Origin of the sequence: Fibrobacter sp. UWR4 (genome assembly GCF_003149045.1) — a bacterium.
GTDB lineage: Bacteria > Fibrobacterota > Fibrobacteria > Fibrobacterales > Fibrobacteraceae > Fibrobacter.
In genome coordinates this window covers 1-91,809 of sequence record NZ_QGDU01000014.1, presented here as the reverse complement: position 1 = coordinate 91,809, position 91,809 = coordinate 1, and the positions used below count along the sequence as shown (strand labels likewise).

At 49.7% G+C, this 91,809-nt stretch carries 82 protein-coding genes, 2 tRNA genes and 1 pseudogene; 55 read left to right on the top strand and 30 right to left on the bottom strand.

What is annotated here, in order from left to right:
- Window positions 1–126: 126 nt before the first annotated feature.
- Together BGX12_RS07570 and BGX12_RS07565 are read left to right on the top strand one after the other, a co-directional pair.
- Entirely contained in the window at window positions 127–891 is a 765-nt protein-coding gene (locus tag BGX12_RS07570) for a fibrobacter succinogenes major paralogous domain-containing protein (protein ID WP_109735476.1), read from the top strand.
- Between the two features lie 142 nt (window positions 892–1,033).
- Complete coding sequence (locus BGX12_RS07565; protein WP_109735475.1) at window positions 1,034–5,293, top strand: fibro-slime domain-containing protein; 4,260 nt, start codon at window positions 1,034–1,036, stop codon at window positions 5,291–5,293.
- Window positions 5,294–5,371: 78 nt separating this feature from the next.
- On the opposite strand, the gene BGX12_RS07560 is transcribed toward BGX12_RS07565, so the two are convergent.
- Window positions 5,372–7,249 carry an ABC-F family ATP-binding cassette domain-containing protein gene (locus tag BGX12_RS07560; RefSeq protein ID WP_233246304.1) on the bottom strand — a complete coding sequence of 626 codons (1,878 nt, stop codon included), beginning with the start codon at window positions 7,247–7,249 and terminating at the stop codon, window positions 5,372–5,374.
- A gap of 20 nt (window positions 7,250–7,269) precedes the next feature.
- Window positions 7,270–8,196 carry a hypothetical protein gene (locus BGX12_RS07555; RefSeq protein ID WP_109735474.1) on the bottom strand — a complete coding sequence of 309 codons (927 nt, stop codon included), beginning with the start codon at window positions 8,194–8,196 and terminating at the stop codon, window positions 7,270–7,272.
- A gap of 35 nt (window positions 8,197–8,231) precedes the next feature.
- Between BGX12_RS07555 and BGX12_RS07550 the strand changes: the two genes are divergently transcribed.
- The 10 genes from BGX12_RS07550 to BGX12_RS07505 all read left to right on the top strand — a co-directional run bounded on the left by BGX12_RS07550 (window position 8,232) and on the right by BGX12_RS07505 (window position 20,559).
- Window positions 8,232–8,624, top strand: coding sequence for a co-chaperone GroES family protein (locus BGX12_RS07550; RefSeq protein WP_199220739.1), 393 nt, complete (start codon window positions 8,232–8,234; stop codon window positions 8,622–8,624).
- A gap of 120 nt (window positions 8,625–8,744) precedes the next feature.
- Entirely contained in the window at window positions 8,745–10,793 is a 2,049-nt protein-coding gene (locus BGX12_RS07545; RefSeq protein WP_158278196.1) for a M6 family metalloprotease domain-containing protein, read from the top strand.
- A gap of 107 nt (window positions 10,794–10,900) precedes the next feature.
- Window positions 10,901–13,393 carry a TonB-dependent siderophore receptor gene (locus BGX12_RS07540; RefSeq protein WP_109735471.1) on the top strand — a complete coding sequence of 831 codons (2,493 nt, stop codon included), beginning with the start codon at window positions 10,901–10,903 and terminating at the stop codon, window positions 13,391–13,393.
- A gap of 19 nt (window positions 13,394–13,412) precedes the next feature.
- A complete protein-coding gene (locus tag BGX12_RS07535) occupies window positions 13,413–15,095 on the top strand; it encodes a hypothetical protein (RefSeq protein ID WP_158278195.1) in 1,683 nt (560 codons plus the stop codon).
- Window positions 15,096–15,189: 94 nt separating this feature from the next.
- Window positions 15,190–16,029 (top strand): DUF3450 family protein, encoded by an 840-nt coding sequence (locus BGX12_RS07530; RefSeq protein ID WP_109735479.1) that lies wholly within the window; start codon window positions 15,190–15,192, stop codon window positions 16,027–16,029.
- The gene (locus tag BGX12_RS07525) at window positions 16,029–17,573 is read left to right on the top strand and encodes a MotA/TolQ/ExbB proton channel family protein (protein ID WP_109735469.1); all 1,545 of its coding nucleotides are present in this window, start codon (window positions 16,029–16,031) and stop codon (window positions 17,571–17,573) included. The genes BGX12_RS07530 and BGX12_RS07525 overlap by 1 nt, the downstream gene beginning before the upstream one ends.
- Before the next feature lie 136 nt (window positions 17,574–17,709).
- On the top strand, window positions 17,710–18,372 hold the full coding sequence (locus BGX12_RS07520; protein WP_109735468.1) for a MotA/TolQ/ExbB proton channel family protein: 663 nt from the start codon (window positions 17,710–17,712) through the stop codon (window positions 18,370–18,372).
- Complete coding sequence (locus BGX12_RS07515; protein ID WP_109735467.1) at window positions 18,373–18,777, top strand: biopolymer transporter ExbD; 405 nt, start codon at window positions 18,373–18,375, stop codon at window positions 18,775–18,777.
- A 74-nt stretch (window positions 18,778–18,851) separates the two neighbouring features.
- Complete coding sequence (locus BGX12_RS07510; RefSeq protein WP_233246303.1) at window positions 18,852–19,484, top strand: energy transducer TonB; 633 nt, start codon at window positions 18,852–18,854, stop codon at window positions 19,482–19,484.
- On the top strand, window positions 19,477–20,559 hold the full coding sequence (locus tag BGX12_RS07505; RefSeq protein ID WP_233246302.1) for a lipopolysaccharide assembly protein LapB: 1,083 nt from the start codon (window positions 19,477–19,479) through the stop codon (window positions 20,557–20,559). The genes BGX12_RS07510 and BGX12_RS07505 overlap by 8 nt, the downstream gene beginning before the upstream one ends.
- On the opposite strand, the gene BGX12_RS07500 is transcribed toward BGX12_RS07505, so the two are convergent.
- Window positions 20,556–21,689, bottom strand: coding sequence for a GGDEF domain-containing protein (locus tag BGX12_RS07500; protein WP_109735464.1), 1,134 nt, complete (start codon window positions 21,687–21,689; stop codon window positions 20,556–20,558). The genes BGX12_RS07505 and BGX12_RS07500 overlap by 4 nt on opposite strands.
- 107 nt (window positions 21,690–21,796) lie before the next feature.
- On the opposite strand from BGX12_RS07500, the gene glmM reads away from it, so the two are divergent.
- Both glmM and BGX12_RS07490 read left to right on the top strand, forming a co-directional pair.
- Window positions 21,797–23,137: a phosphoglucosamine mutase gene (glmM, locus tag BGX12_RS07495; RefSeq protein ID WP_109735463.1), complete on the top strand. Its 1,341-nt coding sequence runs from the start codon at window positions 21,797–21,799 to the stop codon at window positions 23,135–23,137.
- A gap of 207 nt (window positions 23,138–23,344) precedes the next feature.
- Window positions 23,345–24,439, top strand: a complete 1,095-nt coding sequence (locus BGX12_RS07490; RefSeq protein WP_109735462.1) for an MBL fold metallo-hydrolase — start codon at window positions 23,345–23,347, stop codon at window positions 24,437–24,439.
- A gap of 110 nt (window positions 24,440–24,549) precedes the next feature.
- On the opposite strand, the gene BGX12_RS07485 is transcribed toward BGX12_RS07490, so the two are convergent.
- Both BGX12_RS07485 and BGX12_RS07480 read right to left on the bottom strand, forming a co-directional pair.
- Entirely contained in the window at window positions 24,550–25,920 is a 1,371-nt protein-coding gene (locus tag BGX12_RS07485) for a PHB depolymerase family esterase (protein ID WP_109735461.1), read from the bottom strand.
- A gap of 280 nt (window positions 25,921–26,200) precedes the next feature.
- Window positions 26,201–26,608, bottom strand: coding sequence for an Hsp20/alpha crystallin family protein (locus tag BGX12_RS07480; RefSeq protein ID WP_109735460.1), 408 nt, complete (start codon window positions 26,606–26,608; stop codon window positions 26,201–26,203).
- A 486-nt stretch (window positions 26,609–27,094) separates the two neighbouring features.
- On the opposite strand from BGX12_RS07480, the gene BGX12_RS07475 reads away from it, so the two are divergent.
- Both BGX12_RS07475 and BGX12_RS07470 read left to right on the top strand, forming a co-directional pair.
- Entirely contained in the window at window positions 27,095–28,453 is a 1,359-nt protein-coding gene (locus BGX12_RS07475; RefSeq protein ID WP_109735459.1) for an MATE family efflux transporter, read from the top strand.
- Between the two features lie 116 nt (window positions 28,454–28,569).
- Window positions 28,570–31,536 (top strand): diguanylate cyclase domain-containing protein, encoded by a 2,967-nt coding sequence (locus BGX12_RS07470; RefSeq protein WP_158278194.1) that lies wholly within the window; start codon window positions 28,570–28,572, stop codon window positions 31,534–31,536.
- Window positions 31,537–31,608: 72 nt separating this feature from the next.
- Here the strand turns inward: BGX12_RS07470 and BGX12_RS07465 are convergent, their stop codons facing one another.
- From BGX12_RS07465 to BGX12_RS07450, 4 genes are all read right to left on the bottom strand, one after another.
- Window positions 31,609–32,907 carry a TolC family protein gene (locus BGX12_RS07465; RefSeq protein ID WP_109735457.1) on the bottom strand — a complete coding sequence of 433 codons (1,299 nt, stop codon included), beginning with the start codon at window positions 32,905–32,907 and terminating at the stop codon, window positions 31,609–31,611.
- 124 nt (window positions 32,908–33,031) lie between these two features.
- Window positions 33,032–33,106 (bottom strand) — tRNA-Val (locus tag BGX12_RS07460).
- Window positions 33,107–33,154: 48 nt separating this feature from the next.
- Window positions 33,155–33,619: a PTS sugar transporter subunit IIA gene (locus BGX12_RS07455; protein WP_109735456.1), complete on the bottom strand. Its 465-nt coding sequence runs from the start codon at window positions 33,617–33,619 to the stop codon at window positions 33,155–33,157.
- Between the two features lie 99 nt (window positions 33,620–33,718).
- Window positions 33,719–34,477, bottom strand: coding sequence for a type I 3-dehydroquinate dehydratase (locus BGX12_RS07450; protein WP_109735455.1), 759 nt, complete (start codon window positions 34,475–34,477; stop codon window positions 33,719–33,721).
- A gap of 166 nt (window positions 34,478–34,643) precedes the next feature.
- On the opposite strand from BGX12_RS07450, the gene BGX12_RS07445 reads away from it, so the two are divergent.
- The 6 genes from BGX12_RS07445 to BGX12_RS07420 are packed head-to-tail and all read left to right on the top strand — an operon-like array spanning window position 34,644 to window position 38,701.
- Window positions 34,644–35,225 (top strand): ATP-dependent Clp protease proteolytic subunit, encoded by a 582-nt coding sequence (locus tag BGX12_RS07445; protein WP_109735454.1) that lies wholly within the window; start codon window positions 34,644–34,646, stop codon window positions 35,223–35,225.
- Between the two features lies 1 nt (window position 35,226).
- Window positions 35,227–36,147 carry a signal recognition particle-docking protein FtsY gene (ftsY, locus tag BGX12_RS07440; RefSeq protein ID WP_109735453.1) on the top strand — a complete coding sequence of 307 codons (921 nt, stop codon included), beginning with the start codon at window positions 35,227–35,229 and terminating at the stop codon, window positions 36,145–36,147.
- 18 nt (window positions 36,148–36,165) lie between these two features.
- Complete coding sequence (locus BGX12_RS07435) at window positions 36,166–36,606, top strand: hypothetical protein (protein ID WP_109735452.1); 441 nt, start codon at window positions 36,166–36,168, stop codon at window positions 36,604–36,606.
- Window positions 36,599–37,069, top strand: coding sequence for a DUF255 domain-containing protein (locus BGX12_RS07430; RefSeq protein ID WP_109735451.1), 471 nt, complete (start codon window positions 36,599–36,601; stop codon window positions 37,067–37,069). Before BGX12_RS07435 ends, BGX12_RS07430 begins: the two co-directional genes overlap by 8 nt.
- Window positions 37,066–38,223: a glycosyltransferase family 2 protein gene (locus BGX12_RS07425; protein ID WP_109735450.1), complete on the top strand. Its 1,158-nt coding sequence runs from the start codon at window positions 37,066–37,068 to the stop codon at window positions 38,221–38,223. Before BGX12_RS07430 ends, BGX12_RS07425 begins: the two co-directional genes overlap by 4 nt.
- Before the next feature lie 13 nt (window positions 38,224–38,236).
- On the top strand, window positions 38,237–38,701 hold the full coding sequence (locus BGX12_RS07420) for a hypothetical protein (protein WP_233246301.1): 465 nt from the start codon (window positions 38,237–38,239) through the stop codon (window positions 38,699–38,701).
- A 179-nt stretch (window positions 38,702–38,880) separates the two neighbouring features.
- On the opposite strand, the gene BGX12_RS07415 is transcribed toward BGX12_RS07420, so the two are convergent.
- Both BGX12_RS07415 and BGX12_RS07410 read right to left on the bottom strand, forming a co-directional pair.
- A complete protein-coding gene (locus BGX12_RS07415) occupies window positions 38,881–39,954 on the bottom strand; it encodes a glycoside hydrolase family 5 protein (protein WP_109735449.1) in 1,074 nt (357 codons plus the stop codon).
- A gap of 56 nt (window positions 39,955–40,010) precedes the next feature.
- Complete coding sequence (locus tag BGX12_RS07410; protein ID WP_073228499.1) at window positions 40,011–40,301, bottom strand: hypothetical protein; 291 nt, start codon at window positions 40,299–40,301, stop codon at window positions 40,011–40,013.
- Window positions 40,302–40,387: 86 nt separating this feature from the next.
- Here BGX12_RS07410 and BGX12_RS07405 point away from each other — a divergent pair, with 86 nt between their 5' ends.
- Window positions 40,388–41,209, top strand: coding sequence for a menaquinone biosynthetic enzyme MqnA/MqnD family protein (locus BGX12_RS07405; RefSeq protein WP_109735448.1), 822 nt, complete (start codon window positions 40,388–40,390; stop codon window positions 41,207–41,209).
- Between the two features lie 63 nt (window positions 41,210–41,272).
- Entirely contained in the window at window positions 41,273–42,133 is an 861-nt protein-coding gene (locus BGX12_RS07400) for a diguanylate cyclase (protein ID WP_109735447.1), read from the top strand.
- 95 nt (window positions 42,134–42,228) lie between these two features.
- Here BGX12_RS07400 and BGX12_RS07395 read toward each other — a convergent pair whose 3' ends face one another.
- The 4 genes from BGX12_RS07395 to BGX12_RS07380 are packed head-to-tail and all read right to left on the bottom strand — an operon-like array spanning window position 42,229 to window position 45,313.
- The gene (locus tag BGX12_RS07395) at window positions 42,229–42,867 is read right to left on the bottom strand and encodes a bifunctional 4-hydroxy-2-oxoglutarate aldolase/2-dehydro-3-deoxy-phosphogluconate aldolase (protein WP_109735446.1); all 639 of its coding nucleotides are present in this window, start codon (window positions 42,865–42,867) and stop codon (window positions 42,229–42,231) included.
- Window positions 42,868–42,887: 20 nt separating this feature from the next.
- Window positions 42,888–44,093, bottom strand: coding sequence for an ABC transporter permease (locus tag BGX12_RS07390; RefSeq protein WP_109735445.1), 1,206 nt, complete (start codon window positions 44,091–44,093; stop codon window positions 42,888–42,890).
- On the bottom strand, window positions 44,090–44,857 hold the full coding sequence (locus BGX12_RS07385; protein WP_109735444.1) for an ABC transporter ATP-binding protein: 768 nt from the start codon (window positions 44,855–44,857) through the stop codon (window positions 44,090–44,092). The genes BGX12_RS07390 and BGX12_RS07385 overlap by 4 nt, the downstream gene beginning before the upstream one ends.
- 39 nt (window positions 44,858–44,896) lie before the next feature.
- Window positions 44,897–45,313 (bottom strand): GtrA family protein, encoded by a 417-nt coding sequence (locus BGX12_RS07380; protein WP_109735443.1) that lies wholly within the window; start codon window positions 45,311–45,313, stop codon window positions 44,897–44,899.
- Between the two features lie 29 nt (window positions 45,314–45,342).
- Here BGX12_RS07380 and BGX12_RS07375 point away from each other — a divergent pair, with 29 nt between their 5' ends.
- The 5 genes from BGX12_RS07375 to BGX12_RS07355 all read left to right on the top strand — a co-directional run bounded on the left by BGX12_RS07375 (window position 45,343) and on the right by BGX12_RS07355 (window position 51,790).
- Window positions 45,343–46,830, top strand: a complete 1,488-nt coding sequence (locus BGX12_RS07375) for an acetyl-CoA hydrolase/transferase C-terminal domain-containing protein (RefSeq protein WP_109735442.1) — start codon at window positions 45,343–45,345, stop codon at window positions 46,828–46,830.
- A gap of 85 nt (window positions 46,831–46,915) precedes the next feature.
- Entirely contained in the window at window positions 46,916–49,147 is a 2,232-nt protein-coding gene (locus BGX12_RS07370; protein ID WP_109735441.1) for a histidine phosphatase family protein, read from the top strand.
- A 192-nt stretch (window positions 49,148–49,339) separates the two neighbouring features.
- Entirely contained in the window at window positions 49,340–50,176 is an 837-nt protein-coding gene (locus tag BGX12_RS07365; protein WP_109735440.1) for a hypothetical protein, read from the top strand.
- A 57-nt stretch (window positions 50,177–50,233) separates the two neighbouring features.
- Complete coding sequence (locus tag BGX12_RS07360; protein ID WP_109735439.1) at window positions 50,234–50,605, top strand: biotin/lipoyl-containing protein; 372 nt, start codon at window positions 50,234–50,236, stop codon at window positions 50,603–50,605.
- A 24-nt stretch (window positions 50,606–50,629) separates the two neighbouring features.
- Entirely contained in the window at window positions 50,630–51,790 is a 1,161-nt protein-coding gene (locus BGX12_RS07355; RefSeq protein ID WP_109735438.1) for a sodium ion-translocating decarboxylase subunit beta, read from the top strand.
- Between the two features lie 58 nt (window positions 51,791–51,848).
- On the opposite strand, the gene BGX12_RS15315 is transcribed toward BGX12_RS07355, so the two are convergent.
- A complete protein-coding gene (locus BGX12_RS15315; RefSeq protein ID WP_146196287.1) occupies window positions 51,849–52,046 on the bottom strand; it encodes a hypothetical protein in 198 nt (65 codons plus the stop codon).
- An 80-nt stretch (window positions 52,047–52,126) separates the two neighbouring features.
- On the opposite strand from BGX12_RS15315, the gene BGX12_RS15505 reads away from it, so the two are divergent.
- Window positions 52,127–52,279: a hypothetical protein gene (locus BGX12_RS15505; RefSeq protein ID WP_158278193.1), complete on the top strand. Its 153-nt coding sequence runs from the start codon at window positions 52,127–52,129 to the stop codon at window positions 52,277–52,279.
- Between the two features lie 134 nt (window positions 52,280–52,413).
- On the opposite strand, the gene BGX12_RS07350 is transcribed toward BGX12_RS15505, so the two are convergent.
- Both BGX12_RS07350 and BGX12_RS07345 read right to left on the bottom strand, forming a co-directional pair.
- Window positions 52,414–52,487, bottom strand: a tRNA-His gene (locus tag BGX12_RS07350).
- 98 nt (window positions 52,488–52,585) lie between these two features.
- Window positions 52,586–52,951 carry a hypothetical protein gene (locus tag BGX12_RS07345; RefSeq protein WP_109735437.1) on the bottom strand — a complete coding sequence of 122 codons (366 nt, stop codon included), beginning with the start codon at window positions 52,949–52,951 and terminating at the stop codon, window positions 52,586–52,588.
- Between the two features lie 279 nt (window positions 52,952–53,230).
- Here BGX12_RS07345 and BGX12_RS07340 point away from each other — a divergent pair, with 279 nt between their 5' ends.
- Window positions 53,231–54,013, top strand: coding sequence for a ComEC/Rec2 family competence protein (locus BGX12_RS07340; protein WP_233246300.1), 783 nt, complete (start codon window positions 53,231–53,233; stop codon window positions 54,011–54,013).
- Here the strand turns inward: BGX12_RS07340 and BGX12_RS07335 are convergent.
- Entirely contained in the window at window positions 54,010–54,771 is a 762-nt protein-coding gene (locus BGX12_RS07335) for an acyl-[acyl-carrier-protein] thioesterase (RefSeq protein WP_109735435.1), read from the bottom strand. The genes BGX12_RS07340 and BGX12_RS07335 overlap by 4 nt on opposite strands.
- A gap of 78 nt (window positions 54,772–54,849) precedes the next feature.
- Between BGX12_RS07335 and aroA the strand changes: the two genes are divergently transcribed.
- From aroA to dacB, 3 genes are read left to right on the top strand one after another with little or no spacing between them, the layout of a single operon-like run.
- Window positions 54,850–56,169, top strand: a complete 1,320-nt coding sequence (aroA, locus tag BGX12_RS07330; RefSeq protein WP_109735434.1) for a 3-phosphoshikimate 1-carboxyvinyltransferase — start codon at window positions 54,850–54,852, stop codon at window positions 56,167–56,169.
- 22 nt (window positions 56,170–56,191) lie between these two features.
- Window positions 56,192–57,778 carry an extracellular solute-binding protein gene (locus tag BGX12_RS07325; protein WP_109735433.1) on the top strand — a complete coding sequence of 529 codons (1,587 nt, stop codon included), beginning with the start codon at window positions 56,192–56,194 and terminating at the stop codon, window positions 57,776–57,778.
- Between the two features lie 6 nt (window positions 57,779–57,784).
- Window positions 57,785–59,977: a D-alanyl-D-alanine carboxypeptidase/D-alanyl-D-alanine-endopeptidase gene (gene dacB / locus BGX12_RS07320; protein ID WP_109735432.1), complete on the top strand. Its 2,193-nt coding sequence runs from the start codon at window positions 57,785–57,787 to the stop codon at window positions 59,975–59,977.
- Window positions 59,978–60,002: 25 nt separating this feature from the next.
- Here dacB and BGX12_RS07315 read toward each other — a convergent pair whose 3' ends face one another.
- From BGX12_RS07315 to BGX12_RS16095, 3 genes and pseudogenes are all read right to left on the bottom strand, one after another.
- Entirely contained in the window at window positions 60,003–60,455 is a 453-nt protein-coding gene (locus tag BGX12_RS07315) for a hypothetical protein (RefSeq protein ID WP_146196286.1), read from the bottom strand.
- Window positions 60,456–60,523: 68 nt separating this feature from the next.
- Window positions 60,524–61,444 (bottom strand): TolB family protein, encoded by a 921-nt coding sequence (locus BGX12_RS16100; protein ID WP_370245558.1) that lies wholly within the window; start codon window positions 61,442–61,444, stop codon window positions 60,524–60,526.
- Window positions 61,445–62,131: 687 nt separating this feature from the next.
- Window positions 62,132–62,479 (bottom strand): annotated as a pseudogene (locus tag BGX12_RS16095) (Gfo/Idh/MocA family protein); the annotation flags it as partial.
- A 132-nt stretch (window positions 62,480–62,611) separates the two neighbouring features.
- Between BGX12_RS16095 and BGX12_RS07305 the strand changes: the two are divergent.
- From BGX12_RS07305 to BGX12_RS07285, 6 genes are all read left to right on the top strand, one after another.
- Window positions 62,612–63,013, top strand: a complete 402-nt coding sequence (locus BGX12_RS07305; RefSeq protein ID WP_146196285.1) for a hypothetical protein — start codon at window positions 62,612–62,614, stop codon at window positions 63,011–63,013.
- A gap of 104 nt (window positions 63,014–63,117) precedes the next feature.
- Window positions 63,118–63,519 (top strand): hypothetical protein, encoded by a 402-nt coding sequence (locus tag BGX12_RS07300; RefSeq protein ID WP_146196284.1) that lies wholly within the window; start codon window positions 63,118–63,120, stop codon window positions 63,517–63,519.
- Between the two features lie 157 nt (window positions 63,520–63,676).
- Window positions 63,677–63,829, top strand: coding sequence for a hypothetical protein (locus BGX12_RS15500; RefSeq protein WP_158278192.1), 153 nt, complete (start codon window positions 63,677–63,679; stop codon window positions 63,827–63,829).
- A complete protein-coding gene (locus BGX12_RS07295) occupies window positions 63,817–64,002 on the top strand; it encodes a hypothetical protein (protein ID WP_109735427.1) in 186 nt (61 codons plus the stop codon). Before BGX12_RS15500 ends, BGX12_RS07295 begins: the two co-directional genes overlap by 13 nt.
- A gap of 66 nt (window positions 64,003–64,068) precedes the next feature.
- Window positions 64,069–64,506 carry an SUMF1/EgtB/PvdO family nonheme iron enzyme gene (locus BGX12_RS07290; protein WP_109735426.1) on the top strand — a complete coding sequence of 146 codons (438 nt, stop codon included), beginning with the start codon at window positions 64,069–64,071 and terminating at the stop codon, window positions 64,504–64,506.
- A 72-nt stretch (window positions 64,507–64,578) separates the two neighbouring features.
- Window positions 64,579–65,736: a hypothetical protein gene (locus BGX12_RS07285; RefSeq protein WP_158278191.1), complete on the top strand. Its 1,158-nt coding sequence runs from the start codon at window positions 64,579–64,581 to the stop codon at window positions 65,734–65,736.
- A 132-nt stretch (window positions 65,737–65,868) separates the two neighbouring features.
- On the opposite strand, the gene pgi is transcribed toward BGX12_RS07285, so the two are convergent.
- A complete protein-coding gene (pgi, locus tag BGX12_RS07280) occupies window positions 65,869–67,530 on the bottom strand; it encodes a glucose-6-phosphate isomerase (protein WP_109735424.1) in 1,662 nt (553 codons plus the stop codon).
- A gap of 405 nt (window positions 67,531–67,935) precedes the next feature.
- Between pgi and BGX12_RS15935 the strand changes: the two genes are divergently transcribed.
- Complete coding sequence (locus BGX12_RS15935) at window positions 67,936–68,064, top strand: hypothetical protein (RefSeq protein ID WP_255416870.1); 129 nt, start codon at window positions 67,936–67,938, stop codon at window positions 68,062–68,064.
- Window positions 68,065–68,164: 100 nt separating this feature from the next.
- On the opposite strand, the gene BGX12_RS07275 is transcribed toward BGX12_RS15935, so the two are convergent.
- Genes BGX12_RS07275 through BGX12_RS07265 form a run of 3 tightly spaced genes read right to left on the bottom strand, consistent with a single transcriptional unit; the run spans window position 68,165 to window position 69,664 of the window.
- Entirely contained in the window at window positions 68,165–68,740 is a 576-nt protein-coding gene (locus BGX12_RS07275) for a Spy/CpxP family protein refolding chaperone (RefSeq protein WP_109735423.1), read from the bottom strand.
- Window positions 68,740–69,102: a hypothetical protein gene (locus BGX12_RS07270; protein ID WP_109735422.1), complete on the bottom strand. Its 363-nt coding sequence runs from the start codon at window positions 69,100–69,102 to the stop codon at window positions 68,740–68,742. The genes BGX12_RS07275 and BGX12_RS07270 overlap by 1 nt, the downstream gene beginning before the upstream one ends.
- On the bottom strand, window positions 69,086–69,664 hold the full coding sequence (locus BGX12_RS07265) for an RNA polymerase sigma factor (protein ID WP_109735477.1): 579 nt from the start codon (window positions 69,662–69,664) through the stop codon (window positions 69,086–69,088). Before BGX12_RS07265 ends, BGX12_RS07270 begins: the two co-directional genes overlap by 17 nt.
- Before the next feature lie 83 nt (window positions 69,665–69,747).
- On the opposite strand from BGX12_RS07265, the gene BGX12_RS07260 reads away from it, so the two are divergent.
- Genes BGX12_RS07260 through BGX12_RS07225 form a run of 8 tightly spaced genes read left to right on the top strand, consistent with a single transcriptional unit; the run spans window position 69,748 to window position 78,787 of the window.
- Complete coding sequence (locus tag BGX12_RS07260) at window positions 69,748–70,815, top strand: ABC transporter permease (protein ID WP_109735421.1); 1,068 nt, start codon at window positions 69,748–69,750, stop codon at window positions 70,813–70,815.
- Window positions 70,816–70,822: 7 nt separating this feature from the next.
- A complete protein-coding gene (locus tag BGX12_RS07255) occupies window positions 70,823–71,605 on the top strand; it encodes an ABC transporter ATP-binding protein (RefSeq protein ID WP_109735420.1) in 783 nt (260 codons plus the stop codon).
- A gap of 14 nt (window positions 71,606–71,619) precedes the next feature.
- Window positions 71,620–72,651, top strand: coding sequence for an MlaD family protein (locus tag BGX12_RS07250; protein WP_109735419.1), 1,032 nt, complete (start codon window positions 71,620–71,622; stop codon window positions 72,649–72,651).
- A 2-nt stretch (window positions 72,652–72,653) separates the two neighbouring features.
- Window positions 72,654–73,274, top strand: coding sequence for an ABC-type transport auxiliary lipoprotein family protein (locus BGX12_RS07245; protein WP_109735418.1), 621 nt, complete (start codon window positions 72,654–72,656; stop codon window positions 73,272–73,274).
- Between the two features lie 18 nt (window positions 73,275–73,292).
- The gene (locus BGX12_RS07240) at window positions 73,293–74,825 is read left to right on the top strand and encodes a DUF1538 domain-containing protein (protein WP_109735417.1); all 1,533 of its coding nucleotides are present in this window, start codon (window positions 73,293–73,295) and stop codon (window positions 74,823–74,825) included.
- Window positions 74,826–74,833: 8 nt separating this feature from the next.
- Window positions 74,834–75,253, top strand: a complete 420-nt coding sequence (locus BGX12_RS07235) for a hypothetical protein (RefSeq protein ID WP_109735416.1) — start codon at window positions 74,834–74,836, stop codon at window positions 75,251–75,253.
- Window positions 75,250–75,726, top strand: a complete 477-nt coding sequence (locus tag BGX12_RS07230) for a P-II family nitrogen regulator (protein ID WP_199220738.1) — start codon at window positions 75,250–75,252, stop codon at window positions 75,724–75,726. Before BGX12_RS07235 ends, BGX12_RS07230 begins: the two co-directional genes overlap by 4 nt.
- Before the next feature lie 46 nt (window positions 75,727–75,772).
- Window positions 75,773–78,787: a spermidine synthase gene (locus BGX12_RS07225; RefSeq protein ID WP_109735415.1), complete on the top strand. Its 3,015-nt coding sequence runs from the start codon at window positions 75,773–75,775 to the stop codon at window positions 78,785–78,787.
- A gap of 90 nt (window positions 78,788–78,877) precedes the next feature.
- On the opposite strand, the gene BGX12_RS07220 is transcribed toward BGX12_RS07225, so the two are convergent.
- Window positions 78,878–79,690, bottom strand: coding sequence for an outer membrane beta-barrel protein (locus tag BGX12_RS07220; protein ID WP_109735414.1), 813 nt, complete (start codon window positions 79,688–79,690; stop codon window positions 78,878–78,880).
- A gap of 148 nt (window positions 79,691–79,838) precedes the next feature.
- The gene (locus BGX12_RS07215; RefSeq protein WP_109735413.1) at window positions 79,839–80,789 is read right to left on the bottom strand and encodes an outer membrane beta-barrel protein; all 951 of its coding nucleotides are present in this window, start codon (window positions 80,787–80,789) and stop codon (window positions 79,839–79,841) included.
- Between the two features lie 85 nt (window positions 80,790–80,874).
- Here BGX12_RS07215 and BGX12_RS07210 point away from each other — a divergent pair, with 85 nt between their 5' ends.
- The 5 genes from BGX12_RS07210 to BGX12_RS07185 all read left to right on the top strand — a co-directional run bounded on the left by BGX12_RS07210 (window position 80,875) and on the right by BGX12_RS07185 (window position 89,043).
- The gene (locus BGX12_RS07210; RefSeq protein WP_146196282.1) at window positions 80,875–81,438 is read left to right on the top strand and encodes a hypothetical protein; all 564 of its coding nucleotides are present in this window, start codon (window positions 80,875–80,877) and stop codon (window positions 81,436–81,438) included.
- Between the two features lie 169 nt (window positions 81,439–81,607).
- Entirely contained in the window at window positions 81,608–84,295 is a 2,688-nt protein-coding gene (gene leuS, locus BGX12_RS07205; protein ID WP_109735411.1) for a leucine--tRNA ligase, read from the top strand.
- Window positions 84,296–84,580: 285 nt separating this feature from the next.
- Window positions 84,581–85,375 (top strand): DUF3800 domain-containing protein, encoded by a 795-nt coding sequence (locus tag BGX12_RS07200; protein WP_146196281.1) that lies wholly within the window; start codon window positions 84,581–84,583, stop codon window positions 85,373–85,375.
- A 644-nt stretch (window positions 85,376–86,019) separates the two neighbouring features.
- The gene (locus BGX12_RS07195; RefSeq protein ID WP_109735409.1) at window positions 86,020–88,065 is read left to right on the top strand and encodes a hypothetical protein; all 2,046 of its coding nucleotides are present in this window, start codon (window positions 86,020–86,022) and stop codon (window positions 88,063–88,065) included.
- 210 nt (window positions 88,066–88,275) lie between these two features.
- Complete coding sequence (locus BGX12_RS07185; protein WP_233246299.1) at window positions 88,276–89,043, top strand: class I tRNA ligase family protein; 768 nt, start codon at window positions 88,276–88,278, stop codon at window positions 89,041–89,043.
- Window positions 89,044–89,121: 78 nt separating this feature from the next.
- Here the strand turns inward: BGX12_RS07185 and BGX12_RS07180 are convergent, their stop codons facing one another.
- Window positions 89,122–90,018 carry a nucleotidyl transferase AbiEii/AbiGii toxin family protein gene (locus BGX12_RS07180; protein ID WP_109735407.1) on the bottom strand — a complete coding sequence of 299 codons (897 nt, stop codon included), beginning with the start codon at window positions 90,016–90,018 and terminating at the stop codon, window positions 89,122–89,124.
- On the bottom strand, window positions 90,011–90,616 hold the full coding sequence (locus tag BGX12_RS07175; protein WP_109735406.1) for a type IV toxin-antitoxin system AbiEi family antitoxin domain-containing protein: 606 nt from the start codon (window positions 90,614–90,616) through the stop codon (window positions 90,011–90,013). The genes BGX12_RS07180 and BGX12_RS07175 overlap by 8 nt, the downstream gene beginning before the upstream one ends.
- Window positions 90,617–90,892: 276 nt before the next feature.
- Between BGX12_RS07175 and BGX12_RS07170 the strand changes: the two genes are divergently transcribed.
- On the top strand, window positions 90,893–91,705 hold the full coding sequence (locus BGX12_RS07170; protein WP_109735405.1) for a hypothetical protein: 813 nt from the start codon (window positions 90,893–90,895) through the stop codon (window positions 91,703–91,705).
- The last annotated feature ends 104 nt before the right edge of the window (window positions 91,706–91,809 follow it).

Here is a 91,809-nt window from a genome sequence, read left to right as displayed (position 1 = left end):
CGTTGCTCGCCCCCTCGTGTACCGGAGTACACCACGGCGGCTCGCGCCTTGTCCCGCTCGTCCCTGGGAAAAATACGGTACGTCGGGCGTAATCGAGGCGCACGCCTCGCCCTGCATCCTTCGGGCATGCCATTTTTTTTGAGGTGTTTTTATATCTTTTTGAAAAAGGTTGGGTTTAGGATGATGATTCGATATTCTGCATTTTTGTTGTATTTTTTTGGTTTTCTTGCGCTTTGCGGTTGCAGGGATTCTTCAGAGGAATATTCAAAGGTTCAAAAAATTCACGAGCTGGAGACTCTCTCTGTAGATCTTAAGACGACATCTGATGTTCGCGATCGTAAGATGTATCGTATAATTTCCTCTGGGAATCGGGATTGGATGGCTGAAAATCTGAATTTTCAGACGGAGAATAGCTGGTGTTATCGCGATAGCATTGAGTATTGCGAAAAGTATGGCCGCCTTTACAGCTGGGAAGATGCCATGAAGGCTTGTCCTGAGGGATGGAAACTTCCTGACAATGATGATTGGCAGGCCTTACGCAAGGTTGCCGATCAATATAAACTTCGAAAGCGAGGTGGCCCCGGGGCCGGAACGGCTTTGATGTCCAAAGAGGGGTGGCGTCGAGCTATTGATACGCCTTCAGGAAGTGATATGTTAGGTTTTGCCGCTCTCCCTGGTGGAATGCGTAAATTAGATGGTTCTTACCAGGATTTGAAGAGCTATGCCTTTTTCTGGAGTGCGACGAAGGGGGATTCTACTCGTGCTTACGTTTGGGACTTGTGGTACAATGGAACAGGTTTATCATCAGGATATGGATCGGAGTTGTATTCCCCTGATGGAACCATCTGGAACGGTTTCTCGGTACGGTGCGTGCGTAGGTTGGCTCTCTGAGGTTAGTCCGTTTTTTTTTGTAAGTCACTTTTCCCTTGTAGTTATCTCAACGCTATTTCCTTTTGCGTGCAAATTTTATTCCGCTTTGGAATAAAAAAATTATTTTCATATTGGGATGTTTGTAGTAAAAGGAGTTGTGTTTATGCGACACAATGTATGGGTTGTTTTATTTTTCATGTTTTTTGCGGCTTTCGCCCAGGCGAAGCTGATTATTCATGTCCAGTCCCCGTGGCGTGATGATCTGTCTAAGGACGGGTATTTTTTGCATATGCTGGGCGGTGCCGGTGGCGGCTATAATCCGCAGTTTGGCGAAACTTCTAGCACTCGCATGACGGATGAAGGGGATGGCTGGTTCAGCTATACCTGGAACAAGAATGCCTCGGATTTTCAGGATTGGGAATCTTTCAATATTGGTATTTATCCCAATACGGCTGACCAGAATTTCAACAACAATAATGGTGCCTCCTGGAAAGTTGCTGGCGATATGAAAATCGGCCAGATTTTCGGTACGGATGTTGAAGTTTGGCTTTATACCAACACTACGGACATGACCTACGAGAAGAGTTTTGTTGCTCCTGGTTCCAAGATGGTGTGGTTCAAGAGCCCTTGGGGGAATAAGGCTCTCCCTCAGATGATCTTCGGCCAGGATTCTATCCTGATGAGATTTGCACAGGATGACAAATCCATGTGTGGATGGTTCTATGGAGCTGTGTCTCCTGCGGTGATCAAGGCGAATCCTGGGAAAGCTGTACATTTTATTCGCTATAGGACGCCTTACATGGCACTGCCCAGCTCTGGTGTGATTGAATTGGGCAATGCTCTTGATGCTGCGGATACGATCTATATTGACGGTACTGCAAATACTCTTGCTCCTGCCCATGAAATGGGCGCATTGGGAGAATGTTTTGACTCTACACGAGTTCTCCATATTTATCATCCCTGGAGGACCAATTCTACATTCAAGGATAGCCTGGTATACATTTCCATCGGGAACAACATCCTGAACAATCCTGTTGCAACGGAAAAGGATGGAAAGAATCCGTACTGGTTTAAGTATGAATTTGACGCAGCAACTGTAGGCTCCACGAATTGGGCTTCCAGCATGGCTCAGTTCAATATTTACCGCCGTCAGAATGAATGGCCCCAGGTGACTTTCTTCAAGGAAGGGGCTAGACCTTTTGCTTCCTCGCTGTTCCCTACGGGCGTTTATGAGACTTGGCTCTACACGACGACTAGTGGAAATTACGAGCTCTTGTTTAGTCCGTTGGAACCTAAGACTATTCGTTTAATGAGTCCCTGGGACAATATGTCGCCGATGATGATCGTCGCGGAAGATACGATTCGTATGGGACCGATTACAGCAAGTTTGTTGGATACAACCCAGAGCGATACCTGTGGCTGGTATCAGGGAACTTACTACAAGCACACCGAAGATTGGTCTGTTCAGTTTAGGCAGTCTTTCGGTACGGAATTTTATAGCCTGGAAGGTTTGATGGGGGAAGATGGCGGCTTTGGTACGCCGATTTCCCTGGATTCCATGATCGCTTTGTACGATACGGTATGGGTGTATCCTTATCCGCTGTCTTCCAGCGCCCCGAGGTTTAAGGAAGTGTATCCGGAACGATTGGGAATTTGCCCCACCATGAAAATTTCGGCTATGCTTCTGGACTGGGCGGGTGAATCTTATGCAGATGCCATCGACATTGACTTTGGTGGAATTTATGGTGGTAATGAATATACGACCATCATCCAGGGCGCTCAGGAGTATAAGACTTGTGGAGGTCATGTATTGGGTATGGTGGAAGAATACCTGAGCAAGGATGGCTTGCCGGTTCGTGTGGACTCCACCTTGTTCCCTTGGGACCAGTGCTCTGCAGGTCGTGAAGTGGACAAGTGGTTTATTCCGGAAGTATTGGCTACGGGGCCCGACGGACGTGAATATACCAACGCTACTTGCCGTGATATTGACTTGAAACTGGATGCTGAAGGTTTCTGGCTTGCGGATGTGACGGAATCTCCTAACGGTTGTAACGATCCCACCAATCCGGGCTTCTATCCTCTGGACGATTTCGAATACCTGGATTCCGCAAAGACTATTAAGAATCCGAAGTTCGACTGGGACGTTCAGGGTTGTAAACACAATTACAGTTTCTCCATGAAGATTACCGCCCAGTTCAAGTATATCAAGGGGCAGTATTTTGAATTCCGCGGTGATGACGATGTGTGGGTGTTCATCAACAACCGTCTGGTGGTGGATATCGGCGGCTGCCATAGTCCGGTGGAAGGTGCTGTGGACCTGGATACTTTGGGACTTGATGAGGGTGTAGAATATCCGTTCCACATCTTCTTCTCTGAACGTAATGCAACGGGTTCCAACTTCAAGATGCGTACGTCCATCAACTTGCAGACCCAGAAGACTTACTATTCTGAAGAGGTGAAGACTGCGGATGGTACAATCATGTATAACTTGAAGCAGTTGCTGGTGGATGAATCCTTGAGTTGCGACGTCTCCAGTGTATCCAAGGTGGATACTTCCGATGCACAGTCCATATTCGTGCTGGCAGGAGGAAGCCTGCCTCCGGATGGTATGACTCTAGATCCGGGCCTGAATTATGGTGGTATCCTGATTAACGAAAACATGGCGGGCTTTACCATCGATACTACGGCTATTGTTCGCTCCCGTTCTTTGGCATCTGGCTCCTATGCCTTGATTTGCTATCTGGCATCTGATTTGAGTCAGTATCAGATTATTCCCTTCACGGTGCCCGAATATCCTCTGCCGGATATTGGCTTTGTGGATATTTTCAATCCGACGGATTCCTTTGTGCAGCTGGATCCTACGGGGCTTACCCTCCGTGGGGATGTAATGGGCGTGGATCCGAAAAATGATACGCTGCTTGCTCATGTGACTTATCCGGATGGAAAGCCCCTTGCTGTTGCTGTACTCTATGTGGGTAAACCCTGCGGTGATTGCATTGTGACTCTGGATTTGACCTCTGCAGATTCCATTAGCTTCCTGAGTAAGGATGGTCAGCAGGTCACATCCATTACGACGGACTCCCTGGGATATGCCTACTTCTATGTGGTGGGCGAGACCGCAATGGAGAATGCTTCGTTCAAGATTTCCAGCGAGGGCGTTTCCAATGATCTGGTATGGACTGGCATTCACTTCAAGGAACCTCCTGTACCATTTGCTTCTCGCGGGAAGATGTATGACGTAAATGGCGATGGCGTGGTGGATAGTCTTGCTATTCCGTTTAGCAAGCCGTTTGATAATGCTGTGCCTGATACTCTCGCCTGGTCCTTTGGCGAATCTGGATTCCATAAGGTAACGGATGCTGTCAATGTTTGGCCCCTGGTTGTGGATGATTCCATTCTTGTGCTCTATGATCCTAACGGCTTGCAGAAGAGCCTGTTTACGGGAATTTCCGATGATGTGTATTTGGGATCCTTGCTGTATCACTATACATACTTGGATGAAGATACGGGTGATTCTGTGAAACTCGATATGAGTACTTCCATCGAGGATCACGCGGGACCTGTTATTCTTAGTGCTACTATTGAATCCGTGAACGAAAATATGAGCTTGCTGACCATCAACTTGAGTGAAGGTACATCAGAACGAAACGTGAATGGCGGAATTGCCTTTGAAATTTTCCGTGACTCTACCTTGTTGAGTGATTCTCTGGATGTGTCCACTACGAGTGTTTCTTCTAAGGGCAATGTTTTCAAGGTGTTTTATAGCCGCGCAAAAACAGGTGTGCTGCCTGCTGTGGGCGATTATGTGAAGATGGTGCCTGGAGTGATCAAGGACCGCAGTGAAAACTTCGCGCATGTGAATAATCCCATGGTTCGTATTGTAGGGGAACAGCGTACCGAAATCTCGGCACCTGGTGTAGTGACCATCGGGAGCGAAGAGTTTGTGTGGCCTCATCAGGAATCCATCGTTCCTATTGTGGTCCCTTCCAACAAGACTGTAAAGGACATTGTGGATAGCTTAGGAATGCCTGGCTTGTTGTTGGGATTTGATATTGGTGAACTTGCGACCACCATGATCATGAACCTGCCTAGCACTGCTAATCGTGATTCTGCCTTGGGTTTGATCAAGATTAACTGGGAAGCCTACTATTATTCTCATCTGGGTAACTACGTGAATTCCTACAGAGGTGTAATCCGCTGTAACGATAAGACTGTATTCTACAATGCAGCCGATCCTGCAAAGTCCAATTGCTTTGATAATCCTGGCAACATGTTCTTTGAATGGAATGGCCGTAGTGAAGATGGCCGACTGGTAGGCACAGGTCCTTACATTGCCAAGATGAAGGTGAAGGTATTTTCCGGCAAGACAAAGGCGGGAAGTTCCGAGGATACCTATACCATCGGTATCAAGAGAGGAAAATAAAAAAAAGGAAAGCACGGCTTGCAACCGTGCTTTTTTTTGCGTACAGCCGATACTGACCTTCGTCAGCATGACTGCTGGTTAATCCAGCGGGTACTTATCGTTGGCGGCTTCAAGCTCGGCGTTCTTTACTTCGTACTGAGTATAGAGATCGTCGATCTTTTTCTTGATGTCGTCCATTTCCTTTGCAATTGAAGTGATTGCATTTCCATCACCACTTTCGGAGGCGGCCACCAGTTTTGCTTCCAATGCGCCTGAAAGTTCCTCGGCCTTGGCGATATCATCCTCAATCTTTGCGATAGCCTTTTCCAGCGGCTTGATGATCTTGGAACGTTCGGCGATGTAGTCGGCGCGGGCCTTGCGGTCCATCTTTGCAGAAGGTGCAGCACTTGCAGTGGGAGCGTCCTTGGTCACGTCGATGTTGGAAAGTTTGGCGTTGTCCCCGTCCATTCCGCCGGGCTTCTTTTCGGCAGCCCAGCCTACCTTTTCGAGGAAGTCGGCGTAGGAGCCTTCGAAGATGCGGCACTTGCCACCGTCGAAAACCACCAGGCGGTTTGCAAAGGCGTGTAGCAGTTCTTCGTCATGGGTCACCACCATGGCTGTTCCTTCGTAGTCGTCCAGCGCGTCGATAAGGCTTTCGATGGATTCCATATCCAGATGGTTGGTGGGTTCGTCCAGCAGCAGCATGTTGCACTGGCTTGCAAGAATCTTGCCCAACAGCACGCGGCTGCGTTCACCACCGGAGAGGACCTTGATTTTCTTCAGGGCGTTGTCGCCGCTGAACATCATGAGGCCTGCAAGACCGCGGGCACGGCTCTTCTGGGAGACTTCCGCGATGGCGCTTGCGATTTCCTCTTCGACGGAATTGTCGAGGTTCAGGCGGTTGATGTTTGTCTGACCGAAGTAGTTGATCTGCAGATTGGGATTGTGGCAGATTTCTCCGGTAGTGGGATTTAGTTCCTTTGCGATCAGGTTCAAGAGCGTGGTTTTACCACGGCCGTTGGGACCGATGATTGCAATACGGTCGCCCTTGAATACTTCGAATTCCAAATCGCTGAAAAGTTCCGGACCGTCACCGTACTTGAATGCCAGATTGTGAATCTGGAGCATTCGCTTGCCTGGGAAGGGAGCTTCCGTAAAGCTGAATTCCAGGTTGCGTTCGTGGGTGAGGCGTTCACCGTTGGCGAGCTTAGCCGCTGCCTTGATCTTGGACTGCACCATGGCGGCCTTTGCGGCCTTGTAGCGGAAACGTTCAATGAGCTGGTCCAGCTGGGCCTTCTTCTTGGCTTCGTTTTCCTGGGTGCGCATTGCCACTTCTTCTTCTTCGGCAATGGTTTCCCGGAGCTTTTCTACGGTTCCCTTGACCTTGCGGATCTTGTGGCGGTGAATGCCCACGGTATGGGTGCAGACTTCGTCCATGAAATGATGGTCATGGGTGATGAGAAGTACTTCGCCTTTCCAGTTGCGCAGGAAACGGCTGAGCCAACGCATGGAAACAATGTCCAGGTAGTTGGTGGGTTCATCCAGCAACAGCATGTCCGGTTCAGAGGCCAGCACCTTGGCGAGATTCAAACGAATCTGGAAACCACCGGAAAGGAGCATAGGATCCTTGCTCATGGATTCTTCGTCGAAACCCAGACCGAAAAGGATTGCTTCCACTTTGTGTTCTTCGATCCATCCATCTTCATTAGGCTTCAGCACACTGCAGGCTTCTTCGTGCACCGTTTTGTGGGTGAAGTTAATGTGCTGCTGCAAATATCCGATGGTGTATTTTTTTGGAATATCGATGGTTCCACCATCCAGGCATTCCTGGCCAAGAATCATCTTGAAGAGGGTGGACTTGCCGCAACCATTACGACCTACGAGACCGACGCGTTCGTGGTCACCTACGAGAAAGCTTGCCTGGTCCAGAAGGACCTGCATGCCGAAAGACTTGGAAACATTCTGTACTTGGATCACGGGGATACAAGATAGTTTTTTTAAATCCCGTTGTCCTTGTAATACTGGACATCGCCTAGGACTTGGTCTACCCAGCTTTTGGTAAGGGGGCTGCGCATCCAGTCTTCAGGCTTGGCTCCCATTTCGGGATCCGGATAGAAGGTGGCTATTGCATTTTCCTGGCTGAGGCCTACGTGCAGAAGCTTGCGGAGCTTTTCCACCCCTAGCTCAATCTGTTCAAGACCTGTACCCTCGTGAAGTGCGAGAATTCCTCGAGCGTCCTTTTGGCCTTGATAATCGAAATTGAAGTTGGAAACGTGGCGGATAAGACTCATGACCAGAGCGGGATCCACATTGTTGCGCTTGGAAATTTCAATGACCGGAAGGGCGCAAAGTTGCTCGATATTCCAAGGGTCCCCGGTGTAGGTGAGCCATAGGGTATGGACGTTGCTGGTGCTATCCGTACGGATTCCAAAGGAATATCGGTTGCCCAGCTTTTTGCGTAAAGCCTTGTTGATAAGGATGCCGCGGTTCTTGAACAGTCTGTAGCCTACCATTGCGAAATGGAGGGTGTCGTCCAGACGGGTAATGATAGGGGTGGTAGGTCGTTCTACTATGTCGTTGTAGGTGTTGATGACCAGCGGGAAAATATACGCGATTTCCGGTCTGGCGTGGCTCATGTCGCAGGCGGAATCCTTTTTTACGATACCTGCGTCAACGACTTTCTGGACGGTCTGCGCGGAGTAAGTCTCGAATATGGCCTGAACGTTTGTTGTATAGGTTTCGCCCTTGGGAAGGGACTTGTATCCCCAATAGACGCCCGCCACCAGGATTATTAGGGAAAGAGGAATTCGCCAGACCAGTTTTGCCTTTTTAAGAACGCGAAGCCAGCCCCTGACCTTGGGGCTGCGCAGTAGGTAGATTCCTAAAACTGCGAAAATCACGAACCATAAAACGCCGAATATCACGCCATCAATATAAAAAGAAAATGTATCTTTGGGTTATGCTGAATCCCCTGAAGAATATTGTTGTTATTGGTGATCGAATCTTGATCAAGCCCCTGGAAGCTGCCAACAAGACCAGCAGTGGCCTTTATTTGCCTCCCAGCGTAAAGGAACATGATTCTGTCCATACGGGGCTAGTGGTAAAGGTGGGCCCGGGTTACCCGATTCCCGCAAATCAGGATCCCGATGCAGCTTTCCGTGGTGAATCCGGCGATGCGGTGAACTATGTTCCCCTCCAGGTGAAGGAAGGTGACGAGGCCTTGTATCTCCATGCGAACGGTACGGAGCTGGAAGTGGGTGGCGAACGCTACGTCATTATTTCCCAGAATGCCGTATTGCTGGTGGTTCGCCCGGAAGTCCCGGACGATGTTTCCTCCATCGATTCTTTGTAATTACGAAACTTTTTCTCCCGACGGCTTAATCATTCCGTAATTTGGAAAAAGTAAGTTTACATCTTCTCTGCAGGTTTTTCTTCCTGCAGATTTTTTTTTGTTTATGTTAGAGGTATGGGCGTGTTAAAGTTTTTAACCGTTGTGTTTGTCCTTTGCGGAAGTCTTTGGGCTATGCCTGCCCTGGATCGCTTTTTCGCAATATCACAACCGGACGGAAGTTCTTTACGTGTCCGCCCCGTGGGTAACGAAAGCCATCATTTTAAGGTGACCGAAAATGGTTTCGTAGTGGACCGGGATAGCGCCGGTTACTTCTGCTATGTCAGGGAAGATGGTCAGGTTTCCAACGTTCGTGCCCATGACAGCGAAAATCAGACTGCTGAGGAATTGAGCTTCCTGAATTCCCTGAATAAAGAGGAAGTCTTGAGAGTGGTGAAGTCGCAAAAGACTTCCCGCACCTTCGGAAGTATCCATAAGGCAGAAGGCAGTTTTGAACCTGCAGATTTTGTTCCCGCCATGCGACTTATGCCGAAAGCCAATTCTCTAGCTAATAAGGGGGAGAAAAAGGCCTTGGTGATTTTAGTCCAGTTTAGCGATGTCAAGTTCAAGTCTGACGATCCTAAGGCTCAGTTTGAGAGTTTCCTTAACGAAGAGGGGTACAGTGTCAACGGCAATCTTGGAAGCGTGAAGGATTATTTCACGGACAACTCTTCCGGAAAGTTTATTCCCGATTTTGATGTGGTTGGACCTGTGACCATTTCTGGACAAGCCTATAAGAGTTATGGCAATTATTCTCGGTATGAAATGTACGGCGGTGCTTTTGCCTTGATGGAGGCGCTGGATACTCTCGTGAATCAAAAATCCGTAGATTTCACCCAGTATGATAGCGACAAGGATGGATATCTGGATTTTGTCCATATGATTTATGCTGGTGTTGGCTCCAACGATTCGCCCCAGGATTCCGCCATCTGGCCCCATATGTACTACTTGTCCGCATCCAACTATCGGGTGTATGGCATGCCTTCTCAGGGAAAGAGGGTCGCCTCCTCTGGAAGTGGATTCAGAAAGAGCTATACCTATGTGGACGCTTACGCTTGTTCCAACGAACTGGATGGAAAAACTTGGGAAACGAATAGGAATTCTTCGAAGATTGTAGGCGTTGGCGGCTTTGCCCATGAGTTTAGTCATCTGTTGGGCTTGGGAGACCATTATTCCGCCGAAAGTAACTTGTATACTCTTTCCGTATGGGACCTGATGGATGGGGGTGCCTATAATATCAGCAACTCGTCCGCCGTTCTTGGTAGCGCTCCGCCTTATTATTCTGCTTTTGAAAAGGAGTATTTGGGCTGGTCAAAGTCTGTGGAAATTTCCGAAGGGGACGGCTTTGAATTGCTGCCTGTTCAGGAAAACGCATCCGTTAAGGTGACGAATCCGAAAAATACGGATGAGTTTTATGTGATGGAATACCGCAATCGTTCCAAGTGGGACGTAGGACTTCCCAATCATGGCATGTTGATTTGGCATATTGACTACGATGATTCTGCCTGGATTAAATCTGAAATCAATACTTCCAAAAGAATGCGTGTGGATATTGTGGAAGCGGATGGTGCTGCCAATTACCAGACGATAACGTCGGACGTATTTCCAGGTACATCCCGCTTGAGAAGATATGATTCCTTCAGTAAGTTTGTGACATGGGACGGAACGGATCTGGGTGTTCACCTTTCAAGCATCGCGGAAGCGAATGACTATAGCAAGGTTTCTTTTAATGTGAAGTTTGGTGATTTTTATGAGCTGCCGCCTGAAAGTTCGTCCAGTGAAGAAATGGTCGTAGAGTCGAGTTCCTCTAGTTTGGAGCTGGTAGATGCAAGCTCTAGTAGCGAAGAAGTTGCTGAAGATAACAGCGATCCTGTGGAAACGGACTTTGTTCGTAATCAGCTTGGTGCAGCCGGGTTGATGGTTTCTAGAAAGGGCGGAGTTTTGAAAGTTTCTGGCATGCCCCAGGGACTCAAGGTGGTTCGGGTATTTTCCTTGAATGGCAACCTGCTTAAGACCCTTCAGGTAGAAACGGACTTCATTTCTCTGGATGTGGACCGTCGCTTCGGGAAAACGCCTGTTATTATACAAATTGCTCAAAATCGCAAAATTATAGCTGTCGTCCCTTTGAAATAAATTAATCCCGTTTTTTTCAGCGACAAAATAAAATCATTATGGGGTAACACTTGAGCTTTGCTCTGGTGTTTAAGACGTGTAATTTCTAAATTTGCACTGAAAGAGATATGCGCCTATCCCGTATTTTTACAGTTTTTGTTTTACTGTTAGTTGCGTTCCCGGTGTGGAGCGTGGCTCAGGAAGGCACAACTGCAGAAGGCCTGCCGAAGGAGAAAAAAATTCTCTTTCAGGGAGTGGTTCAGGATACTTCCTTTGCCGCTGATGAAAAACTGAATGTGGAAATTCTCGAGACGGGAGAGGCTCTCCAGACGACTGTAGGGACGCCTTTCCAGGTGGAACTTCCCGAAGACACTCTGTGGAATGTGTGCGTTACCAATTCCGATACCTCTGGCGCCGAGAAGGAAAAATGCTACGAGCTGGTTTACCTGGGGCAGGATTCCGTCTTTAGCCATGTGCTGGGAGATGTGGGCGTTACGGATTCTTCGACAGTGCCAAGCGACGTTCAAGAACAGCCGATGCCGAATCAAGTTCGGCATGACGAGAGTGTGGCTGCTGTCGATAAGCCTGCAGAAGATGATGTGGATGTGGACGCCCTTCTTGCTGCTGGCAAGGAAAACGGCAAGGTAACGGAAATGAAGAAGGTGGTGGTGCAGTTGCGTCGCCGCCCCAAGCGTAAGGCGGGTGAATCCGTGGTTTCCGCCAAGTCTATCAAGCGTATGCCGGGCCTTGGTGAAGCGGACGTGATTCGAAGCATCCAGCAGTTGCCCGGCGTGGTGGCAAGTTCCGACTTCAGTACGAAAATTTATGTTCGTGGCGGGGCGGCCGACCAGAACCTTTTCCTGTACGATAATGCGGTGGTGTATTCTCCTACGCACTTCTTCGGCCTTTTCAGTACCTTCCTGGTGGAGACCATCGACGGCGTGGAATTTTACAAGAGCGGTTTCCCGGCGCAGTACGGTAACCGCCTGAGTTCCGTGTTGAAGATGGACGGACGTGCTGGTGGAAGCGATTCGACCGAAGAATGGTTCAGCAAGAGTAGCGTCAAGATCAGTACCTTTGCGGCACAGCTCCATACGGAAGGACACAAAGGCAATGCCCGCTGGATTTTGGCGGGACGAACCACTTACATTGGCTACATTCTGGATGCCTGTAATGCCATTGGCCTTTTGGATTTGGATATTGACTACGAGTTTACGGACCTGCAGGGCGATTTCATTTATGACTTTTCCTCGGATACTCACTTGAAGTTCAGTTTCTATGTGGGGCAGGATGTGCTGGCTTTTGACCCGTTGTATGTGGACTGGGGCAATGTGGCCATTCCTATAAATTTCTCCCATCGCATTGACGGAAACTGGGACTACAATGCGACTTTCGCTTTCAGCCGTTTTTATCAGACCATGGAACTGACGGACTTGATCAACATTGGCCAGGATCTATATACTTTTGCAGGTAAACAGTGGCTGAACTATCGCGGCATTGACAATCATGTGTTTACAGTGGGCTATGAGCTGGAATATGACTGGGACAAGTTCTACGAATACATTTCCAGCATGAAGGTGGCGGATGTCCAGAAGCCGCTCCATCATGTGCTTTACGGTCAGGATGCCTGGCGCTTGAATGACGATTGGCTGCTGACTTATGGCCTGCGCTTGAATTATCAGGACCTTTCCGAAGATTTCGGAATTGAACCTCGTGTGTCACTGGTGTGGAATATTGATGAAAAGAGAACCATGGAATTTTATGCGGGTCATTACCTCCAGTATATGAACTCCATCATGTTCGGCGATGGCGAATCCCTCAATGAATTCTATTATCCGTCGGTTACCACCTCCAAGGGAAAACATCTGGAACCCGCCCGATCCAACCTCTTTGCGGTGGAATACAAGCAGGCGCAAATTGCGGATGAATACGATTTTACAGCGGGTGTCTATTTCAAGACCCAGAACAACTTGAACACCTTCATGATGAAACAGGACTCTACCGACGAAACTGCTGCAGCGGACTTCCTGCTGGCGGATAACTTCGGGACGGCGGAGGGTTATTCCCTAGGCTATGAGCTTTCCCTGAGAAAGGAGAAGGGGGCGGTCTTTGGCGGTATCAACTGGAGCCAGAGTCTGAGTGTCCTGAAGGCAAACGACGGAACGAAGGCCTATTTCCCCAGCTGGCATCAGCCTTACGCCGTCAAGCTGGATGCAGGTATTAACTGGAAAGGAGAGGACGGAATCTGGCCTCACGAGAAGAAGGGACGCTATTTCAGATCTTCCGTGGTTCTCAAGTATTCTGCAGGTATGCCCATCAGCGAATATCTAGGCTATTTCTACCAGCAGAAAATGGAAGACCAGACCTATCGTGAAAACATCCAGGTGATTCCCGGTTCCCGCAATGCGGGCCGCCAGACGGACTACTTCCGCATCGACGTGAAGGCCATCGATATCGGCCGCGAAAACAAGTGGAGCTTTAGCTGGACAATCATTAACTTGACTGACCACGAGAACATGTTCTACACCTACTACGATACCAATAAGAACCCGCCCGAGTATAAGACCGTCTCTCAGTTCCCCTTTTTGCCCATTATGCTGAACTATGAGTATTATTTCTAGAAAGTTTGAGGATCGGTGCTTGAGGTATGAGTTTTCTCGGGTTAGACGCTCTCGTCTTTTCCTGTCTACTGTCTACTTCCTACTGTCTACTATTTTATCTGCTTGTGATTTCCAGGGACCGTGGAGTTACTATCCGGAGGAGACTGAGGTTTACCAGGGTATTTATACCTTCGGCTACATCGTGGCGGATGAATCTCCATACGTGTGCTTCTCCAAGGTTTATGGATTGACGGAAAGTTCTGCTGAAAATTTTGCCTTCTATGATAGTGCTGATGTGTCTGTTTCTGGCGTGTTTTCTCCTGAAGTTGAGGCGGATAGCGAAACTGTCCGATTGACCCCCCTGGAATCATCAGGAAAGCCCAATTGCTTTGCCTATAACCGTCGTTGTCTTGTGATTGGAGATGAAGTTTCCTGCGTTGGAGAATCAAAGGTGGGTGTGGCTGGCGAATCCTACACGCTGAATGCTGTCTTTAAGTGGGATAGCGCCGGCCATAAGGTCACCACCGAAATGAAGGCTGTTGCAAAGATTCCGACAAAAATTCACGCCAAGGGGGTGATTCCGCCAAGCGCCAGGAATGACGCGGAATTTGTGGAGAATGACTACAGGCGTCTGTCCTTTGAATTCCTTGGTTTCCCTTATGATATTCTGACTTACAAGATTCCCATGGAATACGACGAATCCGTGCGGGGCGTCCAGATGACTTTGAAATACGATACGGCCAATGGTGGCGAGTCCATGAACACCACCATGATGAACATGTTGTCGGCCTTTACGGAGCCGGACTCCATGGGCTATGCCTATATGTCCACAAAGCGTCCTATCGAAAATACTGCCAGCATGGGCTTTACCACCCGCATGATGTTTGCTGGTCGTAATACTTTGGATACCATGGAATATCCGGGAATGACAATGCCTATTGGAAAATCCGTCATTCGCTTCTACGCTACAGATCAGGCTTATTCTGACTATCGCAATACGGTACTTGACGCCATTGAGGATCCTCGGGTGGTTCCCAAGAGCAATGTGGAAAATGGCATGGGCGTATTCGCCGGCATGCTGAAGGATTCCTTGCTGATGGAAGTGACTACAGATGAATTTGTTCCCTTTGAATATATGGCCCGTGAGAATTGTTTCCGTGAAGGTGGCATGGGGGAACATAAGCCTTTCGAAACAAAATGGTGCCGCCTGAACAAGAAAGATGTTTGCGTTGCAACTGCTGGAGGATGGTCCAATCTGCGTTTAACTAGTGTGCATCCAAGGTGTGTTGCTGCATATGTTGGATTGTTGATCTGGTATGAGCCAGAGGTTGAACAATGGCAAAATGAAATAGATCGCTTGGCAAAGAGAGATGATGAATGGTGGGGGGATGCGTCTAGAAGAGAGAAAGTTGTTAAGCAAAAGGATGAAATCAACGCCGAAGCTCTGTTGAGCTATTGCATGGAATACAACTTTGAAAACAACAGTGTTGCCAGTTGCGATGCCTTGCGTGAGCAATGTCAGGGGTCCCTGGAAAAAACCGCCTGTAAGGATTCCCTGTGGCAGTGGTGTTCCGATCGTGATTGGAATATTGAGAAATACAAACAGTGTGGTACAGCCCTAGTAAGCCGTTATTATTTGGAAAAAATGGAGTCTCCTATCCTAAAACGAGTGGTGGACCTTTGGTGTGAAGAACATCCGGAGGATAAGCAATGCAAACGGTAATGCAATGGAATATTAGGAGTGCTGAAAGGATGCTTCACCTACGTCATTCTGAGAAACGGAGCGACGAAGAATCCAGGAGTGAAAAAGTATGAATATGAAAATAAAACTACTGACAGTTCTTTTGTTTACTGCGGTGTTTGTCAGCTATGCCAACGCCGATGTAGATTCCGATATTCGGGACATGCAGCTGGAAAAGGAAAAGCTGAACAGCGAAATTGCAAAACTGAACTCCCAGATTGCGGCAACCGATTCCATGCTGAAGGCGGACGACAAACGTTACAAGACCTTGCAGGAACGCTACAAACAGGACAAGGAACGTCGCAAGTCCGAAATCGATTCCTTGAACATCAAGATTAAGGATGTGGCAGGTCAGCTCCAGCAGGAACGCAATAAGCAGGCCCATGCCAAGAATCGTAGCGAAAACGTAAAATCCAAACGTAAGGCTTTGAGCGTTGCTCTTGCTACCATCAGCAAGCGGCTGGAATTCCAGATTTCCCAGACGCTTCCCTGGGATCGTGAAACTCGCCTGGATCGTGCCAAGTCCTTGACTCGTGACATTGAAGGAGGCAATGCTTCCGAAGAAGAAGCCTTCTCCCGCCTGAAGGCTCTCATCGCAGAAGAAACCAAGTTCGGTGATGAAGTTGCCATCATCAATTCTCCGCTGACCCGCAAGAACGGAGAACTGATCAACGCACAGATTCTCCGCATTGGAAATCAGTGGATGGTCTACAGCGATGAAAACGGAACTGTCTATGGCGCCCTGGTCCGTAAGGCGGGCGAACAGGCCGGAACTGTGGAATATGAATGGGTGGAAGACTTGAACCTGGCAGAACGTGACGCGATCCGTTTTGCCTTGGATGTAAAGCAGGCCAAGAAACCTCCCCAGATGGTAAATCTGCCGGTCAGTCTCTCTATCGTAAGGGAGGGTAAGTAATGGATAATTTTATGAAAGTGATGTCCTTGGTGATGTTCCTTGCTCTGTCTGCTTTTGCCTGGCCCTGGTCTTCTAAGGAAGCCGCTGTGGATAGCGCAAGGATTCGGGATTCCCTGAAGTTGGTGGAATACAAGGAGCTGCAGCGTGAAGTGGATGCCCTTACCCGCATTCGCCTGCAGAAGGCCGACTCTCTTGAAAAGCTGGAAGCGGAACATTGGCGTAAGCGCTATAACGAAACTCAGCTGACGGAAGAACATCAGACGGAAACCCGTGAGCTGGATGGCCGCTACTCCAAGCTTTCTACAGACCTTGGCCGCGTGAATGAAGAAGTCATGGCTAGCAAGGATGTGACGACGGACGCCGAAGAAAAAGCCAAGTCCGACGAATCCGCATATGAAGCCCTGAATACTCAGGTGAAGCTTTCCGTGGATAAATCCCTAGGGGAAATCACAGGCGATTATCCCGTGGGAATGAATGAACGTCTGGTGAATTTAAAGAAGGCTCAGGACGAAGCGGATGCAAAGAATCCTAACACCCTTTCTGTTACCCGCCTCTATCTGGAAGATTTGCTGAAACGTCACGAGATGACCTATACCCAGTCCTATGGTAGCGTAAATTCTCAGGTAGGTTCCCGTCCGGATGTAAGTGTAAATCGCTTGCGCTTGGGAACCGTCTTCCTCGGGGAAGTGGCTACGGATGGATCCGCAGGCGGTCTCGGTGAAGTTCAGGCACTGCTTCGCTCCGGTGCTCTTCAGGGTAAGATCTTCGAATGGAATAACACTTTGCCTCAGGAAATGTCCGCCACCATCCGCACCGCAGTTTCTCAGGCTTCGGATAATCAGGTGACCATCCCTCTGGATGTTCTCCAGAATAAGGCGGTGAAAAACTCCATCAGTGACACGAAGGAATTGACCTGGAAGGAAGAATTGCAGGCTTTCTTCAAGAAGGGCGGTATCGTGATGTACCCGCTCATGCTGGTGGCTATTTTCGCACTGCTTCTCTGTCTGGAACGTTTCATCGTGCTGACACTCCGTGGCCGCATCGGCAAGCGCTTCGTCAAGAAGGTGGAAGGGATGGTTTCCGAAAAGCGTTATGAAGATGCCGCGAACTTTTGCCTGAAGAAAGAATCCGCTCTTTCCATGGTCATGTTCTCCGTGCTGAATAAGGCGAAGGAATCTCGTGATGCTGCAGAAAAGTCCCTGCAGGAAGCTCTCCTTCGTGAGCAGCCCAAACTGGAACGCCGCATGGGTCTGCTTGCCGCTATGGGCTCCATCGCGCCGTTGCTTGGCTTGCTGGGTACGGTGACGGGTATTATTACGCTGTTCAATGTGATTACGGAAGTGGGTACCAATGACGCCCGCGTGCTGGCTGGCGGTATTTCTGAAGCTCTCGTTACGACGGAAACGGGTTTGATCATTGCAATCCCCGTAATGATTCTTCATGGCCTTCTGAGTGAAAAAATCGAGAAGGTGACTAGTGAACTTTATGTCCAGAGCACAAGCCTATTAAACAAGATTTTCCCTAAGGAAGAGACTAGAAATTAGAAACTAGAGATTAGGGATGTCGGGAAAACCACTGAGGAAAAAATAAAGACGAAACTATCCCGAAATCAAAAGCATATACATCCAGACGCCCTAACCCCTAGCCCCTAGACCCTAGCCCCTAAATCACCCCTAAACCATGAACAACAACATATACATCTTTATAGAAGCCTTGCAGAAGACATACGGTGCCGGCGGCATCGTCATGCTTCCGATTCTATTGTGTGGAGCAATAGGCTTCTATTACCTGTATTCTGCCTGGTTCCGAATTGGACGTGATTATTTCCGCAAGGATTCCCACAAGGTGGTGGAGCGCCTGCGTGAAGACTTGAAGAACAGCTTGAGCGGGGAAGCCCGCGCTGCTCGAGGCCGCCTGAAAAAACGTGGCGGGATTCTTGCCCGCGAACTTCACCTTGCCTTGAAAGTAGCCATTGAAAAACCTTCGGAATATGAAGACTATATGCAGGTGCGCGTGATCAAGACCTTGCGCTATATGCAGCAGGGAAATCATATTGTTTCTGTGATGGCGGCGGCCGCTCCGCTTCTTGGCCTGCTGGGAACGGTGACCGGCATGGTGTCCACCTTCGAAGTGATCACTCTTTATGGAAACCAGAATCCGGTTCTCATGGCGGATGGTATTTCCGAAGCCCTGATTTCTACACAGAGCGGTTTGCTCATTGCGTTCCCTCTTACGCTTCTGAAACAACGCCTGGATGAACGAATTGATATTCTGTCCCAGCAGTTGCAGCTGGGCGCTACTGTTATCGAAAACTATTTGGCCGCCAGACACGGCGAGGTATAAATGAACTTTAATCTCCCGCAGCGAAAGCAAAAAGATATGGGCATCGATATGGGCCCTTTGATGGACATTGTGTTCATCTTGCTGATTTTCTTTGTAGTGACCTCCAGCTTTACCCGAGAAACTGGTGTGGATGTGACGAAGCCCGAGGCCCAGAGCGCATCCCAGCTGGAAAAGGAAAATATCCTCATTGCCATTACCCGCGAAGGGACTATTCATATAAACGAACGCCAGGTGGACTTGGCCAGCCTTCAGGATATTCTGAAGCAGTCCTTGGCAAAGACACCTGACCGTGAAGCCGTCGTTATTGCGGATAAGGGGGCTGAAACAGGTGTGTTGGTGCAGGTCATTGACGCTTGTAATATGAGCGGAGTCAAGAAAGTTTCAATTGCTGCCCAGGCGGATTAATTCAGGATGTTATTCTGAGCGGAGCGAAGAATCTAGAAGGTGATCATTTGATGCAAGTTTTTTTTAAAGGACTTTTGAAAATCCTCAAAAGGTTCACGGTTCTTACCGCGGCGGTCCTTAGTAGTCTTCTGCTGGTATTTTCCGTAACGGTGGCAAACTTGTTCATCAACGGCAAGATGTTCCAGGAAAAGAAATTTGTCAAGACGGAAGTGGCCGTAAAGAAACCTGAGGAAGTTCAGAAGAAGAAGGAAGTGAAGAAGCCTTCCCGCAAGCCTAACCGTCAGAAGTCCAATTCCAGAAGTCCCAAGGCGGGACCCCGTATGGCCATGAACTTGGGAACCGCAAGTGCGGGCGGTGGTGCTGCCATTAGCGAAAATCTGGTGGCCGATTTCCGCGGGGGCGCCATGTCCAACGAAAGCGGTGATGTGGATAAGAAACCCACCAGCCGTTCCATGCCCAATTTCCAGGTTCCGCCCCAGATTCGCGATCGTGAAATTGACGCCATTCTCCGTTTAAGTTTTTGCGTGGACGTGACGGGACGTGCCTACGATATCCGCGTGGTGGAAGAATCTCCCGCGGGAACAGGTCTTGCCCAGGCGGGTAAGGATGCCCTTGGTCGTATGAGTTTTGAACCTGCAGAAAAAGATGGCAAGTCGGTGCCTTTCTGCGGGATGGAGCAACCGTTTGAGGTGAAGTTCCATGACTAGAATAGTCCGCGTTATCCCGAAAGTATTCTCTTGTGTCATGCTGAGGAATCTCAGCATCGGCTGCCTCCTGATGGCTTTTTTGACTCCTGCATTTGCGGCCCAGTCTGCGGCGGATCTGGTGGATCGTGCCAATGCTCTTTATCGTGATGGTCGATTCAAGCAGGCAATTACCTTGTACCGTAAGGCGGCTGATCGCGGGGCGGATCCCATTGCGGTTAATTTCAACATTGCGAACTCTTATTACCAGATGGAGAAATATCCCGAGGCTGCAGCCAATTACCGCAAGGCGGTGGATTTCTCCAGCGGTAAGTTCTCTCCGGCCCTTTTCAATATGGCTTCCGTCTACTTCAGGCTGAAGCAATATCCGGAATGCGTTGCCGCCTATCATCGTGCATTAAAGCTGGAACCGGATAATATTAGCGGGTGGCTGTACCTGGGCGATGCCTATAGCAAGACCGGCGATAAGGTGGGCGCCCTTCGTGCTATTGAAAAAGCCTACGCTCTAGAAAAGAATGACATCAGTATTGTCTACCAGCTGTCCGAAGCCAATATTGCCGTAGAGGATTTTGACCGTGCGGTTGCTGTCATTCGTGAAGGATACGCCGCCAATCCGGAAGAAGTGGACTTTCTGGTATATCTTGGGGATGTATACCGTCTCCATAAGGATTATGAACAGAGTGCTGGCGCCTATCGTGAGGCTCTTGCCATTAGGGCGGATGATGTGGCTACCATGTACAAGCTGGCGGATGTTCTGGTGGAAGACGAAAAGCAGTTTGTTGCCATGGATATCCTCAATAGCATTATCCAGATCAAGCCTGATTTTACGGATGCGGCCATCTTCTTAGGGAACCTGGCATATGATGCCAAGTTCCTGGAACGTGCGGAATTTGCCTACGAACTGGCTGCAAGGAATGGCAATGCGGAAGCTATTTTCGGATTCAAGAATATGGCATACGACGCTCACGCCCAGAAACGTGATGACGAAGCTCTCCGTATTTTAAGACTTGCTGAAAAGTACTATCCCGATGACGCCACCCTGAAGGCGGATATCTTGGGAATGTCCGAAGGATACTAGACTAGGCCTTCCTTAATCTTCATCTTTTCCTGCTTGGTCGAAAGGACCAGCCCATCAAGGAATTTGTCCACGTTGTCAGCCTTGGAATTGTGCTTCTTGAATCCAATGGCAGGAGTTAATGTATAAGCTTCGGTGTGTTCTCTGTTGAACTTGTCGAAGTTGGTCTGTATTTTGAGAATGCAGTTGGAAATATAATCGTCGTACTGAGAATCCATCATGACGATGAATTCATCTCCGGAATAGCGAAGGACGGAACCCCAGCCACCTACGGAATCATGAATCAGTTCCGCAGCCTTGGTTAGGGCCTGATCGCCAACTCCATGACCGAATTTCTCGTTGACTTCCTCAAAGTTACAGAGGCTGATCATAATGCCGCTGGCCTTGCGACCTTTCTGGGAGTAAAGTGTCAGCACATAGTCCAGGAAGGACCTGTTGAAAAGACCTGTCAGGTCGTCCCTGAAAATGCGTTCGTTCTGCAAGCTGGTGAATGCACCTGCGATGGCTACCGCAAAGCTTGCTGCCATCAGAGAAATTCCGTAGAAGAGGGACTGGATAACCGTTGCGCTGACAATAGGGATAATGTACAGCCAGATAGGGAAGAAACGGATGGAACTGTCCTGCCTGTAGTTCTTGTAATAGAGAATTAGGGAATTGATAATAAGGGCATAATTGAAAGCGACGTAAATCCAATAGCCGAACATTCGGTTGTATCGGTTCATTTCATCCACATAGAAAATGAACGGACAGTAAATGTTGAAAATCAGCATGACGAGAAGGAGAACTTTCGTAATGCGTAATATTGTCTGTTGACTGTTGGAAAGATCCAATTTCAGATGTTCCTTCAGGAAAAGGAACCAGCTATAGGCGCAAAGGAAGTTGGATGCGAATAGGGCTGTGTTGGTCAGGTAGACAATGTTTTCCGCATAGTCGGAGGATATGCCATCCACGGCGAAGGCGACGACATCAAAAAAGCAGCAAGAAAAACTAGTAAGCAGCATCGCGATGAGCAGCTTACTTTCCTTGCTTTTTAGTCTCAGTCGCCAGATATTGCCGACGATCATGACTACCACTAGGGCCATACCGATCAGGTCAGATCCTAGGGCCATTCTTATGTCAAGGACGGTGTCCATTTACACTCCTTTAATCCCATCATCCCCATAAACTATATAAAAGTTTAGGGCCGTGCGTGTCAAACCTTATTATATTTTGGACCAAATAAGAGTTCCAAAGGAATTGTATGTCTAAACTGATGCGTTCTATTTCGGGTATCCGCGGTATTGTGGGCGATACCCTTACCCCCCAGGTTTTACAGAGCCATGTTCGTGCTTTTCTGGAAATTACCCAGGCAAAGCGTATTGTAATTGGTCGTGACAGCCGCCCTACGGGAGATGCCATTGTGCAGTATGTGGCTGGCATTTGCCGTCTTTCCGGTGTTGACGTTGTGGATGTGGGCCTTTCCACCACTCCGTCTGTGGAAATTTTGACTACCCATTTCAAGGCAGACGCTGGCATTATTATTACGGCTAGCCACAATCCCCTGGAATGGAATGCCCTTAAGTTCTTGAACAGCAAGGGTCTGTTCCTGGGTCCCGATGATGTGAAGAAGCTTTTTGAATTGGCTGATGCCAACCAGTTCAGCTATCCCGACTACCGCACCATGGGTAAGTACGAATTGGCACCGGATGCCGATGGCATCCACATCGACGGCACTCTGGGCATTCCCTTCGTAGACGTGGAGGCTATCAAGGCCAAGAAGTTTAAGGTTGCTGTGGACGCCGTGAATGGTGCGGGCTCCTACATTGTTCCTCGCCTTTTGGAGCAGCTGGGTTGCGAAGTGGTTCGCGTTCACTGCGAACCCGATGGTACATTCCCCCGTGGAGCAGAACCTTTGCCGGAAAACCTGGGCGACCTCCGCGAAGCTGTAAAGGCAAATGGTTGCGCAGTTGGCTTTGCTGTGGATCCGGATGCAGACCGCTGCGCCCTGGTAGATGGCCTCGGCCGTAGCATCGGCGAAGAATATACTCTGGCCATTGCAACTGAAGAAGTTCTTTCCCAGAAGAAGGGCTCCGTCTGCGTGAATCTTTCCACCAGCCGCATGAATGAAGATGTGGCTGCCAAGTACGGTTGCGAATTCAGCCGCGCCAAGGTGGGCGAAATCAACGTAAGCCTCCAGATGATCGAAAACGGTTGCGTTATCGGTGGTGAAGGTAACGGCGGCGTGATTTTGCCGGCTCTCCACTACGGTCGCGACTCCTTGGTGGCAGCAGCCCTCGTTCTTAGCTGGATGGCTCATCACGATGGTGGCCCCGAAAAGTTCGTTGCCGAAAATCCTGCTTACGCAATGCCCAAGAAGAAGTTTGAACTTGGTGACAAGAAGGTAGCAGACATCCTCCCCAAGGTGAAGGAAATCTTTGCCGGTTGGAAGATGGATGAACGTGACGGCTTGTGGCTTGGTTCCGAAAAGTCCTGGGTCCATGTTCGCGCAAGCAACACCGAGCCCGTGATCCGCGTAATCGCAGAAGCCCCCACTGCTGAGGAAGCTGAGGAACTTTGCGCTAAGGTGGAAAAACTTATTTAGATGCAAGGGGCTCTGCCCCCTGGACCCCCGAAAAAAGAGTGCGTCTTCACAAGCAGAGCTTGCTTGACTTCTCTTTTTTGTCTGAGGGGCACTAAAGTGCCTCCTCAGAAGGGCGTGAAATAGTGATATTTCTTTTGACTTAGAGTAATCTCTAGGTCTTATATTTTTTGTAGAATAAGTATGATGGGTTTCAGGAGGAAGAAATTTATGGTTACTGCGATTATCTTGTCGATTTTTTTTCTGTTGGGTGACGCCGGTGTCTTGTTCCTTAGTCAAAAGTGCTTTGGTCGAATTCCCCAGGGCGAACGTTTGGCCCGTATCAAAAAGTCTCCTAACTATAATGGCAAGGAGTTCGTGAACATCGATTCTGCTGCTGTTATGGTTTACAAGAAAAGCAAATTACAAGTCTGGAAAGAATTCCTCTTTGACAATTCCGGTGTCCAGATTGCACCGGCCAAGGGTGATTCCATGACAGTCATCCGTACGGATCTGAAGGCTCTGCCCGAAGACAAGGATTGGCTTGTGTGGTTTGGCCATTCCAGCTACCTGATGAACTTGGCCGGCAAGAAAATCCTAGTGGATCCGGTTCTTTACGCAGGCTCTCCCGTAAGTTTTGTCAACAAGATGTTCAAGGGAACAGACGTTTACAAGCCCAAGGATTTTCCCTTCATCGATTACCTGGTCATTAGTCACGACCATTGGGACCACCTGGACTACCAGGCTGTTACGGAGCTGGAACCGAACGTAGGTAAGGTCATCGTGCCTCTTGGCGTGGGCGAACATTTTGAATACTGGGGCTACCCTAAGGAAAAGCTGGTCGAGGAAGACTGGTGGACCCATGTGGTTCTGGACCAGACAAAGGATGCTGCCGGTAATGAAAAATCCTTTGAGGTTACCTTCACCCCAGCCCGCCATTTCTCTGGTCGCGACCTTCACCAGAACAAGACTTTGTGGGCGTCCTACTATTTCAAGACACCCAAGCGTAACATCTGGATTAGCGGTGATTCGGGCTACGGAACTCACTTTGCCAAGGTGGGCGAAAAATTCAAGGATATCGATTTGGCAATTTTGGAAAACGGCCAGTATAATACGGACTGGGCCTATGTGCATACGCTGCCCAAGTACCTTGGTCAGGAAATGAAGGAACTGAACGCTAATCGCTACATGACGGTTCATCATTCTCGATTCGCTCTCTCCAAGCATGATTATCGCGAGCCTCTGGAAAATGCAAAGAAGGCGGGTGAGGAATCCCAGAAGCCTGTGCTGATGCCGCAGATGGGCGAGGTGCTTTACCTGGAATAAATTTCTTGAAAGAATATTGCGATAGATTGCCGATGAAAAAAGCCTCGCAGTTTCCTGCGGGGCCTTTCGGTATTAGAGAGAAATTTTAGAACTGCGCTTACGCGCGGTTTCTAGAACTGTTCGAAGAACTTGTGGACTTCTTCGGGAACCCAGGTGCTCTGCCAGTTGCCGTTGTCGTAAGCAGTCCACTGATGGCCGCCATTCCAGCTGCACCACTTCACGGGGAAACGTTCGTCAACGTTCTTGAAGTCGTAGCAGAGATGGCCGGAACCGCCCACTTCCTGGGGTTTTTCGGAACTGGCGTCAGTGAATTTGCTATCACCGTCAGATGCCTTGCCGTTCTTCTTGAGAACGCGGGGCAGTGCGCTTGTGAGGGCGGTGTTGTAGGGGCAGGTGCCGTCGTTCTTGCCGTGAACATTCATCCAGGCGATGGGCAGCTGCTTTTCAGTTCCGCTCTTGTGGGGTTCGTAAATGTTGTAGTCTGCCACAGCGTAGGTAACCACAGCACGGACTCTTTCCTGGAATTCTTCTGCCAGGGAGTAGCTGTACATGGAACCGAAGCTAAAGCCGGTGACGAATACGCGGGAGGTGTCGATACAGTAGTTGTCTTCCATGGTGGTCAGCAACTGATCGAAGAACAGGTGGTCCTTGTCATCACCTCCACGCCAAGGGGCTTGCCACATGGCTCCGGGTTCCTGTGTATCGCCGCGAGGAGAAACGAAGATGTAGTTGCCTTCGGTGTCCAACTTCTGCTGGCCATAGTACGGAGACGGATGATCCTGGTCGGCATAGTGGTGAACGAAATCTTCTGCGTTGGAACCCATGCAGTGCATGGCGAAGAGAAGCTTGTAGGGCTTGGTGTTGTCGTAATTCTTGGGTAACGTGATGAAATATTCACGATCCAAGCCGGCTACGTTCATGGTGAAGCGATCGCCATTTTCAACGCTTTTGGTTTTGGTCAGGGAAGAATTTTTGCCGCAGCCTTTGGAGGGGCGCGGAGCGTTCTTTAGGGCATAGCCAAATGCATAAGTCTTTTCGGTGGGGCCCAAGGCGATTTCACTGCTGGAACTTTCTACGACGGGATTGCTGCTGCTAGAGCTACTTGCAACGGCTACACTGGAACTGCTGATGGCTGCGGGCACGCTGCTGGAGCTTTCCACTACAGCACCGCTACTGGATGCAGGGAGCGGAACGATGGCGTCGCTGCTGGAACCGGGAACCGGAGTCATGGCGTCGCTACTGGAACCGGGAACCGGAGTCACGGCGTCGCTACTGGAATTTGCCACGGTGGGCTCGCTTCCGGAGCTGGCAGGGTCGATTGCACTGGAGCCGGGGATTATTACATCCGCAGAGCTGGAAGAATCATAGGAGAAGATGGGATCGTCGGTCTTGGGATTAGAGCCGGAATCATCTCCACATGCAATGAACATAGCCACTGAGGTCAACAAGGCTACACCCATAAGGTCAAATTTTCGCTTCATTTTGTCTCCTTTTTTAAGATCAAACACATAATTCCCGAGGTAGATATACTTCCATTTTATTCTGAAGAGAGGTTTTTGCGATATTTTGCTGTGGACATTATGTCCATAATTGCCGTTTTTTGTAAAATTTCGCCACTCTCATTAGCAATTTACTAATGATTTTTTGTTTTGGAATTTTGCCCTTTCGTACGGAAAAAGGGTTCCTCGCAGGAGGAACCCTTTGGTGGATTTAAGGAGGAGTATGAAGAGAATGTCTAAAGTGAGTTTCTAGGGTCTGGATTTACACCACGTTCAGTTTACGGGCGGCGGCCTGCTGCTTTTTTACGAGACCGAAGGACAGGATGCCGTTTTCCAAGGTGACCTTGATGTTTTCGGTATCGATGTCGTCTGCCAGGCGGAAGCTGCGTTCGTAGTTCACCTTGTTGTCCTTGCGGGAACGGCTTGCCTTGACGGTAAGGATGTTCTTTTCAATCTGCATGTCCAGATCTTCCTTCTTGACGCCGGGGAGTTCCACTTCCAGGACGAAGCCGTTTTCCACCTCGTAGTAGTCGGCCTTGGGGCTGTAGGTGTATTCACGCTTGACGCATTCGGCCTTTTCGGTCTTGTCGTTTGCGTTCAGGCTGTTCAGGCTGTCGATCAGGTTCTGAAGGCCATAGAAAGCGGTGGGGATTACGTTTGCGTTCATCATGATTTTTACCTCGATTGAGTTGCGGGCCTTTAAGACCCATTGTTTCTTGTTTTTACACCCCACCTATTGCAAAGGCCGTGCCAACTTTTGAAAAAGCGGGAAAAATATGCAGGTATTAAAAAAACAAGCGGAAATAAACAGCGGAATTAGGGGAGGAATTTCAATTAGAAACGCAGACCGTTTCACCCCCGCAACATTTGACGATTCACAATGAGCACCCCCCATGCGCATTTTAGGGTCTAGGGTGATTTAGGGGTTAGGGGCTAGGGGCTAGGGGATAGGGCGTCTAGATGTATATGCTTTTGATTTCGGGATGGATTCGTCTTTATTTTTTCCTCAGGGTATTCCCGACATCCCTAATCTCTAGTCTCTAATTTCTAATCACTAATCACTAACCACTAACCACTAATCACTAACCACTCTTCACCCTTGCAACGTTCAATGTTTCGTTTTGAGGAACCGCCAGTTTTTTCTATTTTTCAGCCTATGCCCCGCAATCTTTACGAAGGAAATATTTTAAGGAACATCGGACTGTTCTCCGTCCCGTTTTTGATTGCGAACTTCCTGCAGACTCTCTATGGCATGGCGGATCTGTTTATTATAGGTCAGTTTACGGATGCCGCAGGCATTACCGCCGTGGCGGTAGGTAGCCAGGTCATGCATTTCGTGACGGTCATCCTGGTAGGGCTTACGATGGGTACCACGGTGCTCATGGGGCAGGCCGTAGGTGCCAAGCGCCACAAAAGCCTGAGCCGCATTTTAGGGAATACTGCCTTGATCTTTACCGGGGTGGCCATCCTTTTCACCGCCATCCTGCTGTTGACCGCCCCCCAGATCGTGTCCCTTTTGTCCACTCCCGCCGAGGCTGTTGCAGGCACGACTCGCTACCTGGTGGTGTGTTTTCTGGGAATTCCCTTCATTACCGCCTACAATGTGGTGGCTGCAGCGTTCCGCGGTCTTGGGGATACCAAGAGCCCCATGTATTTTGTAACAATTTCCTGCGTGGTGAATATCGCCCTTGACTTCCTGTTTGTCGGTCCCCTGGGGATGGGTCCCGCGGGGGCTGCCGTTGCGACGGTCCTTTCCCAGCTGTTCTGTGTCGTCCTGACCCTCGCTTCCATCAAGTGGGTCAAGCGGGTCCGCTTCAACATACCCCTTTCCCTCAAGGATTTCCGCCCTAACAAGGCTATTCTCTGGTCCTTGACGAAAATCGGCTTCCCCATCGCCTGTCAGGAAGGGTTCATCCAGGTTTCCTTCCTGTTCATAACCCTCATCGCAAACTCCCGCGGGCTAGAGATCGCCGCCGCAGTTGGCGTGGTGGAAAAGATCATCTGCTTCCTCTTCCTGGTGCCTTCCGCCATGTTGTCCTCTGTCTCCGCCATTAGCGCGCAGTGCATTGGGGCGGACCGCTACGATCGAGCCCGCCAGACGCTGTATTGTGGCATGGGGATTGCCGCCGGTTTCGGCCTGGCGTGCGGAATCCTCTTCCAGTTTATTTCCGAACCAGTCCTTGCCCTGTTTACGGACGACCTGAAGGTAATCACCTATGGTACCCAGTACCTGCACGCCTATGTCTTTGACTGCATGGTGGCCGGTATCCATTTCTGCTTTAGCGGGTACTTCTGCGCCTGTGGCCGCTCCGTCGTGTCCTTTATACACAATGCGATTTCTATCGTAACCCTCCGTGTCCCGGGGGCCTACCTTGCCGCAATTTGGTATCCGGATACCCTTTTCCCCATGGGAATTGCCACCCTGTCGGGCTCTTTCCTCTCGGTGCTTATTTGCGTAGGCGTCTACTTGTTCCAACTTGAAATACGGAAAAAGCCAGAGATTCAAGCAAACTAAGCATTGTGTGATGCTAATTGCTTGACTCTGAACAAAATAGTTTATATTTAGTAATGTGTTTCCCCTGTTCCTGCAGGGGTGTTTTTGAGTTTCCCGGAGGCCTCTTGTCTCTTTTTATGGCTGAATATATTGTAGCGTCCCTGGTGTTTGCCGCCTTGGATGTTTTGCTTGCAATGATGTCCTTTAAAAAAACAGGCATTCGTGGCAAGGCTTTAGGTTATACCTGTATCGGTTGCGCACTTGTGGACATTAGCTACTTGCTGAGCACCCTTTTCGACAACGTGTTTATTTTCTCCTGCCTGTCCAGCGTCTATTTTATCTGCATCGATTTCATGCTGATATGCCTGGTTCTGTTCGTATCGGACTTCTGTAATATCAAGCAGAGCAAGGCCGGTCTTGGACATTTGAAACTTGCCCATCTATTTTTTGCCTTTGAAATCGCTGTCTTTGCCGTTAACCCGTTCTGTGACATTGCCGTCAGCTACGTTCCCCGCGAAACGGAATTTGCGAAGTTCAGCTATGACATGCATACGCTTTTCTATGTCCATTTGACATTCTGTTATCTGATGGTTGCATCCTGCATCTGGTTGCTCTTGTCCAGGGTGGTCCGAGTTCCTTTTGAATACAAGAGAATGTACTTGTATGCTGCGTTGGGAATTGTGGGGATTGTTGCAATCAATGCCGTCTTTCTGTTCACTCCTGGACTTTCCAAGTTCAATTTCCTGGACTACTCCATTCTTGGCTATAGCCTTGGCGCCTATGTGTTCTACTGGGCCTGTTTCCAGTATTCCTCCAAGGGCATGCTGAACCTGTTCAAGATGAGTGTGTTCGAAAATCTGGACCAGGGTCTTGTTCTTTTTGACTACAACGGAAGGCTTATTCTTCACAACGATATGGCCCACGGGCTGCTGCCACAAGTTGATATTGTGGACCAGATGAACATCAGGGATTTTGCAGAACAGTGCGGAATCCACATGGAAGAACGCTTCGAAAATCTTGTGGTTCAATGCTATGCCAAGGACGGGGAAATCAGTAGACCGTTGCGCTGCGATTTCAGAACGCTCCAGAATAGGAACCATCGAGTCATTGGTCACCTATTCATGTTCACCAATGCAGTCCTTGCGACGGATCCTCTGACGGGATTCCATAACTGGGATGATTTCTGTGTGTTCGCGGATGAAACCAAGAATGTACGCCGTGAAAGTATGGTGGTTGTCGCCTGCGATATTGTAGGGTTGTCGATCGTGAATACCGCCAAGGGGCATCATGCGGGCGACCAGATGATCAAGAACCTGTCCGAACTGCTCCGTTCCCATTTCGCCTCTGGAACCTACTTCATTCGAGGCCAGGATGCCATGCTCATCGCCTTGGTCCTGCGTGGAAGTGAAAACTCCGTGCTGGAAATGATGTCCCAGATCGAGAAAAAGTTTGAACAGAAGGTCCTGTATGCCGTAAGTTCCTGCGATCCCGATGCCGTTCTGCTGGAATCCATTGACTTGGCGGTCAGGGGCCTGCGACAGAAAAAGCTTCTGGACCGTAACTCTTCCCATTCCGTGGTGCTTAATTCCCTTGTGCAGGCTTTGCAGGAATGCGATTCCGATACGGAAGAACATGTCCGTCGTACCCAGACCATGGGTGCTGAATTGGGCCGCCGCATAGGCCTTTCCGACGTGGACCAGAGTAACCTTTCCCTGTTGTGCCTGCTCCACGATATCGGCAAGATTGGTGTGCCTCTTGAAATTCTGAATAAGCCTGGCAAACTGACCAGCGAGGAATGGGATGTATTGCGGTCCCATCCGATGAAGGGTTACCAGATTGCCAAGAGCTCTGCGGAGCTGGAAGGGATTGCGGATATGATTTTGCATCATCACGAACGTTGGGACGGTGCCGGATATCCCGATGGACTTTCCTGTGAAACCATTCCCCTATTGTCTCGTGTGATTGCTGTGGTGGACGCCTATGACGCCATGGTCAATACCCGTTCCTACCGTAAGGCTTTGCCCCAGAAGATGGCGATTGACGAACTGAAACGTTGTGCCGGTACCCAGTTCGACCCCAATATTGTCTCGGAATTTCTCCAGATGCTGGATGCCATGCCTGCCCCCATCGAGAAGGAGACTTCCGTGGACCGGGAATCTAGAGATATGGTCCGTGAGGCACTTGCCCAGGGCGACTCGATTGCGGCAAACATGGTGAATACGGTTCATGCTCTAAAGCATATTCGCTATACTCTGGATGAACAGAACTTCATTGTCGGCATGGACAAGGATTTTGAGGCTCTTACAGGATATTCCAAGGAGGATGTAGAAAGGCTCCATATGAATCAGGTTGACCTGCTTCCCGAGGAAGACCGTATGGAATATATGACTCAGATGGTGGAATACTTGGGCAAGGCACCCCAGGCGTTCTTTGAACATCGTATCCGCCGTAAGGACGGCTCCATCATTTATGTATTGTGCTTTGGCCGTCTTTACTTTGACTCCGCCGTCCGTGCGGGACGTGCCGAAATCGTGGTGGCCGATGTGGCGGATACCTATTCCCTGCGGGTGATGGTCAGCACGGAACGAAGCAAGGTCCGAGTCCAGCAGGAACAGTGGGAAAACGCCTTCCGTAGAGATGCCCTCACGGGACTTCTGAACCGTTCCGCCTTCAAGAGCGATACGGAATACAAACTTCTGGAAGGCAAGACCAAGGTCATGCTCTTGATGCTGGATGTGGACCATTTCAAGGAATTTAATGACACCTACGGTCACGCCGCAGGTGATGAATTCCTCTCGCTGGTGGGTCAGACCCTGTTGTCCACCTTGCGTCGTAACGATATTGCAGGACGTATGGGCGGTGATGAATTTGCGGCGGCGCTCTTCTTTGATCAGGCCTGTACGGATGAGTTCATGTACCAGCGTGCCCAGCAGATTTTTGACAAGATCAACATGTCCCTGAATATGGCCTCCCGTACTACAAGCATGTCCATGGGGGCGATTATTTCCAATATGACGTTGAACTCCTTCAATGCGCTTTACCAGTCTGCTGACAAGCTGCTGTACAAGTCCAAGGAATCCGGACGTTCTCGTCTCTCGGTATAGTTTTCTCACTCCTGATGTAAAAAGGCGCGGTTCATTGCCGCGCCTTTCTCAATACTTGCCTAGTATTCTTGACTAGTCTAGTTTGCCCTGGTAAAGTTCAAGTAGCTTACGGGCCAGGATACTTGTGTATTTTGCGTTGGTGAGGGTCACCTGGGCGCTTTCCAGATTGTTTTTCTGGGTGAGGTAATCGGTATAGGTGATGGCGCCTGCGTTACGTTGTTCCTCGGCCACTGCCAGGGCTTCCATTTCCGCTTCCACCTGGAGGGCGGCCGCCTTCCACTGCATATCGGCGCTCATGGCGTTAATGTAGAGCTTCTCCATGTTGTTTTCCAGGTTCTTGGAGGATTCCTGAAGGGCTACCTGGGAGGAGGCTTCGTTGACCTGTGCCTGGAGAACCTTGTTTTCCGTAGAGCCGTTGTCGATGATGGGAATGTTGATGTTCAGGGAGATGGAGTTCTGCCAGCCGTTCTTTAGCTGTCGGGCGTAACGGTCCGATTCCCAGGCGGTAAAGCCGGTGGAGGAGTTGGCTCCCAAGGTGACGGTGATGGAGTTGTTGGCGCCGGCGGCTTCCGTATTCTTGTGGGCGGCCTTGATGGAAATGCTATCCGATTTCAGACCTGGATTTGCGGCACGGGCGTCTGTCATGAGCTGGTCGTAGGCGGGCAGCGGGGGGAGGGAGTCCGGTGAGGAAATGTTTGCTTCCGGTGCGGAAACTTCCATGCTGTCGTTCGCGTCCAGTTCCAGGAGCTGGCGAAGGGAGGTCCTGCTAGTACTTACGTTCAACTGGGCGGTAAGCTGTGCCACCTGCTTTTGCAGGACGTTGGACTGGGACTGGGTCAGGTCCTTCTTGGTGATGGCGCCTGCCTCGAAAAGCTTGGTGTAGTGCTCGAATTCAGCCTGGGACAGTTCTACGGAGGCGTCTGCGGTACGGAGCTTTTCCTGGGCGGCCAGCAGGTTGATGTAGGCGTTCAGGACACTTTCCTGGATGGATCGTTCCGTCTGCTTGGTTGCTAGCGCGACCGCTTCCCTGGATAGCTGGGTAGCTTCGGTGTTCAGCTTGGTGCTTCCGCCATCCCACAGGGTGTAGGATCCGGAAATTCCCACGTTAAAGCGGTAGTGATCCTGGGGGTGGGGTGCCAGGGGATGGTCGTAGAGCGTATTGCCAATGGTGGCGCTGACTGAGGGGCCACCGCTGGACTTTGCCTGCTTGACGGAAATCTCGGCGGCCTGCTCCTTCAGCTTGGCTGCTTCCAGGGATAGGCTGGACTTCTTTGCCTTATCTAGGCATTGCTCCAGAGTCCAGGTGCTACCAGCTAGGGCGACAGAAGTTGCCGCGAGGATGCTCAAAAGTGTTGCCTTAGACTTGATCATGCCTTTTTAGATGAATGATAAGGTGAATTCGTTGCTTTTTTGCAGGATAGGCTCAAAATAGAAAAAACATTGCGGTAAGGATTCGCCAACAAAAAAAGGCTTGGCAAAGCCAAACCTTTTCTAGTGGACGGTATTGGATTTGAACCAATGACCTCTGCCGTGTGAAAGCAGCGCTCTAAACCAACTGAGCTAACCGTCCAAGCGTGGGAGCAAATATAGAACAACTCCCTCTGGTTGTCAACCCAAATTATAAATACTTATCTTCGGCGGCCTTGAGGATGGTCAGGAATTCAGCCGGGTCCTTGGAGGCGATCAGGTCCTTACGGACACCGCCATCGGCCAGCAGGCGGCTGACGGAGGAAAGAGCCTTCAGGTGGGGACCCACGGTATTGCCCGGGCTTACGATCAGGATGATCAGGTAGACCGGTTCGCCATCGAAGGAAGCGAAGTCCAGGCCGTTCTCGATGGTTGCTGCCACCATGCACATACGGTCGACGGCATCAATCTTTGCGTGGGGGACTGCAAGGCCGCATCCGATGCCGGTAGAACGGCTCTGTTCGCGGCTCCACACTGCGTCGAAGATCTCGTCGCGGTGTTCCAGCTTGTAGGCACTGCAGAGTGTATCCACCAGCTCGTTCAGGATGGATTCCTTGGAGTTACTAGCGGAATTAATAATGATGCAATTGTCAACAAACCTTTCGGAAAGGCGCATATCTCATACCCTTTTGTAAATATCTGTAGATATTTTAGCAATTATTTCGTTTTTGGGGAGGGTCAAAACCACAATGTATTATGAAAATATCAAAAATCGCTAAAATTTGCTCAAAAACGCGGATAATTCTAGTTCAGTTTGGAAGGTGTCCCACTGGTCCAGGGCGGTTTTCATGGTCATCACTTCAATTTGACCAGGGGCCTGGGCATTGCCGATGGCTCCGTAGGTCAGGTTTGCACCCTCTTTTAAGGACCAGAGGCGGCTAGCCTTGCCGGTATCCCCCATACCGAAGGCGGCAAAGAGCTTGAATTTTTTGGAATGTTTCTTGATGAACTTGTAAAGCCTTCCGCAGTCCTCGGTGTCGTTACTCATGGCGGCGATCTTCAGGCCGGGTGCGTTAAAACGCTTTACGTCCTTGGCGTAGTCTTCCAGTTCCGCATCGCTTGGTACCCGAGAAAAATTGTGCTCGGAAATCAATAACTGAACCTTGCGGCCTGCGGTTAATTTGTTCAAGGTTTCGAACTGATGAAGGCAATCCCGTTCCAGGTCAAGCCATTGGGGAACTGCTGGCGCTTCCAGGATTTTTTTCCAGAGGTCCAGTCGTTCAATCTCGCGGGCGTCGGGGAAGGTTCCGCCATCGCGCTTGAGACGGATGGTGCCGATCTGCAGCTTGCCGGGGGCGACTTTCTCCACTCTTGCAGATAGTTCCGGCCACAGCTTTTCGTCAAAGAAGTCATAGCGGATTTCCAGGGAGGTGCAGGCTTCCAGATCCAGGTGGACCGGGTGCAGGGAATCCTTTTCCGCGGCTTCTAAAATTTCGGGACCGATTAGACCTACAAGATATTTTGTTTCGTTCATGATGGAGAATATAGAAAATAGAGACTAGGGGCTAGGGGGTAGGGAAATGAGTGTTTTACAAATCATTGTACAGAAGCGATAATATAGGGGGAATGAAGGTGCCTACGAAAAGTGGCTGACCGAAAATTTCTACATTAACGGACGAACAAGATAAAGGATTGCTTTTATGGCAGATTGTAACGAAAAGAAAGAAGCCCAGACCCCGGATATGATGAAGAAGGCCGAGGAATACCTGGCTCAGAACCGCCGTATTTTCCTGTGGGGCGGTGTGGATGACGAAAGTGCTGAACGTATCGTGAAGCAGCTTCTTTATTTGGATTCCCTGAATAATGACGACATTACTCTTTACATCAACAGCCCCGGTGGCGTGATTTCCAGCGGTCTTGCCATTTATGACTGCATGAATGCCATCAAGAGTGACGTGGTTACGGTTTGCTGTGGCCAGGCTGCCTCCATGGGCGCCGTGCTTTTGACTGCAGGTGCAAAGGGCAAACGTTATGCATGGCCCAACGCCCGCATCATGATTCATCAGCCTTTGATTCATGGCGAAATTGTGGCTCCCGCTAGCGATATCCAGATCCAGGCCGAAGAAATGCTCCGTATCCGTGGCATCACCGGCAAGATTCTTGCTGAAACTTCCGGTCATACCATGGAAGAAATTGACCGCGACACTGAACGTGATAACTTTATGTCTGCAGAAGAAGCCAAGGCTTACGGCCTGGTGGACATTGTAGAAAGCAAGCTGTAATATGGGATTTTTTTCTGCGATTAAGAACGGTCTTGCCAAGACCCGCGACGCCCTTCTTGGAGAACTGAAGGGAATTGTCGGTGCAGGCAAGATTACGGATGATACTCTTGAGGAACTGGAGGAACACCTGATCAAGGCGGACGTTGGCGTAGAAGCTGCGTTCCTCCTGACAGACGCCCTTCGTGAAAACGCCCTGGGCAAGTCCCTCACTACCGAACAGGTGCTGGACATTATGCGCTCCGAGGCGGAACGTCTTCTGAAGGATCCTCCTCCCTTTGAACTGAAGGGTAAGCCCCATGTGGTTCTCGTCATTGGCGTGAACGGTGCCGGAAAGACCACAACCATCGGTAAGCTTGCCGCCCGCCTCATTGGCGAAGGCAAGAAGGTGATGATTGCGGCCTGCGATACTTTCCGTGCGGCAGCTATCGACCAGCTGGAAACCTGGGCTGAACGTTCTGGCGCAGAATTCGTGAAACATCAGGAAGGTTCCGACCCGGCTGCGGTTGCCTATGACGCCTGCCAGGCCGCCCAGGCCCGCGGATGCGACGTGGTGCTGATCGATACCGCAGGTCGCTTGCACAATAAAGACTACCTGATGGAAGAGTTGAAGAAGATTGTCCGCGTCATCAAGAAGGTCAATCCCGACATGCCTCACGACATGTGGCTGGTGATCGACGGCAACACCGGACAGAATACCATCAACCAGACCAAGATCTTCAACCAGAGTTTCCCGCTGACCGGTCTTGTGGTGACGAAGCTGGATGGTACCGCCCGCGGTGGCGCCGTGCTTTCCATTGCAAGTTCCCTCCAGATTCCCATCCGCTGGATTGGTATGGGTGAACGCATCGACCAGCTGGTGCCTTTCAGCAAGTCCGAATACGTGGAAGGTCTTTTCGAGAACGCACTGGAAGATAAATCCTAGAGTCTGGAGCCTTCGGGAATGGCTAGCATTTTCAGGAATAGGTGCTTTAAGGTGGGGCAGTTCTGCTGTCTCGCCTTTGCCTTATTGTTGGGTGTAGGCTGTTCTGGTGAAGTTTCTGCAGATGAACATCTGGTGGATACCTTTGTTGAATTGCGCCTGCTGGATATCAACTACGGTGGCGAAACTCCCATGGCAAGGCTGGGCCGTCAGGATATCCTGAGGGATGCGGGTTACACTCGGGAAGAATACCTGGAGAGGATTCAAAAAATTCTGGACGATCCGGACCAGTGGATTCCTTTTGAAAAGGCCGTAAATGCCCGAATTGATTCGCTGCTTGCCGTAAAGAAGGCTGCGGAGGAGAAACCTTCCGTACCGAAGTCCGGGCCCTCTACTCCCGATAACAAGGTCCAGACGAATGCTCGGCCAAGAACTCGCAAGGGGGTGATTGAAGATGATTAAGCGTCTTGCGCTCCTGCTGTTATTTGTTGCCTGCGGTTTTGCCCTGGCCGAGGGATCGGATTCCTCCGCTGTCCATTGGTACGGATATAACCAGGCGATGAATCTTGCCAAGGTCCAGAAGAAACTGGTCTTTGTGGATATGTATGCGGATTGGTGCGTGCCTTGCCGAATCATGGATGCAAACGTCTATGGTGATACCGCTGTTGCAAAAGTTTTGAATGAACGTTTTATTCCTGTAAAGCTGGACGCGGACTCCCAGGAAAAGATTGTCTGCGACGGCAAGAAGAAAACGGTTCAGAAATGTTATTCCGAAGTATGGGAGCTGAAGGCCTTGCCCTCCTTTGTGCTGGTGGCGCCTAAGGGGATGTCCATACTGACGGTCACCCAGTCCATGACTGTGGAAGACATGCTTTACTTGCTAAATCAGTTCCTTTCAAAAGAGAAGGAGTGGATTGCACGATGAACGAACAATTCCTTTTTTACGTACAGATAGCTTTCTGGGTTCTGCTGTTTTTGGTAGTCCATTGCTATTTGCTGTTCCTGGTTTCCCTTCCTTTTGTGAGCGAGTTGTTCAAGCGCCGTAAGAAGGACTTGGATGAAAGCGATGAACTGCCCTCGGTATCCATCCTGATTTCCGCCTTCAATGAGGAAGCCATCATTGAACGTAAGATCCAGAACATTCTTGAAATCGATTACCCCAAGGAAAAGCTTGAGGTGCTGATTGGTGATGACGGCTCCGCAGACCGTACCGCTGAAATTGTGGCCCGCTATGCTGACCAGGGCATCACCCTTGTGAAGGCTCCCAAGAATGCGGGTAAGGCAGCCATGCTGAACCGCCTGAATGGAATTGCGAAGAACGAAATTCTCCTGCTTTGCGATGCTAACACCATGTTCTTCCCCAACGTAGTGCGAAAGCTGGTGCAGCCTTTCAAGGACAAGAAGATTGGCTGCGCTTGCGGTCACTTGATTCTTACCGATAAGAGCGGTAGCGTGCTGGGTCGTGGCGAAAGTTCCTACTGGGACCTGGAATCCGAAATCAAGAAGTTCGAAGGTATCCTGGACCGCCTGGTGGGTGGTAACGGCGCTCTCTATGCAATCCGTCGTAGTCTCTATACGGAACTGCCGGTGAAGAAGAGCGTCATGGATGACTTCTTCATTGCTACAAAGGTCCTGCAGAAGGGATACTTCTGTACGTTTGTTTCCAGTGCCATTGGTACGGAACAGACCTCCAAGGAATCCAGCGGTGAATTCCGCCGTAAGGTTCGTATCGGTCGAGCCAACTTTAACTTCCTGCTTTCCTACTTGCCATTGCTGAATCCGTTCCGTCCCTTGACGGCGTACCTGTTCTTCTCCCACAAGATTCTTCGCTGGTTCTCTCCCCACATCTTTATCCTGCTGTTTATCTGCAGTGGCTTGCTGCTGACCAGCGGTCTCTTCTATCAGATTTTCTTCGGCCTGATGGTGGCGGGTCTGTTGGCTTTCGCTTTCAGGATTATTCCTAGTGGATATTATTTCCTGCTGATGAATGTTGCCTTGCTGAAGGGCTTCTTCCTGTCCTTTACCCGCGAAAAGAGCGGTGGCTGGGCTCGCGAAGCACGAAGTGATGAAGATGCCTAACGAGGTTCTGTCAATGAAGTTGAGAAAGTCCGTTGCCGCGATTCTGTTTGCCTTGGCCTGCGCCTGTGCGCCGGCAGGGGCGTTTACGCTTGATCTCCAGGGAGGCGTGGTGAATCATGTCAGCGAGATTTCCAAGTTCAACCTGAACGTCTATGGCCACTGGTGGTATCCTATTGACCAGATGCTTTTTGTGGGTATCGGTACGGGCTATCAGGAGATTGACAATACCCGACTGTTCCCGTTGTCTGGTAGCTTGTGGGTGCGCTTGCCGTTTGGACGTACTGTGCTGCCTGTTGCTACGGGAGACTTTGGCTACCTGATAGGAAGTGACCACCAGATGTTCTGGCGTGCCGGTGGCGGCCTGGATATCAAGAATGGCGACTTGTCTTCCATTATGGTCATGGGAGGTTATGAGTTCCTGGACCATTACGGGAAGGGCTACGCCTACATCCAGGCGGGCATCTTAATTGAGTTATAAAAAAGAAAAGGCTGGCCAAGTTTATCTTGGTCAGCCTTTTAATATTCCAGCGTTCTATTTTGAAGAGGCGCTTTAGCACCCTTCAAACGAGCAAGGGCGGCGACAAACAAGCGCAAGCTTGTGATGGCCCATTCCTTGCGATGGGGAGTCCAGAGGGGTGAAACCCCTCTGCATCTAATTTACCCCTTAGCCAGCAGGTCCATCAGTTCGCTGTCGAGGCGATCCGGGTTGTTGTACTGTGCCAGAGAGTTGTGCAGGGATTCACCCTTGGAGACAATACCGAAGTCAAGATTCTTGTAGTTCCAGTAGCTGTAGCCTACGTCTGCGTCACGGAGAATTTCCATGAAGTCGCGCATCCATGCCATCTGGTACTGGCGGGGCACCTGGACGTAGACGCCGAATTCGTTACAGGCGACCGGCAGGTCGTACTTGGCGCGGAAATCCAAGGCGTTCTGGATACTTGCCTGGAGCTTTGCCTTGTCCCACTTGCCGAATTCCACATCGAGGCGGGTGGTGGCACCTGCTTCGGGGGCGGCGTAGTCGCCGGGCCAGGGGCGTTCGATCTTGAAGAAGGGATCGTTAATCCATGCGGCACCCTGATGAGTGAATGTCACCGGAGTGTAGGTATGGAAACTGTAGATGGCGTTATCGTCATCCATAGGTGTGAGAGATTCGAATTCGCGGGCGCTGTTCCACTTGTTGGAACCCACCACGATGGTGTTCTTGGGAGCGTGCTTGCGAATTGTCCAGAAGATTTCGTCCTTTACTTTGTCCCAAATCTTGGAGTCGCTGCAGGAGGGTTCGTTCAACAGTTCCATCATCACACGGGATTCACCGCTATAGCGTTCGGCCATGTAGGCCCAGACCTTGTTGGTGTCCTTGCGTGCTTCGGCGCTGGTGAAGAATGCCTGTTCTTCGGAACATCCCAGGTGGAAGTCATGGCCCGGACACTTATGGAGGTCCAGAATGACGTCCAGGTCGGCTGCCTGAATTTCCTTCAGGGCCTTGTCCAGAAGACCGAAAACTTCTTCGTTGGGCTTCAGTTCGGCGCCATCGAAGACGTTAAAGTAGTCCACCGGCAGGCGAACGTGGTTGAACCCCGCCTCGCGGATGCGCTTGAAATCATTCACGTCAAGGAAGGATTTGATGTGAGGTACCAGTCCAGGAAATCCTACAGGATCTTTTTCCTGAATGCAGTCAACCTGACTGAACCAGCCACCCAAATTCACTCCCCGTAGTCTTTCTTTTTTCATTGTACCATCCCATTGTGTTTTGGTGGTCTGAATTGACCGCCGTTTTTTAGGAATTCCTATTCGTTGACGATCTTCAGGTCTTCTTCGGCGATGTTCAGGCCCATGATGACTTCCATGTCATCTGGGAGGCCGTCGAAGTCCATGACCAGACCGACTTTCTTTTCGTCATCCTTCTGCTTTTCAAAGAGGACGACATCGTAAATCTTCATACTGACCACAGCTTCCTGTGTAACGGGGATTTCAATGGTCATGCCCTTGCTGATGGGGCCTTCAACAATCTTGCCCTTGAAGACCAGAGTGTTGGGATCTTCACCGAGCGACGTTTTCTTAACGTGGAATACAGCCATTATACCTTAGCCAATTATCTTTTGTTTTTCTTTCTATTTCCTCTATGATCACAATTTGATCACGGGAGAAAAGTTAACTTTTTTACATGACTTTACGAGTTGGCCGAATTCCATTTTTAGTCTGTGCGCCCTTTTTTCATGATTTTATTGGGCGTGAGTCGGAATTTCGTGACATTGAATTTATAGACGGCCCCCCTAGCGCCCATTGTGCTGGGCTGAAGGATGGATCCATTCACTTGTCTCCGGCATCTTCCATTACGTTCGCTCAAAAACCAGGCGCTTTTGTTCTTTCGCCGGAATTGTGTACGTCCTGTTCTTTTGAAGTTCGTTCGGTTAAGTTATTTTCCAAATTACAGATAAATTCATTGGATGGCCGTCGCATTCGTATGACAGGTCAAAGTAAGACTTCGGTCACCTTGCTGCGAATTCTTCTGGAAGAACGATTTGGCATAAAGCCCATTTATGTGGATGGCGCCTATGAGGAAGGCGATGATGCTTGCCTCCTGATTGGTGACCAGGCTCTGGAAGAAAATGAGCGTCATCGTTTTGCATACGATTATGACTTGGGTACTCTCTGGCAGGAATGGCAGAAGAAGCCTTTCGTTTTCGGTGCCTGGATTATTTCCAAGAACGCCTTGGACAACGAGCATATAGATTCCCTGCGTCGGTATTTGGATGCCACAAAAATCAGTATCGACAAGTTTAGGGAAAATCCATCACGGGCTCTGGATAAATGGCTGGAACGATATCCGGTAAGTTTACCTCGCCAGGTGGTGGAAAATTATTATAGCGCCCTGGACTATCGTTTTACCGATGAACGTAAGGAATCGTTAAAAAGTTTTTTCAATTACGCACAGAAAATGAGTCTTGTGGAGACTTCTCCTGTGTTGGAATTTTTACAACTCTAGACCCATCAAAAATTGTATTTTTGAACCAGAACCAATCGGTGTGTGGTTTTGGGAAGGGTTAACATGGTTGAAGAAAAAATATTGATTGTGGATGACAATGCCGAAGTCTTGAATCAGACTTCTGAACTTTTGTCTCATGTGGGTTACAATGTGACCTGCTGTAATTCCGGTGAGGAAGCCCTGGCTTTCTTGAACGAAAACCGCGTAGACTTAGTCCTTCTGGACATCAACATGCCGAACCTGAATGGTTATGAAGTCTGCCTGCGAATCCGTCAGCGTTTCGCTCTGGATGACCTGCCCATTATATTCCTCACCAGTCGTGAAGACACGGATAGCATTACCAAGGGCTTCCAGTCTGGCGCATCTGATTTTGTCAGCAAGAATGCCATGACCGATATTCTTTTGGCTCGCGTGAATGTTCATATCCGCCTGGCCCGTGCATTGCGCCACCTGCGAGACATTTCCCTTACGGACGATATGACCGGCTGCTACAACCGTCGTCATGGTATGTACTCCCTGAGGGAATGGTTCTCCCGTAGCCGTCGCTATGGTAATAGTTTCTCCTTGATTTATTTTGATGTGAACGGCTTGAAGACTGTAAACGATCGCTATGGCCATCAGGCCGGCGACCTGCTCCTGCGTTCCGTAGTGAATTCCGTGAAGGCCCTGCTCCGTGAGTCCGATTTGCTGTTCCGTATGGGCGGTGACGAATTCATGATCATCTGCCCCGAAACGGACAAGAAGGGCGCCTTCATTTGCGTGGACCGTATGCGTCAGGCGGTGGATGAAATTACCATCGTGGACCAGAAGGTTTCCTTCGCCTATGGCGTCGCCCATTCTTCCGAAGACTATGCGGAAATGGATGACATGCTCCATAGTGCAGACGTGTCCATGTACGAATGCAAGAAGAAAATGAAATCTTAGTATGATGCAAGGGGCGCTGCCCCCTGGACCCCCGAAAAAAGACTGCGCTTTCATAGGCTACGCCTACTTAGCTTGCTTTAAGTTTTGCGGGAGTATTACAGGGCTTTGCGGACGGCTTCCAAAAGTTCCGTAAGACGGTGGCCGATTTCATCCCAGTTGCCTTCCTGCATGAGTTTTGCACTGAAGATGCTTCCGCCGAATGCCAGCAGGTTGGCGCCAGCCTTGATGTAGTCACCAGCATTTTCTGCGTTTACGCCACTGCAGGCAAGGAGCGGAATGTCGCGGAAGGGACCGCGGAGAGCCTTGATGTACTTGGGGCCGCCTACGCAATCCACCGGGAAAATCTTTACGGCGGTGGCTCCCAGGTCGTAAGCCTTCTGGACTTCCGTAGGGGTGAGCGCTCCCGGAATGATGGGCGTCCTGGAAGAAGCTGCCGTACGGATGATGTTGCTTCGTGTATTGGGAGTCACGATGAAGTTTGCCCCTGCAAGAAGTGCTGCCTCCAGGTCGCTGTCGTGACGGACAGTGCCTGCACCGACGGTGATGCCGTAGGGTTTGCAAGCATCTTTTAGACGGGTAATGATTTCTGCGGCGCCATCGGTATTCATGGTGACTTCAATCGCCTTCAAGCCGCACTTGGCAGCAGTCTTCGCGCAAAGTTCTTCGGAGCCGCGAGGGATATCACGGAGGATGCCGATGACCGGCATGTCTTTTAGAGATTCAAGAAATTCCATGCCTTAAATATACAAGAAAATTATTCAAATCTCAATGCTTCGATAGGATCCAGTCGGCTGGCCTTTCGGGCGGGATACCATCCGAAGAATACGCCTGTCATGAAACAGACGCTGAAGCTTGCGATGACGCTTGTAATGGAGACGCTCATGGGCCAGTTCAGGACGTTTTTCACAATTTCGGAAGCGCCTATCCCGAGGGCTATGCCAATAAGGCCGCCTAGCAGGCTGATCATGACGGATTCGAAAAGGAACTGCAGGAGAATGTCGCGGCCACGGGCGCCAATAGCCATGCGCAGGCCGATTTCCTTGGTGCGTTCCGTAACGGAGACATACATGATGTTCATGATGCCGATGCCGCCTACCAGAAGGCTAATGCCTGCGATTGCCGTAAGGACCAGGGAAAGCATGTCGGAAGTGTTGGTCATCATGGTGATCATTTCTTCCTGGGTGAAAATTCGGAAGGGATCCACGGGCTTTGTCCAGTTGCGTCGTTCCTTCAGGATGCCCATGATTTCTTCGGTGGCCCGTTCCGCGTAACCTTCTCCGATGGAGTTGGCATAAATCTGGCGGATATCCGTGGTAGCGTTAAAGCGTCTCATGACAGTCTGGTAAGGCGTAAAGATGACGTCGTCCTGGTCCTGCCCGAAGTCGCCGCTACCCTTGGTTTTTAAGGTCCCGATGACTTTCAGAGGGATGCTCTTGTATCGGATGGTCTTCCCGATGGGATCCGTGTCGGGGAATAGGTTCTTGATGACGGTCTGGCCGATAACGCAGACTTTTGCCATGCGGTCCGCCTCGTCGTCGAACATGACGCCGTCCTCAATTTCGTAGTTGCGGATCTTGAGATAGTCCGAGGAAATGCCGCTGAGTTGGGTGGGGGAGTTGTTGTTCCCTGCAATAGCCTGTCCGTTTGCGGTAATCATGGGGGAGACTCCGTTGATGAACTGCGCCCTTTCCCGAATTTCGATAACGTCTTCTTCTTCCAGGGAGACTGCGGATTCCGTCTGGACGCCGCCACGACGGTCGCGGTTGGGCATGATGATGATGGCGTTGGTGCCCATGGAGGTCATCTGTTCCTTGATGGACTGCTTGGAACCTTCGCCCATGGCTACCATGGCGATGACGGCGGCTACACCAATGACGATGCCCAGCACCGAAAGGAAGGTGCGCATGCGGTTTCTGAACAGAGCCTTCAGTGCAATTTTCATCAGGATGAACGGACTCATGTTTTCTCCTCGTCATCGAAAACTTCCGGCAGGGGCAATGCCTCCAGTGCCGCACGGGCGTCTGCTACGTTATCGTTCACGACATCCTTTTTCAGGAGGCCGTCCCGCAGGGTGATGGTGCGACCGCTGAAGGTGGCGATATCCGGCTCGTGGGTCACGAAGGCGATGGTCTTTCCCTGTCTATGCAGTTCCTGGAAAATCATCATGATTTCGTAGCTGGTGCGGGTATCCAGATTTCCGGTAGCTTCATCGGCCAGAATAATTACCGGGTCGTTGACCAGGGCGCGGGCAATGGCCACACGTTGCTGCTGACCGCCGGACATCTGGTTGGGCAGGTGGTTCATGCGGTCGGAAAGTCCCACCATTTCCAGAGCTTCGATGGCTCGGCGGCGGCGTTCCCCGGAGGAAACCTTGGAATTGTACAGCAGCGGAAGTTCCACGTTTTCCAGTGCGGTGGTGCGGCTCAGAAGATTGTAACTCTGGAATACAAAGCCAAGCTTCTTGTTTCGGATCCGGGCAAGTGCATCCCGCTTCAGCTTTTCGGTGTGTTCCCCGTCCAGGATATAGTGGCCGCTGGTGGGCTTGTCCATGCATCCTAAAATATTCAGCATGGTGGATTTGCCGGAACCGCTGGTGCCCATGATGGTGACAAATTCCCCTTCGTAAATATCAAAGCTTACCCCACGCAGGGCGTGGACCGTCTCGTCGCCCATCTTGAAATCGCGACGGAGATTCTGGATTGATAAAATAGGGGATTTTTCCATACGCCTTTTTAGATGCCTGTATTCGCGATGGGGTTGCAGTTACTTCCTGAAAACCCACTTTTTGTACAAGGTGAAGCTAGCCAGCACATAGACAATGTTTGCCACGATGTTGGCGAAATAACTGGGCTTCATGAATTTCGTTACGAATTCATTGAAACCGGCAAGCCAGCCGAAGTTCCCAAGTGCATAGACGCAAACTTCCAGAACCAGCAGGTTCAATCCGTAGGCGCAGAGGAATACGATAAGGAATCGGACCACTTCGGTCTTTTTTTCATTCTGGCTCTTGAAATTCCAGATTCGGTTCATCACGTAACTGTTACAACCGCCGGCTACAAAACCTAGGAAGTTGGACAGTTCCAGGTTCCAGTCCAAAAGCTGGTGGAACACCCAGACAACCAGGAGGGTAATCAAGGTGTTCATAATTCCGATGAGATTGTACTTGACGAAATGAAACATTGTCCGCAAAATAATTATTTTGTGGTGCTATGAATTGGATTGAAGATAAAAAGTGCACCGCTGAAGAAGCGGCTCTCCTCATTAACGATGGTGACGTTCTGGGTGTTTCCGGCTTTACGCTGGCTGGCTACCCTAAGGTGGTGCCTACGGCTCTTGCAACCCGCGCGGAAAAACTTCACGCCGAGGGTAAACCCTTCCAGGTGACGCTTTTCTCCGGAGCCTCTACCGGCGATTCCTGCGACGGCGCCCTTGCCCGTGCAGAAGCCGTTAGCTTCCGCATGCCTTATCAGTCCAATCCCGCACTCCGCAAGGCCATCAACTCCGGCTCCATCAAGTACATTGACGCCCACTTGGGCAAGATGGGCTATTGGATCCGTACGGGGGCGCTTCCCCGTCCCACGGTTGCCATTGTGGAAGTGACCCAGATTTTGCCCGATGGTCGCGTGTGCCTTTCTACATCTGGCGGCAATTCCGTTACCTTCCTGGAATCTGCAGAAAAGGTCATTCTGGAATTGAACACCCGCTTTGGGGAAGCCTGCGTGGGCATTCACGACGTGGCGCTGCCGGAACTTCCGCCCCACGCAAAGGCCCTGCCCATTGATGCCGCCGGTGATCGCGTAGGCGATACTTTTGCCCGCGTAAATCCCAATCGCGTTGTTGCTATCGTGGAACAGTCCCGCTTTGACGAAGTTACTCCTTTTGTGGAACCGGATGAAATTTCCCGTAATATCGGGGACCGCATCTTGGACTTTGTCCGCTATGAAGAAAAACGCGGACGCCTCCTGAAGGGGCTGGCCTACCAGAGTGGCGTAGGCAAGGTTGCAAATGCGGTTCTCTCCGCCATGGCTGCTGATAGCCGCCTCCATCAGATTGACCTTTATACCGAAGTCATCCAGGAAGCGGTTCTCCCGCTGTTGAAGAACGGCAAGCTTGGCATCGCCTCCGGTACGGCACTTACTTTGTCTGAAAGTACCCAGAAGGAATTTGTGGCCAATGCTGACGAATGGAAGAAACATTTGATTATCCGCCAGCAGGAAGTGAGCAACAGCCCTGACGTCATCAAGCGTATTGGCGTCATCTCCATGAACACTGCCCTTGAAGTGGATATTTTCGGCAACGTGAACAGTTCCCTGGTGACGGGTTCTGCCATGATGAACGGTATCGGCGGCTCTGCGGACTTTGCCCGCAACTGCCTGCTGGGATTTTTCATGACGCCTTCCGTTGCAAAGAACGGCACCATCAGTTCCGTGGTTCCTTACGTAAGTCATGTGGACCATCCGGATCACGATACCATGATTTTCGTGACGGAGCAGGGTCTCGCCGACCTTCGCGGCCTCGCTGCAGAAGACCGCGCCCGACTGATCATCAAGAACTGCGCCCACCCCAATTTCAAGGAGCCGTTAAGCGACTTCCTGGAATATAGTCTGAAGCACGCCAAGGGCATCCACATGCCTCTGGCCATCAACCGCGCCTTCGAAATGCACCAGAAATTCCTGGAAACGGGTTCCATGCTGTAATTTTTGGGGTGTTTTCCCTTATCCGAAGCCTTGTAAAATCTTTTTTTGTTGGCAATCCAAAGGTCCATTTTTATATTGGACTCAAATGTATCGTTTGATTTTTTTGGTTTTGCCCTTGATTTTTGTCGCCTGTAAAGGACATACAGGCGTCGAATCCGAACTGCAGGAAGATTTCTCCAGTTCTTCCACTGGACATTCTAAGGATCCTAGTAATCCCGGTGACCCCAATAATCCAAATAACCCTGGGGACTCTCAGGGGGGCGAGATTATTATTCCCATCGATCCTGTCGGCGGGAACGAGGAACCTGTGGAAGATACTACCGCTGTCGAAGAGGCGGATGAGCTGCCGAAGTGTACTTCCGCCAATGATGGGGAATCCTTCCTGGTGGCTGCGGAAAATACTCTGTATTTCTGTGTAAACGGGGAATGGCGTACGGACATTGTTGAACAAATCGGTGTTTCCTGTAACGATGGCTCCCTGTCCGTTGGTGCCGAAGAGGAAGAACCGTCCGTATCCGTTTTCGGTATGGATTCCCTCACAGGCGAATTCGTCTACCGTAGGGAGGGCGTGGTTGTTGCCGGTATTGCGGAAAAGGGACCTTTCCGTCATGGTACTTCCGTAACGGTGGTGGAATTGGATAGCCTGCATCGCCTGGCTGATTCCGACCGTAAGCACAAGACCTGCATTACCACCGGTAATGGCTCCTATACTTTTGATGCGTTTGATATTGTTTCTCCTTATGTCCGAGTGGAAGCATTCGGCTATTACAAGAGTGAATTGACCGGCGGTCTTTCTGCCGAGCCGGTAACGCTCACCTCTGTAACGGACCTTACGGAAAAGGATTCCGTAAACGTGAATATCCTGACTCATCTTGAGGCTGTACCTACTCTCAAGCTTGTGGAACAGAGCGGTTACAATTCTCCGGTCCGTATGTTCAAGGAACAGTCCCTGAAGAAGGTCCTGTACGCTTTCGGCATCAAGATTGAAGGCTTTAACGATTCCTTCTTTATGCAGCAGCAGGGCGTTTTTGGCGGCTTTGGAGGTGGTGCGTCCGCTTCCACGATTTCCAGAACCGCAGATGAAGTAAGCCTGTTTGCTGGTGATGAATTTAGTGAGGCTCTCCTGGCGATATCCGTCATGCTGCAACGCCATGGTTCCGGTCAGAAGATGTTGCAGTTTGCAGATTCCATCGCCCAGAAAATTGCTGGCAGCGGTAACTGGGACGACTGGACTTCCAGGGCTCACCTGGCAGACTGGCTTATGGCTCTTGATATTAACGGCTCCTTTGAAAAGATCCGTAAGAATGTGGCTGGCTGGGGCCTGGGCGATGTTCCCGACTTTGAACGTCACCTGCGTAAGTTCTGGACTAGTGAATTCCAGTTCCCCACTTGCGGCAAGTCCAATAATGGCGTGGTGACTCATATCGGTTACAGCCAGAGTAATTACTTTGGATGTAATTACCAGGATACGACCAAGACCAAGGTCCGTTTTACCTGCGATGCGGAACTGGGCAGATGGCGCGCCGCCACCGATATCGAAAAGGATACGGTGGGCCTTGGTGCCGATACATCCAAGTATGACGGGGCAATCCGTCCGGGTGTGATCAACAAGGATATCAGCTACATCTATGAAAAGTCCTCCGGCAAGTGGCGTGCTGCCACTAGCGATGACATCATGGATTTTGTCGATGTGGAAGACGTCTATAAGAGCCTCGCTCCGGGCGAATCCGTAGTGTTCGTGCTTCGCCATGCGGAACGTACCAATGAGACGGGTTCCAAGGGCCACCTGACGGATAACGGTAAGGCCCAGGCGAAGAGCGTTGGGGCCAAGTTCAAGAATGCCGGCCGCATTTACTTTGCCTATTCCGGATATACCCGCACCTTGGAAACCTGCGAAAACATTGCGGCAGGCGCTGGATTAAGCGCTTCTCCCGATAGCCTTGCGGGCCTCGATGGGGAATGGTTTGTTAAGTCTGGTCAACCTTCCATTGAAGATGTGAGCCGCTGGGCCTATACGGGTTCTCCTGCTGGAAGTTTCTACGATTTGGAAGGCCGTAGCAAGGAACTGGTTTCTGATTACATCCTGGCCAATCGCAGCAAATTGCAGAAGGTCAACTTCTACATTTCTCACGATAGAATGGTCCTACCTCTTGCGGTTTATGCATCTCAGAAGAAGGTTGACTTGCGATTCTTCGATGTGATGGGCACGCGCAACTGGATCAACTTCCTGGCGGGTGCAGCAGTGATTTTTGACAGCGCAGGCAAGGTTCGTTATGTTCCTGTCCGTGGCCTTGATTCCGGCACCATGAAACTGTAGCTTTTCATAGTTTGTAAAGGATTTCAAAGATCAGGTCCCCCGAGCTTCTCGCGGGACCTTTCCTTATGCAAAAACACCTTATTTTCCCTACATCCCCTTCCTACTTCCTACTTCCTACTACCTACTTTTATTACATTTCCGTCGTTGATTTTTATCAAGTAAGTTCACCTAAAAGAATGGATAAAATCCAATATGAATGAAACGCAACAGAATACTGCAGAATCCCAGGTAGCAGCACCCGCTGCCGCTGAAGAAGCTGTAGTGGCTACCCCGGCAAAGGCTAAGGGACGTTTTGACGAGCAGATCGGCTTGATGTCCCCTACTGATGCTGCAAAGGTTCAGGCTCAGCTTGACCTTACTCCTGGTGCCGATTCCGCTGTCTTCGAAATTGTCGAAGCCCATGGCGGTGGATTCCAGGTGCTATACAAGACTTATGACCAGTCTGTAACTGCCCGTAATGCTCTCAAGGCAAAGGACGACGCTTCTTCTGCAGTTCTTCCCATTGCCAAGGCTACTCTGGGCAAGGAATACTGCAATGGCGACGTCGTAGAAGGCGTATGCCAGGGCGAAAAGGAAGTCTTCACTATCGGCAAGCTTGCTGAATTCCAGGCAACGGGCCTTATCGTAGTGATGGCTGTGATTATCGGCCTTTGCTTGCTCTGCTACCTGATGAACTTCATCATGGCAAAGCTTGGCCTCAATGTGGACAAGGCTCCGGCACCCGCAGTCAAGGCTGCTCCCGCTGCCGCTGCTCCGGCTGCAGCACCTGCTGCCGCTGCACCCCGTACCATTGGCCCCGCCCACTGCGACTGGGATCCCAATGCTAAGAGCGTTCATCCGGGCATGACCAACAAGCAGCTCCAGGCTTTCCTGTCCATTGCTGCTATTGCCGCCCTCGAAGAACATCCGGGCCTTACCAATGACGAACTGGTAGTGATCATGACTGCAGCTGCAACTCAGGTTCTCGGTCAGCCCTGCCGCGTCACCGCATACAAGAATGTTAACTCCCCTGCTTGGACCATCGTTTAAGTCTAGCCAGGTAAACCTTTAAAAATTCAACAGGCTATTTAGCCAGGAAAAAGAAAAATGAAGAAGACCGTACGTATCAGTTTCGAAGGCAAGAGCTACGATGTAGAAGTTGAAGTTCTTGATTCCAATGTTGCCGTTGCTCCGGCTGCTGCTCCTGCTGCAGCTCCCGCTCCGGTTGCTGCTCCGGCTCCCGCTGCTGCACCTGCTGTTGCTGGTGGTACCGAAGTGAAGAGCCCCCTCGCTGGTTCTGTGTTCAAGCTGAAGGTCAAGGTTGGCGATAAGGTTGAAGCTAACCAGGAAGTTGCAATCATCGAAGCTCTCAAGATGGAAAACCCGGTTGTCGCTCCTTGCGCAGGTACCGTGAACTCTGTCGCTGTTAAGGAAACTGACACCGTCGTTGACGGCCAGACTCTCCTCACCATCGCTTAATTCAGCCTACTGAGGTACATATAAATGAGTTCAATCCTTAACTCCGTTGTCCAGTTCGCTGGCGACACTGGCTTTGCCTACATCACTCCGTCTATGATCGTGATGTGGATTGTCAGCTTCGTCCTGATGTACTTGGCAATCGTGAAAAAGTTCGAACCGCTGCTGCTCTTGCCGATCGCACTGGGCGCTCTTGCGGTGAACATCCCCACCAAGGGATTCTATGATGGTGGCTGGAGCATCGAGGGCATGTTTGTCCCGACTGAAGGCCTCTATTACTACATCAGCCAGGGTATCCATCTGGAACTCTTCCCGCCCATCATCTTCCTGGGCGTGGGTGCCATGACTGACTTCGGACCGCTGATTGCTAATCCCCGCACCCTGTTGTTGGGTGGTGGCGCTCAGTTCGGTGTCTTCGCTACCATGTTCTGCGCCGTTGCTTTCGGTGGCTTTACTCTTGGCGAAGCTGCTTCCATCGGTATTATCGGTGGTGCAGATGGTCCGACCTCCATCTTTACTGCTAACAAGTTGGCTAAGCACCTCATCGGCCCCATCGCCGTTGCAGCTTACACCTACATGGCTCTCGTTCCGCTGATCCAGCCGCCCATCATGCGTCTCATGACCAATGATGCCGAACGCAAGATCCGCATGAAGGCTCTCCGCAAGGTTTCCAAGGCCGAACGTCTTGCCTTCGCTGTCATGGTCATGGTTGTCTGCATCCTGGTCGTGCCCGATGCTTCTGCTTTGATTATCATGCTCATGCTGGGTAACATCTTCAAGGAATCCGGCGTTGTTGATCGTCTCGTCAAGACCGGTCAGAACGAACTCATGAACATCGTGACTATCTTCCTCGGTACTTCCGTGGGCCTCACCATGTCTGCCGACATCTTCCTCCGTCCGCAGACCCTCATGATCATCGCCATGGGCGTGGTCGCATTCGGCTTCTCTACCGCTGCTGGCCTCTTCCTCGCAAAGATCATGAACAAGCTCTCCCCGAAGAATCCGGTGAACCCGCTCATTGGCTCCGCTGGCGTTTCCGCTGTGCCGATGGCTGCACGAGTTTCCCAGGTGGAAGGTGCTAAGTATGACCCGCAGAACTTCCTGCTGATGCACGCTATGGGCCCCAACGTGGCTGGCGTGATCGGTACTGCAGTTTGCGCAGGTTACATGATTAGCAGACTTGCTTAATCAAAAGCATTCGCAAAATTAAAGAAACCCTCGGTGACGAACCGGGGGCTTCTTTCTTTTATGAATTTAGATGGCGTCCTTTAAAATGATGCCGCCGTTTAGGTATCGATGGATGACAGAATTGATCAGCGTCTGGTAGGGGATTCCTGCCTGTTCTGCCTTTTTCTTCATGCTTGAAATCACCTCTTTCAATGGCTTCCATGAGAATTCTTTCTTCTTCGTCAAGAGGCTCATCAATGACTTCGTATTTTTTCATAAGCCCTCCTTTTGGTGCTTTCTTGAACTAAATGCGTTTTTCAGAAAAATGCTCTTGTTGTCTTCGACAAATGGTATACAATGAATGTAGTTGTTGTGTTCAACAAGAAACATCATCTGCCCGTTATGGTCAATTTGATTGTCTGCAGGGATGATTTTGCAAAAATACTGGCAGGGACTTACCCTGGCGTTACACCATTTGCCCAGGGGTTCGGGGGCGGAGCCCCTGAATGATAGCGCGGCGGAAAGATGGTTTATCCTGAATTCGCAATCGCTATGCGATTGCCCGGGAGGGTTTTAGGGAGGGCGAAGCCTTCCCTAATGATAAAAAGAAAACCTCGCTGTCAAGCGAGGCTTTCTTTTTTAAGGGTGGATGACCGGACTCGAACCGACAACATCCAGAATCACAATCTGGGACTCTAACCAATTGAGCTACATCCACCATGAATGTGTGCCAAATATAAAAAAGCCACCCCAAATTTCAAGGGTGGCCTAAACTTTTTTTTGAAAAACGTGCTTTTTTTGCCTGCGTCGCTAAAGTTAGCCGTTCTTCAACTTGGACGTAAGGCGCAGGAAGTTGGAGCGCTTAAAGTCGTTACGATGGTCGTCGCAGAAACGGGGGTAGATGTACTGCTTGGGGAAGATACGGATGGTGAACTTCTCGTTGCAGCCTTCCAGACAGCACTTGAAGGTCAGGTCCATGGATTCCGTGTAGTTGTGGCGGAAGATGATGTTCTTGGACTCGATGTTTTCGATGTCCTTCTTCTGCTTCTGACGCTGCTTGATGTCGCGGTGCTGTTCGCAGTACTTGGCGATCGGATGGCCCCAGAATTCGCGGCCGCAGCCCGGTTCCTGGCAGACTTTCAACTTAATGCGCTTCTTTTTCTTGTACTTGGGTAACTGCATATAGACCTCATTTAGATCAACAGACGGGGTTGACCCGACCATCTTGTTAAAAGATAGTAAAAAATGAAAAAAAGTCGTACAAATGGGGTGATAACAACGTTTATAAGGGGAGCTGTTTTTTGAAAGTGAGGTTTTATGAAGTGGATCTGGACATTGTTGATCTTCCTTTGGGGGTGCTATAACGATACGGGGGCGGACGGGGAGGTGGCCGGGCGGGTGACGTTCCTGGACGTGGGGCAGGGGCTGGCGGTGCTGCTGGAACAGGAGGGGCGGTTTGCCATGTACGATCTGGGGCCCGATTCTGCGGGGGTGTGGGATTCCTTGCGGGCGCGGGGTGTAGATACGCTGGAATGGGCGGTCCTGAGCCATAATCATCGGGATCACGGAGGTTCCGTATTTGAAATGAACCTGGGGGATGGATCCGCCGGTGGGGAGGGTGCGTCCCCTTTTATCCGCAGGCTCTATGTGGGGCCGGATACGTCCGGCGGTTTCGTCAGGGACAGTATCCTTCGGGTGGCTTTTCGCCTGAAAATTCCGGTGGATACCCTCTACCGTGGGGACGAACTATCCCTCGGGACCATGACCTTAAAGGTTCTCTGGCCGGCAACGTTCACGAAGGTAGGTGACAACGGGGCAAGTCTTGTACTGCAGGGTCGTTCCGCAGGCGGTTACGACGGGAGTGTATTGGGTCGTTCGAATTCCGCAGGATCAGACAATCCGGACGTCTCCTTTCTCCTGACAGGCGACCTGGATTCCGCGGGGGAGCGCCGCCTGATGGAGCTTTCGCCGGATCTTACGTCGGGACTGTTGCAGGTGGGACACCACGGTTCCGCGGGGAGCAGCACCCTCAGGTTCCTCTCCCGGGTGGCGCCGCGTCAGGCGGTCATTAGCGTGGGGGCCCATAACGGGTACGGCCACCCAACAGAAAACGTACTGCGGAAACTGCAGTACGTCATAGGAGTGCCTGTGGATTCTTCCCGCAGTGAGCTGATCTCGCGTACGGATCTGGAGGGGAGCGTTTCCTACCAGGTGATCCCTGGTGTGGGAATTCTGAAGGACTAATCCCCGAAGCCTACGCGGGCCTGGAAGTGGCAGCGGGCCTTGAAGGGATTTTTCTTCATTTCCTCGGCGTTCATCCCGAAGAAGACCACATGGTGCTTGGAGTCCCTGAAACGTACGATGCTGACCTTTTCGCCAGGGGGCACCTGGTGGATGTAGTTCAACTGCAGGGAACGGATGCCGCGTTCCTTACACTCCTCCCTGCTTAGGCAGTCTGTGACCCAGTCCACGTAACGGCAATGGTTTACGTGATGGTTGATGTCCAGGTCGCTATTGCGGGCCTGCACCTGGTCTACCACCTTCGGGAAAAGCCCGATGGGGAGAATGTCCAGCTTTTCGGGGAAGGCTTGCTTGTTTTGCAGGGGAATGGGGTAAGGACTTTCGGAGGGAGGCACTGCCTGCATGTTCTTCATGTCTACCAATAGCCAGGAAGAAGTTCCCTCGGCAAGGGAATTGCCCATGGCGTCCAGGATGCTGTAATCCTTGTATATTACTTTGTCCTTATAGTTCTCTTTAGCCCAGGTACTGATGGTCAGTTCTTCGCCAATGACAGGAACGTGATTGAATCGCAGTTTCATGCGGGTCACGGCGCAGCCATAGCCTATCTTCATCATTTTCCAGAGGCCATAGCCGTTGCGTTCCGCATCGGCAATTGCAGTTTCTTCGGTAAACTGGAACAGTCGAGAGAGCTTAAGACGGCTGTATTCATCGCAGTCGGAAAAGCGTACGGTAAACTTTAACTCTGTGATTTTGTTGTTCATCTAGACCTCTCGAAAAATAACGGACGCATGAATTTCTATCTTTGGCTTGTTCATTGAAACTATATATTTTTTCGGTTTATGGTTAGCACAAATACACGTCCTGCATCTATTCAGTTGCCTGCTCTCAGTTCCTATAATGGCGAAATCCGCGTTCCGGGTTCCAAGAGCATTACCAACCGCGTCTTTTTGATTTCCGCCCTGGCTAAGGGGGTGACCAAACTGCACAATTTGCTGCGCAGTGACGATACCCGCTATATGGGGGAAGCCCTTAAGGAACTGGGTGTGAAAATCCAGATGTCCGAGGACTTTACGGAAGCTGTGGTGGTGGGCAATGGTGGCCCGCTGAAGGCTCCCGAAAATGTGGATGGGGATGAAGTGGCTGACCTTTACCTGGGTAATGCGGGTACTGCCATGCGTTCCCTTTGCGCAGCACTTACTCTGGGTGAAGGTGAATTTAACCTGACTGGCGAAGACCGCATGAAGGAACGTCCTATCCGTGACCTGGTGGATGCTCTCAAGACCTTGGGGGCCGACGTCAGCTACAAGGAAAACGAAGGCTATCCGCCGGTTTGCATCAAGGCTCATGGCCTGAAGGGCGGCACTGTTAGCGTTCGCGGAAATATTTCCAGCCAGTACCTGACTGCACTTCTGATTTGTGCTCCCTACGCAGAAAGCGAAATGCATATCCATGTGGAAGGTACCTTGATTTCCGTTCCCTACATCCTCCTTACTCTGGATGTGATGAAGCATTTCGGAATTGAAGTCCGCAGAGAAGGCCTCACGGATTTTTACGTGCCGAAGGGCGTTTATCAGAGTCCTGGTGACTACATGGTGGAAAGCGATGCAAGTTCCGCTAGCTACCCGCTGGCTGCCGCTGCCATTACAGGCGGCAAGGTCCGTGTTCTGGGGGTAGGTTCTGACTGCCGTCAGGGCGATATTGCCTTTACCAAGGTTCTGGAAGCCATGGGCGCTAAGGTGACCATGGGCCCGGATTGGGTGGAGTGCGTCGGTGCGCCCCTTAAGGGGGTGGATATGAACCTGAACGATATTCCTGACGCAGCCATGACGGTTGCTCCCCTGGCTCTTTTTGCCAAGGGCAAGACCCGCATTAGTGGCATTGCCAGCTGGAAGGTGAAGGAAACGGACCGCATTACCGCTATCGCTACGGAACTCCGTAAGGTAGGCGCAGAAGTAATTGCCGGTGATGACTTCATCGAAATCACCCCTCCTGCAAAGCCGGTGGAAAACGCATCCATTGCAACCTACAATGACCATCGCATGGCCATGTGCTTTAGTCTGGTGGCCTTGGGTGGCGTGCCCATTACCATCCTGGATCCGGCTTGCGTCAACAAGACTTATCCCAAGTACTTCGAAGATTTTCTGAAACTTTCAAAGTAGTTGGTTTGGGGTTGGTGTTTTAGTGGCAAGGATTCTTTCTGTTCTTCTTTTTGTGCTTTTGGCATGTACCGGCCTATCCTTTGGTGGACCGGAGCGTTTTGTTGAACGCCCAAAGGATACCCTGGTGGTCTGGACCATCAACAATGGTGTTGGAGCGCAAGGGAGCCTGAAAACAATTGTCCGTGGCTTCCAGAAGGAAATGGGAACTCCCGTACGCATTCTGGTTCTGGACTGGGGGGACGCTTTTGAAAAAATCAAGGAAGCGCTGCTGGATACAACAGACACGGTAAATGCTCCCGATGTGCTGCAGTTAGGTTCGACCTGGATTACTTACTTTGCGTCTGTCGGGGGAATCCATCCATTAAACGCTCTGTCCGATAAAATTGACTTTAGCCGCTTCCTGGATGTGGGGCTGAGAAACGCCCGTATTGAAGGGGATTCCAACTACTATGCGGTTCCCTGGTTCATGGACGTTCGTGGACTTTTCGTGAATGAACGTCTTTGGCGTGAACTGAAGGTGAATGAATCCCATGTGGATTCTTTGGCGAACTTTATAGGGACATTGCGTGCCATTGGAAAGAGCGATCTGAAAAATGCAGCGGGAAAGAAGGTGGCGCCTTTTTCCTTACCCTCTCATGGGGACTGGACCGGTGCGCAACAGATGGCTCCTTTCGTCTGGAGTTATGGGGGTGATTTCATTTCCCGCGATAGTGAAGGAACTCGCAGCGCCCTGCTGGATTCTAATTTCCTGAAGGGTTTCGCTGTATACGCCTCCCTTATGGGGGACAAGATCATTGGACCTTATAGCCTGCGGGACAACTCTTCCCAAAGTTCAGACCGTTTTGTCATGTCCGAACAGCTGGTGGTGTACGGAACTGCCGAGCTGATTCGTCTCCTGGAATTTTTCCCGTCGGAAGGTGGACTTCGCACTATGCCTATTTCCGAAGACGGCATCATGGTGATTCCTTTCCCGGGAGGCCCTGCAGGCAAGGCTGCTTATGTAGGCGGCAGTCATCTGGCCATTTCCGGAAAGGGGGATGCAGTCCGTCGTGCCCAGGCGGAAAAACTTCTGGTGTACCTCCTCCGTGCGGATAACCTGGATGCCTATTCTCGCAAGATAGGCTTCTTGCCCGCAGATCAGGGTTTGATCCGTATCTGGTTCAAGGATATTCGTTACGCCCAGCTGATAAACAATCTGGACCGCGGCAAAACATTTCCGAACATTGCGGAGTGGGGCGTTATCGAAAACATCCTGAATAATCTCGCCGGCGATGTGGCCAAGGTGAATGAACGTACGGCAAATGTGTCCAGGCGTAATAGCGAGATTGCGAAGCTGCTGATTGCTGCAGATCGAAAGATGAACGAAGTGTTGAAAGTGGAATCCGCGCAGGGAATTTCCCAAGCAGATGTTGAAAAATATCTGTCAGCTATTCCTGCAGAAGTCCCGCCTGCAAATTTGAATCTTGAAGTATCCCCTGTGTCACATACCAGGGACAACGAAGCCTTTGTCATTCGCTGCTTTATTGGCGTGGCTGCTCTATTGATGTTTTGGCGCTGGGGACATCGTCTCAAGAAAATTCGCAGAATCATGAATCGCAAGAAAAAATAAGGTGTTATGAAAAAAGTTGCTTTTTGGATTGGGTTGCTTGCCGCGCTTTGCTTTGCAAAGCTGAATGTTTCTGATTTCCAGGCGATTGTGGATTCCATGGTTCCGAATTCCCGATTCGGTCTTTCTGTTCGTTCCGTAAAGACGGGAGAAGAACTGGTCAACATTCGAGGCAATGAAAAGTTCACTCCTGCAAGTACCTTAAAGACCTTGACCACTGCGGCTGCAATTCATTTCCTGCCCTTGGATTATGAACCCAAGACTTTCATTACGCTGGACGGCAGGAAGGAAGGTCGTGTCTTTAATGGGGTTGTGAACGTTCGCGGCCAGGGGGATCCGAACTTCTCCGGTCGTTTCTATGCCAATCCTTTCCACATGCTTTACGCCATGGTGGATTCCATCAAGGCACTGGGTGTTGATACAATCCGTGGAAACATTGAATTGGATTCCTCCTACTATAAAGGCCCCTGGAAGTCCAATCCGGATAACTGGCGTAAGAACTTTTTTGACGCCTGGTATGGTGCAGAAATTGCACCCCTGAATTTCAATGACAACTGCGGGTTGCTGAAGATTAAGCCCGGTAAGAAAGTAGGCGATCCGGCAATCGTGACTATTGAACCGGATGTGGGCTATACCGAAATCCGCAACCTGCTGAAGACCGCCCAGAAGCCTAAGAAACGTCGTAAGAGGCTGAAGTGGGAGTATGCCCTGGATCCGGAACGAAACATCGTTACGGTCAGTGGCGATTTCGATATCGAAGGTGATTCCGCGCAGGTCGCGTTCCCTATTCGTAACCCTGTCCTTTACTTCGATGCCGCATTCAAGAAAGCCTTGAACGATCGCGGAATTGTTTATGTTCCTGAAGAGATTGCTGCTGAGGAAACGGCAGGCGGCTCTGAAAAAATGCAGAAGAGGTTCTTGTTCTCTGCAGCCCCGCTGTTGAGTTTCCTGGATGAAATCAATCAGAAGAGCCAGAACTATCATGCAGAAACACTCCTTCGCAATATGGGGGCGGAGCTCCTGAACGAAGGTAGCGTGGAAAGCGGTAAACAGCTGGAACAGAAACTTCTTGCAGAGGCGGGCATTAGTGGCGACGATTTTGAAGTGTACGACGGTAGCGGCCTTTCCTTTAGAAATCGTCTGAAGCCGACCTCCGAAACTAAGCTGTTGGCTTTCATGGCAAGGCACCCCAAGGGTGAATATTACATCCGTAGTTTCGCAAGCCCTGGCGTAGGTTCCGGAAGCACCCGCATGAAGGAACTGAAGTATCCTTGGCTCACTCAGTTTAAGACGGGCTTTATTGGCGAAGTGCACGGCCTTGCCGGTTATATCCAGACTCTGGATGGGGACACCTTGACCGTTGCCATGTACTTGAATGAGACGAATAAGAATCCGGATGCAATCAGCAAGGATGTTTTGGACACTCTGTGGATGCGTCTCATTTCTCAGACTAATGACAATTACGGCTCCCTGATGGAAATGAAATCCATGTGGCAGGAAGCTCGCCCTATTGGCGACTTGTCCGCCCGTCTGGATTTCTTCTCCAGTAAGCTGGTTGGTCGTCCTTATCTGCTTGGCCCCATGGGTGAAGGCTATTTGGGTGATATTGATTCAAAGCCTCTGGTGTATATGGATTCCGTAGATTGCGTGACCTATGTGGAACATGCTTTGGCCATGGCTCTTGCCCCAAGTGCAGAATCCATTTTCGATACCCATCAGAAGATCCGTTACTTTGATGGACAAATTGATTATAGCTATCGCAAGCATTACCTGATTGCGGACTGGGTTGGCGCAGGTGATTTTGCCCGCATGATTGAAGTTCCGGGCGATACCACAATTGTGCGTACCATGCCCAAGAACGCTTTCTTCAAGGCCAAGAACCTGAAGTATCTGGTCAATGGTGCCCCCGCAGAAGACCCCCAGGTAAGTATCCGCTACTTGCCGTATGACAAGGCGATGGAACTTATGAGCAAGCCTTACGAAGGACCGCTCCTTGTGTTGGGCGTCGCTTTCATTTCCAAGAGTTCAAAGATTGATGCCTACCATACGGGATTTGTAATCTGCATTCCGGGCGAACTTCCCAGAGTCCGTCATGCCTCTTCCTTAAAGAAGAGAGTGGTGGAAATGAATATGGTGGATTATCTAAAATCTAGCAAGGGAAAACTTCCTGGTATTTCCCTGTTTGAATTCATCCAGAAGTAAAATCTATCGGAACGAAACGATCGATTTAGTCGCCGAAATCAAAAGCCAAAATGGCGATGAGCTCGTGAGATTGAACGTCCTCTTCATCGGGGGCGTTTTTTTCAAATACAGTCCATGCGTCCGGCATCCAGCCGTAGGCATTGACGGTCAATTCGTTGCCCATGGCGGTTTCTGCTTTCTCGATTTCTTCCCACTTGATTTTTCCGGCGGGAGCACGATAGTAGCGGAGCATGCCCAAGGCATCCAGAGATTCGGGATGGTCATCTACCAGCTGGTAGACGCAATCCTTGTAGGATTCGCCCTTTAGTCGGATGACCCGATAGAGACGCTTGTGACCGAGAAACTTTGCCAGGTCCCCCTGGTGGACTTGGATCTTTGCAGGACCTCCAAAGTAGAGGGAAAGCTCCCGAAAGATTTCGGAAGTTTCATCCATTAGGGGAGATAGTTTCTTGATTTGTCCGGCAACGTCCTGCAACATACCATAAAGGTACATTTTTTTCCTGCGATGTCATGCTGACGAATGTCAGCATCGGCTGTCTTGTAACCTTACTTCTCGTAAATCACGAACGCAAACTGCCTGCTGTCAGGAGCCCAGGAATTCACGTTGACCGTGCCCTGACCGCCAAACAACTTCAGGATGGTCTTTGGCTTAGTCCAGGTATTGTCCTTGCCGCCGTTAGGTTCATCGGCAGTCATCAATCGCAGTTCCACATTCTTGTTGGGAACGTGTTCGCCGGGCTTCACGTCCACTTCCGTATAGGCCACCATGACCACTTTCTTAAGGTCCGGGGAAATGTGGGGGAACCAGGTATTCCAATGCTTGTCGAAGGTCATCTGGGTCTGTTCAGAACCGTCGGCTTTCATGCGCCAAGCCTGCATACGGCCGGTGCGTACGGAGTTGAACCAGATGTATTCGCCCTTGCAATCGTATTCCGGGCCATCGTTCAACCCGCGGGCAGTTGTAAGCTGTTTTTCGTTTCCGCCGGCGGTGGGAATGGTGTAGATGTCGTATTCCCCGTTACGTTCGGCGCAGTAGGCCAGGTGCTTTCCGTCGGGAGTGATTCCGTGGAGGTAGCTGGGGGCCAGGGGCGTCACCAGCACAGGTTCGCGACCGTCAAAGAAAATCTTGTAGATGCGGGACTGGCCATCTTCCTTCGTGTGGTGACTGACGTACAAACCGCTTCCATCGGGATCCAGGACGTGGTCATTGTTACAGTTGTCCACATAGTAGCTGGGCACTTCCGTAGTTTCGCCTGCGGCAAGTTCACCAGCGGCATCGCGGACTAGGTCCATCTTGTAGATGCGACCGTTGGAATTGTAGGTGATGTACTTTCCGTCGGCGCTCCAGTTGGGAGCTTCCATGACGCAGTCAAACTTTTTCAGCGTTGTAATCTTGCCGGTTTCAATATCAAAGACCTGCAGGATAGACTTATTGCCGCTACGGTCCCAAGTAACGCCCGACGCAATCTCGAAGGGATAGCTTACGCCAAAACGGTCGCGGAGATTGTCCATCAGTTCCATCATTTCCATGGTCTTGTAATGGGTCATCTCGGCACATTCCTTGGCGCCCTTGGCCATTGCGTCGCGGCAGGCCAATACCTCATACTCGTAGAAGTTGCAAACGCGTTCCGGCTTCACGCTTTCCACCAGCTGGCCCGCGGCGTCATAAACTTGCAGCTCTTCCATGTCGTTCAGGTTCACCACCCGGATGTAGCCCTTGGTTCCGTAGATAACACCTTCGTTATGCCAGGGATTGGCGATGGAGGCCTTGAGATAAGCCTTCTTGCCATTCTTGTAGGTGATATTGATCCAGTCGGTGGCATCTACGCCGGTTTCCGTCTTGATGCAGCGTGCGTCCAGACTGGCAATAGGTGCGCCGTAGTTTGCGCAGTTCACGCCCACAATGCCGTCGTTACCCTGGCAACCCTCATCATTCAGGAACAAGTCTGCAAAAGTCAGACTGTAAATTCCCAAATCCAGCAGGGCGCCACCAGCCAAGGCAGGATTCATCAAACGTTCCACATGAGTGAGGGGCTGGGAGAAGTCTGCTTCAATGCTTTGTACTTCGCCAATGCGACCAGCTTTAATCCAATTGCGAACAACGTTAACTGCGGGCAGGAAACGGGTCCACATGGCTTCGCACAAAAACACGCCCTTGTCATGGGCCATGGCAATCACTTCCGTTGCCTGCTTCACGTTTCCGCAGAATGCCTTTTCCACCAGGATGTTCTTGCCGGCGGCAATGCAAAGCTTGGAATGTTCATGATGATGGGAATGAGGAGTGGCGATATAAATCAAATCCACATCCGCGTCGGCGGCCAGTTCCTGATAGCTTCCGTAAGCCTTGACTGCGCCATACTGCTTGGCGAATGCGTCCGCTTTCTCAAAATCGCGAGCGGCAACAGCGTGCAGTTCCACGCCCATACCCTTGCATTCCAATACCTTGACGGCTTCCGCCATCTTGCCGGCGATATAGCCACACCCGAGAATTCCCAATTTCATGTTCTTCATGACTTAAATATAAATCTCAGAACGATTGACGCCTGAAATATTTTGGACAATCTTGTTTACTAGCGTACCCGTTACCCTTGTTTTAGAGTTGATTAATTTGTAGTTTTCACTTTTGATTAGACTATGAAATGGCTTAAGCAAAATGCAGTGATGATTCTGGCAAGCGTGATTTTCGCTCTGTTTGCTGGAATGAATATTGGCGCCTATGCTAGTGATGTCGATTCCCGTCAAGCACAGGAATTGCAGGGCGACCATTTGTTGCGTTATGGCGATGCTCTTCCTGTAACGGCGTATGTGGAATCTCGCGCTCCTGCACAGAATATTTCTTCTCGGGTTCTGCGGAGTGTATTCCTTGATGGTCTCGGCGGTCGCAGTGCCTATCGCGGAATAGCTGGATGGCATGATTTCAATACCCTTCGAAATACTGAGGGCCGTATAGTTCTGCGATCGGAGTTTCCGACAGCACTTACATTTAGCCACCCGAAGGAATATTACGTCTATACTCTAGAACGGATTCTCTGTTAATCCTTCTTTCTCCCATAAAGATTGCAATTATGCCGCGCAAAGAACTTGCGCTTGTTTTGGCGTGCGCGCGGCTTTCACAAATTTTATAAACAAGAGAAAGAAAAATGAGTCTTACAAATGACAGGGAGATGGATGACTCCCTTCACAACCAATCCAACATTACCGTCAAGAAAACATTCTTTGGTCTCAGGGAAACAATCTTTTATAATCCGACAAAGTCGAAAATTGATGGTGGCGATTTGGAACTGGATCCAGACAATGGTGATAAAATCAAGGAATTGTTGGAATTGCCCGATGATTCAATCTGCGAAACGGTTGCGAAGATGGAACCTCTGCCTTCCGTAGAAAATGGAATGTACGATCTTTCCTACTGCTATTCTAAGGACCACAAGTTCGCGGCTTTGCAGCTTACGAAATACATGTCCTTTGAATACAGGCCCGTAACCGCTATCCGTTTTGTCGAGAACGAAACAGCAGAATCCCTCCTCAAGATTCTGCTGAAGTAGAACGGCAACGCTGTAAAAGCAAAGTCATAAATTACAAACCATTTACCTAAGCACCCTTTACAAAAATAGGGTGCTTTCTATATTACATCCCGAGCGTTAGAATTCGTCTCCTGAACACTTGAAAAAATCAAGTGTTTTTTCTTTTTAAGGAGATACTATGTCTAATGACAATCAGAAAAAGTTGAAGGTCTATCTTGACACTTCTGTAATCAGCTACCTGCATCAGGATTTATCTATGTTGGCAATTGTGCTGCCAACGGTTCTTATTGAACATCAGGAAGACGAGGAGTATCGTTTATGGAAAAAGTAGACATCTCGAAAGACTTTACTGTAGAAGATATTCATAAAATCCGAGAAGCTCATTACGAAAAAATAAAGGGCATGTCGCAGGAAGAACTGTTAGAGGATTTGAATAAAATTTCTCCAGAAGTTCAATCTATCATTCTGTCCCTTCGCGAAAAGCGGGAGAAGTACCAGCCTTAAGTGTTGAATTCCAATAACGTTTAAATAAACGAAAAAGACCGCAGGTGTTCCCTACGGCCTTTTTTGATGCTAGATTCTCGCTTTCGCGAGGACGCCAATGGTTATCGTTTGCCTTTTTATGATGAATGGATGGCTTTAGCTAAAGCTGGGAAGATTGGACGAAAATATGTTTGGGGAAATAGTGAAAGTAAAGACGTTGCTTCTCAATATGCTTGGTTTGGTGAAGGAATTGCTATTTCTAAAAAGTATGGAGTATATCAGCAAGAATCGAAGCCGGTTGGCATGAAAAAACCGAATGATTATGGGCTTTATGATATGACAGGCCTTGTTTGCGAGCATGTGATGCTTCCCGGAAAGAGCATTTTTGGTAATGAAATCACATCGTGTAAGGGTGGCTTTTTGTATGACTCTCTGCAATCGCTGAATTTTGGGGCTCACATGGATAATTCTAATGGCGGCTTTGGGGGGTATCAAGGACTTCGACTGGTGAGGAAAATCAAATAACCGCCACAAAAAAACGAACGTAAGTTCGTTTTTTTCGTTATATTGTACTTTGTGATATTATTGTCATTTGCAATGAAAAAAAAGTATTTCAATATTGTATTGATGCTCGTATGTTTCTTTACTTTAGGTGCCTGCGGGGATAAAGGTACTGAGGGAAAAATAGTAGATCAAAAAAATATAGAGTCGAAAATTGTTCTATTCCCGAATGCGGGGGAAGTCCGAGATTCTGTGGATTATAATATTGCCTATAATTTTGTTGGCACTTATTTGAGCCCCTTAGGAGAATATAAACTTACTGCAGTTATAGACGAATCGTTTGAATTGCCGAAATTATCTATCCATCATTCCGTTTGCGATGGAATCTATGATGGAAAAATAATTGATAGTTTGTTGACTTATGAATTTACATGTAAATCTGATACTGTTGGAACCGCTGCTTTAAGCTTGGTAAATGCTGATGATTCGCCATATGGAAAGTCTGTTTCCCAGGTGCGTTTAGAAGGAACTGGTTCGGGATCGGAGTGCATTTCTTTGAATCTCGTCATTGTTGGTGAGTATGCTGGAACTAGCGACAGTGTTTCTGCAGATAGTCTCATGAACGTTATAAAAAGGGACGTTCAAAAACATTACGAGATTTGTGTGGATTCTTTGTATGTTTCCTACGCTGCAATGCACCCCCTGTTTGAAAATAGAATCGCCAGCGATGAACCTTATATCGCTTCGTTTAGTGAAGATTTTTCTGGTTTAGCCAGATGGTCTGGTGAACGAGTTTCTAAAGCTCTGGATATTGTCCTTGTGGATCAAATAGAATCAGGCTTTTCGGGGTATTCGCCAAGATATGGTGAAGATACAGAAAAGAATGTAATGGTTGTTGCGGTACGAAAACGGTCGGGCGTGTTACGATCTTCTGCTTTCGTCTCTTGGACTGCATTGCATGAGTTGGGGCATTTCTTTGGGTTAATGCATACGTCCTTAACGGAGTTTGATTTTTCGAATATTTATGATCATTCTGTTTTAGAGGATGGCATTGAGGATACGGATATTTGTTCGGGACTAGTGGATAATAACCGTATTTTGCAAAAGGCAAATCGCAGTACCGCAGCGTATGAACAGGAATGTATGGAGCAATATAACGTGATGTTTCCTGATATTACCGTTGATTCCAAAAACCGAGTTTCCTGGGTTCAGCGGAGTATCGTCCAAAAGAACTTGACCTTAATTCCGCACTAGTCTTCTAATTCGTTTGAATAAAAGAAACACCCGCCCGGCATAAAAACCGGACGGGTTGTTTTCAAAGGGAGCGAAGCGACTGACCTCACACCTCAAAGCGAATGCCGTGAGGCATGAGCGCCCTCACACCTCTTAAGCCTGGTGGCTCTTGAACCAGTTGATGAGCTGGTTGGTGGAAGAGTCGTGCTTGAGTTCTGCGTCAGCCTTCAGTTCCGGGAGGATCTTCATGGCGAGCTGCTTACCGAGTTCAACACCCCACTGGTCGTAGCTGTTGATGTTCCAGATTACGCCCTGAGTGAAGATCTTGTGTTCGTACATGGCGATGAGAGCGCCCAGACGTTCCGGAGAAACGTAGTCCATCATGATGGAGTTGGTGGGCTTGTTGCCTTCGAACACCTTGTGAGGAGCGAGGAAAGCGATTTCTTCTTCAGACTTGCCAGCCTTGCGGAGCTCTTCTGCAGCCTGGTCCAGGGTCTTGCCGTTCATGAGAGCTTCGGGCTGAGCGAAGAAGTTGGAGAGCAGCTTCTGGTGGTGATCGCCAACAGGGTTGTGGCTGTTTGCCGGAGCGATGAAGTCGCAAGGAATCATCTTGGTGCCCTGGTGGATCAGCTGGTAGAAGGCATGCTGGCCGTTGGTACCCGGTTCGCCCCAGAGGATAGGACCGGTCTGGTAGTTCACGCGCTTGCAGTCGCGGTCAACGAACTTGCCGTTGGATTCCATGTCAGCCTGCTGGAAGTAGGCAGCCAGGCGATGGAGGTACTGGTCGTAGGGGAGCATAGCGTAGCTGGATGCACCGAAGAAGTTGTTGTACCAGACACCGATGAGGGCGAGGATAACCGGCAGGTTCTTGTCGGCAGGAGCAGTCTTGAAGTGCTGATCCATTTCGTAAGCACCCTGGTGGAGCTTCATGTAGTTATCGAAGCCGATGCGCAGGGAGATGGACAGACCGATTGCAGACCACAGAGAGTAGCGGCCGCCAACCCAGTTCCAGAATTCGAACATGTTAGCCGGGTCGATACCGAAAGCGGAAACTGCTTCAGTGTTGGTGGAAAGAGCAACGAAGTGCTTGGCGATGGACTTTTCGTCACCATTGAAAGCCTTCAGCACAGCTTCCTTGGCGGTCTGTGCGTTGGTCATGGTTTCCAGAGTGGTGAAAGTCTTGGAAGCGACGATGAAGAGGGTTTCTTCCAGGTTAACCTTCTTCAGGGTTTCTGCCATGTGGGTGCCATCGATGTTGGAAACGAAGAACACTTCCGGAGAAGTTTCGCCTGCAGCCGGCTTTTCAGCATAGGGCTTGAGGGCTTCGGTAACCATCACAGGACCCAGGTCGGAACCGCCGATACCGATGTTCACCACATACTTGATGGACTTGCCGGTGTGGCCCTTCCAGGAACCGGAACGAACCAGCTTGGTGAAGTCTTCCATGTGCTTGAGAACTGCACGAACTTCCGGCATCACGTCCTTGCCATCGACGCAGATGGATTCGGTACCCTTGTAACGCAGAGCGGTGTGGAGCACGGCGCGCTTTTCGGTGGTGTTAATCTTTTCGCCGCCGAAGTACTTGGCGCGAATGTCTTCGAAGTTGGCTGCCTTCAGGAGGTCCTGGAGCTTGGCCATGGTTTCGTCGGTAATGATGTTCTTGGAGTAGTCCAGGAAGAGGCCGCAGGCTTCAGCGCTGAACTTTGCAGCACGGCTGGGGTCCTTGGCGAAGAGTTCCTTCATGTGCCAGGTCTTGGCGACTTCGGAGTGGGCTTCGAGAGCCTTCCATTCCATAGAATCAGTCAGTTTAGACATTGTTTATCCTTTCCGCTAAGCGGGTGTTTAAATACGAGGGAAAATTTAGAAAAATTCAATGTGGTTGCAGTCTGCGAAAAATGGACCGAGCGGGTATATTTTTGGCTTTTTTGACGCAAATACTCTATTCCGGAATGGAATAAAGCTGAAAAGAATAAAACATCGGCGAATAAAATAAGGGCGAATAAAACGAAGCCGAATAGTGCATCCTGGAATAAATCCAGGACGAATAAACCCGCTACGAATAAGGCATTGCTGAATATTCCAGGTACAAATAGGTGTGGACAATGTGTCCATGAAACCTACGTCACATTGTGCTTTTTTTCACAGTGGATTAGGTACTTTAAGAACATAGGGATTAGGGAACCTATGAAACTTGTTTGGTGAAAAGGAAAAGGTAAAATTATGGAACAGCGTTACAAAGCTCAGACCAGTACGATCTCTAAGCAGTACGGTCCCAAGGTGGAAGCCATCCTCAGCGGTTTGCTGCTGGTCGCATCCAGCGCAGCACTGCTCATCGCAAATCTCGTTTAATCCGTTTTACGCACGAATTTCTCTCTCTAAAAGTACTCCCATACAGAAAAGGCCCCGGCTTTCGCCGGGGTCTTTTGTGGTTTATCAAGGAAAACTTTGATTAGAATTCCTGCTTGGGCATGGGACCTCTGGGACCCTTGCGGTCCTTGTGGAACTGGCGGAACTTTTCACGCTGTTCCTTGGTCAGAATCTTGTTCAGTGCAGCCATGGCGTTGACGCGATGGTCAAGGAGCGCCTTCTGGGCTTCCATCACTTTTGCCTTAGCCGCTTCAATTGCCTCTGCGTTTTCGGAATCCAGGGCTTCGCCAAGGGATTTTTCCGCTTCAAACTTGCTCTTGCGAAGTTCCTTGTTGACGGAATCCTGTTCGGCGCGGTTCTTTTCCAGGGCAGCCTTCTGCTCCGGGGTAATCTGCAGGAGGGAATCCATCATCTCGGGGTTAGGTCCCTTGGGACCGTGACCCTTCATGGCGTGGGGACCTTTAGGACCGTGAGGGCCCTTGCCTTCAAAACCCGGAGGCAGCTGGCCGTTGAATCCAGGAGGCGGTGGAGGCATCATGCCTTCCTTCACCATAGGGGCCTTGGGGCACTGCTTGAAACATAGGGATCCCGCAAAGAACCCGATGGATGCGGCAAGCACGATTAGGCTTGCGATGAACAGCTTTACAGAACCTTTCATTATTTGGACTCCTTATAGAAATAGCTGAGGGTTACGTTTTCGTCCAGGGTATAGAAGTCATCTTCTTCGGTGTTGCCCAGGTTGCCGTACCAGTTGGAAACTTCCGTCGAGGTAACGCTATTGATGGAGATTTCGTCGGACGAATTTGAAAATGCGGTCATGAGCACGCTGAGCCCGATCAGGACAAGGCTTGCTGCCAGCGGGATGGCGCTCAGAATGCGGAAAGGAATGATGTTGTTGCGGGCGGGCTTTTCGCTTGCTGCATTGCGGGATTCCGCGTCCAGGCGGGCGCAGACTTTATCCCAGGAGTCGGCCCTAGGGGTGAGCCGTTCCATACCAGAAAAATCAAGCTTGTTTTGCATGGCAGATACGCTCCTTGATGAAGTCCTTGATGTAGTGGCGGGCTCGGCTGAGTCTTGCCTTGATGGTGCCTTCGGGAATGCGGTAGATTTCCGAAAGGTCCCTGATGTCCAAATCTTCGCCATCCTTGAGCCAGAGCATGCTGCGGGTTTCTGCAGGCAGGCTGTTCAGCCCTAGTTCCAGAAGTTCAGGGTCATAGTGATCTGCGGAATTCTGGATGTTTCTATCGAGTACGTCATCTGTTTTTCCGAGGGCGTCCTCGATAATCAAGTCAATATGTTCTTCTTCCAGCTCGCCGTGGCGCTTGGTTGCCCGAAGTTTCATGAGGCAGGCGTTTACCGTAAGCCTGTAAAGCCAGGTTCCGAGAGTGGAGTTTCCCTGGAAACTCTGGATGGCCCTGGGAACCTGAACGAAAACGTCCATCAGCATATCTTCGGCCTGGTCCCGATCCTTCATCAGGCGGAAGGCCAGATTCAGCACGTTCTTGCTATGATCCTGCCAGAGCAGGGCCAGGGCTTCGCGACTGCCGTCCTTCAGCTTTTTGACGATTGTGGATTCGACCATATTCAAACTCATTATACCCTTTAGATGAGCACGGAAACTAAACGGTTGCCTTAAAATGTAAATGTTTTGCTACCTTTTAGGACGTGGACGATAGAGTCTCATTGACACTTCCGGCTGAATTTGAACCTAAGGATTGCCGTTCTTGGGTGTCTCGTTGTGTGCGAATATTGAAAAAGTCGAATCTGGAATTGGACGGTTCCGAATTTTTGAACTTGAATCTGGAAGGAAAGGCTTTTTTTGCCGCTGTTGCCGCCGAAGCGGAACTTCTGGGAAAAAAGCTGCGTCTCAGTCACTTTTCCCGGGAAATTCAGGCGGAAATCGCCAAAATCCGAAGAATTGACATTCCCAAGCCGGAGGTAAAAGCCTCCAGGAGCTTTCTTGAAACGCTGGGGGCTGGTGGTTATGAAATTCTTGGAACCCTGAAGACTCTTTTTTACCTGCTGAGTGAATGTATCTACTGGACTTTTGTGGGCAGGTTCGATAAGCACAGGCTTCCTTTCGGTGGCGTTTCCAAGCAGTTGTTGCGCCTGGGGAGCGAGGCTGCGGGAATTGTGTTCCTGCTGGTTTTTCTCATCGGTTTTACCCTTTCCCTCCAGAGCGCATCCCAGCTGAACACTTTTGGCGCAGGGGAATATCTTTCTGTTGGCGTCGGGTTCCTGATGTTTGCGGAACTTGGCCCCCTGCTGACCTCGATCATTCTGGCGGGACGTTCCGGCAGCTCCATTACTGCAGAAATCGCCAGCATGAATGTTGCCGAAGAAATCAAGGCCCTGCGGACTATGGGCATTAATCCTATCCAGTACCTGATTGTTCCTCGATTCAAGGCCATGACCATTGCGGTGCCTCTTTTGTCCTTTATGGCAAGTATTATCGGGTGCTTCGCTGGATTCCTGGTGGCATTCTGGTTCTGTGAAATTTCTCCCCATAATTATTGGGATGGCTTGCGCACCAGCATGCCTTTGGTCCTTCTTTTCAAGAGTGTCATCAAGTCCATGGTCTTTGGCTGGATTGTGACTCTCATTGCCTGCCACAGGGGCTTTAAGGCCAGTGGCGGCGCGGATGCCGTAGGTAAGGCAACCACGGTCTGTGTCGTTTATTCCATCGCGGGCATTATTCTTGCCGACGCCATGTTCTCTTTCGTATTCTATTAGAGGCAATATGACCCAGGTACTGAAAGTGGAACATTTGAAGGCGGGCTACGGATCCCGTGTGGTCCTGAAGGATGTAAGCTTCGGGGTGGATGCTGGCGAAATCCGCGTGATTCTCGGTGGTTCCGGTTGCGGTAAGTCCACGCTGCTGAACAACATTCTCCAGCTGGAACGTCCCCTGGGCGGAAGCATTTCCTTCTTTGGGCAGGAATATGCGGCCACAAAGCTGATTCCTGACGAAGTCCGCAAGCGCACGGGTGTTCTTTTCCAGGGGGGAGCCCTGCTCACAAGCCTTACGGTGGCGGAAAACGTGGCGCTTCCATTGCGTAGGCACATGCCCGGACTTCCGAAGAGGATGATGGACGAGATCATTGCGGACCGACTGGAGAAGGTCCACATGATGCATGCGTTCAACAAGTATCCCTCGGAACTTTCGGGCGGTATGAAAAAGCGTGCCGCTCTGGCGAGGGCCCTGGCGTTGGAGCCGGAGCTGCTGTTCTGCGACGAACCCTCTGCTGGCCTGGACCCCATTACGGCCCGTTCCCTGGATGAACTGCTTTTGACTTTGCGGGATGACTTGAAGATTTCTGTGGTCATCGTGACACATGAGCTTGAGAGTATTAAGACCATCTGCGATAAGTTCATCTTCCTGAAAGAGGGGGAGGTGCTGTTGGATGGAACCCTAAAGCAGGGGCTGGAATCGGATATACCTGATATCCGTACTTTCTTTGACCGCAAGTGCCCCGACGAATTTGCTGGCACTCGCTACTATGATTTTGACTTTGTGGATTAGAAGGCTGGAAAGTTATGGAAACTACTAGAGCTGAACGAATAAGACTGGGAATATTCCTGCTACTGTGCATAGTGGGCATTCTCGGCTTTGCGGGTTACCTTATTGGGGAAAAGGTCCGTGAGCAGAAGATATCCTACTTTGCTGTATTTTCTGAATCGGTGCAGGGCTTGTCTCTGGATGCCCGCGTGATGTTGAATGGTATTGACGTAGGTCGCGTGACCAAGACCCAGATTGACCCCATGAACCTGGAAAAGGTGGTGGTGTGGTTTGAAGTCAATCCCGAGACTCCTGTGAAGCGGGGAACCACCGTGCAGATGACCAGCGGAATTTCCCTGACGGGTAACCGCTACCTGATTCTCTCTGGTGGTGAAGCCATGGAGCAGAATCTTCCCGATGGCTCCCAGGTGCGGGTGGGCAAGAACCGCATTAACGAAATTACGGGCCAGGCGGAAAGCATGATTGAACGAGTGGAAATCCTGATCAACAACCTGAATAACATTCTTTCTTCTGAAAATGCAGGCAAGATCAGTCGTACCCTTTCAAATCTGGAAAGTGCATCCGCTGGCGGCAAAAAACTGGTGGAAAACGGCAATGCCCTTGTGGTCAACAGCAATGCGCTGGTCAACAACAGCAACCGTATGGTGGAGAATGGTAGCCTGCTCATTGGGGATGGCCGCGTCCTCCTGAAATCTCTGGAAACACCCATTCAGAATCTGGATTCTATTACCCAGTCTTTCAAGACGGTGTCTAACGAAATGAAGGATGCCCATCTGGTAGAAGAGCTGAAGAAGACCTTGGACGATGTCCAGGCGAAACTTGCCGCACTGGATACCAAGCAGATGAATGACGATCTAGTAAAAACCTTGCATTCTGTTCAGGAAATGTCCAAGCGTATCGACCTGTTTGTCTATAAGAATCAGAATGCGGTTTCCGAGGTCATTAACCAGATGAACGAAATCATGGATAACCTGAACGAATTTAGTCAAAAGGTCAAGAACAATCCGTCTAGCCTCATTCGTGGTGCTGGCGATAATGGGAGGGACTAAAAATGAAGTTTAAGAAACTTTTTGCAGTATGCGCCATTGTGGCTGTCGCCTTTGCCTTGTCGGGTTGTTTCGGCTCCCAGAAGCCCACACGCTACTATACGGTGGTGCTGCCTTCTGCAGGCGCCTCTGTGGACAAAACCTATCCTGTTCGCCTTCTCGTGAAGAAAGCAACCATCGATCCGGCTTATCGCAGGAACAACATTGTCTATCGTGAGTCCCCTTACGATTTCATGTTCTATAACTATTCCAGCTGGGCAACCCGTCCGGAGTACTTGATAGAACAGGCGGTAAGCCTCCGCGTCGAACAGGTGGGCTTGTTCCAGTATGTAGAAAATACCCCTACGGCAAAGCCCGACTATGAACTTTCCCTTCATGTCATTGCCGTAGAGGAAATTGACGGGGACAAGGGCCGCGAGGCTCATCTGGCCATGAACATTTCCTTCCGTAAGGCCGAAAGTGATGGTGATCTTTGGAGCAAACGTTTTGATTCCAGGAAATCCTATGATGGTGATGACATGCGTGAATTCGCAACAGCCATTTCCCAGTTGCTAGAAAATTATACCAATACAGCTCTCCAGGAAATCCAAAAAATTCTGGAAACCGTATCGCAGTCAAAAGAATAAAGCTATATAGTTTAGGACATGTTCAAGATTTTACTAGGAAAACTTAAGGAATCCTTCGAATCGGTGTTGCCTATAACACTGATTGTCATGCTGGTATCCTTTACGCCCCTAGTTTCCCTTACCCCGAAGGAACTTTTGGTCTTTGGCGTCAGTGCCATCTTCCTGGTGGTGGGTATCGGTCTTTTTAATCTGGGTGCGGATCTGGCCATGACTCCCATGGGAGAGCATGTGGGTTCTGGTCTTGCCAAGTCCAAACGCTTGCTTTTGCTGGTGTCCATCTGCTTTATTATGGGCGTGCTGATCACCATCGCGGAGCCTGATTTGTCCGTCTTGGCGGAACAGGTGAAAAATGCGGTGACTCCCACGATGCTGATCGGAACCATTGGAGTGGGTGTAGGTCTTTTCTTGCTTTTTGCAATTCTCAAGGTAGTATTCCGTTACGATCTTTCTGCCATGATCACCTTCTTCTACATGACGCTCTTTATGTTGGGCATGCTGATGGTTTCCATGGAGAAGGATGTTTTTGTCCCGCTGGCATTTGATAGCGGTGGCGTTACCACGGGCCCTATTACCGTGCCTTTCATTATGGCGTTGGGCGTGGGCGTGGCCGGTGCCATTGGCGGTAAGAATTCCAACGAAAACAGTTTCGGTCTGATTGCCCTTTGTTCCATCGGTCCTATTATTGCGTTGATGGGTCTAATCTTGTTTTCCCAAGGCGATCTTACCTATGAACTGAGCGAAAGCGCCTATTCTATTGATGCAAGCCTAGGTGAACATTTTCTGCCTACCATTATGGGTGTTGCCAAGGAAGTGATTGTGGCTCTTGGCCTAATCATCATCTTCTTTACCATCTTGCAGATTACGGTTCTTAAACTTTCCAAGGCTAAGCTTACCCAAATCACTTTTGGCATTGCCTATACTTTTGTAGGTCTTGTGATTTTCCTGACCGCAGTGACTGTGGGCTTTATGCCTATCGGTTTTGAATTAGGTCAGCAGCTAGCCCAGCTTCCCAAGGCACTGGTGATTGCGGGATTTGTCATTGGCATGGTAGTGGTGCTTGCAGAACCTGCTGTACACGTTTTGAACAAGCAGGTCGAAGAAATTACAGACGGTCTTGTGACCAAGCGCTCCATGTTGATTGCCTTGTCCGTTGGTGTAGGCATTTCCATTGGTCTTTCCATGATCCGAATCCAGATGGGGTTCCCCATTATCTACTACCTGATTCCGGGATATTTCATTTCTCTGGCTTTGTCCCTTTTTGTACCGAAACTTTATACAGCTATCGCCTTTGACTCCGGTGGCGTGGCAAGCGGTCCCTTGACCTCCAGCTTTATCTTGCCTCTTGCCATTGGTGCTTGCGCCAGTATTCACGGTGGAGGGGATTCAGTCTTGAATTATGCTTTTGGCATTGTGGCCATGGTGGCCATGACTCCGCTGATTACGATCCAGGTTTTGGGCTTTAAGGCTGTTGTTTCCAGAATGGTTCGTAACCGTCTGATGATGCGCCGCATCCAGGATGCCGATGACGAACAGATTATTGACTTTATGTAGGGTGGACTATGGCTGATTTTAGAAAGTACATACGAAGAACTGCCCCTGCAAAGGATGGACATTCCCATGTGTCCATGAACAAGCTGAAGGTCCTGATAACGGTGGTAAGCCGTACTAAGGCGGACTTCTACATGGACCATATTCAGTCCTTTGGCGTGAATATGCAGATGGTAATTTACGGTAAGGGAACTGCTCCCCGTGAAATCGCTTCCGCCATGGGTCTTACGGATTCTGACCGTGCCGTTATTTTCAGCATCATTGGCGAAGAACAGCTGAAGGCGGCCCTGGAAAGCCTGGAAGAAAAGTTCAACACCATCGTGGGTGGCAAGGGGATTGCATATACCATCCCCATGGCAAGCGTCATCGGAAAGTCTATCTTTAATTTTTTAAGCGATAACCGCGGTGCGGTTCGGGGAAATGAAAAATGAACGGATTCAAGCACGAAGTAATTTTCTGTATTGTGAACGCCGGTTTTTCGGATGCTGTCATGGACGCCGCCAAGGAAGCGGGGGCCCGTGGTGGTACGATCCTCAATGCCCGTGGTACGGCCAATAAGGAAGCGGAATCCCTGTTCCAGATCGCAATCCAGCCGGAAAAGGAAATAGTCATGATTCTGGTGGATTCAAAGATCAAGGATGATGTTCTCCACGCCCTCTATCAGAAAGCGGGCCTCGATACCATGGGCCAGGGCATAGCTTTCTCCCTGCCGGTAGATAACGTTGTGGGTCTCACCCCTTGGAAACCCGAAGCGATCGCTGCCGCCAAGGCCGCCGCCGCAGAGAAGGCCGCTGCTGAAAAGTCTGAAGACAAGGATGAGGCTACGTCCATTGCGGCTCGCCTCACGCAGAAAATGGCGTCCATTGTACGGTCTGAGAAGTCCGATAAGAAAGACGACGCTTAAACATTTGTTTGCATCTATCGTGGCATAATTTGTATAAATTTACGCCATGAATATTCTCATTTATTTTCTATTTGCGTTGTCTGGTTTTGCAGGCCTGATTTACGAAGGCTCCTGGGCACGTTATCTTAAGCTTTTCCTGGGTCATTCCAGCTATGGTCAGGTGCTGACCCTCTGCATTTACATGGGTGGCCTTGCCATCGGTAGCTTTGTGGCTGGCAAGCTGGTCACAAAGACGAAGCGTCCGCTCTTGGGTTACGGCCTGGTGGAACTTGCCATCGGTATTGGCGGTGTGGCGTACCACCCGCTGTACAATCTCCTGACGGGAATATTCTTCACTTCCGAGTTTACCGCAGGCTTAAGTTCCCGTGGGGCAGAAATCGTGAAGGTGCTTCTGGCCACAGGTTCCACGCTTCCCATTGCCATTGCGGTGGGTATGACGTTCCCCTTCATTGCTGCGGGTCTCATGCGCAAGAGCGGTGCGGAAGTTTCGCTTCCCATGCTTTACTTCACCAATAGCTTGGGTTCTGCCATCGGTATTCTGGCAACAAGCTACCTGCTGATTCCTAACGTGGGTAACCACGCTACGCTTTGTGTTGCTGCGGGTATTAACTTCCTGCTGGCTGCTATCTTTAGTTTTATTGGCCTTACCACTTCTCCCGTTCATACCGCAGAAAGTGAAGACGAAGAAGATCCTAACGAAGATTATGTGGCAAAGCATAACTTGCCCATGCCCCACAAGAATACTTGGCTCTGGATTGCTGCCATTACGGGCTTGACTTCTTTCGTGTACGAAATTGTCTGGACTCGTCTATTGTCCCTCCTGATGGGTTCTTCCAGCCATAGCTTCGACCAGATGCTTTCCGCATTTATTCTGGGTCTTGCATTGGGTAGCGCCTGCAGTGGTAAGCTTTTGAAGAAGGACTCCCTCATTGTCCTTTCTTTGGCTCAGATTTTCATGGCGTTCTTTGCGCTCTGTACGCTGTACTTCCATCAGCCTTTCTGGGCCATGATGAACGAGGCCAACCAGATTTTCAATCCTACGACAGATGGATACGTTTGCTGGAGCCTGTTTAAGTACGCTCTGTCCCTGTTGTGGATGGTGCCCACCAGCTTCTTTGCTGGCATGACGCTTCCGCTGATTACCTTGATTCTTACCCGCGCTTTCAAGAGCGAAGCTCCCATCGGTAAGGTGTATGGCTGGAATACGCTTGGCTCCATTATCGGTTCCGCCGGCGGTGGCCTTTTGCTGTTGCCGCTCCTCCAGCTGAAGGGCGCCTTGGTTCTTGCGGCTATTCTGGATTTTGCCATTGGCTTCATCCTGATTGCCGTTTATCGCAAGCGCTGGCGCCGTAGCGTCATGTTCTATGTGGTGGCCGCCATGATGGTGCTGCCTGCGATCTTTGTGAAGTTCGATCCCTCCCTCATTACCTCCGGCGCTTTCCGTGCATACAAGAACTTGCATCCGGATGAAAAGATTCGTGTCATCGATGGAAAGACCGCAACCATCAGCTTCCATGAATCTCCTGTGCATTTCTATGTGAAGACTAATGGTAAGGCTGACGCCAGCATGAGCAAGGATCGCGAGGCTCCTATTTCAAGCGATGAACTGACTCAGGCTGCAACTGCCTTCATGCCTATGGCTGTGATGGACAAGCCTTATGATGCCGCCATGGTGGGCTTTGGTAGCGGTATGGGCGCCCATTACTTGCTTTCTGACCCGCTGTTGAAGGATTTCGACTGCGTGGAAATTGAAGAGGCCATGATGGACTTGGCCAAGGGTTTCTATCCCTGGAACAACCGCGGTTACGACGATCCCCGCATTCACATCTTTATTGATGACGCCACTACCTTCTTCCACACCAATCGCCGTCAGTACGACATGATTATTAGCGTGCCGTCTAATCCCTGGGTGAGCGGTGTGGCAGGCCTCTTCGCTGATGAATTCTATGCCAAGATGCGCCGCTACATGAAGCCGGGCGGACTTTGGGTACAGTGGATTCAGACCTACGAATTTAATGACCTGATGTTCCTGAATATCCTGAAGGCTATGGACAAGAACTTCCCCTATGTCAGCCTCTATAAGTCTACCGATGAACCGGACATTATCATGATCGCCAGCGACCAGCCCGTTTTCCAGAAGGGCATTGGACGCTTCAGTACGGATACTGCCCTGGTGAACGAATTCAATCGCATTCACCGCGAGCCTGAATTCTTCGGTGAACGAAACTTCCTGTTCACCAACAAGATGGTCTCCGCCTTGCTGGATGGTGTGGAGCCCAATAGCGTATTTGTCCCCATGGTGGATAACCGCGCCGAGGAAGCCCGCTTCACTCACTCCGAGGCTCACATTGTCCAGATGTTCGACTCCTGTGAAGTCTGCTGGCAACAGTACCTTGACCCCAAGGATAACGAGCCCCGCCGTGCCGCCCGCGTGGATGCCATGCTGAAGCAGGGTGCCGATCCCTTTGTGGCCCGAGGCCTGTTGAACTATGCGGAATACCTGCTGAAGGAATCTGAGAAGATTTCGCAGGATGGTTCCGCCCGAGTTCCTGAAAACGTGGTGGCAGATTCCGCCAAGGCGGATTCCGCTGTGGTTGCAGGAACTGACTCTGCGGATACCACAGGAGAAGTTGAAAGCGCCTACCTGCAGGAACTTGAAAAGTCGGCTGAGTTCCAGAAGTTCCGTGATGAATATGTGGAATGGATCCGCAGAATTCCGCTGGAAGCTCGCGATACCAATACAGTATACATGAAGGTTCGTGAGCTGGTTCAGAAAAACAGATTGCCCGCCTCCTTCCGTGATGAGTTCAACATTATGGAAGCCGCCCGCGCCAAGGATTATGCTCAGGCTGCCATCCATATTGCCAAGTTCTACGATAGCTACGAAATGCGGGCAATGGACGAACTGTTCCTGAGAAACTGCATCGTGCTGTCGCTCCTAGCCAATGAACCGGAGCTGACAATGGCCGTCTATAAGGATGCCATCGAAGGAAATGAAAGCTTCTTTGGGGTGGAACGCAGACTCATCAAGCGCGAACTCCAGAAACTCCGCAGCCTGTAAATAACACAAGCTCCTTCTCGACTTTATAAGCAAAAAAAATTAGCCCGCAGTTTGAGCTGCGGGCTATTTTCAAATTGTTTATGTTTTTTTTTAGAACAAGAAGCTGACGCCGAAGGTGGTGTAGAGTGTGTTCAGCTTGGATTCGTAGAAGAGCTCTTCTGCAACCAGGGCGTCGTTCAGCAGGCTAGTGAAGCAAGCGACAAAGCGAAGGTTAATATGGACGAAACGGGTCAGCATGTAACCCAGGTCCAGAGCGCCGCCAACTTCCATACCGGAGGTTGCCACGGTGTTGTAACGGGTGCCGCCACTGCTGCTGAATTCAGATGTTCCCTTCAGCTTAAGTCCCAAATTCACGCCCAGGCCTGCAAAGAGGTTGTAGTCTTCGAAGGTGTAGCGCACCATCAGGGGAATTTCGAACATGTAGATGTCGATCTGGGATTCGTTCGTGTAAACGCCCATATCCTTTTCGAAATTGTAGCGACGGTAGTTGAAAGTCAGTTCGGGAACTAGGCTCAGGTTTTTGATACCCAGGTTCATCTTGAGCATAAGACCTGCTCCGCCCTGGAAACCCATGCCCCAGCCGTCAGAACCATCGCCATAGAAGGTGTTGATACCGCCCTGTGCACGAACGCCGAGCATCACCGTACGGGAGAAGCCTTCGTTACGCTGACGGTTAATATCGGATTTCTTGGTGGTTTCGGACTTATAACGGGCGTATGCGCTGGCGTACTCTTCATCGTTTGCGAATTCGCTATCGGTGGAGCCGTCGTAAGCCGGAGCAGATTCGGTTGCTTCCGGTGCGCTTTCGGCGGAGACCCATTCTCCATCATCATCCTGAGCAAAGGCGTTTAGGGACAAAGCCAGGACGACGGGAGCTAAAATAGGCAGTTTAAAAAATTTCATGACGAAATAATAAAAAAAGGTTAGAACACACTCGAACCTAAAGATATTTTAATCGGTATGAAAACGCCCCTAAAAAAAAGTTTACTTATGCGAAAATATTCGCATAAGTTAACGAATTTCGAAAAAAACGGAACAAATCGCTCCTATTTTAGAGAAGAATCGTAAAGCCTGCGTTCAAGTGGAGCATGTGGAGAGCGGTATCCATCAGGCTGGATTCGGCAATGACGTCCTGGTCCAGCAAGTTCGTGAAGTTGAATGTTCCGCGAACATCCATCTGGCACCAGCTGGTAAAGGCGAAACCCAGGATGGCTGTTGCACCAGCTTCCACACCTGTAGTGGGTAGTGTGTTGTGACGTTTGTCCTTGGCGTGGACCTGGTCGGTGTCGATCTTTTGCGTGAAGTCGGATTCGCCTTGCATTTTGAGCTGGATATCGCCACCTACGCCAAAGAAGAATCCTTCATCGTCGAAGGCGTACTGCAAGGTGACCGGAATTTCAAAAAGCATTTGGCTGACGGTTGCTTCGTCCTTGCTGAATTCCGTCTTGCCTTCGTAATGGAATTGGCGGTAACCAAATTCCAATCCAGCGGCGACCCCAAGGCCTCCACTGGTAAGGGGCAGTCTTGCGGCGATGCCCCCACCAAATCCGAAACCGAGATTCCAGCCGTCATTATCCCCGAAGGGCAGGTTGATGCCACCGCCTACGCGAACGCCGAATTGGATACGGCGGGAGAAACCTTCCTTACGAGCCTTGTACTCGCTGGAGGATTCCACGAAATATTCGCGGGCATCTTCTTCGTCATCCAGATGGGCGACGGCTGCGCTATCCTGGGCCTGCTGGGTGGAATCGCTTGCAATTTTTTGATCGTCTGCTTGTGCTTCTTCAGAAACGGTCTCGGAACCATCGCTTGTTTCCGTTACTTGCGTTTCATCCTGCGGCGCAGGAAAATCTATGCCGCAACCATCTCCCACACAATTAGAAGAGGTTTCCTCTTCACCGGAACCTTCAAAAACCCCTTGGGCAAAAGTGCGGTCGGTTGCCCCCAAAAGGGATAGGGTTAGAACGGAAAGTGCTGTGCAAGAGGTTTTGCGGTTCATCATACTTGAATTATAACTTTTTTTCGTAAAAGGTGGTGTGTGAAATGGTTGCTTTGTATATTAACTGCATGAAAATTTAGGAGGAATTATGCGAGGATTACGCAGTCTTTTGAATTATATGGCCTGTGCAACTTTTGTTGCTGGGGCAGTTTTCTCACTTGCCGCCTGTGGTGACGATTCGTCATCTTCTGCGTCAAATGACCTTCCCCAAACCACGGAAAAATGTGGTGAAGAGGGTAGCTATAAAACTGTTAAGAGCGATAAGGTTGGGGGGACAGATGAGTATTACCGCTGTACAGATGGAACATGGCAACCGTCTGAATATCGTGATCCTGTAGAATCCTGTACTGCAGAAAACGAAGGTGTGGTGGATACTTTTACTGTTTATAGCGGCCGATTTCATACGGACTATTATTTTATTTGCAATGACGGCGTGTGGAAGGAAACGGGAAAACCTGCTGGCCCCAGTGTAAGTGAACAGTGCACCAAGGAAGATACGAAGGTGGGGGATACCTGCGTTGTTTATGTATCGTCGGGCACAGAAGGCACCCTTGGAATTCCAGGTGTTAACGTAATGTATGTTTACACAGAAGCGGGAGAATGGGAACCCGTTTGCCAACTTGCTGCTAATGGCGAATGCAAGGAAGAATAACAACAGAGTGGTTTATGTGCTTTCAAAAAAGGGAGTCCTGCTAGGCGGGATTCCTTTTTTCTATCTTTTCGCCGTAAAATTTATCCCGCGTGTCATCCTGAGCGAAATGCCGTAGGCATGAAGTCGAAGGATCTTGTTTTCAGGACGATTCGCAAGAGGTATCTTAAAAATGGCAAAGTATAATCCGCAAGAAATTGAAACCAAGTGGCAGGCTTACTGGGCTGAACATCAGACCTTCAAGACTGGCACCGATCAGTCCAAGCCCAAGTTCTACTGCCTGGACATGTTCCCGTATCCCAGTGGCGCGGGCCTTCACGTTGGTCACCCCGAAGGTTACACCGCAACGGATATCATTTGCCGCTACAAGCGCAGCAAGGGCTTTAACGTTTTGCACCCCATGGGTTGGGACGCCTTCGGTCTGCCTGCAGAACAGTACGCTATTCAGACCGGTACCCATCCGGCAATCACCACCAAGAAGAACTGCGATAATTTCCGCCGTCAGATCCAGCGCCTTGGCCTCTCCTACGACTGGGAAAAGGAAGTGAACACCACCGACCCGAAGTATTACAAGTGGACCCAGTGGATCTTCAAGCGCCTTTACGGCACCTGGTTCGATGATGAACAGCAGAAGGGCCGCCCCATTGAAGAACTGCCCATTCCCGCCGACGTTCAGGCTCAGGGTGCAGCAGAAGTTCGCAAGTTCAAGGACTCCAAGCGTCTCGCTTACTATGCCGACGCTCAGGTCTGGTGGTGCAAGCACTGCAAGATTGTTTGCGCTAACGAAGAAGTTTTGAACGACGGTTCTCACGAAAAGTGCGGCACCAAGGAAGTGGAACGCCGTAACCTGAAGCAGTGGCTCATGCGCATTCCGCATTATGGCGACCGCTTGCTGAAGGGCCTCGATAAGCTTGACTGGCCCCAGGGTGTGAAGGACATGCAGAAGAACTGGATCGGCAAGAGCCAGGGTGCAGAAGTGGATTTCGCAATCGCTGATGCAAACGGCAAGCCCACCGAAAACAAGCTCCGCGTCTATACCACCCGTTGCGATACCCTGTTTGGCGCAACCTACATGGTGGTGGCTCCTGAACACAAGCTGGTTCCGACCCTCACTACTCCGGAACAGAAGGAAGCTGTGGAAGCCTACGTTCACGCCGCCGCCCTCAAGAGCGACCTGGACCGTACCGAACTGGCCAAGGAAAAGACCGGCGTGTTCTCTGGCTCCTACGCCATCAACCCGCTGACCGGCACCAAGATTCCGGTTTGGGTGGCTGACTACGTTTTGACTGGCTACGGCACCGGCGCTATTATGGCAGTGCCCGCCCACGACACTCGTGACTTCGAATTTGCAAAGAAGTTCAACCTGCCTGTTATCTGCATCATGGAACCGGACGCATCCTGCCCGGAAGACGTGAAGCCCCAGGTTCTCGCTGGCGAAGCATGCTGGGCTGCCGACGGCACCTACATCAACAGCCAGAATGACACCCTCTGCCTCAACGGCCTCAACAAGGAAGCTGGCAAGGCTAAGGTGATCGAATGGCTGGAAGCCAACAAGATCGGTAAGGCTACCGTGAACTACAAGCTCCGTGACTGGCTCTTCAGCCGTCAGCGTTACTGGGGCGAACCGTTCCCGATTATCCACTGGGAAGATGGCGAAATCTCTACCGTCGACGATGCAGAACTCCCCGTGCAGCTGCCGGACTTGCAGGACTACAAGCCGGGTGACGGCGGTCAGTCTCCGCTGGCCAACGCAACTGAATGGCTGAACGTGGTTGACGCTAACGGCCGTAAGGGTGTTCGCGAAACCAACACCATGCCGCAGTGGGCTGGTTCCTGCTGGTACTACCTCCGCTATATCGACGCCTGCAACGGCGACGCATTCCTGGCCAAGGAACTCGAAAAGTACTGGATGCCTGTCGACCTTTATGTGGGCGGTGCAGAACACGCTGTGCTCCACTTGCTGTACAGCCGTTTCTGGCACAAGGTCCTCTTCGACCTGGGCCTCGTCTCTACCGACGAACCCTTCCAGAAGCTCTTTAACCAGGGCATGATTCTTGCCTTCGCTTACGAAGACGCAGCCGGCTCCAAGGTTCCCACCGACGAAGTGGAAGAAAAGAACGGCAAGTTCTTCAAGAAGGGTACCGACATCGAACTGAAGCAGATCGTTGCCAAGATGAGTAAGTCCCTGAAGAACGTTGTGAACCCGGACGACGTGGTTCGCGACTACGGTGCAGACAGCCTTCGTTTGTACGAAATGTTCATGGGTCCTCTGGATGCCGTGAAGCCTTGGCAGACCAAGGGCATCGAAGGCATGAACCGCTTCCTGGGCCGCGCATGGCGTTCTGTGGTGGGTGACGACGATGCAGCTCCCGTCTTCGTTGACGAAGCCGCTCCGGAAGAAATCCAGAAGATTATGCACCAGTCCATCATCAAGGTCACAAGCGACATTGAAAACATGAGCTTCAATACCGCTATCAGCCAGCTGATGATCTTCAACAACGAAATGATGAAGATGGACAAGCGCTACCGCGAACCTTGCGAAACCTTCGTAAAGCTCCTGCAGCCCTTCGCACCCCACATCGCCGAAGAAATGTGGAGCATTCTCGGTCACGAAGGATCCCTCACCAACGTGGCATGGCCTGAAGCTGACGCAAGCAAGGCTGTGGAAAACACCGTTGAAGTCGTGTTCCAGGTGAACGGCAAGCTCCGCGCCAAGGCAAATGTCGCCAAGGACATGGACAAGGCTGCTTTGGAAGCTCTCGCCATGGCTAACGAACGCGTTCAGGAGTTTACTGCTGGCAAGACCGTCGTGAAGGTCATTGCCGTGCCGGGTAAGCTGGTGAATATCGTGGTGAAGTAAAGGTTCGGTTGAGGTGGGGGAGGAATCCCCCTCGCTTCAGCCCTCCCGCCCTTATAATCAAGCCCGCTTCGGCGGGCTTTTTCTATGCCCCCACCCAGGGGGCTTCCGCTACCCCCACTGCGGGCGGACAGCACTTAGCAACTTGTTGCTTAGTGCGTATGGCCACCAAGGTGGGCGCTCATACGCCGCGCCCGCAACGCCCCGGCTTTATTGCAATTGCTTGCTTGATTGTCTTTCAAATTATATATTGCGTGGTGATCTTTCTAAAAAACATTAGGGGTTGTAGTGAAAGAAGCGTTACCACAGAAAATGTACTATTACTTTGACGAGTCTGGTGATCCTAGAATTCTTGGGCATCATGGCAAGAATCTCTTGCAAGAAGGCTCCGTAAGTAAAACGTTTTCTGTTGGCTATGTGGAAATATCTAACCCACATCAGTTGCTTGTTGACTTGGAAAAATTACGCAAGGAATTGATGGAAGACGAATATCTCCAAGCGGTTCCCTCAATGCGGAATCTAAAGAATGGATTTCATGCTAACAAGGATTGTGCCGAAGTCAAGGAGAAAGTTTTTAAACTGCTGAAAAAATCGGACTTTGAAGCGTACATCATTGTTGCTCGTAAAAATGAATCTGTTTTTCGTCGCAAATTTAACATGAGCGACAAAAAACTGTACAAGTTTCTTGTTGCGGAACTATTGAAAAATCGTTTGCACCTTTACAGTGAAATTGATATCTATTTTTCGGAAATGGGTAACGTCGTTAGCGTTAATAACATGACTGAAGCCTTGAACGATGCTATCGCCAAATTTCAGCAAAAATGGGGAAAGGAAAATAACGGAAAAATCCGTGTATTTCTACAGCAGCCTTCTCATTTGCCATTGCTCCAGGTTATAGACTACGTACTTTGGACCGTATTCAGAGTATACGAGAAAAATGATTTCCGTTATTTTAATTTTATCAGGGAAAAAATAAAACTGGTCCATGACATCTTTGACGTGCAATCGAACCAGTTTTATGGGACCTTCTATACGGAGAAGAAACCGTTAGAGCAAAAAAATTGGAGTCCCATCAGCGGCTAGGTTTCCAAAGAAACGCACGGCATGGAGCCGACTTTCACCAACCAAGGACTCTACGACGAATATACCTAATTTTAGGTATTTAGTCAAGATTCTTCCAAATTGGAATGTCAAATTTGGACGTGAAATCACTTTTCGCCGCTTCTAAGGGTTGTAAACTAGGATTTTTCATGGCCCGGTTGCACAGACTTCCCATTTTTAAGTTAATTTTACATAGACATTAATAGAGAGTTTTGCTCTTGTTCTCTGTGTGAAATCTCGACAATTTCCATAGACGAGAATAAGGTGAACGCTCACGCAGGCATGCCGTTTTTGGTGTGTCTCGGTTTGCTGTACCGGTCCTTAGACCGGTCTTTGGTTGTTTGTGGCCAAAAGCAACAGCCCTTTCGGGGCGTGGGTCGTTTGCGTTTATCGTCTATAGGCTGTCGAGAGCCTCACACAGGTAAATGCGACGATCTGCGCCCTTTTTGTATTCTCTAAAATTGACGCGGTTTTTGTGGGATGAGGGTGGAACTCCATAGGTGTGGATGATGGAGATTGTCGTGCATGATTTCAGTAAATTTTTGAGATCATTTGATGATGAACTGGTAATCTTTGCTCCCCTTAGTGATGTAAAATGGGACAACGCTTAAAAAGGAGATAAAACCATGAATTTTGTTAACAAGAACAGGTCCTTGTTTTTATTCGGACTGTTGATTGCTTTAATGGCTGTACCTACAATGATTTCCTGTTCCGAGAATGATCCTCAATCTGCAAATTTAGGTGATTCTGTTATAGGAGATCTAACTGAAGGTCTCGGTAAGTGTACGGATTCTAGAGAAGGAAAAGTTGAATTTTATGAGGCTGATTCTAGCTTCTATAAATGTCACAATGGGAAATGGCTTCTGACGGAAATGCCGGAGTCGTCTTCCAGCGTTCAAGAAACCTTGAAATCTTGTTCAAGTGTGTATGACTCCAGTATATCAAGTTCTGGTGTGGGACCTTCCAAGGTACAAACGATTTCTAAAAAAATTTCAGGTGTTTCTCAAAAAGGTCCGTTTTTAACAGGAACAACTGTTACACTATATGAAATGGATAGTTCCTCCTTCGAGCAAACAAAGAATTCCTTTTTCGTAAAATTGGAAAATGATAAAGGTGAGTTTGAAATTAATGCGAAGGATCTATCTTCGCAATATGTGACAATTATTGCCGATGGATTTTTCAACAACGAAGTGAGTGGGAAAAAGTCTCTGTCTAGAATACAGTTGTATGCAATATCGGATTTGACGAATAGAAATACGATCAACGTCAATGTTTTGACTCATATGGAGTATGAACGAATTCTATTCCTGGTGAAAAAGCAAGGGAAGTCTTTTGAAGAAGCCAAGGTTCAAGCAGAAAAGGAAGTCTTGTCGATTTTTGATATAGAAGCTGCAACAGAATTGTCTGCAGAGGATCTTTCTATTGGAGGAACAACTCAGGATGATGCGGCGTTGTTGGCGGTTTCAGTATTGACTTTAGGAACTGATATGGAGTCTTCTTTTTCAGAACGAATATCAAAAATAGCATTTGATATCAGAGAAGACGGCGTCTTGAATGATGAACAAATAAAGATGGATATTGCGGATGGAATAGCTCTTTATGATTTGACTTCTGTAAGAGAAAATATTATGAACTGGAAACTATTTACTTCCGTTGCTGATTTTGAAACTATAGTTGAAGGGTACTGGACTAAGGCATACGAGATCGGATTGTGTTCTGCTGAACGAGATGCTGAAATAGTTGAAAATAAGAATGAACTTAGCAGAAATAATGGTCAATTTTATGTTTGTGAGAATGAGAAATGGAGATCCGCTGCTGCAGTTGAGCAATTATTAGGATCATGTTCAAATAAAAATTTGAATGCAGTTAGCGTGATGGAAAAAGGAGTGGATGGTGAATTGCGGACGCCTATGCAGTGCAAGTCTAGTGGATGGGAAAAAATTGATGTTAAATTGTATGATGAATTGACAATTGATTGCGAAAATGACGGCGAGGTAAAAGTTGGTGAAGTTAGTGGAAAGCTTTATGTTTGTAAAGGTGGGAAAATAGATGCTCCTACATTAAATGACCTTGTTATAACGGAAGGATATTCTGGAAATCTTTGGGATGGGAGTGATAATCTGTGGATGGGTCCCTATGAAGGGTATTGGGGTGATTGGTATACTCCTATACCTTCCAATGATAGAGGATTTAAATCTAATTTTTTTAATGAGAATGGAAAGGTTGTAGAAATAATTTCGGAAAAAGCTATTTCTCAAGAGAACGGGATTAGATTAACTTACGAGTTAGACTCATCTGTTGCTGATCCCTGGATTTCTTTGGGGCCGGGAAGAGAGTACGAACAAATTGATGTATCGGAATGGGAGGGAATATGTCTTGCTTACGCATCTTCTACGCCCTTTTCATTGACATTACATTCCGCAAATGATTCTGAATATGTTAATGATGTCTTTGCTGTAATTCCTGCGTCAATTGCATTGACTGTTATCGATGTCCCTTGGAAAGCATTTCATAGACCTGATTGGGCAGGAGATAAAGAAAATGTAATGGAGGTTGTACAATTTTTCCAAGGTTTTGCTTTAGAATTTCGAAGAAGTTTTGGTTCTAATGAATCCGGCGTTTTTTTCATTGGAGCAATGGGAAAACAGTTTGGTTGTTCAATAAAAAAATAAATGTTGATGATTTCGCGTTAGGGATAGTTACCCGTATGGGCCGAGACTTTAGGCTCGGTGAGCGAAGCGAGTATAGCCCGACCCGGCGGCGGTTTCGTTGTTTGGTTCTCGGGAGCCGGGGAACGCCCAATTTTTTTACCGACGAAGTGGAAGAAAAGAACGGCACAGCTGCCTAAGGCGAGTGCCGCGGCCGGGAACTTGTTCACGGACATGGTCGAGCCGAAGCAGATGGCGCTTGCGCCAGTCTTCAAGAAGGGTACCGACATCGAACTGAAGCAGATTGTTGCCAAGATGAGTAAGTCCCTGAAGAACGTTGTGAACCCGGACGACGTGGTTCGCGACTACGGCGCAGACAGCCTTCGTTTGTACGAAATGTTCATGGGTCCTCTGGATGCCGTGAAGCCTTGGCAGACCAAGGGCATCGAAGGTATGAACCGCTTCCTGGGCCGTGCATGGCGTTCTGTGGTAGGCGACGACGATGCAGCTCCCGTCTTCGTTGACGAAGCCGCTCCGGAAGAAATCCAGAAGATTATGCACCAGTCCATCATCAAGGTCACAAGCGACATTGAAAACATGAGCTTCAACACCGCTATCAGCCAGCTGATGATCTTCAACAACGAAATGATGAAGATGGACAAGCGCTACCGCGAACCTTGCGAAACCTTCGTAAAGCTCCTGCAGCCCTTTGCACCCCACATCGCCGAAGAAATGTGGAGCATCCTGGGTCAGGTCGGATCCCTCACCAACGTGGCATGGCCTGAAGCCGACGCAAGCAAGGCTGTGGAAAACACCGTCGAAGTCGTGTTCCAGGTGAACGGCAAGCTCCGCGCCAAGGCAAATGTCGCCAAGGACATGGACAAGGCTGCCTTGGAAGCCCTCGCCATGGCTAACGAACGAGTTCAAGAGTTTACCAACGGCAAGACCGTGGTTAAGGTTATTGCCGTGCCGGGTAAGCTGGTGAATATCGTTGTTAAATAACTAATGGACGTCATCCCCGCGAAAGCGGGGATCTCCTTTAGAAACGCCCTGAAGTTCAACGCTTCAGGGCGTTTTTTGTTAAATCCATTTCTGTTCTTTACTCTTCCATTTTCGCGAAAAGTCTTTATTGTTGAAGCATGCTTGTATTGGCAATTCAAGAAATTTCTGCAAAGATGCGATAACATCTTGAAATGGAATCTCGGACAATTTTGCTTTTCTCAGAAAAGCTTTCCACTTGGTTCCCATAGATTGATCGTTGTGAAATTGAAGGACTTTCTGAAAACGATTCATATCGTAATTGCGTAGTCGATTTTCGAAGGTCCTTGCAATGGCGGTTTTCAATGTTGCACCATCAAAATCAAAATTTTGAAGAATGAAGTGAATGTCAAAATAGTCCTTCATTCGACTGGAAAGTTCCATTCGGTCAAGGATGGCGTCAACTTTTTCTGCGATGATTGTTTCTACGGGGTAAACTTTTATTTGAGGGCATGAAAACCCTTCGACTTGAACAGGAAAGTTTGCTGTTTTCGGCTTTGGAATGATTGTGTCTCCAAATCCAAAATCAATGTTTATCCCCGTACGGGTGTTTTTGATTTTTGCTATGAGAAATGCAGAAACCCCAGTATATTTCTTTTCTTTGGCAATCTCTTTTAGATTTGCCAATTCGAAAGTTACAAAGTCATTCTCTGATTCCGTATTTATTATCTCGTGAATGATTTCGCGCATTCTTTCCGGAGAATTTGAGAGGTTCTCAACGAGAAAATCTGCGTCTCGGGTTGTTCTGCTTCCAAAATTTGAAAGCGCGTAAATGAGCAGGCCGCCTTTCAAAATAAATGCATCTTTGTATTTTGAAAGGTTGATTCTACGGATGAATTCTTCCTGGCAAAATAGCTGAAGGCTTTGCATGCTGTTCCAGCCCATTTCCTTGGATTTATTTCGTATTTTGGCAAGTACCGATGCTGCGCGATCAGCCATTGAGCAGAACCTCCATAATTTCTCTAACTTTCTTTTGTACTCGCATTTTTCGGGCGTAATCCAGAAGCTTCATTAGATTCTTTTGAGGGTCGCTTGCGTAGGCGTTCAAGGCCTTGTTGAATAGCTCGCTGTCTATTTTGTTGCGGTACTTGAAGCAGTCGCAGATGCATCGTTCTCGATCGTAAATTTTTAGTTCGAACCCGTTGAAGTTTTCTGTACTTAGTCCAATGTTGAAAAGTTCTTCTTGCACATATCGTGGTTTTAGAAAAAGTCCTTCAATTTTAAGTCTGGAACGTGAAAATGACCTAGGCACGGAAATTGTCCATTCCGTGGGGGCGTGGTCGCTATAGCCGTAATAGTAGAGTGCCGATTCCATGCAGATGACCGCATCGGGCAAGAGTTCTGCAAGCAACCGTTCTTCTGCTATTTCGTTCGTCGGAACGGCACTGTACACGCCTTTGCGAACTCTGTAAAGTTTTCCGCTAGTGCAGAATCTAGACAGCTCGTCATTGCGGATTCCGTTTTCGTTGAAGTCGGATGTTCTGACAATGCCGTCGTATGAGGCTACAATATCGTGTGCTACCATGATTTTGGACATGGTCTAAATATACAATAATTGATACACAAATGCAAATGTTTGTGTGTTGTTTATTGTATGTAAAAATCTACGGCATATTTATAAATGTGCCGTAGAAATTTGTATGTTTTTTGTTTAAATTGAAGAATTGTGGGTCTTTTTCTTGTGTTTTTGCCTAGAAAAAGACCTGTTTTGTAATGTTAATTAGGTCTTTTTCTTACTTTTTTTATGAGAAAAAGACCTTGTTTGGCAATAACCCGAAATTTTAAACCATCGGTAAAAATTTAGATTTTACCGATGCAAGAGTTGACTGACCTCCTTTCCAATCTTGAAGCTGAAAAATCAGCCCTGCTAAAACGTTTGCAGGAAATTGACGAGCAGATAGCTTTACTAAAACGGTCTGTTGCTGTTGTTGATAAGTTTTCTCCTGTCGTGGAAAAGGTGAAGTTGTATCAGTCGCTTTTTCAAGGGCGTTCAGATGTCTATGCAAGGCGTTTTGAAAGTGCCAAAACGGGGAAGTCTGGCTATCAGCCGGTATGTAAGAACGAATGGGTGCCGGGAGTCTGCAACAAGCCAAAGGTAAAATGCGGAGATTGTTCAAGTCGATGTTTTTTGCCGATGACTGCAACAGTAATCGAAAATCACCTGAGAGGTGAGGAACCTTGCTGGAATGGCTCGCGTCCTTTTGTTGCGGGGATATATCCTCTTTTAGAAGATGACTCCTGTAAATTCCTTGCGGTGGATTTTGATGATGGCAATTGGCTGGATGATGCCAGAGCGTTTATGTCTGCTTGCAAGGCGGAAAATGTATTTGCGTCATTGGAACGCTCCCGCTCTGGCTGCGGCGGGCATGTATGGTTTTTCTTTGACGAATGCATTCCTGCGAAACTTGCTCGGGAGCTTGGTTCTGCTCTGATGACGAAGGCCCTTGATTTGCGTCCGCAAATCGGAATGAATTCCTTTGATAGATTCTTCCCGAATCAAGACTTTATGCCGAAGGGTGGTTTGGGAAATCTGATTGCTTTGCCTTTACAGAAAAAGGCTCGTGAGAAAAATCATTCGTCGTTTATAAATCCCGCGGATTCTCATCGTCAAGTAAATCCGATCTAGGCTGAAAACAAAAAAAATCCCTAGAAAGTGAATTCTAGGGATGGTTAGGTTTCTAACTTGCGTTTTCGACCAAGAAAAGGACAAGCGATGAGACTTAACCGAGA

Bases quoted from the DNA above. Each gene is read 5' to 3' on its own strand.
- BGX12_RS07570 (WP_109735476.1), top strand. From the start codon at position 127: ATGCCATTTTTTTTGAGGTGTTTTTATATCTTTTTGAAAAAGGTTGGG.
- BGX12_RS07565 (WP_109735475.1), top strand. From the start codon at position 1,034: ATGCGACACAATGTATGGGTTGTTTTATTTTTCATGTTTTTTGCGGCT.
- BGX12_RS07550 (WP_199220739.1), top strand. From the start codon at position 8,232: ATGCTGAATCCCCTGAAGAATATTGTTGTTATTGGTGATCGAATCTTG.
- BGX12_RS07540 (WP_109735471.1), top strand. From the start codon at position 10,901: ATGCGCCTATCCCGTATTTTTACAGTTTTTGTTTTACTGTTAGTTGCG.
- BGX12_RS07530 (WP_109735479.1), top strand. From the start codon at position 15,190: ATGAAAATAAAACTACTGACAGTTCTTTTGTTTACTGCGGTGTTTGTC.
- BGX12_RS07525 (WP_109735469.1), top strand. From the start codon at position 16,029: ATGGATAATTTTATGAAAGTGATGTCCTTGGTGATGTTCCTTGCTCTG.
- BGX12_RS07520 (WP_109735468.1), top strand. From the start codon at position 17,710: ATGAACAACAACATATACATCTTTATAGAAGCCTTGCAGAAGACATAC.
- BGX12_RS07515 (WP_109735467.1), top strand. From the start codon at position 18,373: ATGAACTTTAATCTCCCGCAGCGAAAGCAAAAAGATATGGGCATCGAT.
- BGX12_RS07505 (WP_233246302.1), top strand. From the start codon at position 19,477: ATGACTAGAATAGTCCGCGTTATCCCGAAAGTATTCTCTTGTGTCATG.
- BGX12_RS07500 (WP_109735464.1), bottom strand. From the start codon at position 21,689: ATGGACACCGTCCTTGACATAAGAATGGCCCTAGGATCTGACCTGATC.
- glmM (WP_109735463.1), top strand. From the start codon at position 21,797: ATGTCTAAACTGATGCGTTCTATTTCGGGTATCCGCGGTATTGTGGGC.
- BGX12_RS07490 (WP_109735462.1), top strand. From the start codon at position 23,345: ATGGTTACTGCGATTATCTTGTCGATTTTTTTTCTGTTGGGTGACGCC.
- BGX12_RS07485 (WP_109735461.1), bottom strand. From the start codon at position 25,920: ATGAAGCGAAAATTTGACCTTATGGGTGTAGCCTTGTTGACCTCAGTG.
- BGX12_RS07480 (WP_109735460.1), bottom strand. From the start codon at position 26,608: ATGATGAACGCAAACGTAATCCCCACCGCTTTCTATGGCCTTCAGAAC.
- BGX12_RS07475 (WP_109735459.1), top strand. From the start codon at position 27,095: ATGCCCCGCAATCTTTACGAAGGAAATATTTTAAGGAACATCGGACTG.
- BGX12_RS07470 (WP_158278194.1), top strand. From the start codon at position 28,570: ATGGCTGAATATATTGTAGCGTCCCTGGTGTTTGCCGCCTTGGATGTT.
- BGX12_RS07465 (WP_109735457.1), bottom strand. From the start codon at position 32,907: ATGATCAAGTCTAAGGCAACACTTTTGAGCATCCTCGCGGCAACTTCT.
- BGX12_RS07455 (WP_109735456.1), bottom strand. From the start codon at position 33,619: ATGCGCCTTTCCGAAAGGTTTGTTGACAATTGCATCATTATTAATTCC.
- BGX12_RS07450 (WP_109735455.1), bottom strand. From the start codon at position 34,477: ATGAACGAAACAAAATATCTTGTAGGTCTAATCGGTCCCGAAATTTTA.
- BGX12_RS07445 (WP_109735454.1), top strand. From the start codon at position 34,644: ATGGCAGATTGTAACGAAAAGAAAGAAGCCCAGACCCCGGATATGATG.
- ftsY (WP_109735453.1), top strand. From the start codon at position 35,227: ATGGGATTTTTTTCTGCGATTAAGAACGGTCTTGCCAAGACCCGCGAC.
- BGX12_RS07435 (WP_109735452.1), top strand. From the start codon at position 36,166: ATGGCTAGCATTTTCAGGAATAGGTGCTTTAAGGTGGGGCAGTTCTGC.
- BGX12_RS07430 (WP_109735451.1), top strand. From the start codon at position 36,599: ATGATTAAGCGTCTTGCGCTCCTGCTGTTATTTGTTGCCTGCGGTTTT.
- BGX12_RS07425 (WP_109735450.1), top strand. From the start codon at position 37,066: ATGAACGAACAATTCCTTTTTTACGTACAGATAGCTTTCTGGGTTCTG.
- BGX12_RS07420 (WP_233246301.1), top strand. From the start codon at position 38,237: ATGAAGTTGAGAAAGTCCGTTGCCGCGATTCTGTTTGCCTTGGCCTGC.
- BGX12_RS07415 (WP_109735449.1), bottom strand. From the start codon at position 39,954: ATGAAAAAAGAAAGACTACGGGGAGTGAATTTGGGTGGCTGGTTCAGT.
- BGX12_RS07410 (WP_073228499.1), bottom strand. From the start codon at position 40,301: ATGGCTGTATTCCACGTTAAGAAAACGTCGCTCGGTGAAGATCCCAAC.
- BGX12_RS07405 (WP_109735448.1), top strand. From the start codon at position 40,388: ATGACTTTACGAGTTGGCCGAATTCCATTTTTAGTCTGTGCGCCCTTT.
- BGX12_RS07400 (WP_109735447.1), top strand. From the start codon at position 41,273: ATGGTTGAAGAAAAAATATTGATTGTGGATGACAATGCCGAAGTCTTG.
- BGX12_RS07395 (WP_109735446.1), bottom strand. From the start codon at position 42,867: ATGGAATTTCTTGAATCTCTAAAAGACATGCCGGTCATCGGCATCCTC.
- BGX12_RS07390 (WP_109735445.1), bottom strand. From the start codon at position 44,093: ATGAGTCCGTTCATCCTGATGAAAATTGCACTGAAGGCTCTGTTCAGA.
- BGX12_RS07385 (WP_109735444.1), bottom strand. From the start codon at position 44,857: ATGGAAAAATCCCCTATTTTATCAATCCAGAATCTCCGTCGCGATTTC.
- BGX12_RS07380 (WP_109735443.1), bottom strand. From the start codon at position 45,313: ATGTTTCATTTCGTCAAGTACAATCTCATCGGAATTATGAACACCTTG.
- BGX12_RS07375 (WP_109735442.1), top strand. From the start codon at position 45,343: ATGAATTGGATTGAAGATAAAAAGTGCACCGCTGAAGAAGCGGCTCTC.
- BGX12_RS07370 (WP_109735441.1), top strand. From the start codon at position 46,916: ATGTATCGTTTGATTTTTTTGGTTTTGCCCTTGATTTTTGTCGCCTGT.
- BGX12_RS07365 (WP_109735440.1), top strand. From the start codon at position 49,340: ATGAATGAAACGCAACAGAATACTGCAGAATCCCAGGTAGCAGCACCC.
- BGX12_RS07360 (WP_109735439.1), top strand. From the start codon at position 50,234: ATGAAGAAGACCGTACGTATCAGTTTCGAAGGCAAGAGCTACGATGTA.
- BGX12_RS07355 (WP_109735438.1), top strand. From the start codon at position 50,630: ATGAGTTCAATCCTTAACTCCGTTGTCCAGTTCGCTGGCGACACTGGC.
- BGX12_RS15315 (WP_146196287.1), bottom strand. From the start codon at position 52,046: ATGAAAAAATACGAAGTCATTGATGAGCCTCTTGACGAAGAAGAAAGA.
- BGX12_RS15505 (WP_158278193.1), top strand. From the start codon at position 52,127: ATGAATGTAGTTGTTGTGTTCAACAAGAAACATCATCTGCCCGTTATG.
- BGX12_RS07345 (WP_109735437.1), bottom strand. From the start codon at position 52,951: ATGCAGTTACCCAAGTACAAGAAAAAGAAGCGCATTAAGTTGAAAGTC.
- BGX12_RS07340 (WP_233246300.1), top strand. From the start codon at position 53,231: ATGTACGATCTGGGGCCCGATTCTGCGGGGGTGTGGGATTCCTTGCGG.
- BGX12_RS07335 (WP_109735435.1), bottom strand. From the start codon at position 54,771: ATGAACAACAAAATCACAGAGTTAAAGTTTACCGTACGCTTTTCCGAC.
- aroA (WP_109735434.1), top strand. From the start codon at position 54,850: ATGGTTAGCACAAATACACGTCCTGCATCTATTCAGTTGCCTGCTCTC.
- dacB (WP_109735432.1), top strand. From the start codon at position 57,785: ATGAAAAAAGTTGCTTTTTGGATTGGGTTGCTTGCCGCGCTTTGCTTT.
- BGX12_RS07315 (WP_146196286.1), bottom strand. From the start codon at position 60,455: ATGTTGCAGGACGTTGCCGGACAAATCAAGAAACTATCTCCCCTAATG.
- BGX12_RS07305 (WP_146196285.1), top strand. From the start codon at position 62,612: ATGAAATGGCTTAAGCAAAATGCAGTGATGATTCTGGCAAGCGTGATT.
- BGX12_RS07300 (WP_146196284.1), top strand. From the start codon at position 63,118: ATGAGTCTTACAAATGACAGGGAGATGGATGACTCCCTTCACAACCAA.
- BGX12_RS15500 (WP_158278192.1), top strand. From the start codon at position 63,677: ATGTCTAATGACAATCAGAAAAAGTTGAAGGTCTATCTTGACACTTCT.
- BGX12_RS07295 (WP_109735427.1), top strand. From the start codon at position 63,817: ATGGAAAAAGTAGACATCTCGAAAGACTTTACTGTAGAAGATATTCAT.
- BGX12_RS07290 (WP_109735426.1), top strand. From the start codon at position 64,069: ATGCTAGATTCTCGCTTTCGCGAGGACGCCAATGGTTATCGTTTGCCT.
- BGX12_RS07285 (WP_158278191.1), top strand. From the start codon at position 64,579: ATGAAAAAAAAGTATTTCAATATTGTATTGATGCTCGTATGTTTCTTT.
- pgi (WP_109735424.1), bottom strand. From the start codon at position 67,530: ATGTCTAAACTGACTGATTCTATGGAATGGAAGGCTCTCGAAGCCCAC.
- BGX12_RS15935 (WP_255416870.1), top strand. From the start codon at position 67,936: ATGGAACAGCGTTACAAAGCTCAGACCAGTACGATCTCTAAGCAGTAC.
- BGX12_RS07275 (WP_109735423.1), bottom strand. From the start codon at position 68,740: ATGAAAGGTTCTGTAAAGCTGTTCATCGCAAGCCTAATCGTGCTTGCC.
- BGX12_RS07270 (WP_109735422.1), bottom strand. From the start codon at position 69,102: ATGCAAAACAAGCTTGATTTTTCTGGTATGGAACGGCTCACCCCTAGG.
- BGX12_RS07265 (WP_109735477.1), bottom strand. From the start codon at position 69,664: ATGGTCGAATCCACAATCGTCAAAAAGCTGAAGGACGGCAGTCGCGAA.
- BGX12_RS07255 (WP_109735420.1), top strand. From the start codon at position 70,823: ATGACCCAGGTACTGAAAGTGGAACATTTGAAGGCGGGCTACGGATCC.
- BGX12_RS07250 (WP_109735419.1), top strand. From the start codon at position 71,620: ATGGAAACTACTAGAGCTGAACGAATAAGACTGGGAATATTCCTGCTA.
- BGX12_RS07245 (WP_109735418.1), top strand. From the start codon at position 72,654: ATGAAGTTTAAGAAACTTTTTGCAGTATGCGCCATTGTGGCTGTCGCC.
- BGX12_RS07240 (WP_109735417.1), top strand. From the start codon at position 73,293: ATGTTCAAGATTTTACTAGGAAAACTTAAGGAATCCTTCGAATCGGTG.
- BGX12_RS07235 (WP_109735416.1), top strand. From the start codon at position 74,834: ATGGCTGATTTTAGAAAGTACATACGAAGAACTGCCCCTGCAAAGGAT.
- BGX12_RS07230 (WP_199220738.1), top strand. From the start codon at position 75,250: ATGAACGGATTCAAGCACGAAGTAATTTTCTGTATTGTGAACGCCGGT.
- BGX12_RS07225 (WP_109735415.1), top strand. From the start codon at position 75,773: ATGAATATTCTCATTTATTTTCTATTTGCGTTGTCTGGTTTTGCAGGC.
- BGX12_RS07220 (WP_109735414.1), bottom strand. From the start codon at position 79,690: ATGAAATTTTTTAAACTGCCTATTTTAGCTCCCGTCGTCCTGGCTTTG.
- BGX12_RS07215 (WP_109735413.1), bottom strand. From the start codon at position 80,789: ATGATGAACCGCAAAACCTCTTGCACAGCACTTTCCGTTCTAACCCTA.
- BGX12_RS07210 (WP_146196282.1), top strand. From the start codon at position 80,875: ATGCGAGGATTACGCAGTCTTTTGAATTATATGGCCTGTGCAACTTTT.
- leuS (WP_109735411.1), top strand. From the start codon at position 81,608: ATGGCAAAGTATAATCCGCAAGAAATTGAAACCAAGTGGCAGGCTTAC.
- BGX12_RS07195 (WP_109735409.1), top strand. From the start codon at position 86,020: ATGAATTTTGTTAACAAGAACAGGTCCTTGTTTTTATTCGGACTGTTG.
- BGX12_RS07185 (WP_233246299.1), top strand. From the start codon at position 88,276: ATGGTCGAGCCGAAGCAGATGGCGCTTGCGCCAGTCTTCAAGAAGGGT.
- BGX12_RS07180 (WP_109735407.1), bottom strand. From the start codon at position 90,018: ATGGCTGATCGCGCAGCATCGGTACTTGCCAAAATACGAAATAAATCC.
- BGX12_RS07175 (WP_109735406.1), bottom strand. From the start codon at position 90,616: ATGTCCAAAATCATGGTAGCACACGATATTGTAGCCTCATACGACGGC.
- BGX12_RS07170 (WP_109735405.1), top strand. From the start codon at position 90,893: ATGCAAGAGTTGACTGACCTCCTTTCCAATCTTGAAGCTGAAAAATCA.